The organism is Streptomyces spectabilis (assembly GCF_008704795.1).
Lineage (GTDB): Bacteria > Actinomycetota > Actinomycetes > Streptomycetales > Streptomycetaceae > Streptomyces > Streptomyces spectabilis.
This window is the reverse complement of sequence record NZ_CP023690.1, coordinates 7,759,719-7,875,061: the sequence shown is the minus strand read 5'-3', so window position 1 is coordinate 7,875,061 and position 115,343 is coordinate 7,759,719. Positions and strand designations below refer to the sequence as shown.

Below are 115,343 nucleotides of genomic sequence, written 5' to 3'. Positions count from 1 at the left end.
GGGCCTGGCCTCCACCGTGCAGGCCGTCTACCCGCTGCTCGACGACGCGGCCGCGGCGCGGCGGCGGCTCGCGGAGGCCTTCGCCGTCGAGGTCGGCGGGATCGGCCTGGACGCGCTCGTGGGCGGCTGCGGCGTCGCCGAGTCCGTCCTCACCGCCCTGGACGCGGCGGGCGCGGACCACCGCCACGCGCGCGTGGCCGTGCAGGGCCTCGGCACGATGGGCGGCGCCACCGCCCGTTTCCTCGCGCGCGCGGGCCTCCCGGTGGTGGCCGTCGCCGACATCAAAGGCACCATCGCCAACCCCGCGGGCCTCGACGTGGAGGCGCTGCTCGCCGCGCGCGACGCGTACGGCACCGTCGACCGCGCCGCGCTGCGCCCCGGCGACCGCGAGCTGCCGGACGACGCCTGGCTCGCCGCCGACGCGGAGGTCCTGGTGCCCGCCGCCGTGTCGTACGCGATCGACGCGGCGAACCAGGAGCGGGTCACGGCGCGCTGGATCGCCGAGGCCGCGAACATGCCGGTGCTCCCGGAGGCGGAGCGGCTGCTCGCCGCGCGCGGCGTCACGGTCCTGCCGGACGTCGTCGTGAACTCCGGCACGAACGCCTGGTGGTGGTGGACCCTGTTCGGCGACATCGGCGACGCCCCCGACAAGGCGGGTGAGGCCTTCGCCCATACGCGTCGCGCCATGCGCGCGCTGGTCGGGCAGGTGCTCACGCGCGCGGAGCGCGACGGCTGCACGCCCCGGGCCGCCGCCCACGCCCTGGCGGCCGACCGGCTTCCGGAGATCGCCGAGCGCTTCGGCAGGGGCGCCCCCGCCCACGTCCGCCGGAGGCGCGCGACGCCCCGCTGGGTAGGGTGCGGGGCGTGGTGAGAGTACGACTGAGCGTGGCGGAGCGGCGGGTGGAGCTGCTGGCCGCCACCGTCGAGCAGATCGAGGCGCGCGGCGTGGCGGCCGTGCGCATCGCCGACGTCGCGGCCGCGCTCGGGGTGAGCAACGCGCTCGTGCTGTACCACTTCTCGACCAAGGACGAGCTGGTCGCCGCCGCGTTCGCGCACGCCGCCGAGGCCGACCTGGCCCGGCTCGACAAGCTGCTGCGCCGCCGGACGTCCGCGCTGCGCCGGCTGCGGGCCGCCGTGCGCTGGTACGCGCCGACGGGGCAGGCCAAGGGCTGGCGGCTGTGGATCGAGGGCTGGACCGCGGCCGTGCGCGAGCCCGCCCTGCGGGAGGTGACGCGCGACCTCGACCAGCGCTGGAAGGCGGCGCTCGCCGAGGTCATCGCGGAGGGCGTGGCCGCGGGCGAGTTCCGCTGCCCCGACCCGATGGGCGCGGCCCTGCGTCTGACGGCGCTGCTCGACGGCCTGGCCGTGCAGCTCACGGCGTACGGCGCGGTGTCCCGGGCCCGCGCCCGCGCCTGGACGGACGAGGCGCTCGCCCGGGAGCTCGGCCTGTCCGTGGGTGACCTGCGGGACTGAGGGGCTAGCCCAGCTCGTACACCGCGGTGAGCGTCACCTGGTCCTCGATCTCCCCGGGCGCGACCGGGACGCCCTGGTCCTTGGTGACGGCCTCCACGGGCACGGCCATCGGCCGCGGGCCGCCGCCGTCGCTCTCGCTGAGCGAGACGAGGCGGCCGAGGGGGCGGCCGGTCAGCCGCGCGTACTGCTCCGCCTTGGCGCGCGCGTCGTCGTGTGCGGCCGCGCGGGCCTTGGACCGCAGCTCCCGCTTGTCGGCGACGTCGAAGGCCACGGCGTGGACGCGGCCCGCGTCACCGGCGGCATCCATCGCGGCCTGGATGACCCGGCCGGTGGCGGCGAGGTCGCGCACGGTCAGCGAGAACGACTGGGCGGCCCGGTACCCGGTCAGCTTGGACGCGCCGTCGTCTTCCTTGTAGACGGCCGAAAGGGACAGGCTCTCGGTGCGGGCGTCGCGCTCGGCGACGCCCTGCTCGCGCACGGCGGCGAGCAGCGCACGCGCGGCGGTGTTCTGCGCGGCGAGCGCCTTCTGGGAGGTCGGCGCGGTCACCTCGACGCCCATGCTGACCACGGCCAGGTCCGGCGCCGCGCTCGCGGAGCCGGTGCCGGTGACCGTGACGGTGGCGGGGTTGCGCTGGGCCGCGGCGGCGGGCGCCTCGGCGGACGGCGCGGCGGCCCCGGCGGGCGCGGCGCCGAACCCGAGCGCCGCGAGGGCGAGCAGGGCGGTGGCGAGCGGACGTACGGGCGCGTACGGGCGTGACGGCATGGGCGGGGGTCCTTCCGGTGTGGCGGTCATCCGCCCCGCACGGGGCGGCCCGCCGCCCCGCGGGGGACGGCTGGCCGCCATCCCAGCACGCGCGCGCACGCGCGCGAGGACGCCACTCCCGTCCTGTCACCTCACCGGTCCACCCCCGCGCGGACCGGTCGTGTGCCTAGAGCGGCATCAGGTCCGGCCGCTTCGCCGCCACGTGGTCGCCCGAGGACTCGCCCCGCAGGCGCCGCCCGATCCACGGCACCAGGTGCTCGCGCGCCCAGTGGATGTCGTCGCGGCGCTCTTCGAGAGCGCCGCGCGGCGGCAGCGGCGGCCACGCCTGGTCCGGGTCGGCGGGCACGGGGATGCCGAGCACCTGGGCCGCGCGCAGCGCCACGCGCGTGTGGCCGTCGGGCGACAGGTGCAGGCGGTCGGTGTCCCAGGCCCGGCGGTCCTGGACGGTCTTCAGCGACCACAGGTCGAGCACCGGACAGCCGTAGCGGTCGGCGACCGCGCGGACGTGGCCGTTGTACGTGGCGATCTTGCCGCGCAGATGCTTGAGGAGGGCCACGCCGCGGGTGTCGAAGCCGGTGGTCACCACGACGGTGCCGACGGCCGACGAGAGGTCGGCGACGGCCCGCTCGAAGCGCTCGGCCACCTCGTCCGGGTCGGTGCCGGGCCGGATGATGTCGTTGCCGCCAGCGGCGAACGTCACCAGGTCGGGGGCCAGCTCCTTGGCCCTCGGCACCTGGTCCGCGACGATCTGGTCGAGCAGCTTGCCGCGCACCGCGAGGTTCGCGTAGCGGAAGGTGTGCTCCGGTACCAGGTCGTCGAGCAGCACGGCCAGCCGGTCGGCCCAGCCGACGAAGGTCCCGTCGGGCCCGGGGTCCCCCACGCCCTCGGTGAAGCTGTCGCCGACCGCTGCGTAGGAGGTGATGGTCTCGGTGGATACGTTCTTGACGAAGGGTGTCGACTCTGCTGTCACATCGCCCCATCTTTCCTTCCGTCAAGTGACCTACGCCACCGTAATATGGGGTTGACGTGGCGTGAGATAAGCCATTGGTCAAGATTGCACCAACCCGGAATACAGCGGCCTACGGTGCCGATGAGGCAGCCGCGACCCGTCGCAGCCGGAACACCGCGGCGTCCAGATCCCCGCTGAGGCCCGTGTGCAGGCCGTGGTGCAGCAGGACCGCGCCCCGGTGCACCGCGCCGGTGTCCCGGCACGCGTACGCCGCCGCGGGGTCGAGCCCGCGCAGCCGCACCGGCGGCGGTCGTTCGCCGTACGCCTGCGCCCGCAGCCAGGCGAGCACGACGGCCTCGTCGCCCCGCACGTACTGCACCGCGCCGAGCCCCTCGTCGGGCGCCCGGAGCCGGTAGAGGTCGCCGAGCTGCACGACGGGCCTGATCTCCTTGTACAGCTCCACCCAGCCGCGCGCCTCGGCCAGCTCCGCCTGGCTCCACCGGGTGAGGTCGCCGCCGACGCCGAGCACCCCGGCCATGGCGCTGACGAACCGGAACCGCAGCGAACTGACCCGCCCGTTGAGCTGGGTGTTGGGGCTGTCGGTGACCCAGGCGGCCATCACGCGCGCGGGGTGCACCTGACTGAACCCGTGCTGGATGGCGAGGCGGTCCGCCGGGTCGGTGTTGTCCGAGGTCCACACCTGGTCGGTACGGGCGATGATGCCGAGGTCGACCCGGCCGCCGCCGCCAGAGCAGGACTCGAAGGCGACGGAGGGGTGCGCGGCCCGCAGCCGGTCGATGAGGTCGTAGACGGCGTGCACGTGCGCGGACCACAGCCGCTGCGGGTCGGCTTCCCCGGGCCAGCCGGGGTCCGTGAAGCAGCGGTTGAAGTCCCACTTCACATAGTCGATCGGGGCGCCGGAGAGCAGCGCGTCCAGCCGCTCCCACAGATGCTCCCGCACGTCCTTCCGCGCGACGTTGAGGACGAGCTGGTTGCGGAACTCCGTACGGGTGCGGCCCGGGTGGTGCTGCACCCAGTCGGGGTGCGCGCGGTACAGGTCGCTGTCCGCGTTCACCATCTCCGGCTCCACCCAGATCCCGAACCGCATGCCCAGGCCGCGGACGTGGTCCGCGAGCGGCTTCAGGCCGCCCGGGAACCGCTGCGGGTTCGGCGTCCAGTCGCCGAGCCCGGCCCGGTCGCTGACGCGCCGGCCGAACCACGCGTCGTCGACGACGAACAGCTCGACGCCCATCTCGGCGGCCCGCTCCGCGAGGTCCCGCTGCTGCTCGTCGGAGATGTCGAAGCCGGTGGCCTCCCAGGAGTTGTAGAGCACCGGCCGCACCTCGTCGGCGTCCGGGATGACGTGCGCGCGCTGGTAGGCGTGCCAGGCCCGGCTCGCCCCGCCGAAGCCGCCGTCGCTCCACAGGCCGGCGAACACCGGCGTGACGACCGCCGTGCCGGGCGCGAGCACCTGCTGTCCCGAGTCGTCGTGCCCCGAGCCGCCGGTGATCTGCACGGCGCCGTCCGGGAGTTGGTGCACCGCGACGCGCCACGACCCGGACCAGCCGAGCGCGCAGCCGTAGACCTCACCGTGCTCCTCGGTGGCGCCGTCGGCGTCGAGCGCCACCCAGGGCAGGTGCTGGTGCCCGGTGTGCCCCCGGCGGCTGCCGATGACCCGCTCCCCGTACGTGAGCCCGGAGCGCACGAGGCGCGACTCCGCGGCCCAGCGCCCGTGCAGCTGGGACAGGCGCCAGCGCTCGCGGCGCGGCAGGGTCCAGGTGGCCGAGTCGGCGCGCAGCAGCTCCACGTCGGGCGACCCGGCGGGCCCCTGGTGCATGACGACCGCGTACCGCTCGACCACGTCGGCGCGCAGGCGGTAGTCGAGCAGCACCGCCAGGTGGTGCACGGGGTCGGTGAAGTTCAGCTGGAGCTCGTCCGCGTCGTGCCAGGCGCTCGCGAACCGCCACTCCGTGCCCCGCACCCCGCCGCCGCGCACCGAGAGCGCGGGCCGCACGAAGCGCGGGCCGCCCTCCACGGGGTACTCCTCGTGCCCGTCGAGGCGGGACTCGAAGGGCCGCTCGGGCGGCAGCGGCGCGGCGGCCAGGGCCTCGGCGTCGGCCAGGGCGATCCGCGGGCCCCAGTGCAGGTGCAGCAGTTCGTCACTGCCGGTGAGGCGGAGCGCGTAGCTGCTGGTGGGCCCCGAGAGGAGCCACATACGACCGTCCTCGCCGACCTCGATCATCAAACCCCCACAGGTCCTCTGACAGATCTCAACAGCCGCGCGGGCGTACGCACATCTTCGAGCCCGTGCGACCACCGGGGCAACGCCCGTGCGCGCTCCGCCACGACTGATTGCCTCAGGAACCCGTGTCGTATCGTCGAAGGCGCAACCACCGGCCGCCGACGGACGCCGCGGCGAGCCGCGCGGTGCCCCGATCCCGGCCGGTCCGACGAGCGGCGACCAGCCCCGACCCAGAGGAGAGCCCGTGACGCAGCAGGTTCCGTCGACCGAACCCGAGCTTGCCGGTGTGCGCAACTTCCGTGACGTGGGCGGGCTTCCGACCGTCGACGGCCGCCGGGTCCGGCACGGCGTGCTCTTCCGCAGTGGGCACCTCGCACACGCCACCGCCGCCGACGCCGTGTTCCTCGCGTCGCTCGGCCTGCACACGGTCTTCGACTTCCGCAACGCCGCGGACCAGCGCCTCGAGGGCCCGGACGTGGAGCTGCCGGGCGTGCGCAACGTGAATCTACCGCTGACCGACCCCGCCGACGGCGCCGAGTTCTGGAAGATGGTGCGCGACGGCGACCTGGACCAGCTGCGCTCGATCCTGTCCGACGGCAAGGCCGCCGAGCGCATGGCGTCCTCGTACCGCACGATCATCCGGGAGCGCACGGCCGAGCACGGCCGGGTGCTGCACGCGCTCGCCGAGGACAGCGTGCCCGCGCTGATGCACTGTGCGGCGGGCAAGGACCGCGCGGGCCTGTCGATCGCCGTCGCGCTGCTCGCCGTCGGCGTGGAGCGCGAGGCGATCGAGGCGGACTACCTGGAGTCGAACGCGGCGCACCGCCGCTACAAGGTGCACCGCAGCAGCACCTCGCCGGACGCCATGTCGGCCGAGGTCATGGAGCTCCTGAGCCCGCTGTTCGACGCCCGCGCCGAGTATCTGGCGGCGGCCTTCGCCACCATCGAGCAGACGTGGGGCGACACCGAGACCTACCTCACCCGGGGGCTCGGCCTCGCGCCTGCGACGCGCGAGCGGCTGCGCGAGCGACTGCTCGACTGAGCGGTGCGGTAGCACCCCGAAGGGGCGCGGGGAACTGCGCGACCAGCCACGGACGACCCGCAGGCGATCGACGGCAGTTCCAGCGAAGCGTCACTGGTTCTGTCCGCCGAGGACGAACAGCAGGTAGATGAAGCCCGCGAACAGGTGGCCCACGGCGACGTAGACGATGAGGCGCACCCACAGGGCGCGCGGGAACTTCTCCTCCATGGACATGCGGCGTGCGGGCTGCTGCGGTTCAGGTTCCGTCATGTCGGTCTCCCTCGATAGGGCCGCCGAGGCAGAGCGCGGCGGCGGGGCTCTGCAGCAAGGTGTGGACGAAGAGGAGGTCGGCGCCGCCGTGGTCCACGGCGGCGATCCGGTGCGGCGTCAGCGAGTCGAAGTGCGCGCTGTCGCCGGGCGCGAGGGTGTACGAGGTGTCCCCGAGCCGCAGACGAAGGCGGCCCCGGAGGACGTACAGCCACTCCTCCCCCGGGTGCACGCGCACGATGTCGCCCTGCGCGCCGTGCGGCACGTGCACGCGCAGCGCCTGCATGCCCCGGCCCGGGGAGCCCGCCTGCCAGTACGTCCAGCCGCCCGCGGCGGTGGGCTCCATGTCCGGGGCGCGCACGACGGCGTCCCGGTCGGCGGGCGTCTCGCCGAGGAGCTCGGAGACCGTCGTACCGTAGGTACGGGCGAGTGCGAGCAGCATCGGCAGGGACGGCTGGCGCTGGCCGGTCTCCAGACGGGACAGGTGCGCGGGCGAGAGCCCGGCCGCCCGGGCGGCGGCCTCCAGGGTCAGCGCGGCACGGCGGCGCAGCTCACGCAGTTGCGGGGCGACGGCGGGCAGCGCGTCGGCCGCGGTGCCGTCGTCCGGGGTGGCAGGGCTCATACCGTCGATTGAGCCAGAGTCTTACCTGCGAGGCAATTTTGTTGCCTCAGAGGCAAGAGCCCGATGGCGGGTGACCGCAGCGGCGGCTCAGCGGTTCGCCACCGCCTGCTTCACCAGGGTCTTGCCGAAGTCCCAGATCAGCCCGCCGCCCCCGTGCGCCTCGTCCATGACGTCGGTGAACGCCGCGACGAAGCGGTCGGCCTCCTTCTCCCCGATGATCAGCGGCGGGATGAGCTTGATGACCTCCAGGTGGTCGCCGGAGACCTGGGTGAGGATCCGGTGCTTCTGGAGCAGCGGTACGACGACCATCTGCGCGAACAAGCCCTTGCGGGCGGCCTGGAGCATCGTCCAGCGGCTGCGGAGCTTGAGGGACTTCGGCCTGCCGAACTCGATGCCGATCATCAGGCCCCGGCCGCGGACGTCGCTGAGCAGCTCGTACTTGTCGACGAGCGCCGCGAGCCGGGCCTTGAGCAGCTCCCCCGTGGCGCGGGCGTTCGCGACGGTCCCCTCGTCCTCCATGACGGCGAGGACCGCGAGCCCGGCGGCCATGGCCTGCGCGTTGGACCCGAAGCTCGCGGAGTGGACCAGGACGCGGTCCATCGACGAGTAGACCTTCTTGAAGATCCAGTCCTTGCCGAGGGTCGCGCCGACCGGGACGTAGCCGCCGGAGAGGGCCTTGGCCACGCACACCAGGTCGGGCTCGACGCCCTCCTCGTGCTGGTGGGCGTAGAAGGCCCCGGTCCTGCCGAGCCCGGTCTGCACCTCGTCGGCGATCAGGAGCGCCTTGTGCTGGTGGAGGAGGTCCTGGGCGGCGCGCAGATAGCCGGCCGGTGGCTCGTGCACGCCCTTGCCCTGGACCGGCTCGACGATCAGGGCGGCCACGTCGCCGCGCTTCAGCTCCCGGCGCAGCGCGTCGAGGTCACCGAGGGGGACGGCCGTGTCCGGCAGGAGCGGGGCGAAGCCGTCGCGGAAGCCGGTCTCTCCGTTCACCGACAGGGAGCCGGTGGTCAGGCCGTGGAAGGCGTGCTCGCAGTACAGGACCCGTGGCTTGCCGGTGGCGTAGCGGGCGAACTTCAGGGCGGTCTCGACGGCCTCGGTGCCGCTGTTGCCGAAGAAGACCCGGTCCAGGTACGGGCTGTGCGCGAGCAGCCGCTCGGCGAGCAGTCCGGGCAGCGGCTGGCAGTCGAAGCGGGTCAGGTCGGCGAGGGAGGCGTCGAGGACGTCGTGCAGGGCCTTGCGGACGACCGGGTGGTGGCGGCCCAGGCCCATGACGCCGAAGCCGGCGAGCATGTCCAGGTAGTCCTGGCCTTCGGCGTCCCAGAAGTAGGCGCCCTCCGCGCGCTCGTAGACCTTGTCGAAGCCGATGGTGTGCAGCATGCGCGGCAGCTGGTGGTTGAGGTGCCGGGTGTGCAGCTCGTACCGCTCGCCGCCGCGCTCGGCGAGCAGTCTGCCGAGGTCGAACTCCTTGCCGGTGCTTGTCATGCTCGGTTCTCCTCGCCGGGCGTCCCGGCTGTCCTGGGGCCGGGGGTCCCGGCCTCGTGCGGGCCGGTGGCCCCTGCCGTCTCCCGCGCGGCGTCCTGGCGGGCCATCGTCGCGCCGACGCGCCCCGCGATCTCGACCGGCGTGAGGCCGACATCGGCGAGGACCTCGCCGCGCTTGGCGTGCGCGAGGAACTGCTCGGGAATGCCGAAGCGGCGCACGGGCACGTCCACCTCGGCCTCGTCGAGGGCGAGGGCCACGGCCGAGCCGACGCCGCCCGCGCGGCTGTTGTCCTCGACGACCGCGACGAGCCGGTGGTGCGCGGCGAGCGGCGCCAGCGCGGCGTCGACGGGCTTGACCCAGCGCGGGTCGACGACGGTGCAGCCGATGCCCCGCTCCGCGAGCAGCTCGGCGGCCTGGAGGCACACCGGTGCCATCACGCCGACGGCGACCAGCAGCACGTCCGGGTCGGGGTCCCGGCGCAGCACGTCCATGGCGCCCACCCGGTCCACGGCCGGGATCGCGGGCCCCACCGACTCCTTGGGGAAGCGCAGCAGGGTCGGCGCGTCGTCGACGTTCACGGCCTCGCGCAGCTGGGCGCGCAGCTGGTCGGCGTCGCGCGGCGCGGCGATGCGCAGCGTGGGCACGCACTGGAGGATCGACATGTCCCACATGCCGTTGTGCGAGGCCCCGTCGGCGCCGGTGACGCCGGCCCGGTCGAGCACGAAGGTGACGCCGCACCGGTGCAGCGCCACGTCCATCAGGAGCTGGTCGAAGGCGCGGTTGAGGAAGGTGGCGTAGACCGCGACGACGGGGTGCAGGCCGCCGGTGGCGAGCCCGGCGGCGGACACGGCCGCGTGCTGCTCGGCGATGCCGACGTCCCAGACGCGGTCGGGGTAGGCCTCCGCGAACCGGGTGAGCCCGACGGGGTGCAGCATGGCGGCCGTGAGGGCGACGACGTCGTCGCGCTCGGCCCCGATGCGGACGATCTCGTCGCCGAACACGGAGGTCCAGGAGGGGCCGTTGGACGGGGTGAGCGGCTCGCAGGTGAGGGGGTCCATGACGCCGACGGTGTGGAAACGGTCGGCCTCGTCGGCGAGCGCGGGCTCGTAGCCGCGGCCCTTCTCGGTGAGGCAGTGGATGAGGACGGGCCCGTGGAAGCGCTTCGCGCGGCGCAGCGCGGACTCGACGGCCTTGATGTCGTGCCCGTCGATGGGGCCGACGTACTTCAGGCCGAGGTCCTCGAACATGCCCTGGGGCGCGAAGGCGTCCTTGAAGCCCTTCTTGGCGCCGTGCAGGGATTCGTACAGCGTCCGCCCGACCACGGGGGTGCGCTGGAGGACGTCCTTGCCCCAGGCGAGGACCTTCTCGTAGCTGTCGGTGGTGCGCAGGGTCGCGAGGTGGTTGGCGAGGCCGCCGATGGTGGGGGCGTAGGAGCGCTCGTTGTCGTTGACGACGATGATCAGCGGCTGGTCCTTCGCGGCCGCGATGTTGTTGAGCGCCTCCCAGGCCATACCGCCGGTGAGGGCGCCGTCCCCGATGACGGCGACGACGTGGCCGCGCTCCCCCAGGACCCGGCGGGCCTTGGCGAGCCCGTCGGCCCAGCCGAGCGCGGTGGACGCGTGGCTGTTCTCGACGATGTCGTGCGCGGACTCCTCCCGCGAGGGGTAGCCGGACAGGCCGCCCTTGCCCCGCAGCTTCGAGAAGTCCTGGCGCCCGGTCAGGAGCTTGTGCACATAGCTCTGGTGGCCGGTGTCCCACACCAGGCGGTCGACGGGCGACTCGAAGACCCGGTGCAGGGCGATGGTCAGCTCCACCACCCCCAGGTTGGGCCCGAGGTGTCCGCCGGTCCGCGCGACCGCGTGCACCAGGAACTCCCTGATCTCCTCCGCCAGTTCGGCGAGGTCGGCCTCGGTCAGCGCCTTCAGGTCGCGCGGCCCTCGGATGGTTTCCAGGATGGTCATGCTCAGGCCCCCTAAACTGGTTGTCCTCAGCTCACCGTGACGTCGGGCGCCCCGGACGGGACACCGGCGGCCTCCAACTGCGCCGCGATCTTCATGGCCTCCTCGATCAGGGTCTCCACGATCTTCGACTCGGGCACCGTCTTGATGACCTCGCCCTTCACAAAGATCTGCCCCTTGCCATTGCCGGACGCCACCCCGAGATCGGCCTCACGCGCCTCACCCGGACCGTTCACGACACAGCCCATGACCGCCACCCGCAGCGGCACCTCCATGCCCTCGAGCCCCGCCGTCACCTCGTCCGCGAGCTTGTACACATCCACCTGCGCCCGCCCGCACGACGGACACGACACGATCTCCAGACGCCGCTGACGCAGATTCAACGACTCCAGAATCTGAATCCCGACCTTGACCTCCTCCGCCGGAGGCGCCGACAACGAGACCCGGATCGTGTCACCGATACCCTCGGCAAGCAGCGCACCGAACGCCACCGCCGACTTGATCGTGCCCTGGAACGCCGGACCCGCCTCCGTCACACCCAAGTGCAACGGGTAATCACACGCGGCCGCCAACTGCCGGTAGGCATTGACCATCACCACCGGATCGTTGTGCTTCACCGAGATCTTGATGTCCCGGAAACCGTGCTCCTCGAACAGCGACGCCTCCCACAACGCCGACTCCACCAGAGCCTCCGGCGTCGCCCTGCCGTACTTCTTCAGGAGGCGCTTGTCGAGCGACCCGGCGTTCACACCGATGCGGATCGGGATGCCCGCGGCGGACGCAGCCCGCGCGATCTCCCTGACCTTGTCGTCGAACTGCTTGATGTTCCCCGGGTTCACCCGGACCGCCGCACAGCCCGCGTCGATCGCCGCGAACACGTACTTCGGCTGGAAGTGAATATCGGCGATCACCGGGATCTGCGACTTCCTGGCAATGACCGACAGCGCGTCCGCGTCGTCCTGCGTCGGGCACGCCACCCGCACGATCTGACAGCCCGAAGCCGTCAGCTCGGCGATCTGCTGAAGCGTCGCCCCGATGTCGGACGTACGCGTCGTCGTCATCGACTGCACCGACACCGGAGCGCCGCCCCCGACGGCCACCGGTCCGACCTGGATGCGCCGCGTGGTGCGGCGCTCCGCTATCGGCCGGACCGGCGGCTCGGGCAGGCCCAGGGAGACGGGGCCCGAAGGGGTCATGACGTCACCGGTTCCCGGAGACGGTCTCGCGCATGGCGCGCAGCGACTCCTTCAGCGAGCCCATCGTGGCGAGCACGGCGGTCGGCTCGTACCCGCAGTGCGCCATGCAGTTGGCGCACCGGTCGTCCTTGCCGCGGCCGTACTTGCTCCAGTCGGTCTCCTCGATCAGCTCCCGGTACGTCGGCACGTATCCGTCGCTCATCAGATAGCAGGGGCGCTGCCAGCCGAAGAGGGAGTAGTTCGGGATCGCCCACGCCGTGCACTGGAAGTCGACCTTGCCCTCGAGGAAGTCGAGGAACAGCGGCGAGTGGTTCAGGCGCCAGCGGAGCCGGTTGCCGCCCGCGAAGGCCTTCTTGAACAGCTCGCGGGTCTGCTCGACGCCGAGGAAGTGCTCCTGGTCCGGCGCCTTCTCGTAGGCGTAGGCGGGCGACAGCATCATCTCGTCGACCTTCAGGTCGTCGTTGAGGAAGTTCAGGACCTCGATGATGGTCTGCGGGGTGTCCGTGTTGAAGAAGGTCGAGTTGGTGGTCACCCGGAAGCCGCGCCGCTTGGCCTCCTTGATGGCGGCCACGGCCTCGTCGAACACGCCCTCCTTCGCCACGGACTCGTCGTGGCGCTCCCGCATGCCGTCGATGTGCACGGCGAACGCGAAGTACGGCGAGGGCGTGAACTTGTCCATCTTCTTGCGCAGCAGCATCGCGTTCGTGCACAAGAAGACGAACTTCTTCTTGGCCACCAACTGGCGCACGATCTCATCGATCTGAGGATGCATCAGCGGTTCGCCGCCCGCGATGGACACCATCGGGGCCCCGGACTCAAGAACGGCGCCCACGGCCTGGGCCACCGGCATGCGCTGCTTGAGCACACCGGCCGGGTGCTGGATCTTGCCGCAGCCCTCACACTTCAAATTGCACGCGAACAGGGGCTCCAACTCGACGATCAACGGGAACTTGTCACGCTTGCGGAGCTTCTGTTCAAAGAGGTAGGTAGCGACCTTGATTGACTGACGCAGCGGCATAGCCATCTGGCTCACCTCCGGGAGAGCGGCGAAGATCGGTGCCATTCGAAAAAAGCGGGAAGCACGGCGCGGAGCACGCGGAAAGCCGATATTCCACCGCGGACCGTGCCGATGCGGACGAGTTCGTGCTGGGGGGCGTCGACGACCACCCGGACGGCCGCAACCGGCCGGGGTCCGGCCGTGACGGCACTGCGCAGCGTGACCGCGGACTCCATGTCGACCGCGATCGCGCCGGTGGCGAGCAGATCGCCGCGTTCGTGACCGCGGACGACGTGGTCGGAGCCCGTGAGCGGGCCGGTGTGCACGGTGCGGCCCGGCACGGCCCGCACCAGCTCCTCGACCAGGAGCCCGGTGCCCACACACGGCGTGCGGCCGCCGTCGTGCCGGGTCTCCTCGGCGACGACGAGGTCGCCGGGGTGCATGCCGGGGGCCAGCCCGGCGCAGAACCCGGTGGCCACGACGGCCGCGTCGCGCAGGGAGTCCTTGCCGAGCGCCCGGGTGACGGCGCGCTCGGCGGCCTTGGGGCCCATGCCCGTGCGCAGCACGGTCACGGGCCCGCGGGCGCCGCCGCGGTCGCCGGTGCGCAGGGCGAGCTGCTCGATGCCGAGCGCGCAGGCGACGAGCAGCGGGGCGGGCCCCGGGCGGGCCGGGTCCGTGCTCATCAGCTCCCCTTGCCCGGGCCGCCGACGGACGGCTCGCCGTGCACGTACCGGCCGAGGGCGGTCAGCGGGAAGACCTGCCGGTACAGGTGGTAGTTGATCGAGAAGTCCCAGGGGAAGCCGGTGCCGGTGAAGTACGGCTCGTCCCAGGAGCCGTCCTCGCGCTGGCTCTCGGTCAGCCAGGTGACGCCGCGCTCCACGGCCTTGGAGTCCCGCTCACCGGCGGCGAGCAGCGCGAGCAGCGCCCACGCGGTCTGCGACGCGGTGGACGCGCCGTGCCCGATCCACCGCTCGTCGCGGTACGAGCGCAGGTCCTCGCCCCAGCCGCCGTCGTCGTTCTGCACCGACTCCAGCCAGGCGACCGCGCGCCGGATCGCCGCGTGCGCGGCGGGCAGGCCCGCCGCGACCAGGGCGGGCAGCACGGATCCGGTGCCGTAGACGTAGTTGACGCCCCAGCGGCCGAACCAGGCGCCGTTCGCCTCCTGTTCGGCGAGGAGCCACTCGATGCCGCGCCGGGTGCGCGGGTCGTGGGACTTGCCCTCGTAGGCGAGCATCTCCACGACGTGCGCGGTGACGTCGGCGGACGGCGGGTCGATGACCTCGCCGAAGTCGCAGAACGGCAGCTTGTTCGGCAGCGGGCTGGTGTTGTCGACGTCGAAGGCGGCCCAGGCGCCGTTCCGCGACTGCATGCCCAGGTTCCAGTGCACGCCGCGGGCGATCGCGCTGTCCATCCGGCGCCGGTCCGGGTGGGCCACGCGGCGCAGCGCGAGGACGACCTCGGCGGTGTCGTCGATGTCGGGGTAGTTGTCGTTGTGGAACTCGAACGCCCAGCCGCCCGGCGTGAGATGGGGCTTGCGCACCGACCAGTCGCCGGGCCTGACGATCTGCTCGCCCAGCATCCAGTCCGCGGCCTGCACCAGCTGCGGGTGGTCGGCGGGCACCCCGGCGTCGGCAAGGGCGATGGTGGCGAGACAGGTGTCCCACACCGGGGACTGACAGGCCTCGATCATCCGCGCGCCGTCCTCGCGCCACACCGCGAACCGGTCGAGCGACTCGATGCCCGCCTTGAGCACGGGGTGGTCGAGGTCGTAGCCGAGCAGGTGCAGCGCGATGACGGAGTACACGGCGGGGGGCTGGATGCCGCCCCAGCAGCCGTCGTTCTCCTGCCGCTCGATGATCCAGCGCGCGGCGCTGTTCATCGCGGCCTTGCGCAGCGCGCGCGGCGCGATCTTGTGATAGACGTGCAGCGCCTTGTCCAGACGCTGGAAGACGCCGTCCCAACTCGCCACGGCGGCAAGGGGCTTGGGCGGGTTCGGCACGGCCGGATCGCGGTGCAGCTCGTCGAGCGGGAAGGGCGCCGGGCGCACCGGGCGCTTGGCGGAGACGACGGTCAGCGGCACGATGGTCTGCCGCGCCCAGCAGCCGAAGTCGTAGATGTTGAGCGGGAACCACTTCGGGAAGTAGAGGAGCTCCGGCGGGAGTTCGGGCAGGTCGTCCCACTTCCACCAGCCGAAGAGGGCGAGCCAGATCCGGGTGAAGACCCGGGCCTCGGCGATGCCGCCCCGCTCGCGGATCCAGGCGGAGGCCCGCGCCATGTGCGGCTCGTCCGGGGCGTCCCCGGCCAGGCGCAGGGCGACATAGGCCTCGATGGTGGCGGAGAGCTCGCCTGGGCCGCCGTAGAAGGTGGCCCAGGTGCCGTCGTCGCGCTGCTCGCCGCGGATGAAGAGCGCGGCGGCGCGCGTGGTCGGCTCGTCCCTGATACCCAGGAACTGGCGCAGCAGCAGGTCCTCGGCGTCCATGGTCACGTTCGTTTCCAGGTCGCCCTTCCACCAGCCCTGAGGGTCCTGGCGGGAGAGGAGGAACTCCGTGGAGCGCTCCACGGCACGCTTGGCGGCTTCCGGTGCCCCGGCCGCCCCGGGGGTCGTGTCAGATGTGTCGGTGGCCGAGGCCGCGCGGGGCGTCACCGCTCCGGTGGAACCGTCGGTCGTCGCTGTCATGGCTTCCCCTTCGACGCAGTGCTTCTTCTCTGCTGGGTCCGCCGTCGGACACCGCCCGCACCCGGGCGGTGTTCGGCGACTGCGAGTCAGGTGTGCCCGATAGTGATCATCTCTTCCGTACGACGACGAAGTCGGCGAGCGCGGTGAGCTGCGCCCGCACCAGGTCCGGCATCTGGACCGCGTCCAGGGCCTCGATGGCGACGGCGTGCTGCCGCCGCGCCTCCTCGGCGGTCCACTCGCGGCCGCCCGCCTCCTCGATGAGCGCGGCGCGCGCGGCGAACTCCTCCTCGGAGAAGCTGTCGAAGTCATTGCTCTTGGCGTCGGCCGCGAGCAGCTCGCCGAGCCGCTCGGAGGCCGGCCCGCCCGCCGCGAGCGCGGCGACGACCGGCAGCGACTTCTTGCGCTGGCGCAGATCGCTCCAGGTCTGCTTGCCGGTGGCCTCCGGGTCGCCCCAGATGCCGAGCAGGTCGTCGACGGCCTGGAAGGCGAGTCCGAGGTGGTAGCCGTACTTCTCCAGGGTGTCGGCGGTGGCGTCGTCGGCGCCGCCGAGGACCGCGCCGATGGAGACCGCGCAGGCGAGCAGGGCGCCCGTCTTGTTGCCCTCCATCTCCAGGCACTCCTCGACGGTGACCCGCTCGCGGTGCTCGTAGGAGATGTCCTGCGCCTGGCCGTCGATGAGGGCGCGCGTCGCGGTGGTCAGCCGGCGCGTGGCCCGGCCCGCCTCGACGGTGCCGATCTCCAGGAGGATCTCGTTGGCGAGGGCGAAGAGGGCGTCGCCGACGAGGATGGCCTGCGCGGGGCCGTGCACCTTCCACACGGTGTCGCGGTGGCGGCGCTGCTCGTCGCCGTCCATCAGGTCGTCGTGGAGGAGCGAGAAGTTGTGGACCAGTTCGACGGCCACCGCGCCGGGCACGCCGACCTCCGGTGCGGCGCCCGCGGCCTCGGCGGAGAGCAGCGCGAGCGCGGGGCGCACGGCCTTGCCGCCGTCGCCGTCGGCCGGGTTGCCCGCGGCGTCGATCCAGCCGAAGTGGTAGGCGGCGACGGTGTCCATGGGGGGCGCGAGGCGGTCCACGGCGGACCGCAGCACCGGGGTGGCCAGTGTCCGGCCCCGCTCAAGGAGCAAGGTCACGTCCACAGCGGCCGGTTGGGCCGAGGGCACAGTCGGCACAGTCTCTCCTCTGGTTCCGGTGCGGGGTTTCTGGGACGGCCCCAGAAGGTCGAGCGTCACGCCGCCTCCTCGAAGAGGTGGTCGCGCGGGCGGTCGAGCGCGGTCAGCGCCGCCCTCGCGGCGCTGATACCGCTGCGAACAGCGCTTTCCATCGTCGCGGGCCAGCCGGTGGCGGTCCACGCGCCGGCCAGATAGAGCCCGCGCGCCTTGGTGTGCGCGCCCGGTCGCAAGCGGCCGACGCCCGGAGTCGGCGCGAACGTCGCCGTGCGCTCCCGGGTCACGAAGAAGTCCAGGACCTGTGCGCCGTGCGCGGCGGGCAGCAGGCGCTCGAGTTCCGGCAGATAGCGCTCCCTGAGCGCCGCCACGGGGGCGTCGATCTCGTCCTGGGCCACCGACTGGGACAGCGCCAGGTACTGGCCGTCGCGAAGGCCGGAGGCCTCCGTCCGGTCGAAGACCCACTGGACGGGCGTGCCGAGCGCGGCGAAGAAGGGCCGCTTGAGGACCTTGCGGTCGTACACCACGTGGACGTTGAGGATCGGCGCGGTGTCGATGCCGAGCAGCCGGTCCGGGTCGTCGAGGGCGCCCTCCGGGAGCAGGTCGTGGGTCTCGGCCTGGGGCACGGCGAGCACGACGGTATCGGCCTCGATGCGCTCGCCGGGAACCTCCACGCGCCAACCACCGTTCTTAGTAGGCGAGATGGAGGTGACACGTGTTCGCAGTTCGGTACGCACGCCCGCGGAGTCGAGCGCCTTGCGGGCCAGGCGGTCATGGAGTTCACCGAGGGGCACCCGTGCCCAGCCGATGTCGGCGGCGCCCGGGTCCGAGAGCAGCCCGGTCTTGAAGACCATCGCGGCGAGGCCGAGGGAGGCATCTCCCGCGACGGCGTTCAGGGTGGCCACGCCGACGAGGTCCCACAGGGCCTCGATGGCGCGCGGCGACTGACCGTGCGCCGCCAGCCAGCTGCCGAAGTCCTGGCTGTCGAGCGCCGGATCGGCGGGGTCGAGTCCCTTGAGGGCGAGCGCCGCGCGGCCCACCTGGGCGCGCTCGGCGAGCGACAGATGCGGATAGGTGGCGAGGCTCGCGGCCAGGTGCAGCGGCACGGGCAGCGCGGTGCGCCGCAGCCGTCCGAGGCGGTTCCGCTCGGCGTCGAGCACGGGTACGTCGAGCCGCTCCTGCAGCGGTGCGAGGTGCGCGCCCTCGACGCGGTCCAGGAACCAGCGGTAGGCGGTGCAGCAGCGCAGATAGACGTGCTGGCCGTTGTCGACCGTCAGCTCGCCGCGCTGGAAGGAGAAGGCGAGCCCGCCGAGCCGGGGGCGCCCTTCGAGCAGCGTGACGTCGAGTCCCGCGTCGGCGAGGGCGAGGGCGCTGGTGATCCCGGCGAGTCCGCCGCCGACGACGACGGCTGATGTCCCCGGGCGCCCGCCGAGCGCTCCGGCCGGGCGGTCCGCGTCCGCGTCACCGCCTGTTCGGGGCCGGCTGTCGTCGTGCCTCATGCGTCCTCCCTTTCGGCGGTTGCAGTCTGGGACGCCAAGGTCATGCGGAGGGTTGCCCGCCGGTTGCGATGACCGGTGCCACCGGTCCCGCGGTCGCGCGTCACGTACGCCTCCTGACGGCCTGGCGTGCGACATGGCGCGCGTCGAGGCCGGACAGACCGCGCACGGCGACATACGCCTTCTCGCGGCCGGGCAAGGAAACGCGGCCCCGAAGGACCGCTTCCGGTTCCCGCTCGATGCGGTCGAGCAGTCGGCGGTAGATGCCCGCCATCGCCGCCACGCAGGCGCCGCTGCGCCGGTCGAGGAGGGGCAGGAGACGGTAGCCCTCGGCGAACAGCGCGCGGGCGCGGCGCACTTCGAAGTGGACGAGGCCCGCGAAGTCGGACCCGGCCGGCGGCTCCGGTCTGGCGAACCCGGCGGAGCAGCCGAATTTGGCGAGGTCGTCGGCCGGCAGATAGGTCCGGCCCTCCAGGGCGTCCTCGCGAACGTCCCTGAGGATGTTGGTGAGTTGCAGCGCGAGCCCGAGCGTGTCGGCGTACTCCGGCGCGCGCTCCGCGTTCGGCGCCCCCGGCTCCGTACCGAACACGCCGAGCGAGAGCCGTCCGATGGCCCCGGCCACGCACCGGCAGTAGACCTTGAGGTCCTCCCAGGTCTCGTACGACTCGCCGCGCACGTCCATCAGGACGCCGTCGATCAGCTCGTCGAGGCCGCCGAGCGGGATCGGGAAGTGGAGCGCGGCATGGCTGAGCGCCACGGCCACGGGGTCGGTGTCGTCCTCCTCCACCGAGCCGTCGTGGATGCGGCCGAGCAGGCTCCGCGTCTCGTCGAGCCGGGTCTTCTTGACGTCCGGCGCGAGCGCGCCGTCCCCGATGTCGTCCACGCGCCGCGAGAACGCGTAGAGCGCGGACATCGCGCGCCGCTTCGGCGTCGGCAGCAACCTGATGCCGTACGCGAAATTACGTGCCTGCTGCCCGGTCACGGCCTCGCAATAGCTGTATGCGGCGAGTACCGGTGCGGACACGCGAGGTTCTGACTCCACGGTCCGGCTCACCCCTCTCCTCGCAGAACCGCACCCACCTCGCGCAGCAAACGCGGTTTCGTGGGCTTCGGCGGCCTTGGAAGTACGTCGTATCCAGCGGCGGCGATCGCGGAGACGGCCGCCCTCCCCCCTGCCACGAACCCTGCCAGCAGCAGCTTCAGCCTGCCGTGGACGCTACCCACCAGGGGGGTGCCTTCATTCAGGAGGCGGTGGGCGCGTTCCGCTTCGAATGCAACCAGTGCGCGCACCGACGCGCCTGCGGTAGGAGCGGCCAGATCCCGTTCCTGTACGTGAAAGCGCTTCATGTCCTCGGCGGGCAGATAGATGCGGTCGCGCCCGAGGTCCTCGCGCACGTCCTGGAGGTGCTCCACGAGCTGGAGCGCGGTGCAGACGGAGTCCGAGAGCCGGATCCGCTCGGGTGTCGCGGTGCCGGTGATGGCGAGCACCAGACGGCCGACGGGGTTCGCCGACAGTTCGCAGTAGGCGACGAGGTCGTCGTACGTCTCGTAGCGCTTGACGAGCTGGTCCTGGCGGTTGGCGGCGATCAGGCCGAGGAAGGGCTCGGGGGTGAGGCCGCCGCGCCGCACGGTGGGCCCGAGGGCGCGCAGCAGGGGGTGGCCCGGCTCGGGGCCGGGGGCGAAGACCTTGCGCAGATCGGCCTCGAAGGCGTCCAGGAGGGCGAGCGGGTCGCCCGCGGCCTCGGGGTCCGCGCCCAGGTAGCGGGCGTGGGCGGCGCCGCGGGCCAGGTCCGAGTCGCCGATGTCGTCGACCAGGCGTGCGAAGCCGTACACGGCCATGAGGTCCTCGCGCCAGGCGCGCGGGAGGAAGAACGGGGCCACGGGAAAGTTCTCGTCCGCGGCTTTGGCGAGGACGGCGGACGCATCGCGTAGCTGGAGATCGTCCGTAGCCATTGCCGTCACATCTCCCGTTCTACACTGCCGACCCAATACATCCTATTTCGGACACGCCGCCAAGGCCGCCCGGCGGCGCAGCGTGCCCCGCGCCCAGCCAGGGAGCGATATCGCCCCACTTGCCGCGAATCAGCACCGGTACAGCTTACGTTGTACAACGGACAGCGCTTCGTCGGGGTGTTCCGCACATCACAAGAACGCACCGATTGGCTTCAATCTTCCCTGAACTCCTGTGACTTGAGGGAAGTGTGGTGTCTGAAAACGAGTCAGGGCCCGGCCGGGGTCTCCGGCGGGGCCCTGCTCCATTCGGCCGCGACCAGACGGCGGCCGTCCGGCTACTTACCGGTGAACTTCTCGTACTCCTTGATGACCTCGTCGGTGGGCCCGTCCATGCGCAGCTCGCCGCGCTCCAGCCACAGGACCCGGTCGCAGGTGTCACGGATCGACTTGTTGTTGTGGCTGACCAGGAAGACCGTGCCCGCCTCCTTGCGCAGCTCGCGGATGCGGGCCTCGGAGCGCTTCTGGAACTTGCGGTCGCCCGTGGCCAGGGCCTCGTCGATCATCAGGACGTCGTGGTCCTTGGCCGCCGCGATGGAGAACCGCAGCCGCGCCGCCATGCCCGAGGAGTACGTCCGCATCGGCAGCGTGATGAAGTCACCCTTCTCATTGATCCCCGAGAAGTCCACGATGTCCTGGTAGCGCTCCTTGACCTGCTCCCGGCTCATCCCCATCGCCAGACCGCCCAGGATCACATTGCGCTCACCCGTCAGATCGTTCATCAGCGCCGCGTTCACCCCGAGCAGAGAGGGCTGGCCGTCGGTGTAGACCTTGCCCCGCTCCGCGGGCAGCAGACCCGCGATCGCCCGCAGCAGCGTCGACTTGCCCGACCCGTTCGACCCGATAAGCCCGATCGCCTCACCCCGGTACGCGGTGAAACTCACCCCGCGCACCGCGTGCACCTTCCGCACCCCCGGCGACTCACCCCGCCGGATGATCCGGCTCAACGCCGCCGTCGCACTGCCCCTGCCCGTCTTCCCGCCATTCACCCGGTACACGATGTGCAGCTCATCCGCGATCACAGTGGGGAGGCGCGTCAGGGCGCCCTTGTCGTCAGCCACGGCCGTACCGCTCCTCTGCCTTCCAGAAGTAGACGAAGCCGCCCGCGGCGACGAGCACGGACCAGCCGAGCGCGACCGCCCAGACGTGCGGGGGCAGGTTCTCCGAGCCGTAGCCGTCGATGAGCGCGAAACGCATCAGGTCCATGAAGATGGCCGCCGGGTTCCACTGGAGGATGTCGGCGATCCAGGCGGGCTTGTCCTTCAGCATCACCGGGATGGAGAACATCACGCCGGACGCGTACATCCACGTCCGCATCACGAACGGCATCAGCTGGGCCAGGTCCGGCGTCTTGCTGCCGAGCCGGGCCATGACCAGGGCGAGCCCCGTGTTGAACAGGAACTGCAGGGCGAGGACCGGGACGATCAGGAGCCAGGAGAGCCGCGGGTAGCTGCCGAAGCCGATGGCGACCACGAACAGCACGATCATCGAGAACAGCAGCTGCTGGAGCTGCTGGAGCGAGAAGGAGATGGGCAGCGAGGCGCGCGGGAAGTGCAGCGCGCGCACCAGGCCGAGGTTGCCCGAGATCGCCCGCACGCCCGCCATCACCGAGCTCTGCGTGAAGGTGAACACGAACACGCCCGTGACCAGGAACGGGATGTACACCTCCCGCGACATGCCGCGGTCGGCCTTGAGGATCAGGCCGAAGATGAGGAAGTAGACGAGCGCGTTCAGGAGCGGGGTCGCGACCTGCCACAGCTGGCCGAGCTTGGCCTGGCTGTACTGGGCGGTCAGCTTCGCCTGCGAGAAGGCGATGATGAAGTGGCGCCGCCCCCAGAGCTGGCGGACGTACTCCATGAGGCCCGGACGGGCACCGCTGACGGACAGACCGTACTTGGCCGCGAGCTCGGCCGGGGAAAGCCCGTCGTCGGGCGACGGTGGCGCGGTCACCGCGACGCCACCGTCCTGCGTTGTCTCACTCACGAGTGGAAACTTTCGTCTTCAGATGCGCGGCCGGTCGGGCGTAGGCGTGGGCCAGATCGGGCGGAGGCCGGGCCAGGGACCGGGATACGGCCCGAATGGTCTCAGACCAGAGCTTGTCAGATGACAGGAGGGCGGCCCAGTCGAGTCAGGCGCCACACCGTGCGCCAGCTCATGGGCCTGCGGGGTCCGCAGGGGCTGGTCCAGCCCTCCTTGAAGCCGCCGAACCAGGCCTTCAGGGCGGGCCGCGAGGGGCGCCGGGCCAGGGTCAGGAGCAGCCATACGCCCAGATATACGGGGACCAGGAGCGCGGGCAGGTTGCGGCGGGCGAGCCAGACGCGGTTGCGGGCCACCATGCGGTGGTAGACCGCGTGCCGGGAGGGCGCCGTGGTCGGGTGGTACAGGACCATGTCGGCGCGGTAGTCGATCATCCAGCCCGCGTTCAGGGCCCGCCAGGCGAGGTCGGTCTCCTCGTGGGCGTAGAAGAATTCGTCCGGCAGGCCGCCGACCTGCTCCAGGACCTTGGTGCGGACGGCGTTGGCGCCGCCGAGGAACGTCGTCACGCGCGAGGAGCGCATCGGGTCGGAGGCGCGAAGCCGCGGCACGTGCCGGCGCTGGGTGACGCCCGTGTCCGGGTCGGCGATGCGGAAGCTGATAATCCCGAGAGCCGGGTCGGCGGCGAAGGCCTCGCGGCACAGCCGAGCGGTGTCGGTGTGCGCCAGGAGGCCGTCGTCGTCGAGGAACAGCAGGATGTCGACGTCGGTGCCACCGGGCCCGAAGGCCTCGATGCCGACGTTGCGCCCGCCGGGGATGCCCAGGTTCTCGGGCAGTTCTATGGTGCGTACGCCCGGCGGGACGTCGGGCACGGGGGCGCCGTTGCCGACGACCACGACCTCGACCGGGTCGCCGTCCTGCTTGGCGACGGAGTCGAGCAGCGCCCGCAGCTCCTGCGGGCGGTTGCCCATGGTGATGATGACCGCGCCGACCTTCGGCTGCTGTACCGGAGTGCTCACTTCAGCCTGCTCGAGGCGAGGATGGACACCAGGTGCAGCAGCGTCTGCAGGAGCGCGATCCCGGCCAGTACGGCGACGCCGAGGCGGGAGAAGAAGAGGTCGCCCCGGGCCGAGTCCACGATCGCCAGGACCAGGATCAGCAGGGACGCCTCGATGCCGAGGATCAGCCGGTGGAACTTCAGCGCGGCGGCGGCCTTGCGGGCGAGCGCCACGCCGGAGGCGCGCGGCACGGAGGCCGACTCCTGCACGGGCGGCAGCCCCTGCTGGTGCCTGGCGACGCCCACGAGGTCGGTCTCGGCCTTGATCAGGATGGCCCCGAGCGCGGCGAGGGTGCCGAGGAAGGCCCACAGCCAGTCGATCCGCCCCGAGCCCCACAGGTCGGCGGCGCGCAGGCCGAAGCCGACCAGGACCGCGGCGTCGCACAGATAGGCGCCGACCCGGTCCAGGTACACGCCGGACATCGAGTACTGCTTGCGCCAGCGGGCGATCTCGCCGTCGACGCAGTCGAGCAGCAGATACAGCTGCACCGCGACGACGCCGAGCACGGCGCCCGCGATGCCCGGCACGAGGAGGGCCGGGGCCGCGAGCACGCCCGCGACGGTCATCAGGTAGGTCAGCTGATTGGGCGTGATCCTGGTGTTCACCAGGTACCGGTCGCAGCGCAGCGAGATCTCTCGCATGTAGAGGCGTCCCGCCCAGTGCTCACCGCTGCGCCGGTCCTTCACCCCCGCGGGGTGAACGACGGGCCGGAGTTCAGCTACCGATGGCCTTGGCATAGTCGGCGTATGCGTCCTTGATCTGGTCGGTGTTCAGATTGAGGTGCTCGAGGATCGTGTAACGGCCCGGCCGGGTCTGCGGCGCGTACTCCACGACCTGGACGAACTCGTCCACGGTGAAGCCGATCTCCTCCGGCAGGACGGGCAGGCCGTGGCGGCGAAGGACCTCGGCCATGAACGCCGACTCCTCGCGGGCACCGCGCAGGTGCATCGCGAAGGCGGCGCCGAGGCCGCACTGCTCGCCGTGGCTCGCCGCGCGCTTCGGGAACAGCAGGTCGAAGGCGTGGTTGATCTCGTGGCAGGCGCCCGATGCCGGGCGGGAGTCGCCCGAGACGGACATCGCGATGCCGGTGAGGACCAGGCCCTCGGCGAGCACCTGGAGGAAGCTGTCGTCGCCGACGCCGCCGGGGTGGCGCAGGACCGCCTCGCCCGCCTGGCGGGCCATCGCGGCGGCGAGGCCGTCGATGTCCTCGCCGCGCTCGCGGGCGGCGAGCTCCCAGTCCCGGACCGCGGAGATGTTGGACAGGGCGTCGCCGATGCCGGAGCGGACGAAGCGGACCGGGGCCTCACGGATGACGTCGAGGTCGATGACGACCGCGATCGGGTTCGGCACGCCGTACGAGCCGCGGCCCGCGTCGTTGTCGAGGGTCGCGACGGGCGAGCACAGGCCGTCGTGCGACAGGTTCGTCGCGACGGCGACCAGCGGCAGGCCGACGCGCGCCGCGGCGAACTTGGCGCAGTCGATGATCTTGCCGCCGCCGAGGCCGACGACCGCGTCGTAGCGGCCCTTCTTCATGGCGTCGGCGAGCTTGATGGCGTCGTCGAGCGTGCCACCGCCCACCTCGAACCACTCGGCGCCCGGCAGCGACGGCGCGAGCCGCCCCCGCAGGACCGCGCCGGAGCCGCCGCTGATCGCGATGGCGAGCTTGCCGGTCGACGAGCAGATCCTCTGGTCGGCGAGGACACCGGCCAGGTCGTTCAACGCCCCCGGCCGGATGTCGACGACGACCGGCGAGGGGATGAGCCTCGTCAGTACTGGCACGCGATCTCACGTCCCTTGGCGAGGTCGTCGTGGTTGTCGATCTCGACCCACGTGACGTCGCCGATGGGCGCGACGTCGACCTTGAAGCCGCGGTTGACGAGCTCCTGGTAGCCGTCCTCGTAGTACAGGTCGGGGTCGCGCTCGAAGGTGGCCTTCAGGGCGTCGGCGAGCTCCTCGGCGGCCTCGCCCTCGATGAGGGTGACGCCGATGTACTCACCGGTGGCCTCGGCCGGGTCCATCAGCTTGGTGATCTTCTGGACGCCCTTCTCGGGGTCCACGACGACCTTCATCTCCTCGTCGGCGAGCTGCTTCACCGTGTCGAGGGCCAGGATGATCTTCTTGCCGTCGCCGCGGGCGGCGAGCAGCGTCTTCTCGACGGAGACCGGGTGCACGGTGTCGCCGTTGGCGAGGATCACGCTGTGCTTGAGGGCGTCACGGCCGCACCACAGGGAGTAGGCGTTGTTCCACTCCTCGGCCTTGTCGTTGTCGATGAGGGTGAGCTTGAGGCCGTACTTCGCCTCGAGGGCGTCCTTGCGGTCGTAGACGGCTTCCTTGCGGTAGCCGACGATGATCGCGACCTCGGTCAGGCCGATCTCGGCGAAGTTCTTCAGGGTGAGGTCGAGCACGGCCAGCTCGTTCTCGGTTCCCTCGCCCACCACGGGCACCAGCGCCTTGGGCAGCGTTTCGGTGTAGGGACGCAGACGCCGGCCGGCGCCGGCGGCCAGGACGAGGCCGATCATGCGGGTTCTCCTTCATCGTGTACGGCGGGTGCGCCGCGGTTGTGCGCGGTCACCCAGAAGCGGATGCTCTCGACGAGCACCACGAGTGCCACGGCCACGGCGAGCGCCGTGAGCGCGACGGTGAAATCTGTGTTTGTCAGCAGGGCGGCGGCGACGGTGACCGCGAAGGTCCTGCCCTCGTGCCCGCCGATCACCCGCGCCAGCCAGCGCGGCGGCGCGACGACACCGCGAATGCGGTACACGGTGTCGTAGTGATGGTAGGCGACCGCGGCCACCAGGCCGAAAGCCGCGGGAAGGGCTCCGTTCACGTCCGCTTTGGCGGCCAGTACCAGGACTGTGCCGTATTCGGCGGCGCGCAGGAAGGGCGGGACGAGCCAGTCGAGGGCGCCCTTGAGGGGGCGCGCGACGGCCAGACCCGAAGTGATCACGTATCCGGCGGCGGCGATGACCGGCCAGGGGCTGCCGAAGGACGTCAGGGCGGAGGTGGCGACGACGGCCGCGCCGCCCGCGAGGGCGAGGACCGGGGCGAGTGCCGGGACGCCCCGGAGCGTGGCGAGCGCGCCCGCGAAGGGCCCGGTGTCGGCGAGGTCCGCCAGGGCCGTGGCGGCCCGGTCGGTGCGCTCGGCCCTGCGGGTCAGGGAGCGCAGGACGCGGCCCGCGGTGGTGTAGCAGGCGGCGAGCCCGCAGCCGATCAGGAGCACGACGAACGTGACGCGCGGGGTGGTGAGCGCGGTCAGTACGGCGATCAGGGCCCAGCGCTCCCCGATGGGCAGCACGATCATGCGGCGCGCCCACACCGTCCAGCCGCGGCTGTCGAGCTTGTCGGAGAGGGCGGCGGTGGGGCTGGTGTTGGCGGTCGCGTCGTGGTTGGCCTCGTTGAAGGAGAAGTCCACGACGTGGCGGCAGGTCTGGAGGATCATCGCGCCGAGCGCGAGGGCCCAGACGTCATCACCGCCGCGAGCCGCGCCGAGCGCGAGGCCCGCGTAGTACGCGTACTCCTTGGCCCGGTCGAAGGTCGCGTCCAGCCAGGCACCGAGCGTCGAGTACTGCAGGGAGTACCGCGCGAGCTGGCCGTCCGTGCAGTCCAGGACGAAGGAGAAGAGCAGCAGGAGGCCCGCGGCCACGAAGCCGCCGCGGGTGCCGGTGGCCGCGCAGCCCGCCGCGATCAGGGCGACGAGCAGCGAGGCGGTCGTGACCTGGTTCGGGGTGAGGCCGCGCCGGGCGCACCAGCGCGCGAGGTAGCGCGAGTACGGGCTGATGCAGTACGTGGTGAAGAAGCCGTCCCTGGCCTTGACCGCGCTGCGCAGGCGTACGGCCTCGTCGTCGACGGCGGCGACGGCCTGGCGGGCGGCGTTGCGGGTCTCGGGGTCGGTGGGCACGGCCGCGACGAGGGTGCCGAGCTCGGGCCGGTACACGTCGACGTCGGCGGCTTCGAGGGCCTGGGCGAGCTGGTCGGGCACGGCGTCCGGCACGACCGCGACGGGCCCGCCGCCCGCGCCGACGGCCGTGCGCAGCGCGCGCGTGAGCGCGCCGCGGGCCTCGGGCTTGGCGGTGACGGCGCCGGGCACGGCGGCCGCGGCGAAGCGCGGGTCGGTCAGGCCGAGGCGCAGGGCGTGGACGTGACCGACGAAGCGGGTGTCGACGACGGCGACGCGCTGGTCGGCGGGGACGGCCCGCACGAGCGTCTCCGCGTCGGCCGCGTCCCTGGCGGTCCGCACGTCGAAGCCCAGGGACCGCAGATCGCCTTCGAGGGGCGAGCCGGGCACCGGCTGGCCGGTGAGGATGGCGGTCGACAGGACGAACTCACTCCTTGATTCCCGGCGCGGCTCGCGCGGGCACATGCGTGACGGGGGGCGCCCTCGCCGGATGCGGCCGGGCGGCATGTCGGCAGAGGCTATCGGATGATGGGAAGCGGGCGTTCACCGCCCGTTCACGCCCCGATCAGCCCGATCTGCAGGGGGCGGCACGGGCCGCTCCGCCCTTGATCGCCACGATCATCATCGTCGATGGCGGCCCGCGGCCACAAACCGCGCGGCACCGAACCGCCCAAGCCCGCCTAAGGTGGACGCCCATGACATGGCTGATCACAGGTGGAGCGGGATATATCGGGGCACACGTGGCGCGGGCGATGACCGGCGCCGGGGAGCGGGTGGTCGCCCTCGACGACGTGTCGTCCGGGATACCGGAGCGGCTGCCCCCGGACGTCCCCCTCGTACGGGGCTCCTCGCTCGACGGCGAGCTGCTCCGGCGGGTGCTCGCGGAGCACGCGGTGACGGGTGTGGTGCATCTGGCGGCCCGCAAGCAGGTCGGGGAGTCCGTGGCGCAGCCGCTGCGCTACTACCGGGAGAACGTCGGGGGCCTGGTGACGCTCCTGGACGCGGTGGCCGCGGCCGGGATCCGGCGGTTCGTCTTCTCCTCGTCGGCCGCGGTGTACGGGGATCCGCCCGCGGCCGAGACGATCTCCGAGGACACCCCGTGCGCGCCGGTCAGCCCGTACGGCGAGACGAAGCTGGCCGGGGAGTGGCTGGTCCGGGCCACGGGGCGGGCGCACGGGATCGCCACGACCTGCCTCAGGTACTTCAACGTGGCGGGGGCCGCGGCGCCCGAGCTCGCGGACACCGGGGTCTTCAACGTGGTCCCGATGGTCTTCGACCGGCTCACGCGCGGTGAGGCGCCGCGCGTCTTCGGCACCGACCACCCCACGCCGGACGGCACCTGCGTGCGCGACTACGTGCACGTGCAGGACCTGGCCGCGGCGCACCTCGCGGCCGCGCGCAGGACGGCCGCGCCCGGCACCGATCTGACGGTGAACATCGGCCGCGGCGAAGGTGTTTCCGTACGCGAACTCCTCACCGTCATCGGCGAGGTCACCGGGGACACCCGCGCGCCGCTGGTGGAGCCGCGCCGGGCGGGCGACGCGCCGCGCGCGGTCGCCGACGTCCGGCTCGCGGCGCGGGAGCTGGGCTTCACGGCCGGGCTCGGGGTGCGCGAGATGGTGGCTTCGGCGTGGGCGGGCTGGTGTCTGCGCCATCCGGAGGCCGGACCCGCCCGGCCCCTCTGACGCGGACCGTTTTCGCAGGCCAGCGCATATGACAACGGTGTTCAGGGTCGCGTTGCCAGATACCCCCCACCCGTAGTTCACTGTGATCGCCGCCACGGGACGGCGGCACCCTACGGATCCGGAGGACCACGCGATGGGGGCTGGACACGACCACGGCCACGCGCCGCCGACGAACGGCACCGTGACGGCCGGCTACAAGGGCCGGCTGCGCATCGCCCTGTCCATCACCATCACCGTGATGCTGGTGGAGATCGTCGGCGGCGTCGTCGCGGATTCGCTCGCACTGATCGCGGATGCGACGCACATGGCCACCGACGCCGTCGGGCTCGGCATGGCGCTGCTCGCGATCCACTTCGCGGGCCGCCCCGCGAGCGACAGCCGCACCTTCGGCTACGCCCGCGCGGAGATCCTCGCCGCGCTCGCCAACTGTCTGCTCCTGCTCGGCGTCGGCGGCTATGTGCTGTACGAGGCGATCCAGCGGTTCGTCACGCCGTCCGAGACCGCGGGCGGCCTGACCATCGTCTTCGGCCTCATCGGCCTGGCGGCGAACCTCGTCTCGCTGCTCCTGCTGATGCGCGGCCAGAAGGACAGCCTCAATGTGCGCGGCGCCTTCCTGGAGGTCCTCGCGGACGCGCTCGGCTCGGTGGCGGTCCTGGTGTCGGCCGTCGTCATCCTGCTGACCGGCTGGCAGGCCGCCGACCCGATCGCCTCCATCGTGATCGGCCTCATGATCGTGCCGCGCACCTGGAAGCTGCTGCGGGACACCCTGAACGTCCTGCTGGAAGCGGCTCCCAAGGGCGTGGACATGGCCGAGGTGCGGAGCCACATCCTGGCCCTGCCCGGGGTCGAGGACGTCCACGACCTGCACGCCTGGACCATCACCTCGGGCATGCCGGTGCTCTCCGCCCACGTCGTGGTGAGCCCCGAGACGCTCAGCGCCGTCGGCCACGAGAAGATGCTGCACGCCCTCCAGGGCTGCCTGGGCGACCACTTCGACGTCGAGCACTGCACGTTCCAGCTGGAGCCCGGCGGCCACGCGGAGCACGAGCCGAAGCTCTGTCACTGACAGCGCGCGGGCGCTGGTTCTGTGGTGGCGCACGCTGCCCCGCGCGCCGTGCGCGCCCCCGGCGAGCATCCGGTCCTCGTCCCGGGCCGCCCCGGCCACCGGGCGCGGTGCGGCGTCGCGGTACGCGATCAAGCCAAGTTTCGAGGTCCTGGACGGGCCGGTGACGGCGCTGGTCCTTGACGGGCCCGGCGGGCGGGCGGGTCCGGCGGGCGGGCCGCGCGGCGCGATCGGCTCCGCGGCGGCGCCGGGCGTCCGCCCGCGCCCCGGCCGCGCAACGTGTTCGCAGCGTTGCGGACGGGACATGCGGGGCCCCCGGAGTGCCGGGCGCACCGATGTCGTACGGCAGACTTGGGCTCCGAGACCGAAGCGAAGGATGGGTATGCCGATCACACCTGCCACCGCGGCGCACAGCTCGTCGAACGGCACCGGAGAGACAATCATGCTCGAGCTCGTCGACGAGGACGGCAGGACCATCGGCACGGCGGAGAAGCTGGCCGCGCACCAGGCCCCCGGACAGCTGCACCGGGCGTTCTCCGTCTTCCTCTTCGACGAGCAGGGGCGGCTGCTGCTCCAGCAGCGCGCGCTCGGCAAGTACCACTCCCCCGGCGTGTGGTCCAACACCTGCTGCGGCCACCCGTACCCCGGCGAGGCGCCGTTCGCGGCGGCGGCCCGGCGCACCTTCGAGGAGCTGGGCGTCTCCCCGTCGCTGCTCGCCGAGGCGGGCACGGTCCGCTACAACCACCCGGACCCGGAGTCGGGCCTGGTGGAGCAGGAGTACAACCACCTGTTCGTCGGCATGGTGCAGGCCGATCTGCGCCCGGACCCGGCCGAGGTGGGCGAGACGGTGTTCGTGACGGCCGACGAGCTGGCCGAGCGGCACGCCAAGGGGCCGTTCTCCGCGTGGTTCATGACGGTCCTGGACGCGGCGCGGCCCGCCATCAAGGAGCTGACGGGCCCGGGCGCGGGCTGGTAGTCCGCCGCTCCCCCGGCGCCGCTAGGCGGTGTTCGGCTTCAGGGGCAGGGCCGCCCAGATGACCTTGCCCCCGCTCGCCGTGTGCTCGACGTCGCAGGCGCCGCCCGCCTCGCGGGTGATCTCCCGCACCAGGAGCAGCCCGCGCCCGCCGGTCTGGCCGTGATCGGCCACCAGGGCGGTCGGGCGGTAGGGGTGGTTGTCCTCGACGGACACCCGCACCCACTCGGCGCCGACCGCGACCTCCACGGCGAGCGTGGGCGACAGCAGCGCCGCGTGCCGCACCGCGTTGGTGACCAGCTCGGAGACGATCAACAGCAGACCCTGCACCAGCTCGTCGGGGGCCGGTACGCCCTGGCGCGCCAGCAGGTCGCGCACCGCGTGCCGCGCCTGGGGCACGGACGCGTCGACGGCGGGCGCGGTGAACCGCCACACCCCTTCGTACGGCACTCGCCCGCTGCCCCGGGGGAGCGGGCCCGGCGCCCTCCCGTCGTTCCCCATCGCCCGGTCGCCGCCCTCGCGCTCGATTGTCACCACACGTCGAGTGTTGGGAACGCACTGGTCCGGACCGCGCTACTGACCAGAAGTCAGCGAGTATCGACGGGATTTGATCGCGGCCGCATGGCGGCGTCAGTTGCGCGACTGGTCCTGCCCTTCTTGTGCTGCCTTCACAGGTTCTTCAGGTTGTACGGCTTCCTGGGCCCCGCCGCCGTCGGCGCCCACGCGGTCCGACACCAGGCTGATGATGCGCCGGGCGCCGATGCCCGTGGCCAGCAGTCCCAGGCCGTCGAAGAGCAGCGCGAGCGAGAAGAAGCAGCCGATGACGTACTGGCTGCTGCTCGGCCACCCGGCGAGCACGAGGACGCCGAGCAGGACGCCGAAGGCGCCTTGCAGCAGCGTCACGGCCATCTGCGGGCCGCGCACCACCAGGCTGCCCACAAGCCGGAACACCCCGCCGGTGAGGAAGAGGAGCGCCGCGAACATCGTCAGCGCCTCGGCGGCCACGTCGGGCCTGCGGATGACGACGACGCCCGCCGCGAGGTTCAGCGCGGCGACGACCACGCCGAGCCAGAAGAAGCTGGTGCCCCGCGACTGCACGGCGTGCAGCAGCGCCACGATGCCGCCGACGAGCAGCAGCCAGCCGAACAGGAGCATCGAGGTGAGAGTGGCGACCCCGGCGTAGACCAGGCCGACGAGCCCGCCGACGGCCAGGACGGCGCCGAGCAGCGCCAGCCAGCCGAAGCTGCGGCTGAGGGCCCTGGGGTCCGCGCCGCCGGGGCCTTCCTGGTCCCGGGTCGCGTCGCGCGCCGCAGCGCGCGCCTTGTCGCGTCCGAACATGAGCGTCTCCGTCCGCTGTGCGAAGCCGCCCCTTCTTGATCGTACGTTCGTACGGTGCGGATAGCATCCGGCGCATGGAGCCGCAGCTGAGGCAGGCCGTCGCGGACGGCGTCGCCACCGTCGTCATCGACCACCGGGCCAAGCGCAACGCCATGACGGCGGACATGTGGCGCGCGCTGCCGCCGCTGCTCGATGCGCTCGCCTCCGACCCGGCGGTCCGCGTGCTGGTCCTCACCGGCGCGGGCGACACCTTCTGCGCGGGCGCCGACATCTCCTCGCTGCGCGCCGAGCCCGGTCGGCCGCAGGAGCTCGCGGTCCGCGCGGAGGAGGCCCTGGCCGCCTTCCCCAAGCCGACGCTCGCGGCGGTGCGCGGGTACTGCGTGGGCGGCGGCTGCCAGCTCGCGGCGGCCTGCGACCTGCGGTTCGCCGACGAGGACGCGTCGTTCGCGGTCACTCCGGCGAAGCTGGGCATCGTCTACCCGGCCTCGTCGACGCGCCGTCTGGCCGCGCTCGCGGGCCCGGCCACGGCGAAGTACCTGCTGTTCTCCGGCGAGTTGATCAGCGCGGCGCGGGCGCTGCGGACGGGCCTGGTGGACGAGGTCCTGCCGGTGGGCGGACTGGACGGGCGCGTGAAGGAGTTCACGCGCGTCCTCGCCTCCCGCTCGCTCCTGACGCAGGCGGCGGCCAAGGAGTTCGCGGCGGGCCGCGCCGACCGAGAGGCCCACTGGGCGGACCAGGAGCGCGGCAGCGGCGACACCGCCGAGGGTGTCGCCGCCTTCCTGGAGCGCAGGCAGCCGCGCTTCACCTGGACCGTGCCGGAGGGTGCGGCTACGCCGGGGCGTCCTTGAACCGGGTCTGCTCGCGGAACATCTCCACGAGGTGGGCGGGCGCCTTCTTCGGCGAGCCCGCGTCGTAGGGCGGCTGCGGGTCGTACTCGGTGATGAGCTGGACGGTCCGGGCCCGCTCGTCGCCGGCGATCCTGCCGACGAGCGCGAGGCCCATGTCGATGCCGGAGGAGACACCGGCGGCCGTCACGTACTTGCCGTCGAAGACCACCCGCTCCTCCGAGGGGCGGACGCCGAGCTTCTCCAGTTCGCCGAGGGCGAGCCAGTGGGACGTCGCGGTGCGCCCCTCGAGCAGCCCGGCGGCGGCGAGCGCGAGGGAGCCGGTGCACACGGACGTCGTCCAGGTGCTGGTGGCGTCGGCGGTGCGCAGCCAGTCCAGGAGCGGTGCGTTCTCCATCTGGTCGCTCTGGCCCGGTCCGCCGGGGACCACGAGCACGTCCGGGTGCGCGACCTCGGCGAAGGTCTTGTCGGCGACGAGGGCGAGCCGCCCGCTGTCGTCGCGCACGGTCCCGGCGCGCTCGGCCACGAAGACGACCTCCGCGTCCGGGATACCGCCGAGCATCTGGTAGGGACCGATCGCGTCCAGGGCGGTGAAGCGCTCGTACAGGGCGATGGCTATCTGCATGCGGACTCCTAGAGGGTGACGGGGTGCGGGTGGGACGCGGGCAGGGGTGCGTGGAAGCGGCGGCGGTACTCGGCGGGCGGGGTGCCGAGCGCCTTGAGGAAGGCGCGGCGCATCGCCTCCGGGGTGCCGTAGCCGCAGGCGCGGGAGACCTCCTCGACGCCGCGCGAGGTGTCTTCGAGCAGGCGGCGCGCGTGCTCGACGCGGACGCGGTCGACGTACTTGCCGGGCGTCATGCCGGTCTCCGCCTGGAAGGCGCGGGCGAAGTGGCGCGGCGAGAGCCGGGCGCGGGCGGCCAGCTTCTCGACGCCGAGGTCGTCGTCCGGGTGCTCGGTGATCCACTGCTGGACCTCGCGCAGCGGCTCGCGGCTCGCGGTCTGCGCGGCGAGCTGGGCGCTGAACTGCGCCTGGTTGCCGGGTCGGCGCAGGAACACGACGAGGTGGCGGGCGATGGTGAGCGCCGTCGCGCGGCCCAGGTCCTCCTCGACCAGGGCGAGCGCGAGGTCGATGCCCGCCGTGACGCCCGCCGAGGTCGCCACGTGCCCGTCGCGTACGTAGATGGGGTCCGGCTGGACCTCGACGGCCGGGTGGTCGCGGGCGAGCTTGTCGCAGTACGCCCAGTGGGTCGTCGCGCGGCGGCCGTCGAGCAGGCCCGCGCGGGCGAGCACGACCGCCCCGGTGCACACCGAGACGAGCCGCCGGGCGCGGGGACCGTGGGCGCGCACCCAGTCGACCAGGCGGGGCACTTCCGGGCGGGTGCCGATGCCGCCGGGCACGACCAGGGTGTGCGGGGCGGGGGCGTCCGCCAGGGTGTGGTCGGGGACCAGGGTGAGGCCGCTGGACGTGCGCACGGGGGCGCCGTCGAGGGACGCGGTGCACACCCGGTACGCGGGGCCGCCGTCGGGCCCGGTGGCCCCGCCGAAGACCTCCACGGGGCCGGTGACATCGAGACTCTGCACGCCTTCGAAGAGGACGACCAGGACGGTTCGCTGCGCCATGCCGTCGATTCTTGGGGCAGCGCGGGATGGCCGCAATGACGGGCACCCCACCTTTTCTGCCATGGGTCGGGGCGCCTCCCGCGGCGCCGGGGGTGACCGGCCCCACTCTTCACGTCATACCAACCAGTCGGTAGCGTACGGGCATGACCTCTCCCACGGCCTCCCCCACGAGCTCGTCCGCGACCGGTGCGGGCCCGCACCCGCGCGCGGGACGGCGCTGTCACAGCGTGCTCAACACCCTGCACTCCACCCACTACTTCGCCCCCGACCTGGGGCGGGAGCTGGGCGCCCTGGGAATCACGCACCCCAGGGCCGTCAACTTCGCCGCGCGCGCGGCGGCGATGGGTGCCGTCGGCGCCGGGACCGTGACGGCGGCCTTCTTCAGCTACCGGCCGGAGACCGTCGCCGAGCACGTCCCCGCGGTGTGGCGCGCCGCCGCTCCCGGGGACGTCCTGGCGGCGCGCCTGCGGGCCGTGGACACGACGCTGCGGCGCCTTCTCGGCGACGAGGCCGTCGCGTCGCCGGAGATGGCCGAGGCGGCGCGGCTCGCGCTGCGCGCCACGGAGGCCTGCGTGCGCAGCGCCCGACCGCTGTACGCGGCCCACGCCGACCTGCCCGTGCCCGACGAGCCGCACCTGGCGTACTGGCACGCCGCGACGCTGCTGCGCGAGCACCGGGGCGACGGGCACCTGGCCGCGCTCCTGGACGCCGAACTCGACGCCGTGGAGGCCCTGGTGAGCCACACGGCGACCGGCAAGGGCATGACGCCCAAGCGGAACCTGCTCACGCGCGGCTGGGCCCAGGAGGACTGGGACGGGGCCGTGGAGCGGCTGCGGGCGCGCGGAGTCGTGGACGCCGAGGGCGAGTTGACCCAGACGGGCGTGGCGCTGCGGCAGGCGGTCGAGGAGCGCACCGACCGCCTCGACCGGGCGCCGTACGCGCACCTGGGCGAGGCCGGGGTCGAGCGGCTCACCGAGCTCGGCGGCGCCTTCGCCCAGGCCGCGCTGCGCGCGGGGGCGTTCCCCGCGGACCTGCTCGGCAAGGCGTGAGGCCGGCGGGCGGGCGCCGGGTCCGACGCCACCGCGCGCCGGCACGCATGGCACGCGGCTCCCGAGGTACTCGTCCGGCCCCGGCCCGCCTCTGAGTGGCGGGCCGCGTGCCGAAGGGAGATCCACGTGTTCCGTGCTATCGCGGACGTGCTGCGACAGATCGGGGCGGCGCTCGCGACGGTGGTGACGCTGCCGTTCCGGGCCCTGGCCCGGCTCTTCGGCGGAGCCTCCCGTTCCGGGCGTCGTGGCGGAGGAGGCGCGCGACGGCCGGGGCGGACCCGCCGGGTCTGACTCCCCCGCTGTCCGTGCCACCTGCCACAATTGCCGGGCAACCTCAGTGAGAAGGCGGTACCGGAACGTGGCACCTTTGCAGACGTCGGCTCCAGCGTCCATCGAAAGCAGGATCGCCGAGGAACTCGGCGTACGGGAGCGGCAGGTCAAGGCCGCCGTCGACCTGCTCGACGGCGGGTCGACGGTGCCTTTCATCGCGCGCTACCGCAAGGAGGCGACCGAGTCGCTCGACGACGCGCAGCTGCGCACGCTCGAAGAGCGCCTGCGCTATCTGCGCGAGCTGGAGGAGCGGCGCGCCGCCGTCCTCGAATCGGTGCGCGAGCAGGGCAAGCTCACCGAAGAGCTGGAGGCGCGCATCCGCGAGGCCGACACCAAGGCCCGCCTCGAGGACATCTATCTGCCGTACAAGCCCAAGCGGCGCACCAAGGCCCAGATCGCCCGCGAGGCGGGTCTTGAGCCGCTGGCCGAAGGGCTGCTCGGCGACCCGGCCGTGGAGCCGCTGGCGGCCGCTGCCGCGTTCGTCGACGCCGACAAGGGCGTCGCGGACGCGCAGGCCGCGCTCGACGGCGCCCGGGCCATCCTCACCGAGCGCTTCTCCGAGGACGCCGACCTGATCGGCGAGCTGCGCGAGCGCATGTGGGTGCGCGGGCGGCTCGCCGCCAAGGTGCGCGAGGGCAAGGAGGAGGCGGGCGCGAAGTTCGCCGACTACTTCGACTTCGCCGAGCCGTTCACGGAGCTGCCCTCGCACCGCGTCCTGGCCCTGCTGCGCGGCGAGAAGGAAGACGTCCTGGACCTCGTCCTGGAGCCGGAGGAGGCCACGGAGGGCCCGACGTCGTTCGAGGGCACGGTGGCCCAGCGCTTCGGCATCGCCGACCGCGGCCGTCCCGGCGACAAGTGGCTGAAGGACACGGTCCGCTGGGCCTGGCGCACCCGCATCCTGGTGCACCTGGGCATCGACCTGCGGCTGCGCCTGCGCACCGCCGCCGAGGACGAGGCCGTGCGGGTCTTCGCCTCGAACCTGCGCGACCTGCTGCTCGCCGCCCCGGCGGGCACGCGCGCGACGCTCGGCCTGGACCCGGGTTTCCGTACGGGCGTGAAGGTCGCCGTCGTGGACGCGACCGGCAAGGTCGTCGCGACGGACACGATCTACCCGCACGTCCCGGCGAACAAGTGGGACGAGTCCCTCGCGAAGCTCGCCCGGCTCGCCGAGGAGCACGCGGTCGACCTGGTCGCGATCGGCAACGGCACGGCGTCGCGCGAGACGGACAAGCTCGCCGCCGACCTGATCGGCAGGCACCCGGAGCTGAAGCTCACCAAGGTGATGGTCTCCGAGGCGGGCGCTTCGGTGTACTCGGCCTCCGCGTTCGCCTCCCAGGAGCTGCCGGACCTGGACGTGTCGCTGCGCGGCGCCGTCTCCATCGCTCGCCGCCTCCAGGACCCGCTCGCCGAGCTGGTGAAGATCGACCCGAAGTCCATCGGCGTCGGCCAGTACCAGCACGACCTGTCCGAGGTGAAGCTGTCCCGCTCCCTCGACGCGGTCGTCGAGGACTGTGTGAACGGCGTGGGCGTGGACGTGAACACGGCCTCGGCCCCGCTGCTCGCCCGCGTCTCCGGCATCGGCTCCGGCCTCGCCGAGAACATCGTGGCGCACCGCGACACGAACGGCCCCTTCCGCAGCCGCAAGGCCCTCAAGGACGTCGCGCGCCTCGGCCCGAAGGCGTACGAGCAGTGCGCGGGCTTCCTGCGCATCCGCGGCGGCGACGACCCGCTGGACGCCTCCAGCGTGCACCCCGAGGCGTACCCGGTGGTGCGGCGGATGGTGAAGGAGGCGGGCGTCGACGTGCCGTCCCTCATCGGCAACACGGCGACGCTGCGCTCCTTGAAGCCCACCGCCTTCGTGGACGACGTCTTCGGTCTGCCGACCGTCACGGACATCCTCAAGGAGCTGGAGAAGCCCGGCCGCGACCCGCGACCCGCCTTCAAGACGGCCACGTTCAAGGAGGGCGTCGAGAAGATCGGCGACCTGTCCTCCGGGATGGTGCTCGAAGGCGTCGTCACGAACGTCGCGGCGTTCGGCGCGTTCGTCGACGTCGGCGTGCACCAGGACGGCCTGGTGCACGTCTCCGCGATGTCCAAGACCTTCGTCAAGGACCCGCGGGACGTGGTGAAGCCGGGCGACATCGTGAAGGTGAAGGTCCTGGACGTCGACGTGCCGCGCAAGCGCGTCTCGCTGACGCTGCGTCTGGACGACGAGCCCGCCAAGGGCTCCGCCCCGGGTGAGGGCCGCAGGGAGCGTGGCGGGCGGCCGCCGCAGCAGCGGCAGCAGCAGCCCCGCGGGGGGCAGCAGAACCGGGGCGGCCGTGCCAAGGGGAGCGCCCCTCGGCAGGGACCGCCGCCTGCGAACGACGCCATGGCGGAGGCGCTGCGCCGGGCCGGGTTGGTCGACCCCAAGCGCCGTTAGGTGCTTCGTGTGTGGGGTGTCTGCGGGCCGGCCGTGGCTGGGCCCGCAGTTCCCCGCGCCCCTACGGGGCGCGCCGTTCGGTCACCTTGCCGTCTGTTACCTCCAGGCGGCGGGTGACGCGTACGGCGTCCAGCATGCGGCGGTCGTGCGTGACCAGGAGCAGCGTGCCCTCGTAGGTGTCGAGCGCGGACTCCAGCTGCTCGATGGCGGGCAGGTCGAGGTGGTTCGTCGGCTCGTCGAGGACCAGCAGGTTCACACCCCGGCCCTGGAGCAGCGCGAGCGCGGCGCGGGTGCGCTCGCCCGGGGAGAGGGTCGCCGCGGAGCGCAGTACGTGGTCGGCCTTCAGACCGAACTTGGCGAGGAGCGTGCGGATCTCGGCCGGTTCGGTGTCGGGCACGGCCGCGCGGAAGGCGTCGAGCAGCGTCTCCTCGCCGTGGAAGTGGGCCCGCGCCTGGTCGACCTCGCCCACCACGACGCCGGAGCCGAGCGCGGCGTGCCCCGCGTCCACGGGGGTGCGGCCGAGCAGGGCGCGCAGCAGCGTCGTCTTGCCGGAGCCGTTCGCGCCGGTGATGGCGACGCGGTCGGCCCAGTCGAGCTGGAGGTGCACCGGGCCGAGCGTGAACGGACCGCGGCGCACCACGGCGTCGCGCAGCGTGGCGACCACGGCGCCGGAGCGCGGGGCCGCGGCGATCTCCATCTGCAGCTGCCACTCCTTGCGGGGCTCGTCGACGACGTCGAGCCGCTCCAGCATCCGCTGCGTCTGACGGGCCTTCGCGGCCTGCTTCTCGCTGGCCTCGCTGCGGAACTTGCGGCCCAGCTTGTCGCTGTCGGTGGCCTTGCGGCGGGCGTTCTTCACGCCCTTGTCCATCCACGACCGCTGCATCTGGGCCCGGTCCTGGAGCGCGGCCTTCTTGTCGGCGTACTCCTCGTACTCGTCGCGGGCGTGGCGGCGGGCGACCTCGCGCTCCTCCAGATAGGCGTCGTAGCCGCCGCCGTACAGGTTGATCTGCTGCTGCGCCAGGTCGAGTTCGAGGACCTTGGTGACGGTGCGGGAGAGGAACTCGCGGTCGTGGCTGACGACCACGGTGCCCGCGCGCAGGCCGCGCACGAACTCCTCGAGGCGCTCCAGGCCCGCGAGGTCCAGGTCGTTGGTGGGCTCGTCGAGCAGGAAGACGTCGTAGCGCGAGAGCAGCAGCGAGGCCAGGCCCGCGCGGGCGGCCTGGCCGCCGGAAAGGGACGTCATCTCCTGGTCGAGGTCCACGCCCAGGCCCAGCGACCGCGCGACGTCCTCGGCGCGCTCGTCGAGGTCGGCGCCGCCGAGGGCGAGCCAGCGCTCCAGGCTCGCCGCGTACGCGTCGTCGGCGCCGGGCGCGCCCGCGACGAGGCCCTCGGTCGCCTCGTCCATCGTCAGCTGTGCGGCGGTGACCCCGGTGCGCCGGGACAGGAACGCGCGGATCGACTCGCCGGGGCGGCGGTCGGGCTCCTGCGGCAGGTGTCCGACGATCGCCGCGGGCGGCGACAGGCTGATCCGGCCGGACTCCGGAGTGTCGACGCCCGCGAGCAGGCGGAGCAGGGTGGACTTGCCGGCGCCGTTCGCGCCGACGAGGCCGATGACGTCGCCGGGGGCGACAACGAGGTCGAGTCCCTCGAAGAGGGAGCGGTCGCCGTGGCCGGCGGCGAGTTGCTTGGCGACGAGGGTTCCATTCATCAGGGGTCGAGCCTAACCGGTGGGCACGGCCCCGGGACGGCGGCGGTCAGCCGGAGGCCGCGGCCGCCACCAGGACCGCGTCGGAGGTGCGGGCCACCACGTACGGTGCCCCGCCCGGCAGGGGCACCCGGTGCTCGCCCGGCTCCAGGACCTCGTCGAAGACCTCGTGGACGCGGGCCCGGCGCAGCCGCCCCACGCGGTAGGCGGTGAGGCGCACCCGGCACGGCGACGTGACCTCGGTGACGACCGCTCCGTCGGTGACCGCGAGCCGTGCCAGGCGCCGCTGTGCCTCCGGGCCCGGGTCCAGGGCGTACTCGATCTGCGCGACGAGCAGCGGCACGATCGGCGCGAGCCCGTCGACGTACGCGACGTCGACCCCGGCGCGCTCGAACGCCTCGTGCACGGAGCCGCGCACCCGCTCGGGCACGGCCCGCCCGAACGCCACGGCGCCGTAGGTGCGCAGTTCCTCCGCCGGTACGCCCGCCGCGTCCGCGGCGATCTCCGCGCCGATGCCGATGGTGCGCAGCGCCGCCGCGAGCTTCGCGAGCAGCGCGACGCGCGCCCCGATGAGCAGGACACGGCGGCGCACGGCGCCCGGGTCGTCGCCGGTGAGCAGGCGGCCGAGCTGTTCGCGGTACTCCCCGCCCTGGAAGCGGAACGGGCCTATGCCGCGGTAGCCGTTCAGCTCCAGGTCGGCGTGATCGGAGGTCTGCCAGGCGAAGTCCCGCCACACGTAGTCGTCCCCCGCCCGCTCGATGACGGCCGTGACCGCGCCGCAGTCCAGGCCCTCGCACTCGGGACAGCCGTAGATCACGTAGCGGCCGTCGAGCAGCGGCGGGTCCGCTTCGAGGAGGAGCCGGCGCACATGCGTGGTGAAGATCGCCGGGGGGATGTCGGACGCGAGCGGGGAGACGGCGTCGAGGTCGGCGAGCTGGAACAGCAGCGGGCGGCCGTTCACGATGAAGTCGACGAAGTCGCGGTGCACTTGGTAGGCACCGCTCGCGAGAACTCCACCGGCGCGCATCGCCGGTGCCAGGCCGAAGGTCGCGTACTCGGCAAGCATGGTGTGAGTATCCCCACCCGCGCGGGCTTCTGCGCGCCCCTTGACGGCTTCCGCTACGTTTCGGGGATGACGCATGGTGATGACACGGATGTGATCGTGGTGGGGGGCGGCGTCGCGGGGCTCACCACGGCGGTGGTGCTCGCGGAGCGCGGACGCCGGGTGCGGGTGTGGACGCGGGAGCCCGCGGAGCGGACGACCTCGGCTGTTGCGGGCGGCCTGTGGTGGCCGTACCGCATCGAGCCGGAGGGGCTCGTCGGCGACTGGTCGCTCATATCGCTCGAGCGGTACCGGGAGTTGGCGGCCGACCCCGGGCGCACGGGCGTACGCATGGTCGAGGGCGTACACGCCGAGACCGGCCTGGACACGCTCGGCCCGTGGGCGAAGCGGGTGCCGGGGCTTCGGGCGACGACGGCCGAGGAGTACGCGGGCGTCGGCCTGTGGGCACGGCTTCCGCTGATCGACATGCCGACGCACCTCGGGTGGCTGCGCGAGCGGCTGCGCGCGGCGGGCGGCTCGGTGGAGGTCAGGGCGGCAGTGTCGCTCGCCGAGCCGCTGGCCCTGGCGCGGCACGTCGTCAACTGCTCGGGGCTCGGCGCCCGGAGCCTGGTCCCGGACGACACGGTGCGCCCGGTGCGCGGGCAGCTGGTCCTGGTGGAGAACCCGGGGGTCCGGACGTGGTTCACGGCCGCGGACAGCGCGTCCGACGAGACGACGTACTTCCTGCCGCAGCCCGGCGGCCTCGTGCTCGGCGGGACGGCGGAGGACGGGGTGTGGTCCCTGGAGCCGGATCCGGCGGTGGCGGAGGCGATCGTGGCGCGCTGTGCCCGGGTGCGCCCCGAGATCGGCGGGGCGCGGATCATCGGCCACCGGGTGGGGCTGCGGCCCGCCCGGCCCGCCGTGCGCCTCGAGCGTGAGCGCGTGCACGACGGGCGTGCGCTCGTGCACAACTACGGGCACGGCGGGGCGGGCGTCACGGTCGCGTGGGGCTGCGCGCGGGCCGCGGCGGAGCTCTTGTCGGAGACGGACGGGGTCGCGGCGGGCTGACCGGGCCTTCGCCCCGTCGGCGCGGCCCGCCGCGACCCCGCTTGCTCAGCGGGCGGGGTCGGGCTGCGACGACGGGGTGTCGCCGCCGGTGTCGGCGTCCGTGCTGTCGCTCGGGCCGATCTGGAGCTCGAAGTCCCCGTCGTACTGCTCGTGACCGGCGAGGACGGCCCGCTCCACGGCGTCCGTGCCGTGTTCGCCGCGCACGATCAGCGGGTCGTGGCGCAGGTCCTTCATCAGCGCCACACACATCCCGATCATCACGAGGACGAACGGCGCGGCCGCCAGGATCGTCAGATTCTGCAGACCGGTGAGCGCGTTGTCCTTGCCGTCGCCGATGAGCAGCATGATGGCGGCGACCGCGCCCGTGACCACGCCCCAGAAGATGACGACCAGGCGGCCGGGTTCCAGCGAGCCCTTCTGGGAGAGCGTGCCCATGACGATGGACGCGGCGTCTGCTCCGGAGACGAAGAAGATGCCGACGAGGATCATCACGAGCAGGCTCGTGGCGGTGGCGATCGGGTACTCGTGCAGCAGGCCGAACAGCTGGGCCTCGGGGGTGGTGTCGCCCTCCAGGCCGCCGCGCTCCTTGACCGTCATCGCGCTGCCGCCGAAGACGGCGAACCAGAGGAGGCTGACCGTGCTCGGCACGAGGATCACGCCGCCCACGAACTGCCGGATCGTACGGCCCCGGCTGATGCGGGCGATGAACATGCCGACGAAGGGCGTCCAGGAGATCCACCAGGCCCAGTAGAAGACCGTCCAGCTGCCCAGCCAGTCGGAGACGCCCTTGCCGCTTGAGGCCTCGGTGCGCCCGATGAGCTGCGGCAGGTCACCCAGGTAGGAGCCGATCGAGGTGGGCACCAGGTCGAGGATGATGACGGTGGGGCCCGCGATGAAGACGAAGACGACCAGGACGAGGGCGAGCACCATGTTGATGTTCGACAGCCACTGGATGCCCTTCTCGACGCCGGAGACCGCGGACGCGACGAACGCCACGGTCAGGACGGCGATGATGGTGACGAGCAGCCCGGTGCCGGCCTTGTCCATCCAGTCCAGCTCTTCGAAGCCGCTGCCGATCTGCAGGGCGCCGAGGCCCAGGGACGCGGCGGAGCCGAAGAGCGTGGCGAAGATGGCGAGGATGTCGATGACGCGGCCCCACGCTCCGTGGGCGTGCTTCTCGCCGATGAGCGGCACGAACACGGAGCTGATGGTCTGCCGCCTGCCCCGCCGGAACGTGCTGTACGCGATGGCGAGGCCGACGACGGCGTAGATCGCCCAGGGGTGCAGCGTCCAGTGGAAGAGCGTCGTCGCCATGGAGGTCTCCATGGCGGCGGCCTTGTCGTCGGGGTGGGTGCCGGGCGGCGGGTTGGTGAAGTGGGCGAGCGGTTCGCTCACGCCGTAGAACATCAGACCGATGCCCATGCCCGCGCTGAACATCATCGCGACCCAGGACACGGTGCGGAACTCGGGTTCCTCGCCCTCCCGGCCGAGCGTGATCTTGCCGTAGCGGCTGACGGCGAGCCACAGGGCGAAGACCACGAAGCCGGACGCCGCCAGCATGAAGGCCCAACCACCGTTGTGGATCAGGCCTTCCAGCATGTCCGACGAGACGTCTTCGAGGGTGTCCGTGGCGGTGGCGCCCCACACCACGAAGGCGAGGGTGAGCACGGCGGTGACACCGAACACCACCCGGTCGGTCTGGGCCGGCCGGCCGCCGGAGTGGCCCTCCACGGACAGTGGTGGGCCTCCTCCGGCGTCCGGCTTCTGGGATTCCTGTGTCACGAGTGCACCTTTCGCGGAGTGAGCACGGCTGACGGTTCGTCGGTTGTTCTTCTCTCCGCTAACCCCCTACCACATGTGACGTGCCCGCACCGGGCTCAACAGTCGGTGTCGGGCCGCCCCGTGACGAGGTGGTGGGAGGCCCGGGCGTCGAGCAGGAGCGGGACGAGGGCGCGGGCGGACTGGCGCAGCGGGACCAGGGCGCCGCCGTGGCCGTCGCGGCGCGCGGTCACGCCGTGCAGATCGAGTTCGTCCTGGACGTCGGCGTACTGCTCCGGGGTCAGGCGGTAGCCGCAGGCCGGGTCCTGGATGATCTCGTTCGGCTCGGCCGGGTCGTTGTCGGCGCCGCCCAGGTAGACGGGGCCGCGGTCGCGCAGGCCCTTGAGGCGCGACGCCGTGGTGGCGGCCTCCAGGCGCCACCTGTGCTCGTCGGCGTAGCTGAAGAGGCCCTTCAGGGCGGAGCGTTGGGAGTGGACGCGGCGGCGGTTGTTCAGGGCCGGGTCGTTCTTCTCCGCCTCGGTGAGGGGGTCGACGCGGCTTTCGATGAGCAGGCCCGCGGCGTGCTTGATGCCGGAGACGTTGCGCAGGATGCGCTCCTGGCCGTCGCCCGCGACCTGCTTGACGGGCTCACCGGTGACGGGGTCGGTCCAGATGCCGTAGGTGCCTGTGGTGTAGCCGTCGGCGGTCGCGGCGGGCCGGACGTGGTCGAGGGAGAGCTCCTTGGCCTCCCGGTGCACCGCGTCGTCGGTGTTGAGGTTGCGCGGCCAGAGGTCGAACAGGTCCTTGTCGTAGTACTTCGGCGTGGCCCCGTACTCGTGCAGGTCGTAGATGGCGTCCGGGGCGCGGTCGCGGATGACGGCGGCGAGTGCGCGGCCCTCCTCGGTCTTGAGGGCGATGTGGTCGCGGTTGATGTCGACGCCGTCGGCGTTGCCGCGGGTGTTCGCGGCGCGGCCGTCCGGGTTGGCGGTGGGCACGACGAGCAGCGTGGTGCGCGACAGGAACCGCCTCGTCTGCTTGTCCTTGGCGTACGCGAGGTCGCGGACCGTGCTCAGGCAGGCCTCGCGGCCCGACGGCTCGTCACCGTGCTGGCTGCACACGAGGAGCACGGTGGACGCGGCGCGGCGCTCGCCGACGCGGACGAGCTGGAGCGGTCTGCCCTGCTCGGTGGTGCCGATGCGGGAGACGGAGACCCGGCTGCTCGCCCTGTCCACGGCGGCGAGGAGCCGCTGTTCCTCGGGCTGACTGGTCCAGCGTGCCCCGCCGCTCTGCTCGAAGCCGGTGCGCGGCGGGGTCTCGGCGGCCTGCGCGGGCACCGTCACGAGCGGCGCGGCGAGCGCGGCACAGGCACCGGCCAGGGCCAGCGCGCGGATGCGGGATGTCATGAAGTACGGCCTCCCGGTCGGGGGTTCAGGGGACGCGCGGGGGCCACGCCGTCCAGGCGGGACTCGCGCGGAACGGTAGCGTGCGGGGCGGTCGTGAGGGCCTTGTCACCGCCGACGAGCGGCAACCGGGCGAATGTGCGGGCGAGGTCCACGGTGAGGGTCGGGGTGTCGGCGGGCGCGGTGATGAGGTTGCGGTCGGTGCCCCCGACGATCAGCGCGAGCCGGTGCCCCTTCGGCACGACGTGGTCACTGGCGGCCAGGTCGAGGGTGATGGTGACGGGTTCGCCGGGGGTCAGCGGGCGGCCGCGGTGGTCGTCCGCGTGGTTGCCGAGGTCGGCCCAGCCGCGGCTGAAGATGGTGTAGTCGACGTCCTTGGTGCGGGCGGCGGTGTCCTTGAAGCAGGCGCTGTCGCCGTCCGTGCTCGCGCCCCAGCAGCTGCGCGAGGGCAGGGTCGTGATGCCTTCCCCGGCCGCCGCGTAGTCGCGGATGGTGTCGGGTCCGACGTCGACGAGTACGGCGCTCAGATGCGCGGTGGGGGCCGACGGCGTGACGGTGACGGTGACCTTCGAGGAGCCGGACAGGCGCAGGTCGCGGGTGAGCGGCCGGGTGGTGAAGCCCGCCTTGGCGGGGGTGGGGGTGTCGACGGCGGACGCCCAGTCGGTCTCGCCGAGACGGCGGTCGTCGGTGAAGGACTCGGTGCCCTTGCCGCGGCGGGTGCCGAGCACGCCGACGCCCGGCGCGGTGCCCTTCGCGGGGCGGAGGGTCACGGTGTCGGTGGCGCGCGGCGGCCAGACGCGGTCGGTGGTCCACCGGTCGGGGGCGCGCTCGATGTCGGCCATGGGCTCGCGGTCGACGCCGTTGCGGTAGCCGAGCAGCTCGTGGTCGAACCAGCGGTGCAGGGTGCGCACCCAGTCCGCGCGGCGGAAGTCGAAGGGATCGACGTGCCCGGCTTGGCTGAGCCACACCTTGCGCTGCACGCCCGCGTCGCCGAGGGCGTCCCACCACTGGCCGAAGTGCTTCATGCGCACGTTCAGGTCCTGGAGCCCGTGGACGGCGAAGACGCTGGCCCGCACCTTGTCGGCGTCGGGGACGTAGTCGCGCGCGGTCCACAGCGGGGTCCAGTCGCCGCTGCGCGGCGCGCCCTCGACGAGGCGCCGCTGCACGTGGCCGCAGCGGGCGCGGGCCTCGGGGCTCTCGATGCCGTTGGACAGGCCGTCGGGGCCGCTGTTGAACAGCGGGGCGCCCTTGGCGAAGTAGTAGTCGTACCAGGAGGAGATGGCGCCGATCGGCACGATGGTCTCCAGGCCCTCGACGCCGGTGGCGGCGACGCCGTTGGCGACGGTGCCGTCGTAGCTCTTGCCGATCATGCCGGTGCGGCCGTTGCTCCAGGTGGCGCGGGCGCGTTCGGCGCCGGTGCGGGAGGTGTAGGCGCGGGCCCGGCCGTTCAGCCAGTCGACGACGGCCTTGGCGGACTGGATGTCGGAGCGGCCGCCGACGTCCACGCAGCCGTCGGAACGGTTCGTTCCGGTGAGGTCGACGGCGACGTAGCCGTAGCCCCGGGGCACGAAGTAGTTGTCGTAGTACAGCGGGAGCTGCACCGGGTTGCCCGCGGCGTCGTAGGTCTTCTTCTGGCTCTCGTTGCCGCGGCCGCAGCAGGCGTAGTACGGGCTCGCGTCCATGATCACGGGTATCTCGCGGCCGCGTTGCGCGAGTTCGCGGGGGCGGACTATGTCGACGGCGACGCGGTCGGTCCTGCCGTCCTCGTCGCCGTCGATCCGGGTGTCGACCCACACGGACTCGCGTATCGCGTCCGCGTAGGAGTAGACGGGTCTGCTCTCCTTGGCCCCGGCGTGCGCCGTCGGGGTGCGTGGCGCGGTGTGCGCGGCGCCCGGGGCGAGGAGGGTGGCGAGCAGGGCGGCGAGTGCCGCCGTCAGAAGCGTTCGCCACATCGGCAGGCGCATGCGCGCGCGTATCGGCATGGCCGGAAGGTACACGCGTCAACTGCGGCCGGAAAGAGGGCCGCAGGAGGTGGTGAAAGGTGCGTGGGACGTCATGGCACATGTCGGCCGAATGGCGATCGTGTGACATATGCGGCCATGGACATGACCGGGGGTCACAGGGCTCAATAGGGTCGATCGCATCGTGAGTTGTACGGCGCGGGCGGCTTCCCGACCAGGGGCGCCGCCACGCCCAGAGCACCCGCACCGCCTACCACTTGGAGACTTCCGTGCACCGCAGCAGACTCATCGCCCCGGGCGCGCTCGCCGCCTCCCTCTTGCTTGCGATCCCGGCGACGGCGGCCGACTTCACGCCCGGGTCTTCCGGCGTGGGCGACTCCTACTACCCCGACGCCGGCAACGGCGGCTATGACGTCTCGCACTACGACCTGCGCCTGAAGTACCAGCCGAAGACGGACCTGCTCGAAGGCACGGCGACCATCAACGCCACCACCACACAGGACCTGTCGCGCTTCAACCTCGACTTCGGCCTCAAGGTGAGCGAGGTCCGCGTCAACGGCAAGAAGGCGGCGTTCGCCCGCTCGGGCGAGCAGGAGCTGGAGATCACGCCGAAGTCCGGCCTGCCCAAGGGCAGTTCCGTGACGATCGTCGTGCGGTACGCGGGCAAGCCGTCCGAGGTGAAGATCCACGGCTTCACCGCGTGGCAGCGCACGCCCGACGGCGGTGTCGCGGCCCAGGAGCCGGAGTCGGCCGCCTGGTGGTTCCCCGCCAACGACCACCCGCGCGACAAGGCCACGTTCGACGTGTCGGTGTCCGTGCCCGACGGTTCGCAGGCCATCTCCAACGGTGTGCTCCAGCGGCAGAGCTCGCGGCTCGGCTGGACCCGCTTCGACTGGCGGTCCAACAAGCCGCAGGCGCCGTACCTGGCGACGCTCGCCGTCGGCAAGTTCGACATCACGACGGACAAGACCGAGAGCGGCCTGCCCGTCCTCAACGCCTACAGCAAGGACCTCGGCGACAACGCGGGGGCCGCGCGCGCCAGCATCGAGCGGACCACCGAGGTCGCCGAGTGGCTGGAGGAGGTCTTCGGCACGTACCCGTTCAACGCGCTCGGCGGCTATGTGCCCAACGTGCCGACCAGCTTCGCCCTGGAGACCCAGACGCGGCCGTTCTACAGCCCGAAGGCCTTCGCCAACGGCTCCAACGTCTCCATCGTGGTGCACGAGGTGGCCCACCAGTGGTACGGCGACAGCGTCTCCGTGGAGAACTGGAAGGACATCTGGGTCAACGAGGGCTTCGCCCGCTACAGCCAGTGGCTGTGGTCGGAGAAGGAGGGCGAGGGCACCGCGCAGGAGCTCGCCGACTACACCTACGCCTCGCGTCCCGCCGAGGACCCGTTCTGGCAGGTCAAGCCGGGCGACCCGGGCCCGGACAACCAGTTCCACGGGGCCGTCTACGACCGTGGCGCGCTGGCGCTCCAGGCGCTGCGCAACAAGGTCGGCGACAAGACCTTCTTCAAGATCCTGAAGGGCTGGCCGACGGAGCGCCAGTACGGCAACGCGAGCGTGCGCGACTTCGTGTCGTACGCGGAGAAGATCAGCGGCAAGCCGCTGTCGGCGCTCTTCGACACCTGGCTGTTCACGGCGGGCAAGCCGGCCGCCCCGGCCGCGAAGAAGGCGGGCCTGGTGCGCTCCGCGGCCAAGGACGCGGTGGCCAAGCCGAAGTCCTGGAAGAAGATCGCGGCGACGAACACCCTGCACGACCACCACTGAGCCGCGGCCGCGCGGCGGCCCGCTCCCGCCCGGCACACGACAGCGGGCGGCGCCCGAAGGCGCCGCCCGCTGTCGTCGAGGGGGGTTACTTGCTGAGCTCGGCCGCCTCGCGGTCGGTCTCGCGGCCCGCCTTGCGCTTGATCGCGTACCAGCCCGCGACCAGTGCCGCGGCGATGATCGGGATCAGGAACAGGGTCTTGCGGCCGATCTCCGCGTCCTTCCACATCAGGCCGAGCACGGCCAGGAGGAACGCGATGGTGACGTACTCGGTGACGCCGCTGCCGGGAAGGCGGAACGAAGGACGGGTGATCAGGCCTTCCTTGGCCCGCTTCACGAACGCCAGGTGGCAGACCATGATGCTGATCCAGGTGCCGATGATCCCGAGCGAGGCGACGTTCAGGACGATCTCGAACGCCTTCTCCGGGACCACGCTGTTCAGGCCGACGCCGAGGACGCCGATGCTGGCGGTGAGCAGGATGCCGCCGTAGGGGACCTGGTTGCGGTTCATCTTGGCGGTGAACTTGGGGGCCGAGCCCGCCATCGCCATCGAGCGCAGGATGCGGCCGGTGGAGTACAGGCCGGAGTTCAGCGAGGACATGGCAGCCGTGAGGACGACGAAGTTCATCACGTCGCCCGCGCCGGAGACGCCGATCTTGGAGAGCACGGTCACGAAGGGGCTCTCGTCGGCCGAGTACACCGAGCCGGGCAGGAGCAGCGCGAGCAGCACGACCGAGCCGACGTAGAACAGGCCCACGCGCCACATGATCGAGTTCACGGCGCGCGGCACGATCTTGTGCGGGTCCTTGGTCTCACCCGCCGCGACGCCGACCAGCTCGAGGGAGGCGTACGCGAAGACGACGCCCTGGAGGACGATCACGACCGGCATCACGCCGTTGGGGAGGAAGCCGCCGTGGTCGGTGATCATGCTCAGACCGGGCGTCTCGCCGCCGACGTCGTGCTGGGTGGAGACCAGGAAGATGCCGACGAACATGAACGCCACGAGGGCCGCGACCTTGATGATCGCGAACCAGAACTCCATCTCGCCGAAGTACTTCACCGAGATCAGGTTCACCGCGAGCACGACCGCGAGGGCGATCAGTGCGAGCACCCACTGCGGGATGTCGGTGAAGAAGCTCCAGTAGTGCGTGTACAGCGCGATCGCGGTGATGTCCGCGATGCACGTCGTCGACCAGTTGAGGAAGTACATCCAGCCGGCGACGTAGGCGCCCTTCTCGCCGAGGAACTCGCGCGCGTAACTGACGAACGAGCCGGACGAGGGCCGGTACAGGACCATCTCGCCGAGGGCGCGCACGACGAAGAACGCGATGACGCCGCACACGAGGTAGGCGAGGGCGAGCGCGGGGCCCGCCGAGTGGAGGCGGCCGCCCGCTCCGAGGAAGAGGCCGGTGCCGATCGCGCCACCGATGGCGATCATGTTGACGTGGCGGGCCTTGAGGTCCTTGCTGTAACCGGCGTCGCCCGCGTCCGCGGGGGCCTGGGACTCAGCGGCGCGCGCTGCGTCCACGGCGGCCGTGTCTACGGCGTCGTTGCTCACGTGGAAGGTCCACTCTGTGGTGCCCGGAAAGAGCTCCCGGGGTCCGGATGTGCTCCGGCCCGTGGCACCCCTGACGCACCACGGACCGACCCGACACCTTCCCTTACGCAACGCTGATAATGCGGTGGCGCACGTCACATAGCGGTACTTCTCACATGGTGAGAGCCGTGTGTACAGCCGTGTGTCACCCGGTGTACAGGCTCTCGATGTGGTTCCGGTACTTCTCCCTGATGACCCGGCGGCGCAGCTTGAGGGACGGCGTCAGCTCGCCGGTCTCGGGGCCCCACTCCTCGGTGAGCAGCAGATGGCGCTTGACCTGCTCGGTGCGGTTGAGGCGCGCGTTGGCCGTCTCGACGGCGCGGGCCACCTCCCGGCGGACCTCCTCGCTCGCGGCCGGGTCGCCCTCGATGCCGCGCGCCGCGGCCCAGGCGGCGGCCGACTCCGGGTCCAGGACGAGCAGCGCCACCAGATACGAGCGGCCGTCGCCGTGCACGAGGGCCTGGCCGATGAGCGGGTGCTCCTTGAGGGTGCTCTCGACGAGCGCGGGCGCGACGTTCTTGCCGGTGGAGGTGACGATCAGCTCCTTCTTGCGGTCGGTCATCCACAGGTAGCCGTCCTCGTCGAGCCGCCCGACGTCGCCGGTGGCGAGCCAGCCGTCGGCGTCCCGTACGTCGTCGACGCCGCCGTCGGCCCGCAGATAGCCCTCGCACACGAAGGGGCCGCGCACCAGGATCTCGCCGTCGGCGGCCGTGCGGACCTCCATGCCGCGCAGCGGCCTGCCCACCGAGCCGATCCGGAAGGTCCGCGGGCCGTTGGTCGTGACCACGCCGCTGGTCTCCGTCAGGCCCCAGGCGTCCACGACCACCAGGCCGAAGCCCGCCCAGAACCGGGTCACGGCCACCGGCATCGGGGCGGCGGCGCTGGCCGCCCACAGCAGCCGGTCGAGCCCGACGCGCGCGAGCAGCGGGTCGAGGACCTTCTCCCTGGCCTCGCGGTAGGCGGCGTCGAGGTCGTCCGGCGGGCGCTCGCCGCGCTCGCGGCAGGCCACGTGCGCGCGGGCCGTCTCGTTCGCCGCCTCGACGGCGCGGCGGCGCTCCTCGGGCAGGGCGGCGAGGGCCGCGCCGAACGACGCGGCGAGCTTCTCCCACACGCGCGGGACGCCGAAGAACTGCTGGGGGCGCAGCTCGGCCGCGATGGCGGCGATCCGGGCGGGGTCCGCGCACAGGTGCACGGGCGAGGCGCGCAGCAGCGGCAGGTAGATGCCGAGGACGCGCTCCGCGATGTGCGCGAAGGGCAGGTAGCAGACGTGGCCCGCGAAGGGCGGGAAGCCGATGGCCTCGTCCAGGGCGATGCCGTTCAGGAGCACCCCGCGATGGGTCAGGCGCACGCCCTTGGGGTCGCCGGTGGTGCCGGAGGTGTAGACGACGGTGAGCGGATCGGTGGCGCGGACCGCGCGCCAGGCCTTCTCGAAGGCGTCGGACCGGTGCGCCCGGGTGCCGCTCTCGCGCAGCGCCGCGTACGTGCCGTGCGGCCCCGCCGCGGCCGCCTCGACGACCACGAGGCGCTCCAGGGGCACCGCGGCGTCGGCGAGGGCGGGCTCCCAGCGGACGAGCTCGCGCGCGCCCTCGACGACGGCGAGGCGGGCGCGGCTGTGCCGGGCGATGTGGGCGATCTGCTCGGGCGCCGAGGTGCCGTACACGGTGACGGGGACGGCACCGAGGTGGACCAGGGCGAGATCGCTCAGCCAGTGCTCGGGGCGGTTGGCCATCATCATCAGGACGTGCTCGCCGCGGCGCACCCCGAGGGCGGCGTACCCGGCGGCGAGGACCGCGACCTCGCGCCGCACCTCGGCCCAGGTGAGCGTCGACCAGCCGGGCCCCTCGCGCCAGGACAGGGCGGGCAGGTCGGGGTGGTCCTCGGCGTTGCGCAGCAGCAGGGCGGGGAACGTGAGGTCGGCGGGGTCCCCGGGAAGTCGTGTGCTCGTGGTCATGAGCCCCTCCTCAGCGGTCTCGCGCCCCGAAGGGGCACGGGGAACTGCGCGCCCAGCCACGGACGGCCCGCAGGCAGCAGAGGGCACATCCCAGCGGAGTGCACCGGCTACGTGGCGTGACTGCCCCGGAGACTTTCACAGCGGCGGTGGTACAGCAATACTGTTGCACCGCATTGCCGCACGACCTGGGAGGCGAAGGCACCGCATGGCGACGGGCACGGAGGAGTCGGTGACGGGCACCCACGAGTCGGCGGGGGACCCGCAGGGGCCGACGGCTCCGCGGGAGTCGGTCTACACGGTCGACGAGCTCGCCGCGCGGGCGGGCGTCACCGTGCGCACCATCCGCTTCTACAGCACCAAGGGCCTGCTGCCGCCGCCCGTGATCGGCCCGCGCCGCGTCGGCCACTACGGCCCCGGGCACCTCTCCCGGCTCGCGCTCATCGAGGAGTTGCAGCACCAGGGCATGACCCTCGCGGCGATCGAGCGGTATCTGGAGCAGCTGCCGCCGGACCTGAGCGCGCACGACCTGGCCATCCACCGCGCGGTGGTGGCCTCGTGGGCGCCGGAGGGCGCGGAGGAGATGTCCCGCGCCGATCTGGAGCGCCGGGCGGGCCGGGCCCTTTCGGCGGAGGACGTGCGGCGGCTCGCCGCGATGGGCGTCGTCGCCTACGACGCGGAGGCGGACCGCTGCCGGGTCGACCCGGCGCTGCTGCGGCTCGGCCTGCGCCTGCTCGACGTACCGATTCCGCACGAGACGATCCTGGCGGCGCGCACGGTCCTGATGGAGCACACGCGCTCGGCGGCGCACGAGCTGTCGCGGCTCTTCCGCGACCAGGTGTCGGGGCCCTATCGCGAGCACGCGTCGGACCCCGAGCACGTGGCGGCCATGAAGTCGCTGTCGGCCCATATGCAGCCGCTGGTGGTGCAGGCCCTGGTCACGGCCTTCCAGCGGTCCTTGAAGGAGGAGCTGAGGGAGTGGCTCACGGAGACCTGAGCCACTCCCCCGCGCGGCCGCCGGTCAGCCGTCGCTGAACTTCTCGCCGTTGTCCGCCTTCTCCACGAGCAGCGCGGGCGGCGTGAACCGATCGCCGTAGCGCTCGGCGAGCTCCCGCGCGCGGGCCACGAATCCGGGCAGGCCCCCTTCGTAGCCGTTGATGTACTGGAGCACGCCGCCGGTCCAGCCCGGGAAGCCGATGCCGAAGATGGAGCCGATGTTGGCGTCGGCGACCGAGGTGAGGACGCCCTCCTCCAGGAGGCGCACGGTGTCGAGCGCCTCGGAGAACAGCATCCGCTCCTGCATGTCCGCGAACGGGATGCTGTGCCCGGTCTTCGTGAAGTGCTCGCGCAGGCCCGGCCACAGGCCGGTGCGCTTGCCGTCGTCGCCGTAGTCGTAGAAGCCCTTGCCGCCGCTGCGGCCGGTCCTGTCGAACTCGTCGACCATGCGGTCGATGACGGCCTCCGCGGGGTGGGTGGCCCAGGTGCCGCCCGCCTCCTCGACGGCGCGCTTCGACTCGTTGCGGATCTTGCGGGGCAGCGTGAGGGTCAGCTCGTCCATCAGGGACAGGACCTTCGCCGGGTAGCCCGCCTGGGCCGCGGCCTGCTCGACGGAGGCGGGCTCGATGCCCTCGCCGACCATCGCGACGCCCTCGTTGATGAAGTGACCGATGACCCGCGAGGTGAAGAAGCCGCGCGAGTCGTTGACGACGATCGGGGTCTTGTTGATCTGGCGGACCAGGTCGAAGGCGCGGGCGAGCGCCTCCTCGCCGGTGCGCTCGCCCTTGATGATCTCCACGAGCGGCATCTTGTCGACGGGCGAGAAGAAGTGCAGGCCGATGAAGTCCACCGGCCTGCTGACGCCCTCGGCGAGCAGACTGATCGGCAGCGTGGAGGTGTTGGAGCACAGGAGGGCGTCGGGCGCGACGACGTCCTGGACCTCCTGGAACACCTTGTGCTTGAGCTCCGGGTTCTCGAAGACGGCCTCGATGACCGCGTCGCAGCACGCGAGGTCGGCCACGTCGCCGGACGGGGTGATGCGGGCGAGCAGCGCGTCCGCCTTCTCCCGGGTGGTGCGCCCGCGCGCGACGGCCTTCTCGCACAGCTTCTCCGAGTAGCCCTTGCCCTTGGCCGCGGCCTCGGCGGAGACGTCCTTGAGGACGACGTCGATGCCCGCGCGGGCGCAGGAGTAGGCGATGCCCGCGCCCATCATCCCGGCGCCGAGCACGGCGACCTTGCGGACCTGGCGGGGCTCGACGCCCTGGGGGCGGTTGGCGCCGGAGTTGACGGCCTGGAGGTCGAAGAAGAAGGCCTGGATCATGTTCTTCGAGGTCTGCCCCGTGACCAGCTCCGTGAAGTACCGGGCCTCGATGGTCAGGGCGGTCTCGAAGTCGACCTGGGAGCCCTCGACGGCGGCCGCGAGGATGTTGCGCGGCGCCGGGTAGGGCGCGCCGTTCAGCTGCTTCCTGAGGTTGGCGGGGAAGGCCGGGAGGTTCGCGGCGAACTTCGGGTGGGCCGGGGTGCCGCCCGGGATGCGGTAGCCGGGCACGTCCCAGGGCTGCTGGGACTCGGGGTGGGCGTCGATGAAGGCTCGGGCCTTGGCCAGCATCTCCTCGGGGGTCGCGGCCACGTCGTGCACCAGGCCGTTCTCCAGGGCGCGCCTCGGGTTGTACTGGGTGCCCTGGAGCAGCACCTTCAGCAGGGCGTCGGTGATGCCCATGAGGCGGACGGTGCGGGCGACGCCGCCGCCCGCCGGGAGCAGGCCGAGCGTGACCTCGGGCAGGCCGATCTTGGAGCCGGGGGCGTCGAGCGCGATCCGGTGGTGGCTGGCGAGCGCGATCTCGTAGCCGCCGCCGAGCGCCGCGCCGTTGATGGCGGCGACGACGGGCTTGCCGAGGGTCTCGATGCGGCGCAGCGAGTTCTTGATCGCCGTGCCGGTCTCGAAGGCGGCCTGGGCGTTCTCGGGGCCGACCTGGATCATTTCCTTGAGGTCGCCGCCCGCGAAGAAGGTCTTCTTGGCGGAGGTGTAGACGATGCCGCGGATGGAGTCCTTCTCGGCCTCGGCCCGCTCGGCGATCGCGGCGATGGAGTCCTTGAACGCCTGGTTCATCGTGTTCGCGGACTGGTTCGGGTCGTCGAGGACGAGGGTGACGACGCCCGTGTCGTCCTGTTCCCAGCGGATGGTGGTGCTCTCGGTGGTCATGTGGTGGTCTCCGTAGAAGTCTTGGAAATCAGTCCGAGCCGCTGGGGTGTTACACGCGTTCCACGATCGTCGCGATGCCCATGCCGCCGCCGACGCACAGCGTGGCGAGGCCGTAGCGCTTGTCCTGGCGCTCCAGCTCGTCGACGAGGGTGCCCAGGATCATCGCGCCGGTGGCGCCGAGCGGGTGGCCGAGGGCGATCGCGCCGCCGTTGACGTTGACCTTGTCCAGGCTCAGGCCCATGTCCTCGACGAAGCGCAGGACGACGGCCGCGAAGGCCTCGTTGATCTCGACCAGGTCGATGTCGTCGATGGTGAGCCCGGCCTTGGCGAGGGCCTTGCGGGTCGCCGGGGCGGGCCCGGTGAGCATGATGGTGGGCTCGGAGCCGGAGACCGCCACGGAGACGACGCGGGCGCGCGGGGTCAGGCCGTAGCGCTCGCCGATCTCCTTGTTGCCGATCGCGACCAGGGCCGCGCCGTCGACGATGCCGGAGGAGTTGCCCGCGTGGTGGACGTGGTCGATCTTCTCCACCCAGTGGTACTTCTGCAGCGCGACCGCGTCGAAGCCGCCCAGGTCGCCGATGTCCTTGAAGGACGGCTTGAGCTTCGCGAGCGTGTCGGCGGTGGTGCCGGGCCGCAGGTGCTCGTCGTGGTCGAGGACGGTGAGGCCGCTGCGGTCCTTCACCGGGACGACGGACTTCTCGAAGCGGCCCTCCTTCCAGGCGGCGGCCGCGCGCTCCTGCGACAGGGCGGCGTACTCGTCGACGTCGCGCCGCGTGTAGCCCCCCAGGGTGGCGATCAGGTCGGCGCCGATGCCCTGCGGGACGAAGCCGGTGTCGAGGTTGGTCATCGGGTCGTTGAACCAGGCGCCGCCGTCGGAGGCCATCGGCACCCGTGACATGGACTCGACGCCGCCGGCGAGCACCAGGTCCTCCCAGCCCGAACGGACCTTCATCGCGGCCATGTTGACCGCTTCGAGGCCCGAGGCGCAGAAGCGGTTCTCCTGGACGCCCGCGACCGTGTCCGGAAGGCCGGCCGCGACGGCGGCGATCCGGGCGATGTCGGAGCCCTGGTCGCCGACCGGTCCGACGACGCCGAGGACGACGTCGTCGACGGCCGCCGGGTCCAGGCCCGGAAGGCGGCGGGTGACCTCCCGCATCAGACCGGTGACGAGGTCGATCGGCTTGGTGCCGTGCAGGGCGCCGTTCGCCTTGCCGCGGCCGCGCGGGGTGCGGATCGCGTCGTATACGTACGCTTCGGAGCTCACTGGGAAGCCTTTCGGGGGAGGGTCGGTCGGCGGGGCCCGGCAGGTCGGCCGCGGGGCCCCGGGGCGGTCGGGGGTGCCCGGCGGGCGTCGGAGGGGGACGCCCGGCGGGGCTCAGTCGAGCAGGGCGCGACCGATGATCTCCTTCATGATCTCGGTCGTGCCGCCGTAGATGGTCTGGATGCGTCCGTCGGTGAACGCCTTCGCGACGCGGTACTCCGTCATGTAGCCGTACCCCCCGTGCAGTTGCAGACAGCGGTCGGCGACCCGCTTCTGCAGCTCCGTGGCCCACCACTTGGCCATGGACGCGTGCACCGCGTCGAGCTGCCCGTTCGAGTGATCCACGATGCAGCGGTCGAGGAACGTGCGGGTGACGGCGCACTCGGTGGCCATCTCGGCGATCTCGAACCGGATGTGCTGGAGCCGGGACAGGGGGCGGCCGAAGGCCTCGCGCTCCTTGACGTAGGCCTTGGTGATCTCCAGGAGGTGCTCGGCGGCGGCGATCCCGGCGACGGCGATGGCCATGCGCTCCTGCGCGAGGTTCGTCATCAGGTGGACGAAGGCGCCGTTCAGCTCGCCGAGGAGGTTCTCCTTGGGCACGCGCACGTCGTGGAAGAAGAGCTCGGCGGTGTCCTGGGCCTTCTGGCCGATCTTGTCGAGGTTGCGGCCGCGCTCGAAGCCGTCCATGCCGCGCTCGACGACGAGCAGCGACAGGCCGTGCGCGCCGCCCTCGGGCGTGGTCCGGGCGACGACGATGACGAGGTCGGCGAGGATGCCGTTGGAGATGAACGTCTTGGAGCCGTTGAGCAGCCAGTGGTCGCCGCGGTCCTCGGCGCTCGTGCGGATGCCCTGGAGGTCGGAGCCCGCGCCCGGCTCCGTCATCGCGATGGCGCCGATCAGCGAGCCGTCGCAGAAGCCGGGCAGCCAGCGCCGCCGCTGCTCCTCGGTGGCGAGGCCGGTCAGATAGGGGCCGATGATGTCGTTGTGCAGGCCGATCGCGAGGCCCGCCGCGCCCGCCCGGGTGAACTCCTCGGCGAGCACGGCGGCGTAGCGGAAGTCGCCGTTGCCGCCGCCTCCGTGCTCCTCGGGCACCGCGATGCCGAGCAGGCCCTGCTTGCCCGCAGCGCGCCAGGCGTCGCGGGAGACGATGCCGTCGCTCTCCCACCGCTCGTAGTGCGGCAGGACCTCCTTGGCGAGGAAGGTGCGCACGGTCTCGCGGAACGCGTCGTGCTCGGCGTCGAAGATCTGCCGTTCCATGGTCTTCCGTTCCGTCGTCGGGGGGGCGCGGGGGGGGCCGGCGCGTGCGCGCGGGGTGTTCAGGAGGGCGGCGCGGCGTCGCGCAGCGCCGGTACGTCCCAGTCGCGGGCGACGTCCTCGGTGTCGGCGCCGGGCCGCGCGGGCCCGGAGCGCACCGCCGTGGGCGTCGCGGAGAACCGGGGCGCGGGCGCGGGCTGGGTGAGGCCGCCGTGGTCGGTGAAGGTGCCGCGGGCCGCGAGGTGCGGGTGGCGGGGGGCCTCGCGCAGCGAGAGCACCGGTGCCACACAGGCGTCGGAGTCCTCGAACACGGCCGTCCACTCGGCGCGCGTACGGGTCTTGAAGCGGGCGGCGACGGCCGCGCGCAGCTCGCCCCAGCGGGCCAGGTCCCCGCGCGCGGCCGCGACGTCCTTCAGGTCCAGCAGCTCGGCGAACTCGTCGTAGAAGCGCTGCTCCAGGGCGCCCACGGCCATGTGGCCGCCGTCCGCGGTCTCGTACGTGCCGTAGAAGGGGCAGCCGCCGTCCAGGAGGTTGGCGCCCCTGCGGTCCTGCCAGCCGCCGGCCGCCAGCATGCCGTGGATCATCGTGGCCAGATGCGCGGCGCCGTCCACGATCGCGGCGTCCACGACCTGCCCGGTGCCGTGCGCGCGGGCGTGCTGCAGCGCGGCGAGCACGCCGACGACGAGGTAGAGCGAGCCGCCCGCGTAGTCCCCGACGAGGTTCGCCGGGACCGTGGGCGGCTCGTCCGCCGCGCCGATCATGCCGAGGGTGCCGGTGACGGCGATGTACGCGATGTCGTGCCCGGCGCGCGGGGCGAGCGGGCCCTGCTGACCCCAGCCGGTCATGCGGCCGTAGACCAGCCGCGGATTGCGGGCGTGGCAGTGCTCGGGGCCGACCCCGAGGCGCTCGGCGACGCCGGGGCGGTAGCCCTCGATGAGCACGTCCGCGCGCTCGGCGAGGTCGAGCACCCGGGCCGCGCCGCCCGGGGCCTTCAGGTCGACGAGCACGCTGCGCTTGTTGCGGTTGGTGAGGTCGTACGCGGGGTCGACGGCGAGCCCGGCGCCGCCGGGCCGGTCGACGCGCACGACGTCCGCGCCGAGGTCGGCCAGGAGCATGGCCGCGAACGGGCCGGGGCCGATGCCCGCGAGCTCGACCACGCGCACTCCGTCGAGCGGTCCGTGAACGCCGTTGTCCGGCACTGCCATTGAGCCCCCAGCGCTCTGCCGCCGCTATGACACAACCGATGTAACACCAGTGATGCTAAGAACGTGTTCCACTGGGCACAAGCCCTTGACGACCCCGAACGAGCAAGCGCTTAGCCGGGGGGCGGCGTCCGGGCGTCCGGCGGCGGCCCGCCGCCCGGCGGCGGGGCACGCTAGCCTCAGCCCCCGACACCGGCGCGGGACACGGCAGAGAGGTGCCATGACCAGTCACGACAAGGACCGTCCGTACGACATCGCGCTCTTCGGAGCGACCAGTTTCGTGGGGGTGCTGACCGCCGAGTACCTCGCCGCGCACGCCCCCGCCGGGCTGCGCTGGGCGATCGCCGGGCGCGACACCGCGAAGCTGGAGCGGCTGCGGGAGCGCCTCGCCGAGGACCACCCCGCGTGCGCGGAGCTGCCCGTCCTGCGCGCGGACGCGGGCGACCCCGCGTCGCTGCGCGAACTGGCCGCCCACGCGCGCGTGGTGGCCACCACCGTCGGCCCGTACCTCACCTACGGCCAGGACCTGGTGGCGGCCTGCGCGGACGCGGGCACGGACTATCTGGACCTGTCCGGCGAGCCCGAGTTCGTGGACCGGATGTACGTGCGGCACGACGCCCGCGCGCGGGAGACCGGCGCGCGCCTGCTGCACGCCTGTGGCTTCGACTCGGTCCCGCACGACCTCGGTGTGTACTACACGGTGCGGCAGCTGCCCGAGGACGTGCCGCTGCGCGTGGACGGCTTCGTCCGCACCCACGCGCGCTTCTCCGGCGGTACGTTCGCCTCCGCCCTGCAGCAGTTCGCGCGCGGGCGCCAGATGGTGGCCGCCGCGCGCGAGCGGCGGCGGCACGAGCCGCGGCTCGTGGGGCGCACCGCGTACGCGCCGCCGGGCCCGCCCCGGTACGCCGCCGAGGTCGGCGCGTGGGCGCTGCCGCTGCCCACGATCGACCCGCAGGTGGTGCAGCACTCCGCGCGGGCGCTGCCGCGCTACGGACCGGACTTCCGCTACCGGCACTACGCCGCCGTGCGCTCGCTCCCGGTGGCCGTGGGCGGCGTCGCGGCCGTCGGCACGGTCCTGGCCGCCGCGCAGCTGCCCCCGGCGCGGCGCTGGCTCTCCGGACTGGTCAGGCCGGGCGAGGGGCCGGACGCGGCGCGCCGGGCCGCGAGCTGGTTCTCGCTGAGGTTCGTCGGCGAGGGCGGCGGGCAGCGGGTGTACACCGAGGTGACCGGTGGCGACCCCGGGTACGGCGAGACCGCGAAGATCTTCGCGGAGGCGGCCCTGTGCCTCGCGCTCGACGACCTGCCCGAGACCTCGGGCCAGGTGACGACGGCCGTCGCCATGGCCGAGCCGCTCATCGAGCGCCTCACGGCGGCGGGGATCGGGTTCCGGGTGGCCGCGGTGCGGTGACGCGCGCGGCGGCCGTCCGGCTCAGGCCGTCGCCTCCCGCAGGGCCGCGCGGCACAGGGCGTCGGCCTTGCGGGTGGTCTCCGGCAGCCGGTAGCGCGGGGTGAGGTGCAGGGTGTGGGCAAGGGCTCGCGCGAGGTCCACGCGGTGGCCCACCGACACGAACACCGGCTTCACGCCGTCCCGCGTGCGCAGCGCGGCGCCGACCTCCTCCGTGCCGTCGAGGAGCGGCGCCGTGCCGCCGCGCGCGGCCCCGGGCTCCTCGTGGGCGAAGGTGAAGGGGTTCTTGGCGACGCCGATGGTGGGGCGGCCCGTGACCACGCCGAGGTGGCTCGCGAGGCCGAAGCGGCGCGGGTGCGCGATCCCGTAGCCGTCGCAGACGACCAGGCCCGGGTCGACGGTGAGCGCGTCCAGGGCGGCGAGCACCGCGGGCAGCTCCCGGAAGGCCAACAGGCCCGGCACGTAGGGGAACGCGACGGTGCCCACCGCCGTCGCCTCCTCGACGACGGCGAGGCTCGCCGCGTCCAGGACCACGACCGCGGCGGCGACCACGTCCCGCTCGTCGTCGTACGCCACGTCCACGCCCGTGACGTGGCCCGTGCCGGGCGGCGGGCCCGGCTCGTCGCGCACCACGCGGGTGCGCAGGGCGTCCTGGACGGCGCGGGCCGCCGTCTCGTCCGCGGGCCAGTCGGCGGGCAGGGGCGGGATCGTCACGGTGGTCGTGTTCATGGTCATCTCAGCCTAGGGCCTCCGGCGGAAGGGGCTCCGGTACGGTTCTCAGGTCTCTGTCGTCCAGGGCGGGCGCGTCGCGCGCGGGGCCGGGAAGGGTTGGCACAGGACGTGATGTCTGGTAGCGCGCAAGCGAACCGCGAACCGCGAACCGCGAACCGCGAACCGCGAACCGCGAACCGCGAACCAGGTGGGCCGGGGCGCGTAGCCGGAGGCCCGCGTGGGCGGTAGCCCGGAGCCGCTGCGGGCCCTCGTGGGGAACGACGCCTGGCGCTGGTCGACGTTCCAGGGCAGCAGGACCCTGGTCGTGGCCGCGCGCACGGTCACCTCGACGGTGCGCGTCCTGGAGTGTCTGCCCGCGCTGCTGCGCGGCGACGCCCGGGTGACCGTCGTCTTCGCCCACGACCCGACGTCGGCGTTCAGCGAAGGCGTCACGGACGTGCTGCACGACGCGGGCTGCCGGGTCCTGCCGTGGGACCGGCTCGGCGACATCGCGCCGGACCTCGTGCTCTCCGCCAGCGAGAACATCGACGTGCCGGACGGCGACTACCCCGTCCTCGTGCTGCCGCACGGCGTCGGCTTCCAGAAGCTCGTCCCCGATTCCCGCACCCCGCGCAGCAGGCTCTCCGGGGCCGTGCCGGACGCGCTCCTGGACACCGGCCGGGCCTGGCTCGCCACCTCGCACCCCGACCAGGAGCGGCAGTTGCTCGCCGCCCACCCCAAGGCGGCCGGGCACACCCTGCCCGTCGGCGACCCCTGCTTCGACGAACTCCTCGCGAGCCGGGGGCACGCCGACGCCTACAAGGCCGCCCTCGGCGTGGCCGCCGGGCAGCGGCTCGTCCTCGTCAGCTCCACCTGGGGCCCGACGTCCCTGCTCGGGTGCGCGCCGGAACTGCCCGCGCGGCTGCTCGCCGCGCTGCCCTGCGACGAGTACCGGGTGGCCGCGGTCCTGCACCCCAACGTGTGGTCCGCGCACGGCCCCTGGCAGATCCGCACGGTGCAGGCCGCCGCGCTCGACGCCGGGCTGCTGCTCGTGCCGCCGGTGCACGCCTGGCGGTCCGCGCTCGTCGCCGCCGACGCCGTGGTCGGCGACCACGGTTCGGTGACCCTGTACGGCGCGGCGCTCGGCAAGCCCGTGCTGCTCGGCGCGTACGGCAGCGACGCGGTGCCCGGCACGGCCGTGGCCCAGCTCGCCCGCACCGCGCCACGGCTCGACCTCGACGGCGACCTGGGCGCGCAACTCGCGGCGGCCCTGCGCGAACCGTCCTCGTCGGCGTCGGCGGAGGTGGCGCGCCTGGCGTTCGCGGAGCCCGGCCGCGCCCTGCCCCGGCTGCGTGCCGCCCTCTACCGGCTGATCGGACTGCCCGAACCCCCCGGTGACGCGCCGTCCGCGCTGGTCCTGCCGCCGCCCCGGGCCGAGTCGCGGGAGGTCACGTCCTGGGCGGTGACCACGTCCCTCACCGACGGCGCCCGCCCGGTCGTCGACGTGCGGCGCAGGCCCGCGGCCGTGTCCCGCGCGGACGGCGACACTTCGCGCACGTACACCCATCTCGCCTGCGACGAGGCCGAACGGGACCGCCGCCTGACCGAGAGCGCGTCGGTCCTGACCGCCGCGCGGCCCGCGCCGTCGGCCGCGGCGGCTCGGCGGTGGGCGCAGGACGCGCTGTGCCGCTTCCCCGGTGCGCTGCTCGCCGCGTCGGCCGTGGCGGGCGGCGGCGAAGGCGGTGAGGTCGTGGTGGGCCTGCGCGACGGCCGCGCGGTGGTGGTGGGCACGCGCGAGGCCACCGCGCCCGGCCTCGCGGCGGCCGTCGTGTACACGTGCCTGCGGGCCGGTCTGCCGCTGGAGACGGCGGTGACGCTGCGCCTGGGCACCCGGTCCGAGCGACATGTGACGGTGACGGTACGGTCCGCCTCAGCCTGAGCCGAGCTCCGCGAGCCGTGCGCGCACGACGTCCGCGCGGGGGCTGCCGTAGGCCTCGTACACCTCAAGTGCCCTGGTCAGCAGGGGGCGTACCGCGTCCGGGCCGCTCCCCGTGCGGCTGAGGACGTCGGCGAGGGCGGCCCGCGCGTCGGCCTCGTAGCTGTACGCCTCCGTGGTGTGCAGGGCCCCCGCCGCCGCGGTGAGGGCGCGGACGGCGTCGTCGGTCTCGCCCAGGTGGTCGTGGGCGAGACCGAGGGCGAGGGTGGCGCGGGCGGCCATGCGGTGGTCGGCGCGGGCCGTCAGCCGTGCGTGGGCGTCGCGGAGGGTGGCCAGGGCCGCACGCGGCCGTCCGGCGGCGTCCTCGGCGCGGCCGAGGAAGTACGCGGCGATGGCGGCGCCGCGCTCCTCCCCCGCCGCCGAGTTGAGCGCGAGCGACGCGCGGTAGGCGGCCATGGCCGCCTCCAGGTCGTGGTGTTCGAGGCAGCGGCCGAGGAACTCCTGGACGGACGCGCGCAGGACGGTGTGGCCCGAGACCTCGGCGCAGGCGACGGCCGCGTCGAGCTCGGCGCGGGCCTCCGCGTGCTCGCCGAGGTCGAGCAGGGGGCGGGAGCGCAGGCTGCGCAGCCGGGCCTCGGCCGCGGGGTCGACGGCCGCGGCGGCCGCCGCGGCGCCGAGGGCGAGCGACTCCAGCCAGGGCCCGAGGTGCCGGTGGTGCAGGAACAGGACGGTGAGCGCCTCCGCCGTCTGCCAGACGGGCACGTGGAGTTCGGGGTCGCGGGCAGCGGCGCGCAGCACGCCGAGCACGTTGGGGTACTCGGCTTCGAGCCAGGTCAGCGGGGCGGGCCCGCCGGGGGCCGCGAACGGGTCGGGGGCGTCGCGCAGCACGTCGGTGAGGTCGGCGACGCGCAGCCGGTCCCGCCGGACGGCCCGGTCGGCGAGGGCGGTGAGCCGCAGGTAGTGGTCGAGGACGCGGGCGAGCGCGGCGCGTCCGCTCGCGGGCGGGTCCTCCCGCTCCGCGCGCTCGCCGGCGTGCAGGCGCACCAGGTCGTGGACGCGGTGGCGGCCGTCATCGGTGGCTTCCAGGAGGCTCAGCGCCTCCAGTTCGCGCAGGTGGGCGCGGGCGTCCACGAGGTCGGTCCCGGCGGCCGCGGCGGCGACCGACTCGTCGAGGGCGGTGAGGGGCAGGGAGCCCAGGAGCCGGTAGAGCCGGGCCGTCCCGGGCGGCAGCGCGCCGTAGGCGAGGTCGAGGGCAGCGGTCATGGAACGGCTCCCGCCCACGGAGAGGCCGGACAGGCGGTGGGTGGCGTCGGCGAGTTCGTCGGCGAGGCGGGCCAGGGTGAGGCTGCGGGCCGTCCGCAGCCGCCCCGCCACGATGTCGAGGGCGAGGGGCAGGCGCCCGCACAGCTCGACGACGCGGGCCGCGGCCTCGGGGTCGGCGGCGACGGCCTGCGCGCAGCGGTCCGCGAGCAGCCGCAGCGCGCTGGCCCGGTCCAGCGGGTCGACGTACACCAGCTGGGCCTCGACGGACAGTTCGCCCAGCTCGCCGCTGTCGCCGCCGAAGGTGACGAGGACGACGCTGCCGGGTCCGCGCGGCAGCAGGGCGCGCACCTGTGCGGCGCGGCTGACGTTCTCCAGGACGACGAGCAGGGGCTGCTCGGCGGTGCGGGAGCGGAAGCGGGCGGCGCGCTCCTGGAGGGAGTCGGGGATCAGGGGCTCGTCGACGCCGAGGGACCGCAGGAACTGCCCGGCGGCCTCGGAGACGTCCGCGCCCTCCCGCCGGTCCCGCAGGGCGGCGAAGTCGTGGTAGAGCTGCCCGCCGCGGAACCAGGCGCGCTTCAGCTCCGCCCAGCGTCTGATCACCGCCGTGGTGCCGACGCCGGGCAGCCCCTGGAGCACCGCTACGCCCACGGGGGCGCCCTGGCCCGGCGCCGCGAGGGCGTCGAGGCGCGCGAGGACGTCGACCTGGTTGAAGAACCGGGCGCTGAGGGGCGGCACTTCGTACGGGGTCACGTGCGGGTGCGCCGCGGGCGGCAGCACGTTGAGCGTCACGTCGCCCGCGACGTGCCCGGCCTGGACGCTGTGGCCGTGCACGGTCCCTGACAGGTCGTTGCTCCCGCCGCCCGCTCCTTGGCTGCCCAACTCGTCCTCCACAAGGCTCCTTTGCCGCCGCGACACCTCACCGTATGCCGTGCGGACGCGGTCCGTACCACCGCTTCGCGCGCGCCCCGGCGTTCTGCAAGGTTTCGGCAAGGCGCGGGCAAGGCTTCCGTCCGCGGCGCCGGGCATGTCCGTCCGCAGAGTCCGTCTCACACCACACCGGGGGGATCCCGTGGAACGTACGCAGTGGCTGACGCTGCCCGGCTGCAAACGCGTCCTCGTCGTCGTGCACACCGAGGTGTACGGGCAGCGCCTGGGGGACCTGCTGCCGCTCCTGGAGTCCGACCTGCGGGTCCAGGTCGACTTCACGGTGGCTCCGCACGCCTTCAACGCGGGCGCGCCGCGCTCCCTCAAGGCGCTCGGTGCGCCGGTCCTGCCCTGGCGCGCCGCGCTGCGCGGCGACTTCGACCTGGTGCTCGCCGCCGGGTCGCAGGGCGTGGAGCGGCTGCGCGGCCCGCTGGTGAGGCTGCCGCACGGCGCGGGCCACATGAAGCTGTCCAGGCCCCTGGACGACCGGGACCCGGGGGCGCCGCGCACGGTCGGTGGGCTCGGCCCCCAGTACCTGATGCGGGACGGGCGGGTCGTCCCGGCCGCGCTCGCCCTCGCGCACGAGGACGACCTGGCGACGCTGGGGCGCTGCTGCCCCGCCGCGCTGCCCGTCGCCGAGGTCGTGGGCGACGCGACGTACGACCGGATCGTGGCGAGCCTGCCGCTCAGGCGCCGCTACCGGGCGGCCCTCGGTCTGCGCGGCGGGCGCAAGCTGCTCCTCGTCTGCTCGACGTGGGGGCCCGGCTCGTCCTTCAGCCGGTTCGACGCGCTGCTGCCGCGGCTGCTGACGGAGCTGCCGCGCCAGGAGTTCCAGGTGGCCGTCCTGGTGCACCCGAACGTGTGGGCCGGGCACGGGGACTGGCAGGTGCGCTCCTGGCTGGCCGCGGCGCGGCGGCACGGCATCGCCGTCCTGCCGCCGGAGGCCGACTGGCGGGCCCCGCTGATCGCCGCGGACTGGGTGATCGGCGACCACGGCTCGGTGACCCTGTACGCGACGCTGACCCGGGCCGCCGTGCTCCTCGCGCGCTTCCCCGAGGCCGATGTCGACCCGGCGTCGCCCGGGGCCGAGCTGGCCAGGGTCGCCCCGGCCCTGTCGTTCGCGCGCCCGCTGCCGGAGCAACTGGCGTACGCGCGCGCCGAGTACCCGGGCGAGCGGTACGCGCGGATCGGCCGCCGCATCTCCTCGGAGCCGGGCCGCTTCGGGCGCAACGCCCGGCGGCTGCTGTACCGCGTCCTCGGCCTCGGCGAGCCCGCGTACGCGCCCGCCCTGCCGCCACTGCCGGTGCCCCGTCGCGGCGCGCGCGGCGGCAGGGACGAGGTGCCCGCGTGAGGGGGCCCGTGCTCGTGTGCTTCGACGCCGAGTGCCGCGGCGGCGCGGGCGAGGCCTGGCGGGAGTGCGCGGACGTGCTGTACGGCAGCCGTCCGTACGGCGCGGCCGAGGTCCCGGTGGTGGCCGGGCGGCTCCTTCGCAGGTATCCGGGGTGCGCCCTGGTGGCGCTGCGGGTCCGGGGCGGTGGCCGGGTCGCGGTGGAGCGCGGCGGCGCGCGCCGCTCGGACGCCGGGGGCGGTGGCGTCGGCGCCCTGCTCGCCTTCGCCGTCGCGGCGCACGGCCGGCTCGTTCAGGAGGAGTCCGGCGGCGTCCGCGGGGCGGCGGCGTCCGGCGGCGGGAGCTGTCGGATCCGGCGGGTCAGGCGGTCCACGTCCGGCGCGCCCGCCGACGTGTAGCGGGTGAGGGAGCGCTCGTACCAGTGGAGGGCCGTGCCCGTGTCCCCGCGGCCCTCGGCGCTCTCGCCGAGCATCTCCAGGACCCGGCCCTGCCAGTGCGCCGCGCCGGTGGCCTCGAACTCGGCGAGGGCCGCCCGCAGTTGCTCCTCCCCCGGGGCGCGCTCGCCGCCGCCGATGAGGGTGCGGCAGTGGCCGATGAAGGCCAGGGCGCGGGCGGCGTCGTACGGGTCGTCCTCGGCGAGCAGGTCGACGCGGGCGCGCGCGAGCGGTTCCAGGGCGTCGTCCGGGCGGCCCGCGGCCAGGGCGACGTCGCCGAGGCAGATCCGGGTCAGCGCGGTGCCGCGCCGGTGGCCGACCGCCTCGCGTAGGGCGAGGGCCCGCTCGAAGTGCTCGGCGGCCTCCGCGAGGCGCCCGGCGAGCCGGCAGGACTGGCCGATGCCGTGCAGGGCCTGGGCCTCGGCCCGGTGCGCGGCCGCCAGGGCGGGGCCGCCGCCGTCCGGGTGCCCGGTGAGCCGGGCCGCCTCGTCGCGGGCCGCGCGCAGCGCCTGGGTGAACCAGGCGATCGCCTCGTCGTGGCGGCCCACGTTGCGAAGGCCGGTGCCGCCGGAGGTGAGCATGCGGCTCTCGCCCTCGCGGTCGCCCGCGCGGCGCGCCGCCGCCAGGCCCCGCTCGTGCGCCTCGATCCACAGGTCGTAGGGGCGCAGGCGCAGGAACATGGGCCACAGGGCGTCGGCGAGCTGCCACACGACGGCGTACATGCCCTTGGCCTCGGCGGTGCGCAGCACGGCCATGAGCTGGGTGCGCTCGGCGTCGAGCCAGCGCAGCGCGCCGGGCGCGTCCGCGAACGGCGGCTCCTGGGCGACGGGTTCGGCGTAGTCGCGGCGCAGGGTGCGGTGGCTCGGGCTCAGCAGGGCCTCGGCGGCGGTCGCGGCGGCGAGGTGGAAGTCCACCACGCGCCGCACCGCGGCCGCCGCTTCGGCGGCCGTCTCCTCGGCCTCGGCCAGGCGCTGCGCGTGGGCCCGCACCAGGTCGTGGAACCGGTAGCGGCCGAGGCCGGTGCGCGGGTCGGGCCCGAGGTCCTCCAGGAGGTTCACCTCGGCCAGTTCGTCCAGGACGTCCAGGGCGTCCTCGGGCGGGCCGAGGCGGCAGGCGGCCGCCGCGACCTGCGCGGTGAGCACGGCGACCGGGGCCAGGCCCAGACAGCGGTAGCAGCGGGCGAGTTCGGGCTCCAGCTGGCGGTACGAGGCGTCGAGGGCGCCGCGCACGGCGTACTCGCCCTCGATGCGCAGCGCGTCAAGGGCGGGCGCCGCGCCCCGGCCGAGCGCGCCCGCCATCGCGGCGAGGGGCTGGCGGGGCCGGGTCGCGAGCCGCGCCGCCGCCACGCAGACGGCGAGCGGCAGGCCCGCGCAGGCCCTGGCCACCTTGAGCGCCGCGTCGGGCTCCCGGTGGACGCGGTCGGCGCCGACCCGGCGGCTGAGCAGCCGTACGGCGTCCTCGGCGGCGAGCACGTCTAGGGGCTGGAAGGCCGCGCCGTCCATGCCGAGGCCGGTCAGGCGCCCCCTGCTGGTGACGACGGTGAGCGCGCCGTGCGCGGCGGGCAGCAGCGGGCGGACCTGGGCGGCGCTCAGCGCGTTGTCGAGCAGCACGGCGATCCGCGATCCGGCGGTGGCCGTGCGCCACAGGGCCGCGCGTTCGCGCAGCTCCGCGGGCGGCCGCTCGTGGCCGAGGGCGCGCAGGAACTCGCCGAGGAGTTCGTTCGGCCGGGCCGGGCCCTCGTCGGCGTGGCCGCGCAGATCGGCGTACAGCTGGCCGTCGGGGAAGGCGTCGGCGTGGGCGAGCAGCCAGCGGCGGGCGAGGGCGGTCTTGCCGACGCCCGCCGGTCCGCTGATGACGACGATCCGGGAGGCGTTCCTGGCGGTGCCCACATGCCCGTCGAGCGCGGCGAGTTCGGCGCTGCGGTTGGTGAAGTGGGCGGGCACGGGCGGGAGTTGGCGCGGCGGTGGCGCCACGCGGGACCGGGACGCGGGGTGGATGTGGACGTCGCCGTGGATGCCGTGGGCCTGGAGGACGGGGCCGGTGACGTGGGCGCCGGGGCCGATGGCGTTGGCGGTGGTCGCGTCGGTCCCGGGGCGCCGGGGCACGTCGTGCGGCCGGGTCGGGTACCGGCCCGGGTCGGCCAGTTCGGCGAGCCAGGCCGTCAGCGCCCGGGCCAGCGGGGCCCGCACGGCCGCGTCGGCCGCGAGGGCCTCGGCGACGGAGCGCACGACCTCCGGGTCCCGGCGCCCCGCCTCCGTCGCCGCCCAGGCGCGCACGAGCGCGGCCGTGGCGGGCGCGGCGGACGTCCGGGCGAGCGCGCGCAGGGCGTCGCGGTGGTGCGGCAGGGCGGCGGCCCGCGGCAGGGCGGCCATCAGCGCGACGGCCGTCACCTGCTCCATTCCGCCGCCCTTTCCCCGCTTCACCGTGGCCGTGCGCGTTACCGTTCCAGCGTTGTACCCGCCCGCATCTGATCGAATAACTAAGCAATCCGAACGACAAAGCAAATCAAGCCAATAAAAGAAGTCGCACCCTCTTCCCATGTGAACGATATGGACCGCGTGCGATTCTTTAACGCCCAACCAGAGCGCGAGCCGACCTGCGGAGCACCGGGAGGCACTGGTGGACTTGGGCATTCGCGTCCTCGGCCCCGTCGAGCTGCGCGGCGCCGGGCCGGGCGAGCGCCTCGGGTCGGCGAAGGAGCGCCTCGTCCTCGCGGCCCTGGCGCTCGACGCGGGCCGCCCCGTCTCCCTGGACACCCTCATCCACCGGCTGTGGGACGACGCGCCGCCCGCCAAGCCGCGCGCGAGCGTGCACGCGTACGCCGCCCGCATCCGCCGCCGGCTCCGGGCCGCCCACGACGGCGAACTCCTCCTCCAGCAGGCGCACACCTACACGCTCGCCCTGCACCCGCGCCACGTGGACTGCCACCGCTTCGCGGAACTGGCCGACCGCGCCCGGGTCCTGACCGACGGCGGCGGCGACGCCGAGGCCCTCGGCCTGCTGCGCGAGGCGGAGGAGCTGTGGCGCGGCGAGCCGCTGGCCGGACTCCCGGGCCTGTGGGCCGAGCGGGTGCGCGCGGGCCTCGAGGAGAAGCACCTCGCCGCGCACCTCACCCGCTTCGGCATCGAGCTGCGCCGGGGCCACTTCGCCGAGCTGGTGCCGGAGGTGGGCGCGCTCCTGGAGCAGTACCCGAGCGACGAGACCCTCGCCTGCCAGCTGATGACCGCGGCCTACGGCTGCGGGCGGCAGTCCGACGCCCTGCGCGTGTACGACACCGTGCGGCGAAGACTGCGCGAGCAGCTCGGCACCGACCCGGGCGACGCGCTCACCCGGCTGCACCGGCTCGTCCTGAACGGCGCCCCGCTGCACGAGCTGCTCCCGCCGCCCGAGCCCGCCGTGGCCGCGCCCCGCACCCTGCCGAGCCACCCCGAACTGGTCGGTCGCGAGCACGAGTTGGCCGCCATCCTCAGCGCCGCGCCCGCGCAGGCCGCCCCCGGCGCCGTCATCACCCTGCAGGCCGTCTCCGGCATGGCCGGGGTCGGCAAGTCCCTGCTCGCCGTGCACGCGGCCCGGCACCTCGGCGGCCGCTACCCCGACGGCCAGATCCATCTGGACCTGCGCGCGCACTCCCCCGGCCAGGAGCCGCTCGCCCCCGAGGCCGCGCTGCGGGCGCTCCTCAGGGTCCTCGGCGTCCCGGCCCGCGCGATCCCCGACACCCTGGACGAACTCGTCAGCCTGTGGCGTACGTTGCTCAGCACCCGGCGCGCGGTCATCGTCCTGGACGACGCGGCGGGACCCGAGCAGCTGCGCCCGCTCCTTCCCGGCGCCTCCCCCTCGCTCGTGATCATCACCAGCCGCCGCCGGATCACCGGCCTTCCCGGGGTGCGCCCCGTGCTGCTCGACGTGCTGCCGCCGGACGACGCCGCCGCGCTCTTCCGGCGTCTGGCCGGGCATGAGCGCACCGGCCGCGCGCACGAGGTCGCGGACATCGTCCGGCTCTCCGGATATCTGCCCCTCGCCATCGAACTCGCCGCCGGACGCCTCGCCTCGCGGCCCGCCTGGACCACCGCGAACCTGCTGCACCGGCTCACCCACGGGCACGGCCGCCTCGCGGAGATCCGCGACGGGAGCCGCGAAATGGTGCGCGCGTTTGAAGTCTCGTACATGACATTGACGACCGAAGAGCGGGCGGTTTTCCGGAGGCTCGGGCTCCAACTCGGGCCGGATTTCGAAACGTTCACGACGGCGGCGCTCACGGGGCTTCCGGCGCGCCGGGCCGAGCGCGTCCTGGAGTCCCTCCTGGACGCGCACCTCATTCAAGAACCGAAGCCGGAGCGCTACGTCTTCCACGATCTGCTGGGTGAATATGCGCGCACGCTTTCACTGTCCGAAGATCCGGCCGACGAACGCGACGGGGCGTTGCGCGGGTTGATCGATTTCTACGTACAGGCATCCGACGCCGCGGACCGTCTGGTCTATCCCCGCCGGGCCCGCCCCGACCTGCCCCGCCCCGCCCGCGGCCGCGCCACTCCCGCGTGGCCGGGCCCCGACGCGGCCCGTCACTGGCTCACCGCGGAGCGCCCGGGTCTGATCGCCGCGGAACGCCACTGCCGCACCGAGGGCGCCACCCAGGACGCGGCCCTGCTGGCCGGCGCACTGGCCAACTTCCTCGACGAGGAGGGCTACTCGGCCGAGGCCCAGCGGATGCACGAGTCCGCCGCCCGGCACTGGCGGGCCGTGCACCGCCCCGACGCGGAGGCCCGGGCCCTGCTCGACCTGGGCTCCGCCCTGTCGCGCTGCGGGCGCTACGACGAGGCCTTCACCGCGGTACGGCGCGCACGCCAGGTGGCGGACCGGCTTCGCGACTCGGCGGTGCAGGCGGAGGCGCTGCACCTGCTCGGCCTGCTGCACTGGAACCTCGGCCGCCTGCCGAAGGCGCTCGCCCTGCAGAACGAGGCGCTGGCCCTGCGGCTGCCGACCGAGGACGCCTGGCAGATCGCCCGGTGCCGGAACAACCTCGGCATCACCCTGCTCTATCTCGGGGATTTCCGACTGGCCGAGGATCATTTCCATGCCGCGCTGGCGGGGTTCCGTACCGCAGGCGACGAACTCATGCGCGCCCGGGTACTCAATAACTGCGCCGATCTCAAAACCGCCGTCGGCGACCAGGAATCCGCGAGGAAACTCCTGACCGCCGCCCTGGAAATCTTCACGGAACTCAGCAGCCCGTCGGCGCGCGCCATCACTCAGGTCAATCTGGCGAACACCATGGATTCCCCCGCGGAACTCAATCGGATGCTTGATCTCTACCGGGATTCCCTGGCCACGTTCCGCCGCCTCGGCGACCGGCGCAACGCCTCCATCACCTTGCACGGCATCGGGCTCGCCCTGCACGCGGCGGACCAGTTCCTGGAAGCGGCCGCGCAGCACCGGCACGCACTTGACCTGGCCCGCAGCATCGGCGCGGCGCACGAGGAAGCCCAGGCGCTGCACGGCATCGGCGCGGCCGAACAGCACCTCGGGCAGTATGCGGCGGCCGCCGCGCACTTCGCCGAGGCGATCGCGACGGCGGAGCGGACGGGCAGCGAGCCGGAGGCCGCGAGGGCACGGGCGAGTCTGGACGCGCTACGCGCGCAGAACTCAGCGCGAGAGGGCAGCGGGGCACAGCAGCGCTGACAGCGGCATCAATACCAGAGAAGACGCCCCGGATCTCCGCATCAAAAATATTCCACCCGGGGGGTTGCATGCGTCCGCTCGACCGCGATAAAACATGGCCGCCGCGGCCTGATCAACTGAAATCGCACAGCAAATGCAAAGGATCCGATGAACCAAAGTCCCAACAATGGCGCAGCAGCCATTGTGACTACCCTGCTGGGCGCCGCGCTCGCCGCTTCCATCTGCATGCCCACCTGGTCGGCCCCGTCGGCCGACGCACAGAACGAAAGATCCCATTCCCGCGCCGAGTCCGACGCCGCGGACCCCGACGGCGCCTGACCCCACCCCGGTACGCCGGCCGGGGCGGAGTAGCCTCCCTGCATGTTCGTCATGGAGCTCACCTACACCGCCCCGGTCGACCGTGTCGACGCCCTGCTCGCCGAGCACGTCGCATGGCTCGACGAGCAGTACGCCGCCGGGGTGTTCCTCGCCTCGGGGCGGAAGAACCCGCGGGACGGCGGGGTGATCCTCGCCGTCGGGGACAGCCGCGCGGAGATCGAGGAGGTCGCGGCGCGGGACCCCTTCGTCACCGGCGGGGTGTGCACGTACCGGATCACCGAGTTCCTCGCCACGAAGACGGCGCCCGCGCTGGCCGGCTACCGGCAGCGGCTGCCCGCGTGAGCGGGGCTCAGCGCGGTTCGAGGCGCGCCACGCGACCCTTCTCGCCCGCCGCCCAGCAGCCCAGGTCGGGGGCGCAGTCCACGGTGTCGTACGAGCCGCCGTCGACCGTGCGCCAGGAGCGCCCCGCGTCCGTCGTGAGGTCGGTGCCGGTGGGTCCGACGGCGAGGGCCGTGGTGCGGCTGTACGGAAGCCAGGCGACGCCCGAGCGGTAGGCGGGCACGGGCCGCGCGGACGGCCGCCAGGTGCGCCCGCCGTCGCGGGTCACGGCGGCGGCCCGGGGCGACGGCTCCCCGGCGCGGTAGTCGCCGCCGACGGCGAGCCCGTGCGTACGGTCGCGGAAGGCGAGGCCGAAGACCCCGCGCGCGGGATCCCCCGCCGGGATCGGCGCATCGGTGGCCGTCCAGGTCAGGCCCCGGTCGGCCGAGTGGAGGACCCGGCCGCGGGCGGCGCCGCCCGTGGCCAGCCAGACGTCGCGCGGGCCCGCGCTCACCAGGCACTGGCCGCTCGCGGCGAAGGCGCTCTCGCCGGTCTGGGCGGCGGGCATGCCCTTGTCCGGAAGGACCTTCCAGGAGCGGCCGCCGTCCGCGGTGGACAGGATGCGGTACTTGCCGTCCACCGGGTCGCTCAGGGCGAGGCCGTGGCGGCGGTCGAAGAAGGTCATGCAGTCGTAGAAGGCCCGGGGGTCGGGGTTGCGGAAGGACTCCGTCCAGGTCTGCCCGCCGTCGGTGGTGCGGTAGAGCCGCGAGGCCTCGCCCTCGCCGATCGCGAGCACCACGGCCCGGCGCCCGTCGAACGCCTCGACGTCGCGGAACTCCAGGCCCGCCGCGCCGGGCGGCGACACGTCCCGCCAGTGCGCGCCGCCGTCCGCGGTGCGCAGGACGGTGCCCTTGGACCCGGCAGCCCAGGCGGTGCTCCGGCTGACGGCGGCGAGACCCCGGAAGCGGGCGTCCGTCCCGGTGGGTTTGAGGTCCCAGGCCGGGGAGCCGCCCCGGTGGGCGGATGCCCCGGCCGAACCCACGGCTTCCGCCGCCCCGGCCGCTCCCGGAGCGACGAGTGACGTCGCCGCCAGCGCCACCGCGCCGAGCGCCACCCGCCATCCGCCCGCCCCGCGTCGCGTCCGACCTCGCGCCACACGTCCCGTACGCACCACACGCCCCCTGGAGTCCGTATGCCTCAGCTGCCCCGTGCCCCTCTTGGCGGGCGAAGCTAGCCCACGGCGCCGGTGGCGTCCAGATGGCCGAACCGGGGCACTCGGAAGGCCGACGGCTGGAACCGCGCCGCGGTTCGCGGTGTCGCGGTGACAGAGGTCACTCGGTCCGACGGGGCCGCGCATGCACGGATCTCCCGATTCCCACGTCTATTCAAGTGCGCGACCACCGTCGTGCACACCCAGGTCGTCCAGTCGCCAGAGTCAAGGGAGCAGGCCTTGTCCACTGTCATCGAGCAAGCCGTCGAGGCCCGCCTGGTCGCCGCGGCGCCCCGGATGCCGACCATCCCCGCCAGGCTCCACTACGACCAGCGGGACCCCTTCGCGGTGCGCATGAGCTTCCCGGCCCCCGCGACCCTGGAGGGCGTCGAGGTGCACTGGACGTTCGCCCGCGAGCTGCTCACCCAGGGCGTGGAGAGCACGGTGGGCGACGGCGACGTCCGCGTGCGGCCGTACGGCTACGAGCGCACGGTCCTGGAGTTCCACGCCCCCGAGGGCACCGCCATCGTGCACGTCCGCACCGGTGACCTGCGCCGGTTCCTGCACCGCACGATGGCCCTCGTGCCGGCGGGCCAGGAGCACCAGCACGTGGACCTGGACCAGGACCTGGCCGATCTGATGCGCGACGCCTGCTGAGGCTCGGCCGCTCTCAGCGGCCGAGCAGCCGGTCGAGCTCACCGAAGTCGAGTCCGCCCTCCAGCGATCCGTACGTGCCCCGAGTGAGCAGTTCCCGCGCCGCCCCGCGCACCAGCGCGTGCGCCGCCTGTGCGATGCCCGAGCCCACGCTGATCCGCGCCACCCCGAGCGCGGCAAGCCGTGCCACCGGCGGCGCCCCCGGGCCCGCCATCACGTTGACCGGCCCTTCGATCTTCGCGACCAGGGCCCCGACCGTCTCCGGGTCGACCACCCCGGGCACGAAGACGCCGTCGGCCCCGGCGTCGAGGAACGCGGCGGCCCGCTCCAGGGTCAGCTCAAGGCGTTCCCGCGCCTCCTCCCCCACGCCGCGCAGATAGGTGTCGACGCGCGCGTTCACGAACAGGGGCACGCCCGCCGCGTCGGCGGCTGCGCGCGCGGCCGCGATCCGCTCGGCCTGCTCGGCGACCGGCCGCAGCGGCTCGCCCCCGGCGTACCGGCCGTCCTCGATGTTCACACCGACCGCGCCCGCGGCGAGGACCGCCCGGACGGTGTCGGCGACGCCCGCGGCGTCCTCGGCGTAACCGCTCTCGATGTCGGCGGTCACGGGCACGGAGACCGCGTCCACGATCCGGGCCACGGCGCCCAGCGCCCGGTCGCGGGTGAGCCGGTCGCCGTCGCCCGCGCCGAGGGCCCAGGCGAGCCCGGCGCTGGTGGTGGCGACGGCGACGGCCCCCGCCGTCTCGACGAGCCGGGCGCTCGCGGCGTCCCAGGCGTTGGGCAGGACCAGCGGGGAGCCGGGAACGTGCAGGTCACGGAAGGCGGTCGCGTGGTCGGTCAGGTGCGTCATGCCCAGCACTCAACCAGCCCCCACCGCGCCGGGTCCGGCAGAAATCCGACACGATCGTCGACGGCGGCCGCACCGGAGCGGCGCACCGGGCCGGAGAGAAATTGCGTTGACAGGCCTTCCGGGCCCTTCTTACGGTGTACTCGCTTCTGTTGCCGCCGATTGGAGAAGGACGTTGCTCGTCTGAGGTCTTGAGACACCGCGTCACACAGCTGTCGACCGCTGTGTGCGTCGCGTGCGACCTCGGCGTACGAGCCGTCCCGCCCCGGCACAGGGCCCTCCTTCCGTGTCCGGCCCCTCAGGGCCCGGCACGCACGGCCCCCCGCGGTGTCTCACACGCGTTGCCCCCGTTCACGCCACCGAGCAACCGCGAGGCCGTATGTCTACCGTCCCCACCCCGTCCATCACCTGTACGTCGCTGTCCTTCGCCTGGCCCGACGGCGCCCCCGTCTTCGACGGTCTCCAGGCCGCGTTCGGCCCCGGCAGGACCGGCCTCATCGGCCGCAACGGCTCGGGCAAGTCCACGCTCCTGAAGCTCGTCGCGGGCGAACTCGCCCCGGGCGAGGGCACGGTGCGCACCGCCGACGACGTCGGCTATCTGCCGCAGAACGTCACCCTCGACACCGCGCTGCGCGTCGACGAGGTCCTCGGCATCGCGGGGACGCGCGCCGCCCTGCACGCCATCGAGGCGGGCGACGTCCGCGAGGAGCACTTCACCGCCGTCGGCGACGACTGGGACGTCGAGGAGCGCGCCACGGCGACGCTCGACCAGCTCGGGCTCGGCCGCATCGGCCTCGACCGCACCACGGGCGAGGTCTCCGGCGGCGAGTCGGTGCTGCTCCGCCTTGCCGCGCTGCTGCTGCGCAGGCCCGGCGTGCTGCTGCTCGACGAACCCACCAACAACCTGGACCTGTACGCCCGGCGCCGCCTCTACGCGGCCGTCGACGCCTGGTCCGGCGTGCTCGTGGTGGTCAGCCACGACCGCGAACTCCTGGACCGCGTCGACCAGATCGCCGATCTGCGGGACGGCGAGGTCACCTGGTACGGCGGGAACTTCTCCGCGTACGAGGAGGCCCTCGCCATCGAACAGGAGGCCGCGGAGCGCATGGTGCGCGTCGCCGAGGCCGATCTGCGCAAGCAGAAGCGCGAACTGGCCGACGCCCAGGTCAAATTGGCCCGGCGCAAGCGGTACGGCCAGAAGATGTGGGACCAGAAGCGGGAGCCGAAGATCGTCATGGGCAACCGCAAGCGGGCCGCCCAGGAGTCCGCGGGCAAGCACCGCATCCTGCACGAGGAGAAGCTCGCCGAGGCCAAGGAGCGCCTCGACGACGCGGTGGAGGCCGTGCGGGACGACGACGAGATTCGCGTCGACCTGCCCCACACGGCGGTGCCGCCGGGCCGCACCGTGCTCACCCTGAGCAATCTGGCGCTGCGGTACGGTGCCGCCGTGCGCGGCGAGTTCGAGATCAGGGGCCCGGAGCGGATCGCGCTCGTGGGCCGCAACGGCGCGGGCAAGACCACGCTCCTGCGGACCATCGGCGGCGACCTCGCACCGGTCGGCGGCGAAGCGCTCACCCATGTGCCGATGCGCTTCCTGCCCCAGCGCCTCGACGTCCTCGACGACGACCTGACCGTCGCCGAGAACGTGGCGCGGCAGGCTCCGGACGCGACCAACAACCGGGTCCGGGCACGCCTGGCCCGCTTCCTGTTCCGGGGCGCCAAGGCCGACCAGCGGGCGGCCACCCTGTCGGGCGGCGAGCGGTTCCGGGCGGCGCTCGCGGCGCTCATGCTGGCCGAGCCCGCACCCCAGCTGCTCCTGCTCGACGAGCCGACGAACAACCTCGACATGGCGAGCGTACGGCAGCTGTCGTCGGCCCTGGAGTCGTACGAGGGCGCGCTGATCGTGGCCAGTCACGACCTGCCGTTCCTGGAGTCGATCGGCATCACCCGCTGGCTGCTGCTCGACGGCGGGCTCAGCGAGCTGACGGGGGACCGCCCGCAGATCACGGCGGACCGCCCGGAAACACCGACAGAAGCTGTCGGGTATTCCGCCTAGCGTCGGAGGCATGTACGAAGCAACCGCCCATGACCACATCACCCTCACCGGAGCCCGCGAGAACAACCTGAAGGAGGTGAGCCTGCGCATCCCCAAGGGCAGGCTCACCGTCTTCACCGGCGTCTCCGGCTCGGGGAAGTCGTCGGTCGTCTTCGACACCATCGCCGTCGAGTCGCAGCGCCAGCTCAACGAGACGTTCACCTGGTTCGTCCGCAACCGCCTGCCGAAGTACGAGCGGCCGCACGCGGACGCCATCGAGGACCTGGCGCCCGCGATCGTCGTCGACCAGAAGCCGATCGGCGGCCACTCCCGGTCCACCGTCGGCACCATGACGGACATCTATTCGGTGATCCGGGTCCTGTTCTCGCGGCACGGCACGCCGAGCGCGGGCCCGGCCACCGCGTACTCCTTCAACGACCCCAGCGGCATGTGCCCCGAGTGCGCCGGGCTCGGCCGCACCGTGCGGCCCGACTACGACCGCATCCTGGACCCCGGCAAGTCCCTCGCGGACGGCGCGATCCTGTTCCCGCCGTTCGCCGTCGGGACCTGGCAGGGCCAGACGTACACCAACACCACGGACCTCGACCCGCACAAGCCGGTCCGCGACTTCACCGCCGCGGAGCGGCGCTTCCTGCTGCGCGGGCACCCCGGCGGCAAGAAGGTGAGCGTGGACAACACCGGCGGCGCCCGCGACATCGACTTCGAGGGCCTCGCCGACCGGTTCGAGCGCCTCTACCTCCACCGCGACCTGTCGGCACTCTCCCAGCGGACCCGCGACCTGGTCCAGGGCTTCCTCGTCGAGGGCCGCTGCCCTGCCTGCGCGGGCGCGCGGCTCAACCCGGCGGCGCTCGCCAGCCGCGTCAACGGCCTGAACATCGCCGACTGCGCCCGGATGGAGGTCACCGACCTCATCGCGGAGCTCGGGCGCGTCGACGACCCGGTCGCGGGCCCCGTCGCACGGGCCGCCGTCGCCGCGCTCGAACGCGTCGAGGCGATCGGCCTCGGCTACCTCAGCCTCGACCGCGAGACCTCCACGCTCTCCGGCGGCGAGGGCCAGCGCCTGAAGATGGTCCGGCACCTGGGCTCCAGCCTCACCGGGATGACGTACATCTTCGACGAGCCGAGCGTCGGACTGCACCCGCGGGACGTGGGGCGCCTGGGCGACCTGCTGCTGCGCCTGCGCGACAAGGGCAACACGGTCCTCGTCGTCGAGCACGACCCGGACGTCATCGCGATCGCCGACCACGTCGTCGACATGGGCCCGGCCGCGGGCAGCCACGGCGGCCTGGTCGTCTTCGAGGGCACCCCGGACGCGCTGCGCGCCGCCGACACGCTCACCGGCCGCTCCCTGCGGCGCGCCACGGGCGTGAAGGAGCACCCGCGCGAGCCCGTCGGCGACACCTGGATCAAGGGCGCGGACCTGCACAACCTCCAGGACGTGAGCGTACGGGTGCCCACCGGCGTGCTCACCGCGGTCACCGGCGTCGCGGGCTCGGGCAAGAGCACGCTCGTCTCCGAGGTGTTCACCGCCCAGCACCCGGACGCCGTGGTCGTCGACCAGTCCGCCATCGGCATCTCGGGCCGGTCGACCCCCGCGACCTACCTGGGGATCATGGACCGTGTACGGGCCCTGTTCGCCCGGCACACGGGCGCGGAGCCGGGCCTGTTCAGCTTCAACTCCAGCGGCGCGTGCGAGAGCTGCCAGGGCCGCGGGATCATCTACAGCGACCTGGCGTTCATGGACCCGGTGACGACGACCTGCGAGGCGTGCGAGGGGCGGCGCTTCAAGCCGGAGGTGCTCCGCCTGACCGTGGGCGGCCGCTCGGTCGTGGACGTCCTGGACATGACCGCCGAGCAGGCCCTCGCCTTCCTGGCGGACTTCCCCGACCCGGCGGTGCGCCGCCGCCTCGGCGCCCTGCGGGACGTCGGGCTCACCTACCTCACGCTCGGGCAGCCGCTGAGCACCCTCTCCGGCGGCGAGCGCCAGCGCATCAAGCTCGCCACCCAGCTGCACAGGACCGGGACGACGTACGTCCTGGACGAGCCGACGACCGGTCTGCACATGGCGGACATCGACGGGCTCCTCGCCCTGCTCGACCGGCTCGTCGACGCCGGGAACACCGTCCTGGTCGTCGAGCACAACCTGGACGTCGTCAAGCACGCCGACTGGGTCATCGACCTCGGACCGGACGGCGGCAAGCACGGCGGCCGCGTCGTCTTCGAGGGCACGCCGCGCGAACTGCTCGCCGCCGACGGGTCGTTCACGGCGGAACACCTCCGGCGGGCGGTGGCCGCGTAGGCCTTCACCGCGGCCCGGCTGCCACCGGGCCGCGGCGGGGCTCACTTGCCGGTGAGGGAGATGGCCAGGTCCGTGATGTCCACGGGGAACCGGCCGATGAGTTCGGTCTCACCGGTGAACAGGTTAACGTTGTAGAGGCTGGGTTTCACCGTGCCGGACGGCGGACCGAGGATGGCGAAGCCCGCGTTCGAGACCGCCTTGCCGCCCGAGAGGGTGCTGTAGATGTCGAGTCCCGCGTTGGGCCCCGCGTCGACACCCAGCGAGCCGACCGGTGACAAGGTGCCGTTGTTGGCCGGGGCCTGGACGGCCAGTTGGTCCGTCTTGGTGTCGACGTCGAACAGCAGGGTGCCAGTGGCCCCGTTCAGGTCGTTGTTCGTGTAGGCGGCCGCGCTGACGCCCCTGGTCCACCCGGGTATGGGCGGGGTGGTGAGGACGCCGTCCTCGACCGTGGTGTGGTCGTTCAGGTTGTGCCGCAGGTTCTGGCCGTTGTCACTGATCACGCGGAGCCGGTCGGCCGCCGGATTGAAGTCGACGCCGAAGTTGGCGCCGTACAGATCGAACTGGAGCTGGGAGACCTTGGTGGCGGTCGGCTCCGGAACGTAGGGCGGCCACTCGAACGTGTAGATCCCGCCCTTGTCACCGACCCCGTACAACTTGCCGTTCTGGACCCGGAAGTCGATGCCGACCATCTTCTGATCGCCCTTGAGGCCGACGATCTCCCGCACCCAGTCCAGTTGCCGCGGGTTGTCGGTCTTGAACGCGGCCATCAGGAGGCCGTCGCCGCTGATCCCGAACGCCTGCAGGCTGGGTGTGGCGGCGGGCGCCGCCGAGCCGCTGCCGGGTGCGCCCATCACGAGCGCTGTCGACGCGGTGAGGACTGCGATCGCCGCCGCGCATCTCCTCCTGGCGCGCGTTCTGCTAGGAACCTTCATCAGTGTTTCCCTCCCGTTGTTGCCGGAATGCGTCTTGGGGCGAGTACGGGTTCTCCCGGTCGCCACGGTGTTCCCCCCACGGGCGGGTGCGCGGTTCCCATTAAGCCCAGGTCACCTGGGGCCGACAAGCGGATCCAGGGACAACGGCGCCCCGTCCGGGGAACTTTGCGCACGGTGACAAACGGCCGCCCGCCCCCGCGGCCGAAATGTGTGCGACGTGTGAACGCCGACCGGTTTCCCCCTGTCGGGCCCCTCGCGCGCGATGGCATGCTCGCCGCCATGGGGAGCCTCTTCGCCGAGCTGGCCCGGCAAGCGGCGAACAGCGCGCGCCGGGAGGTCGAGGCGTACGCGCGCGAGATCCCGGAGTTCGCCTCCCTGGACGCCGACGCCCGCGCTCGCGCCGAGACGCTGGAGTACGCGGTGTGGCTGCGCCGCCGCACGCTCGAACTGGCCCCGGGCAACAGCGCGTTGACCCCGGGCGACCTCGACCTCATCGCCTCCATGGGCGAGGTACGGGGCGGCTCTGGCATGTCCCTGGAGTCACGCCAGCGGGTCCTGTGCCTGCACACCGCGCTGATGCTGCGCGAGATCAACGAGGCGGTCGACGCCCAGCGCGGCGGCGGCGCCGAGGAACTCCTGCGGATGATGGGCTGGTTCGCCCCGCAGGGCGAGCGCGGCATCGGCGCCTACTGCCGGGGCTTCGTGACCGCCCTGCGCCGCCGACTCCCGTACGTCGAGCAGGTCGCCCTGCTCGCCAGGTCGCTCCTCATCCACGACCCCCTGGCGACGGAGCTGGCCCCGGCCGTGGGCATGGAGCTGCCCGAGTACTGCGCGGTGACGGTGATCCGGGTGCCGGACGGCCGGGGCGGCCCCGAGGTCGAGGTCGAGGCCCTGGTGAAGAGCCACCGGGTCCCGATCGTGTGGTGCCCGGCGGGCGACGGGGGCGGGGAGCTGATCGCGCTGGTGCCGGACGGCGAGGCGGGGCGGTTACGTGTGGCGACTGATCGTGCGCATGGCGCTACGGCTACTGCGGCTGGACCGGCGCCCGCCGCTGCCGATGTTGGACCTGTGCCCGCCGCTGCCGCTGATGCGGCTGGTCATGCGTCTACCGCTACCGCCGCTGGACCTGCGCCTGCCGCTGCCGCTGAAGCGGCTGGTCGTGCCTCTACCGCTTCCGGTGATGCGCCTGTCGCTGGCGCGGCTGGGCGTGCGCCTGGCGCCCCGTCCGCGCCGGGGCGCGCGCCTGCTTCCGCCGCCGCCGCGACAGGTCGTGCGCCCGCTGCCGGTGATGCGACTGGCCGGGCACCTGCTGCCTCCACGGCAGGGCATGGGCCTGCCACCGCCACGACCGCGCCCGCGCCCGGCCCCGGTTCCGCGTCCAGCCTCGGCCTGGACCCCGTGCCCGAGCTCGCCCTCGACCTCGTGCGGGACTTCGCCGGCGCCCTGGGGCGCCCCTGCGCCGCGGGGACCGCCACCGCGCCGCTCGCGGAGCTCTCCGACGCCCTGAGCCGGGCCCGGCGGATCAGCCGGGCGGCCCCGCTGCGGCAGGCCCCCGCCCGCCTCCGACCGCTCACCACGGCGGACGCCTTCGTCGAACTCGCCGTCGTGGACGTGCCGTTCGTCGACTCCTGGCTCGCTACAGTGGCCCGGCACCTCGAACCCGGACCGGACCTCGTCGTCACCCTCGACACGTACTACCGCTACGACATGGACCGGGGCGCCGCGGCAGCCGCCCTCAACGTCCACCCCCGCACCCTGGACTACCGACTGCGCCGAGTACGGGAGCTCACCGGCCTCACACCGGGCTCGACGCGCGGCGTACGCGTCCTCAGCGCGGCCGTCGCACGGCGCCTGGCCGTGCGCTGAGACCACCGTCACTCTTTACGACGGGTTTAACCTACGGGAACGTAACCTACGATGCCGTAGGTACCCCGCTCGCGGCGCCCCGTGCCGCACCCCCCCTTCCGTCCCCACCCCCTTCCTGGAGACCCCGTGACGCTCACTTCTCCCCACCTCGGCAGCCCGGACACCTGGACCGACGCCCGGTTGCTGTACGCGCTGGAGGAAGTGGTCGAGCAGGAGCTCAACCGCCATCTGAAGGTCGCCAAGGACTGGATGCCGCACGAGTACGTGCCGTTCTCCGACGCGCGCAACTTCCCCGGCCAGTTCGAGGACGGCGAGGCCTGGGAGCGGGGGCAGTCCCCCGTCACCGACGTCGGCCGCATCGCCCTCGTCGTCAACCTCCTCACCGAGGACAACCTCCCGAGCTACCACCACGAGATCGCCACCCTCTTCGGACGGGACGGCGCCTGGGGCACGTGGGTGCACCGCTGGACCGCCGAGGAGGGCCGCCACGGCATCGTGATGCGCGACTACCTGCTCGCGTCCCGCGCCGTGGACCCGGACGAGCTGGAACGCTTCCGGATGGCACACATGAGCGAGGGGTTCGAGTCGGACAACCGCCACTCGATGCTTCACTCGGTCGCGTACGTCGCCTTCCAGGAGCTGGCCACCCGGATCTCCCACCGCAACACCGGGCACCAGTCCGGCGACCCGGTCTGCGACCGGATGCTGGCGCGCATCGCCACCGACGAGAACCTGCACATGGTCTTCTACCGCAACCTCCTCAAGGCCGCCTTCGAGCTCGCGCCCGACGCCACGATGATGGCCGTACGGGACGTGGTCGTCGGCTTCCGCATGCCCGGGCACAGCATCCCCGGCTTCGAGCGGGCCGCCGCGAAGATGGCCATCGGCGGGGTGTACAACCTGCGCATCCACCACGACGACGTGCTCCAGCCCGTGCTGCGCTTCCTCAAGGTCATGGGCATCACCGGGCTCGGCCCGGAGGGGACCCGGGCCCAGGAGGAGCTCGGGCTCTTCCTCGACGGGCTCGACGGGGAGGCGCGGCGCTTCGACGAGCGGCTCGCGGCCCGACAGGCCCGCATCGCAGCCCGAGCCTGAGACCGCCCCGGCCACCAGCCCACCCGCTACCGCGGCGGGCCCCTCCCACCCGCCCACCCGAAGCTCCCCAGCCTCGCCCGGCCGGGCCCCGACGCTCCGCGCTGCCGCCGAGTGGGTGGTGCCGCCGCTACCGCGGCGGGGCTTCTCCCACCCACCCACCCGAAACCGCCCAGCTGCGAGAGGCCGGGCCCCGACGCCCCGCGCTGCGGGTGGGGGCGGGTGGGCGGGACCGCCCCGGACTGGCGGGCGGCCTCCCTGCTGTGGGCAGTCGTCCCGCAGGGCGAGTGGGGTATCCCCTGCTCGAGCGAAGCCGAGAGCTTGGCGAAGGGTGGGCACAGCGCCGAGGTGCCGAGCAACCGTGGCAGCAGGGGCGCAGCCCCGGCCAGGGCTGTCGCCTAAGGCAGAGGCACCGCCAGCGCTGCGGCCCTGGTGTCGGGGAGGGGGTGGTGGCGCAAGGTGGTCAGGAGGGTGCGCCAGGGCGGGGGCCAGCCGGTGCGGGAGCCCAGGGTCTGGGCGAGGGAGACGGCGAAGAGGGGGCGGGCGGGCCCGGGGCCCGCGGCGAGGGCCCGGGCCACGGGCAGCAGGGCCGCCTCGGCCAGGGAGGCGTCCGCCCCGGCCAGGCGCTCCGCAAGGCCTCGCGCGGTCTCCGCGACCAGCACGGGCCGCCCGTCATGCAGCACCGCGACCCGCTCCAGGTCCCGCCCCGTGTCACCCCCGGCGACCTCCACCGCGGCCACCAGCAGCCGCACGGCCTGCGGCCTGAAGTCCTCGTAGGCAGTGAGGAGTTCCCCCGCGCGCCGGGCCACCGACCGCCCCGTCACCCCCTGCGCGGACGCGAGCCGCGCGACCACGTGCTCGACCCGCCGCCGCGCCGCCATCCCCGGCTCCCCGGGCACCGCCGCGAGCGCGTCGAGCGCCGCGCACAGCGCCCCGTCGCCGCCGACGGCCGTGACCGCCGCCGCGACCAGTCCGTCCGCGGCCGCCAGCCATACAGTCCGGCCCCGTTCCAGGTCCGCGCAGGCCGCGCCGAGCACCTCCGCCGCGGCGGCCGACCACGGCGCCCACCGGGGCAGCGCGCCGAAGGCGAGGACCGCGGTCTCGGCGTCCCCGGCGGCGCCCACGTCGCACACGAGGCGGGCGTACCGCTCCCGGTGCGCGGGCGCGACGTCGAGGGGCCGCATCCGCAGGACGGCGTACCGCGGCGCGAGGTCGTCCCGGACGGCGTCGGCGAGCAGCTCCCCCACGGGCGCCTCGCCGAGCAGCCCGCCGCAGCACGCCACGCACGCGGCCCGGACGTCCGGGTGGCCGCCGGGGGCCCGGTACGCCTCGCGCAGCAGGGCCGCGGCCGTCGCCGCGGGCAGCCGGGTCGCCGCGAGCCGGGCGGCCTCCTTGCGGCTGGTGACCTTCGCCCCGGGCCCGACGAGGACCTCGCGCAGCGGCCCGGCGAGGAGCGACGGCGCCACGTACTGCGAGGCCCGGTTCACCGCGTACACCGCGACCCGCGCCCGGTCGTCGCCCGCGTGCGCGAGCAGCGCGGGCACGGCGTCCCCCGGCCGGTCGGTGTGGGCGAGCGCGGCGAGGCCCGCCTCGGCGAGGCGCACGTCGGCGGACGTGCTCCAGTGCCGGACCAGGTCCGCGCCGGCGCCGGGCGCGGCCGCACAGCGGCCGAGCGCGGCGGCGCGGTCGGCGAGCGGCAGCTTCCCGTCGGCCACGGCGGCCCCCAACTGCCGCGCCCACGCCTCCTGTTGCCGCGCGGTCCAGCGCCGAAGCGCCCTGGAGTCGGCGGGCAGCGTCCAGGCGGACTCCTCGGGCAGGAAGCGGCCGTACGGCGGCTCCGTGCCGAGCAGCGGGTCGAGCAGGTCGGTGCGGCGGTGGGTGAGGACGGTGTGCACGGGGGCCAGGGCGGCCGCCGACGGCTCCCGGGCGAGGACGCGCGCGACCCGTTCGTCGCGGTCGGCCGAGGTCTCCGCGCCGTCGAGCCACAGCCCGATCGCCGTGGCGGCCGTGGGGTTGTCGCCGAACCGGATCGCCTGCCACAGCAGGTCCTGGAGCCCGGCCATGCCCCGCGCGCGGCGCCCGACGGCACGGGCGAGGGCGAACGCCAGGCCGTGGTCCGCCTTCTCGGCGCCCGCCTCGGTCCAGGGCCGCAGCGCCTCGTACACCGCGTTTTCCTGGCCGCGCCGCAGCACCCGGTCGAGCCGCCCGAAGTCGGCGCGTCCGGTGCTGCCGGTCAGCCGGGTGAGCGTACGCAGGCCCCAACTCACCAGCTCGGTGCGCGCGTTGGCGGCGTGCTCGCGCAGCACGGCGAGCGCGAGGGAGCTGAGCGCGTCCCGGGTGTCGTACGAGCAGTCGCGCGCGGCCAGGGCGTCGGTGACGAGCCGGTCCAGGTGCGGTACGGCGTCGTGGGTGAGCAGCGCGGGCCGTACGGTCGACAGGGCGTACAGGGCCTCGGAGCGCACCGGGTCCTGTTCGTTGGTGAGGCGCTCGGCCATGTCCCGTACGACGAGGGTGACTTCGGCGGCGTCGCGGGAGCGGGCCGCGTTGCGGACGAGGAACGGCCAGGCCTCGGCCCGGTCGTCGGCGACGGGGCGGCGCGTCGCGGCGACGAGGCGCTCGCGGACCTCCGCACAGGGCAGATAGGACTCGGCGGCGAGCACGGTGGTCCAGTACGCGCCGTCCGCGCGGGCCCGGTCGGCGACGCGGCGGGCCTCGTCGGCGGCGGCGTGGCGCGGCAGCACGTCCCAGAGGACGCCGTCGACCGTGGCGGGCCCGGCGCCCCGGCCCTCGACGGCGGCCGCGTACAGGGCGGCCCTGACGGCGGGCGGGTGTGCCGCGAGCAGCCGGGCGAGGGCGGCGGAGTCGTCGGCGACGGAGCGGGCGTAGGCGGTGAGTTCGGGGCCGTCGCGCCGGGCGAGGCGGCGCAGTACGGACCGGGTGAGACGGCCGCTGCCGCGGAGCGCCGCGCCCCATTCACCGGTGAGGAGGCGCAGCGTGCGGTCGGGCGCGACGGCCGCGAACGCCGCGAGATGGGGCAGGAGTCGAGGGGGGAAGCGCGTCGGCGCGTACCGCTCCAGGAGGTCGAGCACGCGCCCCGGATCGTGCTCCGCGCCCGCCTCCAGAGCGGCCGCGCACCGCTCCCAGCAGGCGTCGCGCAGCGCCTCGGGCGCGGCGGCGAGCTCGCGCGTGAGGACGTCGAGCAGGACGCCGTGGTGCCGCTTGGCGAGGACGCTCGGACCGCGCACGGCGTGCAGGACCTCGGGCAGCAGCCGCACCACGACGTCCTCGGAGCAGCCGGGCAGCAGCCGCGCCGCCTCGGCGTCGCCCCAGTCGCGCCGGACGCCGTCGACGAGCCGGTCGGCGAGCGCGGTGCGGCGCCCGGCGGCGAGCGCGCGCAGGAGCCGGCGGCGCACCGCCCGGGGCGCGTCGGCAAGGGCGGCCTCGAAGGCGGCGTCCGGCACGCCCACGGCGTCGGCGGCGCGCAGGGCGTGGCCGCGGACGAACGCGTCGGGGTCGGCGAGGCGGGCCGCGATCCACGCGGTGTCCCCGGCCATGGCGGCGAGCAGGACCGCGATGCCGCGTTCGTAGGCGCGCCCGGGCAGATACGGCACCGCGCTGTCGCGGCCGCGCCGGGCCAGGCCCCATCGGCGGCCGGGCTCGGGCGGGGGCGCGCCGCCGCCCTCCAGCGCCTCCAGGAGCGCCCGCACATCCCCGTACCGCTCCCGCCCGACGCGGGCGAGGCGGCGCATCCGCTCCGGGTGGGGCAGCGGGTCGAGGTCGGCGAGCAGGCGGGCGGCCGCAGCGGCCGGGTCAGGGCGTGCCATGCGGCGATTCTGCCCGTCCCGGCCGGGCCGCCGTAGCGATTTACGGCCCACGACGGCGGTGCCATGTTGTGGTGGTGCGCCCCGAAGGGGCGCGGGGAACGGCGCGATCAGCCCCCGACGGCCCGCAGGCAGGACCGATACACCGAGCGAGGCGGTCGGGCACCGTCATCGACCCCTGGGGGTGGAAAGGCGTGGCACAGACGCACGAGTGGATGTTCTACGAGGTCATGTGGCGCGGCTGGGCGGACCGGGCGCGGGTGCCGTATCCCGTGCCGTGGTGGGCGCAGGCCGCGTTCCGGCGCTGGAGCGACGACTTCGACCGGGGCACGTACGCGTCGAAGGAGGCCGCCTTCGCCTCCAACGCCCTGTACCGCTACTGGCACATGGTGGGCGTGAAGGACCACCGTCAGGAGTCCCTCGTCGGCCAGGCGGGCGAGGTCGAGCCGGTCTACGACAAGTACTGTCTGACGTTCTTCCTCTACGACCCGGCGGCGGGCACCGTGCGCCTGCCGCAGCTCGCGGAGGGCGGCACGGTGGAGCAGCGGATGCAGGCGCCGCACCTGCCGGTGGTGGTGACGACGTTCCGCACGGCGGACGGCGTCGCGTGCGCGCAGCGGACGTTCGCCACCGCGGTCGGCGCGCGCCGGCGGGACCTGGCCGTGACCCGCGCCGCGGTGAGCAGCCCGGACGGGCACCCGCGCGAGGGCTGGCTGTGCGCGGCGGTGCTGCCCGCGGGGCCGAGCGGGTTCCAGCGGCACGACCGGCACGGCGAGCAGCTCACCGACCGGCGCCTGACGTTCCTGCGGTACCTGCCGGACGAGGCGCGGGTGGAGACCAACAGCGGCTGGGGCCCGGTGTTCGACGCCCCGCCGGACCACTACGGCGTGTACGGCAACCCGGACTTCACCACGGACCCCGCGGCGTATCTGGTCCGCAGCCCCTTCCACGACCTGGTCACCGGCGGCAAGCTCAACGCGGCGCTCCAGGCGCAGGACCAGGTGGCGGGGTTGTGCAGCGCGGCCTTCGCGTGGCCGTTCCGGGTCGCGGACGACGAGGTGTTCACCCTTGACGTACGGCTTCCGGTCGACCTGTACAGCGGCGCGGACGACCTGGCGGAGCTGCGCGCGACGCCCGCCGCGGACCTGGAGGAGGCCAACCGGGCGTTCTGGACGGCGAAACTGCTCGGCCAGGGCGTGCGGCCCGAGCTGCCGGGGCCCGTGGCGCACCTGGCCGACGGCTTCCGGCAGGCCCGGGCGCAGCTGCTCGTGCTCTCCGACCACGGGGAGATCCATCCGGGCCCGACGGTGTACGACTCGTTCTGGATCCGCGACTCGTCGGTGGAGGCCACGGCGTGCTCCCTCGTGGGCGACACGGCCCTCGCGGAGCACCAGCTGGGCACGCACTACCCGCTGCGGTTCAACCGCGGCACGGGCCGGATCGGGCCGTGCGCCGAGTACGGCTTCTACGGCGGTCCGCACGAGAAGGACGACCGCGAGTGGGACAGCAACGGCCAGGCGCTGTGGGCGATCGGCCGCTTCGACCGCACGCGCGGCCGCGACGCCGCGTTCGGCGCGAAGCTCTACGCGCCGTACGTCGTCGACGCCGCGCGCTGGCTGCGTGACAACCGGGACCAGTACGGTCTGCTGCACAGCGGCTGGAGCGCCGAGCACCTCGGCGAGCGGGACAAACCGCACTACTGGGACGACCTGTGGGGCCTGGCGGGCCTCTACGAGGCGGCCCGGCTCGCCGAGCGCCTCGGCACTCCCGAGGTGGCCGAGCTCTGGGCCGCGTTCGACGACCTGAAGCGGGCCACGGCGGCCTCGATCCGCTGGGTCCTCGCCGAGCAGCGGCGGCGCGGCGACTGGGAGACGTACATCCCGACCGGGCCCGGTGACGTGGGGCGGCTCGACTCGACGATGATCGGCGCGGCGGCGTACTTCCATCCGCTGCGGCTGCACATGGGCGGCAAGCTCGGCGACGACGTCGACCGGGCGGCGCGCTTCACCCTCGACACGATGTACGCGCACTTCGTCACCGGCGGCTTCCGGCACGAGGCGGCCTGGAACGCCTACGGGCCGTATCTGACCATGCAGCTGGCGCACGCCCTTCTGCTGGCAGGGGATCCGGCGCGGATGGACGCGCTGCTCGGCTGGACCGTGGCCGCCGCGTCGCCCCGCACGGAGGGCCGGGCGGTGGCGCTCGGCGCCTGGAACGAGCAGCATGCCTTCCCCATCGCGTCCGACTACGGCGAGGTGCCGCACCGCCACTGGTACATGGGCGACATCCCGCACGGCTGGGCGGCGGCGGAGTATCTGCTCCTGGTCCGCGACATCCTCTTCTTCGAGGCGGACGAGGACCACGACCCGCACGTGTACGTGGCGCCGGGCGTGCGCCCGCACTGGGTGCCGGACGGCGCGGCGGTGGCCGTCGAGGCGGCGCCGACGCTGTTCGGCGCGCCCTTCGGCTACCGGCTCGCGCACGACGCGGGCGAGCGCACGGTGACCGTGGACGTCACGGACGTGCCGCAGGGCGTGCGGTACGTCTATCCGTGCCGCTTCGGCCCGGTGCGGGCCGCGACGGCCGACGGGCGCGCGCTGCCGGTCGCGGGCGACGACGTGCACGTGCCTGCGGGCACGGAGAGGTTCACGGTCACATACGGCTGAGTCGCATACGGCTGAGTCGCATGCGGCTGAGCCACGCGGGGCTGAGCCGCCGGGGCGCTCAGGCGGAACGCGAGACCCTCTCGCGCCGCAGGCTCTGCCGTTCCTTCTCGGAGAGCCCGCCCCACACGCCGAACCGCTCGTCGTTGTCCAGTGCGTAGGCAAGACAGGCGGAGCGCATGTCGCACAGGCGGCAGATGCGCTTCGCCTCGCGCACCGAGCTGCCGGGGTCGGGGAAGAAGAAGTCGGGTCCGGTCTGCGCGCACAGCGCCTGCTCCTGCCAGGCCAGTTCGGCTTCGGTCACCGTGGTGTCAATGTGCATGCAGTGATCGTGGCCGACAGCGCGAAACAACGGATCAACGTTCGATCAACGAGGCGCGCCAGGCCCCCGGGGCAGGGGACGACCGACCGTTCGGCATGACCCACCCTAGGGGCCGGGGCGGGGGCCCGCCGCACCTTTCCGCGCATCGGGCGCGTCGCGCCGCGTTCCTTCAAGAGCTGCCGCGTTCCTTCATCCGCGAGCTGCCGACCACGCAGCGTCACCACCGCTCGTCGCCGATCGTCGGATTCCCGTCACCCTCCGGAGGGTCTCGTCATCACCTTGTGAAGCCGGGGGAGATTCTGAGAGCGCTCTCAGTCACACCTCTTGACGCCGCGATTCCGGGGCCACGACAGTGGGGGCACCTCGAGGCACCATCGCGCAGCCGGGCCCGCTCCTGCTCACCTCCCCCCACGTTCCAGCCAGGAGAGAGATGCCGTGATATCGCGCAGAGTGTTCCTGACGTCGTCCGCCGCCGCGGCGGGCACCCTCACCTATCCCGTCTGGGGCGCCGCGCTCAGTCCGCGCGCCACGGCGGCCCCCGCCACCTGTGAACTCGCCCTGCGGAACAAGTCCCTGCCGGGACAGGTCCGCGCGTACGTCACCGGCCACGAGGCGGGCACGGGCCGCTGGCTGCTCCTGAAGCCGGACGGCGGCGTCTACCGCCCGGATTCGCCGTCGGCCCCGCAGACGCCGCTGCCGGTGGACTGCGCCATCCCGCTGGGCGCGGCGGGTTCCGCGCCCAGGGTCCTGACGCTCCCCCAGATGTACGGCGCCCGCGTGTACTTCGTGCGCGACGACAAGCTGGACTTCTTCCTCAACCCGGGCCCGGCGCTCGTCGAGCCCGCCTTCGCCACCCCGGCCGACCCCAACTACGGCCGCACGTGGTCGTTCTGCGAGTTCACCTTCAACAGCACCCAGCTGTACGCGAACATCAGCTACGTCGACCTGGTGACCGCCCTGCCCATCGGCCTCACCCTGGAGGGCGACGCCACGCACACCGTCGCGCCCCTGCCCGACGGGGCCGTCGACAGGATCGCCGCCGACCTGGTGGCACAGACGGGCCGGGACGGGCAGCCGTGGGACAAGCTGGTGATCCGCGGCGGCGGGCGCGTGCTGCGGGTCATCTCGCCGCAGAACCTGATGGCCCCGTACTTCGACCGCCCCGACCAGATGCCGTTCCGCGACCTCTTCAAGGGCTACGTCGACCAGGTCTGGGAGAAGTACCGCTCGACGGACCTGCGCATCGACCTCCAGGGCGGCCGGGGTGTGCGCGTCGGCCGGGTCAGCGGCGACACCCTCACCTTCCAGGGAGGGCACGCCTTCGCCAAGCCGTCCTCGAAGGACGTCTTCACCTGCAACCACGGCCCGTTCGCCAACAACCCGGGCGACTCCGACGAGAAGAAGGCGCTCCTCGCCCGTCTCGCCGCGGGCTTCAACCGCGGCATCATGCTCACCCACCCCGCCCAGCCGAACGGCACGACCGCCGCCGACTACTACCGGGGGCCCGTCACCAACCACTGGGCGCGCGTGGTGCACGCCAACTCGCCCATCGGGTACGCCTTCCCGTACGACGACGTGCGCCCGGACGGCCAGCCGGACGTGTCGGGCGCGGCGCACGACGGCAATCCGCGCCGGTTCACCGTGTCGGTCGGGTCGTAGCGCCGGACCAGCGGCTCCGGCGCCGCACGAACGGAGCGCGCCCCGGCCCGTGGTGGGCCGGGGCGCGCGTCCGGTGCGCTGTCTAGTCCTTGGCGTCCACGGCCGCGAGGGGTGCGGCGGCCGCGGTGGCGGCGGGCGGTGCCGGCGGGCCGGTCCGCGGCCGCCGGGCCCTGCCGAACTTCCGCACCAGCGGCTCCTCCACCCATGTGAACATGGCGTACGACACGACGAGGCTCCCGGCCAGGCAGCCGAAGAGCGTCGCGAGCGCGGCGCCGTCCGACATGTCCTGCACCAGCCACCGCTGCGCCGACACCACGAACATCGTGTGCACCAGGTAGAAGGCGAACGACATCTCGCCGAGCTTGACGATCACACGGCCCCGCATGATCGAGCGGGTCCCGTTCGCATCGGCCGTCGCACCGGCGACGACCAGCGGCATGACCCAGAACGCGGCCGTGCCGCCGAGGCTGTACAGATACGGCACCTGGGCGTTGAGGACGAAGCCGCCGACGGCGAACAGCGCCGCCGGGACCAGGCCGATGCGCGGCATGGCCCCGCTGAGGACGAGGCGCGCCACCACGATGCCGAGGACGAACTCGACGATGCGGATCGGCGGGAAGAAGTACACGAACCACAGCTGCTCGTGCGTGAGGGGTCCGCCGGGCAGCAGGGGGGTGCCCCCGACGGCCTTGTCGGCGATCAGCGCCACGAGCCAGGGCACGGCGAGCAGCACCCCGCCCAGCGCCCACAGGCCGCGCACCGACAGGCGTCGCACCAGCGGCAGCAGCAGCGGGAAGCTCAGATAGAAGAAGACCTCGCACGACAACGACCAGGCCACCGGGTTCATGCCGGTGAGGACCGGCAGCTCCGGCACCCAGGACTGGACGAGGAAGAGGCTGGTGAAGAACTTCTTCGCCTCCAGCGGGTCGGAGGCGAGCAGCATGATCACGACGGTGGCCGCGAAGGCGAGCAGATGGTTCGGATAGACCTTGATCATCCGGCGTCGCCAGAAGTCCGGCATCGTGTCCCGCGGCCGTGCCGACCAGGTCAGAATGAAGCCGCTCAGCACGAAGAAGAAACTCACGCTCGGCGTACCGGCGTCCTTGAAGATGTCGGTGAAGAAATCACCGACGTCACCGCGGAGGAAATTCATCCCCGACGTCGCGTGGAAAGCGAAAACGGGCAGTGCCGCGATGAATCGCATCCCGCTCAGGGACGGAAGTCTGGACGTTTTCGGACGTACGGCGTCTGTGGCCATGGAAACCCTCCGCTTGCTGCTGCCCCGTTGCGGGCACCGTGTGCCCGCGGCGGGCCCGCCCCGGGCCCGCGCACGCCGAACCGCGAGCGCACCCGCCGAGCGGGCCACCCGAGATCCTCAAGTCGTGCATAGAGGCTGACGGTTGAAGATCCCGGCCGCAAGATTTCCCGGCCTTTTCGTTGTCCGTTGTACCGCCGACAGTACGGACGGGGCGGAAGCGGATCGGCTACCGGCGCGTTCGGCGGGGAATTGCCGTACGCCTTCGGCCCGCCCAGGTCGGCCGGACGCCGCCGTTCCCCTATGCCGAATCGCGTCGCACCAGTTCCGTCGGCAGGACGACGCTCGCCGCGTGGTCCGGGGCGGGGCTCCGGTCCTGCCCGCGCAGCAGCATGGCCGCCATGAGCCGGCCCATCTCCTCGATGTCCTGACGCACCGTCGTCAGCGGCGGGTCTGCCTGCTCGGCCACGGGCAGCATGTCGTCGAAGCCGACGACCGCCACGTCGTCCGGCACGCGCCGCCCGGAGGCGCGCAGGACCCGCAGCGCCCCGGCCGCCGACAGGTCGTTCGCGGCGAACACGGCGTCGACGTCCGGGCACCGGTCGAGCAGGCGCCGCATGGCGCGCTCGCCGCCCGCGGGCGTGAAGTCGCCCTCGGCGACGAGCCGCGCGTCCGCGCCCGGCAGTACGTCCCGGAAGCCGTCGAGGCGGTCGGCCGCCGACGTCTGGTCGAGGGCGCCGGTGATGTGCGCGATGCGGGTGCGGCCGAGCCCCGCGAGGTGCCGCACGGCCGAGCGCGCGCCCCCGCGGTTGTCGCAGTCGACGTACCGCACGCTGTCCTCGCCGCCCGCCCAGCCGGGGCGCCCGCCGAACACCGTGGGCACGCCCGCGCCGTTGATGATGACCGGCAGCGGGTCGTCCAGGTGCAGCGAGAAGACGAGCGCCCCGTCGACGTGGCCGCCCGACAGATAGCGGCCCACGCGCGCGTGGTCGGCGCGCCCCTCGGTGAGCAGCAGCACGAGCTGGACGTCATGGGCCGTCAGTTCCTTGCTGATGCCGCGCAGTTGGAGCGCGAAGAACGGATCGGCGAAGACGCGCGTCTCCGGCTCGGCGATGACCACGGCGACGGCGTCGTAGCGCCGGGTGACGAGACTGCGGGCGGCGCGGTTGGGCACATAGCCGAGTTCGTCCACGGCCCGTCTGACCTTCACGGCGAGGACTTCTCGCACCCCCGCCTCGCCGTTCACCACCCGTGACACCGTCGCGCGCGAAACCCCGGCCCGCGCGGCCACTGCCTCCAGCGTGGGACGCGCCCCTGCCTCGCTCACCTCGGAACTCCTCATCGGCGGTTGCCGATCAGAATAGCCGCGGCGGCGGCGCCCCGGAGCGCGCCCGGGAGCGGCCCGCGGGCCCCCCGCGCGCCCCTGCCGTCCCCCGTTCCGGCGATGGTGCCGCGCCGCGCCGTGCCTCAGCATCGGGAGCACCACCGCCACCGGAAGGACGTTCCATGAAGCGCACACGTCGGCTCACCGCCCTGGCCGCGGCCCTGGTCACGGCCGCGGGCGGCGCCCTCCTCGCGGGGGCGGCGCCCGCGGCCGCCGCGCCCGACCCCGGCAGCCAGTTCCGCAACGCGGGGAACGGCCTGTGCATGTCCACCGCCGACGACCCCGCCAACTCCTTCCAGGGCACCGCCACCTTCGCGCCCTGCGACGCCGGTGACCCCCGGCAGCGGTGGCGCCTGCAGCTCGCCGCCCAGCCCGCCTGGCAGATCGTCTCCGTCAGCAGCGGCCAGTGCGTGTCCGACGTCGCAGGCTGGGGGCTCGCCTGGCTGGGCACGTGCGACGCGCACGACGTCAACCAGTGGTGGCACTTCACCGAGGCCGGCTCCGGGCAGGTGTTCTGGGTGTCCCACGACGACGGCAAGCTCCTGAGCACGCCGTACCGGCAGGGCACGTCCTACGTGACGGTCCGCAAGGACCTCCCGGACCCCAAGGACGCCCGCTACAAGTGGAGCCTCCTGCGCTGACCGGCGCCCGACACAGGGCGCGCCCCCGAAGGGGCGCGGGGAACTGCGCGACCAGCCACGACGTACCCGCGGAGACTCCACCACCCGGCGCGGCACTTAGTGGTGGCCCCCAGCCGACGGCCGTGCGGCCCCCTCACGCGGATGATGCGGCTCGTATTCCGGAATCGAGCCGTCCGGCTTCTTCACCAGGAAGAGCCCCACCATCCCCATGTCGGAGTGGCTCTGCACATGGCAGTGGTACATCCACGCGCCCGCGCCGACTCCCTCTCCCGCGATCACCTGGAAGCCGAACGAGTCCCCCGGTCCGGTGATCTTGTCGTCCAGGATCTGGCTGGGGTCGTCGGGCCCGGTCAGCATCCCCGTGCGGTTGTCCGCCCAGCGGTGACCGTGGATGTGGAAGGTGTGGTAGTACTCGCCGTGCGTGATCGACACGAACTCGACCCGGTCGCCCACCGTGGCCTCGAAGTCGGGCCCCGAGTGGGCGGGCTTGTTGTTGATCATCATGTCGTTGAAGACGATCACGCAGGTCTTGTCGGGCAGGATGTCGCCCTTGCGGCGCACGATCACCGCCCCGTAGAGGCCCCTGCGGAGGCCGCCGGTGCCGTGTTCCGTGCCGACCACGTGGTCGTGGTAGTGCCAGTAGCCCGCCGTGCCGGGGCGCCAGGTGCCGTCCTTGCGGCGCCCGGGCGCGTGCGTGCGCCAGGTGTACGTGCGCTTCTTGCCGGGCGCCACGTCGGACTTGGTGTGCTTGGTGCCGTCGCTGGAGATCTCGTAGTCCATGCCGTGGACGTGCAGGCTGACGGCGACGTCCGTGGTGTTCTCGAAGTCGACGTGCAGCGTGTCGCCCTCGTTCAGCTCGATCAGCGGGCCGGGGACGGTCGCCCCGCCCCGCTCCAGGCCGTAGCCCAGCTGCCCGTCGGGGAGCTTCTCGGCGTACATCGTGATGCGGCGCACCTCGCCGCCCGCGGGCGCCGTCCGCGGCGGGTTTTCGGCCGGTACCGCGTCGGGAGCCATGGCTGACATCGATGTCACCCCGGTCGCCGCGACCGCCCCGCCCACCAGCATCCGTCGGTTGAAGCTCCGTCTGTCCATGCCGAACTCCCCCACTGTGGAATGGAAACTGACACTTCATCAGGCAGGGCCGCGACGCGCGAGGCACCGGATTCGGCCACACGCTAGCGGCAGGAACCCCGTTTCTCCACAGGCAGGACAAAGTTCGGGTGAAGTGACGTCATAGCTCTTGGCTAGCCGTCGAAAGGGGGCTAGCTTCATCCGCGCTGTTGTTGTAGTCGCCGCAGTCGTGACTCACGAGGGGTCGGTGCTCCCATGCGCCTCACACCGCGTCAACAACCATTACCCACACGAGAGTTCGGCAGAGCCAGACACAGAACCACCCGTCGCTCCTGGGCGGCGGCCACGGCCGCGGGAGCGCTCGCGGCCGGGCTCCTCTCCGGCCCCGCCGCGTCCGCGCGCCCCTTCCCCGAACCGCCCGGTGACGCCGAAGCGATGAAGACAACGATGTCACGCGCCTTGCCCTCGCCTCCTGGTGGCGCGAACGTGCGCGTCCTCGCCTTCTACGGATCCGCGGCACCCGGCGACGAGTCGCCGGTCGTCGACGCCGCCATCGCGGCGATCGAGAGGATCGGCCGCTCCGGCCCCGCCGCCCAGCGGTTCACGGTCACGGCGACCGACGACCCGGCCGTGTTCACGAACGCCGGGCAGCTGGGCAAGTACAACGCGGTCGCGTTCGTGACCGGCGGGGGTGACGTGCTCGACGCCGAGCAGGAGGCGGGCCTTGAGGCCTACATGGAGGCCGGCGGCGGCTTCCTCGGCCTGCACGACGCGGCCCGCGCGGAGCCGTACTCCAGCTGGTTCACCGGCCTGGTCGGCGCCCGCCCCAAGGACGAGGGCCCGTCGGCCGTGCAGCGCGCGACCGTCGAGGTCGGCGACCGGCAGGGCCCGGCCACCAAGGACCTGCCCCTGGAGTGGAAGCGCCCGGACAGGTGGCTCAACTGGGAGACCAATCCGTCGGGCGCCGTCCACACCGTGGCGCGGGTGCGCGAGTCGACGTACAAACCGGGCGCGGGCGCGAACGGCTGGGACCACCCGGTCTCCTGGTGCCGCGACTACGACGGCGGACGCTCCTTCTACACCGGCATGGGCGGCACGGCCGACGCCTACGACGAGACGGACTTCCGGACGCATCTGCGGGGCGCCCTGCTGTGGACGTCCCGCCTCGTGCGCGCCGACTGCAAGGCCGCCATCACCACGAACTACAAGGCGGAGCGCCTGACCCGGCCCAACAAGCCGGGCGAGAACGACCAGATCGGCGAGCCGCACGGCCTGGTGACCGCCCCCGACGGCAAGGTCTTCTACATCGGCCGCGGCGGCGCCGACTCCTCCCGGCCCGTGATCACCGACTGGAACGACCCGGACGTCGGCAAGGGCCGCGGCGAGATCCACGTCTACGACCCGAAGACCGGGCAGGCGACGCTCGCGGGCGCCGTGAGCGTCTTCGGCAACAAGGGCGGCGGCGGTGAGCTGATCAAGAACGAGGAGGGCCTGCTCGGCATCGAGCTGGACCCGCGGTTCGAGGACAACGGCTGGGTGTACCTGCACTACACCCCGCACGCCCGGATCGACCGCGACACGCACATGGGCGAGCGGTACGTCTCCCGCTTCACGTACGACAAGGCGTCCGGCAAGCTCGCCATGGACAGCGAGAAGGTGCTGCTCAAGTGGCCGGTGCAGATCCACAGTTGCTGCCACGCGGGCGGCGGGATGGCCTGGGACTCCCAGGGCAACCTGTACATCGCCACCGGTGACAACAACTCCTCCGGCTCCAGCGACGGCTACTCGGGCAACAACCCGCAGCCGAACTTCAAGGGCGTCTCCTTCGCCGACGCCCGCCGCACCTCCGGCAACACCAACAACCTCAACGGCAAGATCCTGCGCATCCACCCCGAGCCGGACGGCACGTACACGCTTCCCCAGGGCAATCTCTTCACCGGCAAGGAGCCGGACGAGGGCGGCGGCAAGACGCGCGGCGAGATCTATGTGATGGGCGTCAGGAACCCCGCGCGCATCTCCGTCGACAAGAGGACCGACACGCTCTACGCGGGCTGGGTCGGCCCGGACGCGGGACAGCCGTCGACGACGTGGGGCCCGGCGAAGTACGACACGTTCGCCGCGATCACCCACGCCTCCAACCGGGGCTGGCCGTACTGCATGGGCAACAACCAGCCCTACCGCGACCGCAATCTGCCCGATCCGAGCAAGCCCCTCGGCTGGTACGACTGCGAGAACCTGCGCAACGAGTCGCCGAACAACGACGGCCTGGTGAAGATCCCGCCCGCCGAGCCGAACACCATCTGGTACTCCCCGCAGGGCGGCGGCATCGACTACCCGCGCGACGCGAACGGCGTCCCCAGCTACAGGACGGAGGAGCAGAAGCAGCTCCTGCCGTGGCTGAAGGGCGGCGGCCAGGCGACGATGAACGGCCCGGTCTACCGCTACGACCCGGCGAGCACGAGCGCGGACAAATGGCCCGCCTACTGGGACGGCAAGTGGTTCGTCGGCGACTTCTACGACGGCGACCAGCCGCGGCACGCGGTGCTCACCGATCCGAAGACGGTCGGCAAGGGCGGTCTGCCGGTGCACGCCGAGTCCCTCCGCAAGATCATCCCGGTGGGCAACGACCGCATCAAGAACCTCATGGACTGGAAGTTCGCCCCCGACGGCTCGCTGTACGTCCTCGACTACGGGCGCGGCTTCTTCACCTCGGACGCCAAGTCCGCGCTGTGGCGCGTGACCTACACCGGCGGCGAGGCGACCCCGGCCGCGGGCGACCTGGCCAGGAAGGCGCAACGATGAGATCCGCTTCCGCGCGCGCACGGGTGTGGGCGGCGCTGCTCGCCGCGTTCGCGCTCGTGCTCGGCCTGACCTCGGCGGCGACGGCCCGCCCTGACGGGCCGCGCCTCCAGCAGCAGGTCCTGACCTGGACCGCGGACAACGACATCAACAAGTACAAGTCGGCGCCGACGACGGCCGTCGCGGGCAAGACCACCATCGTCTTCGAGAACAGCGTGGCCACCGGCAACACCACCGGCATGCCGCACACGCTGACGTTCGACGTCTCCGACCCGGAGTACAACAACGACGTCCCGCTGAACATCCTCGCCAACCCGGGCGACGAGAAGGGCGGCAAGTGGACCGCCGAGGTCACCCTCAAGCCCGGCCGCTACCGCTACTACTGCACGATCCCCGGCCACGGGGCGATGCAGGGCATCCTCGTCGTGACCGACGGCGGGGGCGGCGACACGACGGCGCCGGAGACGAAGGCGAAGGTCGACGGGGCCACGAACTCCGACGGCGCGTACGTCGGTACGGCGACGGTCACGGTGACGGCGACCGACGAGAGCGGCGGCTCGGGCGTCGACAAGGTCGAGTACGCGCTCGGGGCGGACGGCGCCTGGCAGCCGTACACCGCGCCGGTGGTCGTGAACACCGTTGGCACCCACAAGGTCCGCTATCGGGCCGTTGACAAAGCGGGCAACGTGGCGGCGGAGAAGGCCGTCGACTTCAAGGTCGTCGCGCCGCCGACCGACGACAAGACGCCGCCGGAGACCTCCGCGACGGTCACCGGCGAGCAGAACGGCCAGGGCCAGTACCTGGGCATGGCCACCGTCACGGTGACGGCGTCGGACGCGGGATCCGGTCTGAACAAGGTCGAGTACGCGGTCGGCGACGGCGCCTGGACGGCGTACACCGCGCCCGTGATGGTGCACGCGGTCGGCACCCACAAGGTGCGCTACCGCGCCTCCGACAAGGCGGGGAACGTGGCGGCGGAGAAGTCCGTGGAGTTCACCGTGGTCGCGCCGCCGCAGGAGGACAGGACCCCGCCCGAGACCTCGGCGAAGGTCGAGGGCGACAAGAACTCCGACGGCGCCTACGTCGGCCGGGCGAAGGTCACGGTGACCGCGACCGACGCGGGCTCGGGCGTAGCCGCGGTCGAGTACTCCCTGGACAGCGGCCCGTACGTGGCCTACACCGCGCCGGTGGTGGTCGACCGCGTCGGGCGGCACACGGTGGCGTACCGGGCGAGCGACAAGGCGGGCAACACTGCGCCCGCGAAGTCGGTGGCGTTCACCGTCGACGAGGGCGGCGGCGTGCCCGGGCCCCACTGCCCCGAGTACGACGAGCGGTCGACCGTCTTCGTCGGCACCGTCGACACGGGCATCCCGAACCGGGTCACCAACAACCGCTGCCGCGTCGGCGAGCTGATCGAGGACGAGAAGGACTGGTCGTCGCACGCGCTGTTCCTCAAGCACGTCAAGACGGTCACGGACCGGCTGAAGAAGGCGGGCGAGATCGACCGGCGCGAGTACAACAAGATCAACAAGGCGGCGAAGGAGTCCGGCATCGGCAAGCCCGGCCAGACCGAGGGCTACCGGCACCTCTTCGACGGCACGCAGAAGTCCTTCGCCAGGTGGAGCCACGTGGGCGGCGGTTCGTTCGGCCTGAACGCCGACGGCTCGATGACCTCGGGCACCACGAAGAACGGGCTCGGCATGCTGTGGTTCCCGGAGCGCAAGTACGGCGACTTCTCGCTGAAGCTCCAGTGGCGCGACGACGCGCCCGGCTCCGGAAACGCCAACTCCGGCGTCTTCGTGCGCTTCCCGCAGGTCCACGACCACCCGGAGGAGCCGCGTCCGGAGTGGGTGGCCATCAAGTACGGCCATGAGGTCCAGGTCCTCGACCGGCCGGACGGCGACATGTACAAGACCGGGTCGGTGTACGGCTTCGACCGGGTCGGCCTCGCGGGCGCGGGCGTGACGCCCAAGGGCACCTGGAACGACTACGAGATCCGCGTGGTCGACCAGCACTACGCGGTGTACCGCAACGGCACCCTGATCAACGAGTTCGACAACACGGGCGGCCAGGTCTTCGAGCCGCCGCGCGGCGACGACCCCGGCACGGACGGGCGGCGCTTCGCGTCCGGCTACGTGGGCCTCCAGGTGCACGGGGTCACCGACGTGGTGTCGTACCGGGACATCCGGATCAAGGAGCTGTAGGCGCGGGCCGCGGGCGCTCGTCCCCGGGGCGGGTTCAGCCGTCGTCGTGCTTCGCGCGGCTCGGCTGGACCCGCTTCGGCTCGCCCGGCATCTTCGGGTACTCCGGCGGGTACGGCAGGTCGCCGAGGCCGTGGTCGCGCTCGTCGCGGTCGGCCTGTTCGAGCAGGCCCTCCAGGGAGAAGGCGTGCTCGTCCATGTCCCGGTGCACGTCGCCGACCCGGGCAAAGCGTCCGGGCATGGTGCCGAGGTCGAAGTCGCGGGGCACGGCGTCGTCCAGCTCGTCCCAGCGCAGGGGCGCGGAGACGGGGGCGTGCGGCCGTGCGCGCACCGAGTAGGCGGAGGCGATGGTGCGGTCGCGGGCGGTCTGGTTGAAGTCGACGAAGATCCGCTCGCCGCGCTCCTCCTTCCACCAGGCGGTCGTCACGGCGTCCGGCAGGCGCCGCTCCAGCTCGCGCCCGCAGGCGATGGCGGCCCGTCGCACCTGCACGAACGTCCAGCGCGGCGCGATCGGCACGAACACGTGGAGACCGCGGCCGCCGGAGGTCTTGGGCCAGCCCCGCAGGCCGAACCCGTCGAGGACGGAGCGCAGTTCGTGGGCCGCGCGGACGGCGTCGGCGTAGTCGGTGCCGGGCTGCGGGTCCAGATCGAGGCGCAGCTCGTCGGGGTGGTCGGCGTCGGCCGCGCGCACCGGCCAGGGGTGGAAGGTGAGCGTGCCGTACTGGGCGGCCCAGACGACGGCGGCGACCTCGGTCGGGCAGATCTCGTCGGCGGTCCGGCCGCTGGGGAAGGTGATGGTGCCGGTCGGGATCCAGTCGGGCAGGTTCTTCGGCGCCCGCTTCTGGTAGAAGGACTCGCCGCCGACGCCCTCCGGATAGCGCTCCAGGGTGGTGGGGCGGTCGCGCAGGGCCCGCAGGATGCCGTCGCCGACGGAGAGGAAGTACGCGGCGAGGTCCCGCTTGGTGAAGCCGCGCTCGGGGAACAGCACCCGGTCCGGGCTGGAGAGCCGTACCGTCCGCTCTCCCGCCGTCAGCTCCACCGCCGCGCCCGCGCCCGCCATGCGAGCCACGCTAGACGCCGGGAGGCGAACGCGCATACCGGGCGATTTCCCCCGCCCGGGAGCAGAATCGGGATCATGGACCTGCCGGTGATGCCGCCCGTGAAGCCCATGCTCGCCAAGTCCGTGGCGAGGATCCCGCCGGGCATGCAGTACGAGGCCAAGTGGGACGGCTTCCGCGCGATCGTCTTCCGCGACGGCGCGGAGGTGGAGATCGGCAGCCGGGGCACGAAGTCCCTGACCCGCTACTTCCCCGAGCTGGTCGAGGCGGTGCGGGAGCGGCTGCCGCAGCGGTGCGTCCTGGACGGCGAGATCGTCCTCGCGCGCGGCGGGCGCCTGGACTTCGACGCCCTCACCGAGCGGATCCACCCGGCGGACTCGCGGGTGCGGCTGCTCGCCGAGCGCACCCCGGTGTCGTACGTCGCCTTCGACGTGCTCGCCCTCTTCGACGAGGCCCTGTGGGACGTCTCGCTGCGCGACCGGCGCCGGCTGCTCACCAAGGCGCTCGAAGGCGTGCGGGCACCGGTGCACCTGGCGCCCGCGACCCTCGACGAGGAGGTGGCGCGGGAGTGGTTCGAGCGGTACGAGGGGGCCGGGCTCGACGGCGTGATCGCCAAGCCCCTCGACCTCAGGTACCGCCAGAACGAACGCCTCATGTACAAGGTCAAGCACGAGCGGACGGCGGACTGCGTGGTCGCGGGCCTCCGGCTACACAAGAGCGGCCCCGTGGTCGGCTCGCTCCTGCTCGGCCTGTACGACGACGCGGGCACGCTGCAGCACGTCGGGGTGTGCGCCGCCTTCTCCATGAAGCGGCGCGAGCAGCTCATGACGGAGCTCGAACCGCTGCGGATGGACTCCGTCGCGGGGCACCCGTGGGCGGCCTGGGCGGACGAGGCCGCCCACGAGAGCGCCCGGCTACCCGGGGCGGTGAACCGCTGGTCGGGGAAGAAGGACCTCACCTGGGTGCCGCTGCGGCCCGAGCGGGTGTGCGAGGTGGCCTACGACCACATGGAGAACGGGGCCCGCTTCCGCCACACGGCCCAGTTCCGCACCTGGCGCCCCGACCGCGACCCCGAGTCGTGCACGTACGCCCAACTGGAGGAACCGGCGGGCTACGACCTGTCGGAGGTCTTGGGTTCGGCGCCGACGCAGTAGGACGACGTACGTCCCGCGGCGCGGCCCTGCCCGGCAAGGCCGGGCACCCCACCCACCCGCAGACAAATTCCCGCCAAGCCCCACCCACCCCTTCCGCCCAGAAGAGCACGGCCGTAGGCTCCGCGCCTGACACCTGGGTTACCAACGGTAAGGGGAGAGCCGCATGGGCCGGCCGCAGGCACCGGGAAGCACGCGCAGAACCTTCGTGGCACGAGCGGCGACCGTCGGCGGCGCCGCCGCCCTTGGCCTCGGCGCCCTGTCGCAGGGCGCCCACGCCGCACCCTCGACCGGCACCGTGGCGGTGCTCGGCGGCGGCGTCGCCGGCCTGACCGCCGCCCACGAACTCGCCGAGCGCGGCTTCGCCGTCACGGTCTACGAGCGCCGCGCCCTGGGCGGCAAGGCCCGCAGCTTCGACGTACCGGACAGCGCGAAGGGCACTCGCAAGCCGCTCCCCGGCGAACACGGCTTCCGCTTCATCCCTGGCATCTACCACAACCTGCCGGACACGATGCGCCGCATCCCCTTCCCCGGGAACCGCAACGGCGTGTGGGACAACCTGATCGCGCCGCCGGAGATGAGCTTCACCCGCGCGGGCGGCCGCGAGGACATCCGCCTGCCGATACCCGGCCGCGACGGGCAGCCCGCCGACCTGACCCCGGACGACATCGCCCGCGCCCTCACCGCGTTCCTCGACACCGCGTTCAGCATCCCGGCGCACGAGGTCGCGTACTTCGTGAACCGCGCCCTGGTCTTCCTCACCAGCTGCGACGAGCGCCGGGACGACCAGTGGGAGGCGAAGCCCTGGTGGGACTTCGTGCGCGCCGAGGACATGTCGTACGACTACCAGCGCATCCTCGCGGTCGGCGTGACCCGCAACATCGTGGCGACCAAGGCGGAGGTGGCCAGCACCCGCACCGTCGGCACGCTCGGTGAGGCCTTCGTGTTCAACGCCCTGGGCCGGGGCGCGGACGGCCCGCCCGACCGCATCCTGAACGCGCCGACCAACGAGGCGTGGATCGACCCGTGGGTGAGGCATCTGACCTCCCTCGGCGTGGAGTTCCGCGTCGGCTGGACCGTGCGCGAGGTGGCGTACGGCGGCGGCCGGGTGACGAAGGCCGTGATCGAGGACGCCGATGGCGTACGCCGCGACGTCACCGCCGACCACTACGTACAGGCCATGCCGGTGGAGCACGCCCGCAGGACGTGGGGGGCCGCGCTGCGCGGGGCGGATCCGCAGCTGGCGCGCTGCGACAAGCTGCGGACGGACTGGATGACGGGCATCCAGTTCTATCTGACGGAACGGCCCAAGATCGTCGACGGGCACTTCAACTGCATCGACTCCCCTTGGTCGCTCACGGGCATCGCCCAGGCGGCGCACTGGAAGGGCCGCGACTTCCCCGCCGACTACGGCGACGGCGTCGCGGTGGACTGTCTGTCGGTGGACATCTCCGAGTGGGACAAGGAGGGCATCCTCTACGGCAAGACGGCGAAGAACTGCACGCGCGAGGAGGTGGCGCGCGAGGTGTGGGCGCAGCTCAAGGCCCATCTCAACGACACCGGCAAGCAGGTCCTCACCGACGGCAAGCTGCACTCCTGGCACCTCGACCCGGGCGTCGACGGCATCGGCGGCCCGCACCCGACGAACGACGACGAGCTCCTGATCCACCCCGTGGGCACGCTGCACAACCGCCCGTCGGCCGCGACGAAGATCCCCAACTTCTTCCTCGCGGGCGACTACGTGGCCGTGGACATCGACCTGGCCACCATGGAGGGCGCCAACGCGGCCGCGCGCCAGGCCGTCAACGCCCTGCTCGACCGGGCGGGTTCGGACGCGAAGCGGTGCGCGGTGAAGCCCCGCTACCGCGTCCCGGAGCTGGAGGGCCTCAAGCGCGCCGACCGCACCCGTTACCGCCTCGGTCTGCGGAACGCCTTCGACCTCGGCTGACAACGGCCGCAATCGGGGTACATCCCGGTCATGGAACGGCGAACACGCGTGGGGCACACGACGGCGCGAGGAGCGCGAGGCTTGCGTGCGGCGGTGGTGGCGCTGGCACTCGCCGCGTTCGCGCCCGCCTGCACCCTGGAGCGGGCGGGCACGGACGGGCGGCCGACGGGCCGGGGCGAGGGCGGCCGCGTGCTCGCCGTGAAGGTCGACAACGTGGGCCCCGCGCGCCCGCAGACCGGCCTGGAGGCGGCGGACGTCGTCTACGTGGAGCGGGTGGAGGCCGGGCTCAGCCGGCTGATGGCCGTCTACGCACGCCGGCTGCCGCCCGTGGTGGGGCCGGTGCGCAGCGCCCGGGAGACCGATCTGGAGCTGCTGCGCCAGTTCGAGGACCCGGCGCTCGCGTTCTCCGGGGCGCAGTCGAAGCTGCTTCCGCTGATCGACGCGGCCCCGCTGCGCGCCCTGCCCCCGGACGGGGCTCCCGGCAGGGCGTACTACCGGGGCGGCGCGAAGCCCGCGCCGCACAACCTCTACGTCCGCCCGGACGCGCTGGGGGCACGGGTGTCGGCCGACGGCCTGGAGAGCACGGGCTTCCGCTTCGGGCCGCGCCCGGCGGGCGGCACGCCCACGACCCGGCAGACGCTGCGCTTCCCCTCCGCGCGCTTCACCTTCACCTGGGTCGAGTACGAGGGGCGCTGGCACATCGCGATGGACGGTACGCCCGCCCGCACCGCATCCGGCGCGGCGCTCGGTGCCGCCACGGTGGTCGAACAGCGCGTCGACATCCGCGACTCGCGCTTCCACGACCGCTCGGGCAGCGCGTCGCCCTTCAGCCGCACGGTGGGCTCGGGCAGCGCGCGGGTGCTGCGGGACGGCCGCGCGTACGAGGCGCGCTGGCGGCGCGACACGGCGCGGGACGGCACCACGTTCACGACCCGCGAGGGCAAGCCGCTCGCGTTCGCCGAGGGCCCGGTGTGGGTGGTGTTCACGAAGGCGTGAGCGGCGCGGTGCTCACGAGGGCGTCAGGGGCGCCGCCCGCAGGTGCTCGGCGGCGTCCGCGACCCGCTGGGCCAGGTCGAGGAAGAGCCTGCGCTCATCGGCGGTCAGCGGGGCGAGGAAGATCTGGTTCATCCGGGCCGTGCGCACCGTCAGCTTGCGGTGGACGCGCCTGCCGTCGGCGGTGAGGCGCAGCAGGGCGCGGCGGCCGTCCTGCGGGTCACGGACCTTGTCGACGAGACCGCGGCGGCTGAGCCTGCTGATGACCTCGGCGACGGTGGAGCGGTCGAGGCCCACGCGCTCGCCGACGCCGCGCTGGTCGAGGCCTGGCTCGGCGACCAGGGTGTTGAGGACGGCGTACTGGGGCGATGTGGTCTCCTCCGAGACCATCGTGTTCCACAGGAGGTGGTGGGCCTGCTGGAGGCGGCGGGCGAGATGCCCGGGATGGCTGGTCAGATCCACCGCTGCCATGGCTGTTCCTCCCCTGACACGACAGTTCGTGCACTGAACGATAGCCGACCTGACACGGCCTTGACGGCCCTCTCGGGCAGTGGCAGCGTGAACTGGAGTTCGCGGGACGGCAGATGAGAACAGTCAGTGTGCTGACGATCGTGCGGAGATGAGGCTGCCGGATGGACAAGGTGGTCGCCACGGCCGCGGCGGCGGTGGCCGACGTGGGGGACGGCGCGTCCCTCGCGGTCGCCGGCTTCGGGCTCAGCGGCGTGCCGAACGCGCTGATCGAGGCGGTGCACCGGCGCGGCACCACGGATCTGCGCGTGGTGTCGAACAACTGCGGCGCGCTCGGCACGGGCCTGGCCGTGCTGCTCGCGGCGGGCCGGATCGCACGCGTGACGGCCTCGTACATCGGCGGCAACGAGGAGTTCGCGCGCCGGTACCTGTCGGGCGAGCTCGAGGTGGAGCTGATCCCGCAGGGCACCCTCGCGGAGCGCCTGCGCGCCGGGGGCTGCGGCATCCCCGCCTTCTACACCCCTGCCGGGGTGGGCACGCAGGTCGCCGACGGCGGCATCCCGTGGCGGTACGACGGCGCGGGCGGCGTCGTGGTGGCCTCGCCGCCCAAGGAGACACGGGAGTTCGACGGCGTGCCGCACGTCCTGGAGCGCGGCATCCGCACCGACTTCGCCCTGGTGCGGGCGGCGCGCGGCGACCGGCACGGGAACCTGGTGTTCGCCAAGGCGAGCCGCAACTTCAACCCGCTCGCCGCGATGGCGGGACGGGTGACCGTGGCCGAGGTGGAGGAGCTGGTGGAGCCCGGCGCCATCGACCCGGACGCGGTGCACCTGCCCGGCGTCTTCGTGCACCGCGTCGTCGCCCTCCACCCGCACGAGGCCGCCGCCAAGCGCGTCGAGAAGCGGACGGTGAGCACCTGATGGCGTGGACCCGCGAACAGGTGGCGGCCCGGGCGGCGGACGAGCTCCGGGACGGCCAGTACGTCAACCTGGGCATCGGCCTGCCGACGCTGATCCCGGGCTTCCTGCCGCCGGGCGTGCAGGTGGTCGTCCAGTCCGAGAACGGCGTCCTCGGCGTCGGCCCCTACCCCGCGGCGGACGAGGTCGACCCGGATCTGATCAACGCGAGCAAGGAGACGGTCACGGCCCTTCCCGGGGCGGCGTACTTCGACTCGGCGCTGTCGTTCGGGATGATCCGCGGCGGCCATCTCGACGTGGCGGTCCTCGGCGCGATGCAGGTCTCCGCGCGCGGGGACCTCGCCAACTGGGCGGTCCCCGGCAGGCTCGTCACGGGGATCGGCGGGGCGATGGACCTGGTGCACGGCGCCCGCAGGGTGATCGTGACGATGGCGCACACCGCGAAGGACGGCTCGCCCAAGCTCGTTCAGGAGTGCGATCTGCCGCTCACCGGCAGACGGTGTGTGCACCGCGTCATCACGGACCTCGGTGTCTTCGACGTCACCGCGGACGGACTTCAGTTGACCGAGTGCGCGCCGGGAGTCGGCGTCACCGAGATCGTCGCGCGGACGGCGGCGAAGGTGCGCGTCCCGGACGCGTGAGGACCGGCGAGGACCGGTCCGGAAGGGAGCGGCAGCCGCAATGACCCCCCATCCCCCGTACGACGGCCCGACCGGGCGCCGGACGGTGACCGCGCCGGGAGCCGAACGGTCCGCGCCGGGAGCCGAACGGTCCGCGCCGGGCGCGACCGCGCCCCGGCCGCCCGGCACGCCCCACGGCGTCCCGCCCTACCGCGGGGCCCTCCTGCGCCATCCCCGTCACTCCGCCGTGCCCGTCCCCGACCCGGAGGCCGTGGAGCTGACCGGCCCCGTCTTCGGCGTCGCCGACGTCACCGACTTCGAGCGGGACCTGACCCGCCAGCACACGGGCGAGCCGCTGGGCGAGCGCATCACCGTCTCCGGCCGCATGACGGACCGTCACGGCCGTCCGGTGCGCGGCCAGTTGGTCGAGATGTGGCAGGCCAACGCGTCCGGCAGATACGTCCACCGGCGCGACCGGCACGCGGCGCCGCTCGACCCGCACTTCACCGGCTTCGGCCGCTGTCTGACGGACGACGACGGCACGTACTCCTTCACCACGATCCGGCCCGGCGCCTATCCGTGGCGCAACCACGAGAACGCCTGGCGCCCAGCCCATCTGCACTTCTCGCTGTTCGGCACGGCGTTCGCGCAGCGCCTGGTGACCCAGATGTACTTCCCCGCCGACCCGCTGCTCGCCTACGACCCCGTCTTCCTCTCGATCCCCGACGAGGCGGCGCGGGCCCGCCTCGTGGCCGCCTACGACCACGGTCTGACGATTCCGGAGTGGGCGCTCGGCTACCGCTGGGACATCGTCCTGGACGGCCCCTCCGCCACCCTCTTCGAGGACGGTGCCGCATGAGCCCGGTGCCGCCGCACGCGCCGACGCCCTCGCAGACCATCGGGCCGTACCACGGCTACGCGCTGCCGTTCCCGCGCGGCGGCGAGATCGCGCCCGCGGGCCACCCGGACGCCGTGACGCTCCACGGGTACGTGTACGACGGCAAGGGCGTCCCCGTGGACGACGGCCTCGTGGAGACGTGGCAGCCCGCGCCGGACGGCTCGCGCGCGGGGGCGCCCGGGTCGCTGCGCCAGGACGCGGTCGGCGGCACGCCGCGGGGGCGCGACGGCGTCACGTTCACGGGCTTCGGCCGGGTGCCGACGGACCCGGACGGGCACTGGGCGGTCCGCACCCTCAGGCCCGGCGGCGTCCCGTACGTCTGCCTCGCGGTGTTCGCTCGGGGGCTGCTCGACCACCTGTACACGCGCGCGTACCTGTCGGACGACCCGGACGACGCCCTGCTCCGCTCGCTGGCCCCCGACCGGCGCGCGACACTGCTCGCGCGGCCGGGCCCGCACGGCACGTACCGGTTCGACATCCATCTCCAAGGGGACGACGAGACGGTCTTCCTGGCGTTCGCCTGACCCCCGCGGCCGTGCGGGCGCGGCGGGGTCAGCGCGCTCCGTAGACGGGCTCGGGCGGCTCGGCGCGGGAGAGCAGCTTCAGGGCCGTCTCGCCCGCCTCTGCCGGGCTCCAGCGGGCCGCCTTGTCGGCGCTGGGTCCTGGACGCCAGCCGTGCATGACGGTGATGCGGCCGCCCTCGGCCTCGAAGACGCGGCCCGTGACCCCGGACGAGGCGGTGGAGCCGAGCCAGACGACCAGCGGCGACACGTTCTCCGGGGCCATCGCGTCGAAGGCGCCCTCCTGGGGCGCGGCCATGGTGTCGGCGAAGGTCTGCTCGGTCATGCGGGTACGGGCGGCGGGCGCGATGGCGTTCACGCGCACTCCGTAGGCGGCGAGTTCGGCGGCCGCGACCATCGTGAGCCCCAGGATGCCCGCCTTGGCGGCGCTGTAGTTGCCCTGCCCGACGCTGCCGAGGAGGCCCGCGCCCGAGCTGGTGTTGACCACGCACGCGTGCGGGGCGCGTCCGGCCTTGGCGGCGGCCCGCCAGTGCGCGGCCGCGTGCTTCAGGGGCAGGAAGTGTCCCTTCAGGTGCACGCGGAGGACGGCGTCCCAGTCGTCCTCGTCGAGGTTGACCAGCATGCGGTCGCGCAGGAAGCCAGCGTTGTTCACGAGGGTGTCCAGGCGGCCGTAGGTCTCCAGGGCGGCCCGCACGAGGGACGACGCGCCCTCGGGCGTCGCGACGTCGCCGCAGTGCGCGACGGCGTCGCCGCCCGCCGTGCGGATCTCCTCGACGACGTCCTGCGCGGGGCCTCCGGAGACCCCGGAGCCGTCGAGGGCCGCCCCGAGGTCGTTGACGACGACCTTCGCGCCCTCGGCCGCGTACGCGCGCGCGTGCGCCCGGCCGAGGCCCCGGCCCGCGCCCGTGACGATCACGACGCGGCCCGCGCACATCCCGGAATCGACAGCTGCGGTCATACGGAACTCCTTCGTACGGGAGGGGTGGCCGGCGCGCCCGGCGGGTGACCGGACGTCACACGGCACGGGGTCAGTGGTTCACGGTCGCGGCGTCCAGGAAGGCGGGCCGCTCGCCGCCGCCGTCCACCTGGAGGGCCGCGCCGCTGATGTACCGCGCGGCGGCTGAGGCGAGGAACACACAGGCGTCGGCGGCGTCCGCGGGCTCCGCGAGGCGGCCGAGCGGGATCGTGCGGGCCACCGCGGCGACCCCCTCCTCGTCGCCGTAGTGCAGATGGGTGCTCTCGGTGCGCACCAGGCCGAGCACCACGGTGTTCACGCGCACGTGCGGGGCCCATTCGACCGCCATGGTGCGCGCCAGGTTGGCCAGGCCCGCCTTGGCGGCGCCGTAGGCCCCCGAGCCGGGCGAGGGGCGGGTGCCGCTGACGCTGCCGATCATGATGACGGCGCCGCCGGTCTCCTGACGGCTCATCACTTCGTGGGCGGCGAGGGATGCGTACAGCGGGGCCAGCAGGTTCAGCTGGACGATCTTCGTCTGGCGGGCGGCGGTGGCCTCGGCGAGCAGGCCGAACGGCGTGCCGCCCGCGTTGTTCACCAGCACGTCGAGCCGTCCGTGGTCGGCGGCGACGCCGGTGACCAGGGCGTGCGCCGCCTCGGCGTCCCTGAGGTCGGCCGGGCGGAACTCCGCGGTGACGCCCGGCACTTCGACGGGCCGCTCGGGCGGCTTGCGGGCGCAGATGACGACGTGCGCGCCGGCGGCCAGGAAGCCGCGGGCGATCCCCGCCCCGACGCCGCGGGTCCCGCCGGTGACCACGACCACCTGTCGATTGTCAGTCATCGCTGCTACCTTCCGAGTAACTAACAAATGTTTGGTTGAAGGCACTGGACGAAAGGTAGCGGATCCTCTGATGCCTGTCTCCACCTCACCCCCCGAGGAGGGCGTGGCCGTCGTCACCGTCGACTACGCACCGGTCAACGCCCTTCCCGCACAAGGGTGGTTCGCCCTCGCGGACGCGGTGCGCGCCGCGGGCCGCGACCCCGAGGTGCGCTGCGTGGTGCTGGCCGCCGAGGGCCGGGGGTTCAACGCGGGCGTGGACATCAAGGAGCTGCGCCGCGACCCCGGCCACGGCGCGCTGCTCGGCGTCAACAGCGGCTGCGCGGAGGCCTTCGCGGCGGTGTACGACTGCGCGGTGCCGGTCGTCGCGGCCGTCCAGGGCTTCTGCCTGGGCGGCGGCATCGGCCTCGTGGGCAACGCGGACGCGATCGTGGCGAGCGACGACGCCACGTTCGGCCTCCCCGAGCTGGACCGCGGCGCGCTCGGCGCCGCCACGCACCTGGCCCGCCTGGTCCCCCAGCACCTGATGCGCGCGCTGTACTACACCGGGCGCACGGCCACCGCGGCCGAGCTGCACGCGCACGGCTCGGTGTGGCGGGTCGTGCCCCGCGCCGACCTGCGCGCGGCGGCCCTCGCCCTCGCGCGCGAGATCGCCCGCAAGGACGGCACGCTGCTGCGCCTGGCGAAAGCCGCGATCAACGGCATCGACCCGGTGGACGTCCGCCGCAGCTACCGCTTCGAGCAGGGCTTCACCTTCGAGGCGAACCTGAGCGGCGTGGCGGCCCGCGTCCGCGACGGCTTCGGCACGCCCGCCGCGCCGCCCGACAGCTCCGTACCGGCCCGGAAGGACACGGCATGACCGATCCAGCGGAGGTCCGGGGCGCCGGGGACGCGCGAGCCGTCCGGGACGGCGGCGGGGGCGGGGGCGTACGGGACAAGATCATGACGCCCGAGGAGGTCGTGCGGCGCCTGGAGAGCGGGATGACGCTCGGCATCGGCGGCTGGGGCTCGCGCCGCAAGCCGATGGCGCTGGTCCGCGCCCTGCTGCGCTCGGACGTCACGGACCTGACCGTCGTGGCGTACGGCGGTCCGGACGTCGGTCTGCTCCTCGCCGCCGGGAAGGTGCGCACACTGGTCACGGCCTTCGTGACGCTCGACTCGATCCCCCTGGAGCCGCACTTCCGGGCGGCCCGCGAGCGCGGCGGCCTCGACCTGGTCGAGCTGGACGAGGCGATGTTCCTGCAGGGGCTCACCGCCGCCGCCCAGCGCCTGCCGTTCCTTCCCGTGCGCGCGGGCCTCGGCTCGGACGTGCTGCGGGTCAACCCGCGGCTGCGCACCGTCACTTCGCCGTACGAGGACGGGGAGAAGCTGGTCGCGGTCCCGGCCCTGCGCATGGACGCGGCCCTGGTCCATCTGAACCGCGCGGACCGCCTGGGCAACGGCCAGTATCTGGGCCCCGACCCGTACTTCGACGACTTGTTCTGCGAGGCGGCCGACACGGCGTACGTGTCGTGCGAGCGCCTGGTCGACTTCGGCGCTCCCAGCGACTCCCCGGCCGACGCGCCGCCGCCTCGCACGGCGCCCCAGACGCTGCTCGTCTCCCGGCACAGCGTCACGGGCGTGACCGAGACCGCCGGGGGCGCCCACTTCACGTCGTGCGCCCCGGACTACGGCCGCGACGAGCCCTTCCAGAAGGCGTACGCCACCGCGGCGGCCTCCCCCGACGGCTGGGCACAGTTCCACGACCGCTTCCTGTCGGGCAGCGAGGAGGACTACCACCAAGCCGTCCGGACCTGGCACAAGGAGCAGCGATGACGCGCACCACGACCGCCGTCACCCGCGCCGAGTACTGCGTGCTCGCCTGCGCCGAGGCGTGGCGCGGCGACGGCGAGGTCCTGGCGTCCCCGATGGGCACGGTCCCCACGCTCGGGGCCCGCCTCGCGAAGCTGACGTTCGCACCCGAGCTGCTGCTCACGGACGGTGAGGCGCTCCTCATGGGTGACGTGCCCGCACTCGGGGAGCGCTCGTCGGTGACGGAGGGCTGGCTGCCGTACCGCCGCCATCTGACGATGGTGATGGGCGGGCGGCGGCACGTGATGATGGGCGCGAGCCAGATCGACCGCTTCGGCAACCAGAACATCTC

The 115,343-nt window shown here is 73.3% G+C and carries 91 protein-coding genes (2 of these 91 cut by a window edge); 39 read left to right on the top strand and 52 right to left on the bottom strand.

Annotated elements, in window-relative coordinates:
• Both CP982_RS34240 and CP982_RS34235 read left to right on the top strand, forming a co-directional pair.
• Positions 1-871: the 3' portion of a glutamate dehydrogenase gene (locus CP982_RS34240; protein WP_150514005.1), read on the top strand. Its footprint begins 383 nt before the window's first position; 871 of the gene's 1,254 nt are visible here — the last part of the coding sequence; its start codon lies beyond the left edge, outside the window; its stop codon occupies positions 869-871.
• Positions 865-1,473 carry a TetR/AcrR family transcriptional regulator gene (locus CP982_RS34235; RefSeq protein WP_150514004.1) on the top strand — a complete coding sequence of 203 codons (609 nt, stop codon included), beginning with the start codon at positions 865-867 and terminating at the stop codon, positions 1,471-1,473. Before CP982_RS34240 ends, CP982_RS34235 begins: the two co-directional genes overlap by 7 nt.
• Positions 1,474-1,477: 4 nt before the next feature.
• Here CP982_RS34235 and CP982_RS34230 read toward each other — a convergent pair whose 3' ends face one another.
• The 3 genes from CP982_RS34230 to CP982_RS34220 all read right to left on the bottom strand — a co-directional run bounded on the left by CP982_RS34230 (position 1,478) and on the right by CP982_RS34220 (position 5,427).
• A complete protein-coding gene (locus CP982_RS34230) occupies positions 1,478-2,236 on the bottom strand; it encodes an SIMPL domain-containing protein (protein ID WP_150514003.1) in 759 nt (252 codons plus the stop codon).
• Positions 2,237-2,402: 166 nt separating this feature from the next.
• The gene (locus tag CP982_RS34225) at positions 2,403-3,206 is read right to left on the bottom strand and encodes an SGNH/GDSL hydrolase family protein (protein ID WP_150514002.1); all 804 of its coding nucleotides are present in this window, start codon (positions 3,204-3,206) and stop codon (positions 2,403-2,405) included.
• Between the two features lie 109 nt (positions 3,207-3,315).
• Complete coding sequence (locus CP982_RS34220; RefSeq protein WP_150514001.1) at positions 3,316-5,427, bottom strand: alpha-galactosidase; 2,112 nt, start codon at positions 5,425-5,427, stop codon at positions 3,316-3,318.
• Between the two features lie 244 nt (positions 5,428-5,671).
• Between CP982_RS34220 and CP982_RS34215 the strand changes: the two genes are divergently transcribed.
• Positions 5,672-6,469 carry a tyrosine-protein phosphatase gene (locus CP982_RS34215; protein ID WP_150514000.1) on the top strand — a complete coding sequence of 266 codons (798 nt, stop codon included), beginning with the start codon at positions 5,672-5,674 and terminating at the stop codon, positions 6,467-6,469.
• A gap of 90 nt (positions 6,470-6,559) precedes the next feature.
• Here CP982_RS34215 and CP982_RS34210 read toward each other — a convergent pair whose 3' ends face one another.
• The 19 genes from CP982_RS34210 to CP982_RS34120 all read right to left on the bottom strand — a co-directional run bounded on the left by CP982_RS34210 (position 6,560) and on the right by CP982_RS34120 (position 27,662).
• Complete coding sequence (locus tag CP982_RS34210; protein WP_037827059.1) at positions 6,560-6,676, bottom strand: DUF6126 family protein; 117 nt, start codon at positions 6,674-6,676, stop codon at positions 6,560-6,562.
• Between the two features lie 28 nt (positions 6,677-6,704).
• The gene (locus tag CP982_RS34205) at positions 6,705-7,337 is read right to left on the bottom strand and encodes a helix-turn-helix domain-containing protein (RefSeq protein ID WP_150513999.1); all 633 of its coding nucleotides are present in this window, start codon (positions 7,335-7,337) and stop codon (positions 6,705-6,707) included.
• A gap of 87 nt (positions 7,338-7,424) precedes the next feature.
• On the bottom strand, positions 7,425-8,819 hold the full coding sequence (locus CP982_RS34200) for an aspartate aminotransferase family protein (protein WP_150513998.1): 1,395 nt from the start codon (positions 8,817-8,819) through the stop codon (positions 7,425-7,427).
• Entirely contained in the window at positions 8,816-10,780 is a 1,965-nt protein-coding gene (gene dxs / locus CP982_RS34195; protein WP_150513997.1) for a 1-deoxy-D-xylulose-5-phosphate synthase, read from the bottom strand. Before dxs ends, CP982_RS34200 begins: the two co-directional genes overlap by 4 nt.
• 26 nt (positions 10,781-10,806) lie before the next feature.
• Positions 10,807-11,973, bottom strand: coding sequence for a flavodoxin-dependent (E)-4-hydroxy-3-methylbut-2-enyl-diphosphate synthase (ispG, locus tag CP982_RS34190; protein WP_150513996.1), 1,167 nt, complete (start codon positions 11,971-11,973; stop codon positions 10,807-10,809).
• Between the two features lie 4 nt (positions 11,974-11,977).
• On the bottom strand, positions 11,978-12,997 hold the full coding sequence (hpnH, locus tag CP982_RS34185; protein ID WP_030688861.1) for an adenosyl-hopene transferase HpnH: 1,020 nt from the start codon (positions 12,995-12,997) through the stop codon (positions 11,978-11,980).
• Positions 12,998-13,002: 5 nt separating this feature from the next.
• Positions 13,003-13,653 carry a phosphorylase family protein gene (locus tag CP982_RS34180; RefSeq protein ID WP_150513995.1) on the bottom strand — a complete coding sequence of 217 codons (651 nt, stop codon included), beginning with the start codon at positions 13,651-13,653 and terminating at the stop codon, positions 13,003-13,005.
• A complete protein-coding gene (gene shc / locus CP982_RS34175) occupies positions 13,653-15,647 on the bottom strand; it encodes a squalene--hopene cyclase (RefSeq protein ID WP_150513994.1) in 1,995 nt (664 codons plus the stop codon). Before shc ends, CP982_RS34180 begins: the two co-directional genes overlap by 1 nt.
• 106 nt (positions 15,648-15,753) lie before the next feature.
• Positions 15,754-16,875, bottom strand: a complete 1,122-nt coding sequence (locus CP982_RS34170; RefSeq protein WP_150513993.1) for a polyprenyl synthetase family protein — start codon at positions 16,873-16,875, stop codon at positions 15,754-15,756.
• Complete coding sequence (gene hpnE, locus CP982_RS34165; protein ID WP_229880060.1) at positions 16,872-18,308, bottom strand: hydroxysqualene dehydroxylase HpnE; 1,437 nt, start codon at positions 18,306-18,308, stop codon at positions 16,872-16,874. Before hpnE ends, CP982_RS34170 begins: the two co-directional genes overlap by 4 nt.
• Positions 18,309-18,408: 100 nt before the next feature.
• The gene (gene hpnD / locus CP982_RS34160) at positions 18,409-19,359 is read right to left on the bottom strand and encodes a presqualene diphosphate synthase HpnD (protein WP_170316540.1); all 951 of its coding nucleotides are present in this window, start codon (positions 19,357-19,359) and stop codon (positions 18,409-18,411) included.
• Positions 19,356-20,258: a squalene synthase HpnC gene (hpnC, locus tag CP982_RS34155; RefSeq protein WP_150513991.1), complete on the bottom strand. Its 903-nt coding sequence runs from the start codon at positions 20,256-20,258 to the stop codon at positions 19,356-19,358. Before hpnC ends, hpnD begins: the two co-directional genes overlap by 4 nt.
• Before the next feature lie 335 nt (positions 20,259-20,593).
• Positions 20,594-21,376, bottom strand: coding sequence for an ABC transporter ATP-binding protein (locus CP982_RS34150; RefSeq protein ID WP_184925601.1), 783 nt, complete (start codon positions 21,374-21,376; stop codon positions 20,594-20,596).
• Positions 21,369-22,298, bottom strand: a complete 930-nt coding sequence (locus tag CP982_RS34145; protein ID WP_150513990.1) for an ABC transporter permease — start codon at positions 22,296-22,298, stop codon at positions 21,369-21,371. Before CP982_RS34145 ends, CP982_RS34150 begins: the two co-directional genes overlap by 8 nt.
• A 116-nt stretch (positions 22,299-22,414) precedes the next feature.
• On the bottom strand, positions 22,415-23,260 hold the full coding sequence (locus tag CP982_RS34140) for a glycosyltransferase family 2 protein (protein WP_051855813.1): 846 nt from the start codon (positions 23,258-23,260) through the stop codon (positions 22,415-22,417).
• 44 nt (positions 23,261-23,304) lie between these two features.
• Positions 23,305-24,084 carry a CDP-alcohol phosphatidyltransferase family protein gene (locus tag CP982_RS34135; RefSeq protein WP_150513989.1) on the bottom strand — a complete coding sequence of 260 codons (780 nt, stop codon included), beginning with the start codon at positions 24,082-24,084 and terminating at the stop codon, positions 23,305-23,307.
• The gene (locus CP982_RS34130) at positions 24,062-25,126 is read right to left on the bottom strand and encodes an iron-containing alcohol dehydrogenase family protein (protein WP_150513988.1); all 1,065 of its coding nucleotides are present in this window, start codon (positions 25,124-25,126) and stop codon (positions 24,062-24,064) included. The genes CP982_RS34135 and CP982_RS34130 overlap by 23 nt, the downstream gene beginning before the upstream one ends.
• Complete coding sequence (locus tag CP982_RS34125; RefSeq protein WP_150513987.1) at positions 25,114-25,866, bottom strand: phosphocholine cytidylyltransferase family protein; 753 nt, start codon at positions 25,864-25,866, stop codon at positions 25,114-25,116. The genes CP982_RS34130 and CP982_RS34125 overlap by 13 nt, the downstream gene beginning before the upstream one ends.
• Positions 25,863-27,662 (bottom strand): DUF5941 domain-containing protein, encoded by a 1,800-nt coding sequence (locus CP982_RS34120; protein WP_150515861.1) that lies wholly within the window; start codon positions 27,660-27,662, stop codon positions 25,863-25,865. The genes CP982_RS34125 and CP982_RS34120 overlap by 4 nt, the downstream gene beginning before the upstream one ends.
• Positions 27,663-27,937: 275 nt before the next feature.
• Here CP982_RS34120 and galE point away from each other — a divergent pair, with 275 nt between their 5' ends.
• The 3 genes from galE to idi all read left to right on the top strand — a co-directional run bounded on the left by galE (position 27,938) and on the right by idi (position 30,966).
• The gene (gene galE / locus CP982_RS34115; protein ID WP_150513986.1) at positions 27,938-28,927 is read left to right on the top strand and encodes a UDP-glucose 4-epimerase GalE; all 990 of its coding nucleotides are present in this window, start codon (positions 27,938-27,940) and stop codon (positions 28,925-28,927) included.
• A gap of 133 nt (positions 28,928-29,060) precedes the next feature.
• Positions 29,061-29,993, top strand: a complete 933-nt coding sequence (locus CP982_RS34110) for a cation diffusion facilitator family transporter (RefSeq protein ID WP_150513985.1) — start codon at positions 29,061-29,063, stop codon at positions 29,991-29,993.
• Between the two features lie 379 nt (positions 29,994-30,372).
• Positions 30,373-30,966 (top strand): isopentenyl-diphosphate Delta-isomerase, encoded by a 594-nt coding sequence (idi, locus tag CP982_RS34105; protein ID WP_150513984.1) that lies wholly within the window; start codon positions 30,373-30,375, stop codon positions 30,964-30,966.
• Between the two features lie 21 nt (positions 30,967-30,987).
• Here the strand turns inward: idi and CP982_RS34100 are convergent, their stop codons facing one another.
• Both CP982_RS34100 and CP982_RS34095 read right to left on the bottom strand, forming a co-directional pair.
• Complete coding sequence (locus tag CP982_RS34100; RefSeq protein ID WP_150513983.1) at positions 30,988-31,500, bottom strand: ATP-binding protein; 513 nt, start codon at positions 31,498-31,500, stop codon at positions 30,988-30,990.
• 93 nt (positions 31,501-31,593) lie between these two features.
• Entirely contained in the window at positions 31,594-32,301 is a 708-nt protein-coding gene (locus CP982_RS34095) for an HdeD family acid-resistance protein (protein ID WP_150513982.1), read from the bottom strand.
• Between the two features lie 74 nt (positions 32,302-32,375).
• Between CP982_RS34095 and CP982_RS34090 the strand changes: the two genes are divergently transcribed.
• On the top strand, positions 32,376-33,149 hold the full coding sequence (locus CP982_RS34090; protein WP_150513981.1) for an enoyl-CoA hydratase/isomerase family protein: 774 nt from the start codon (positions 32,376-32,378) through the stop codon (positions 33,147-33,149).
• Here CP982_RS34090 and CP982_RS34085 read toward each other — a convergent pair.
• Positions 33,130-33,771 carry a DJ-1/PfpI family protein gene (locus CP982_RS34085; protein ID WP_150513980.1) on the bottom strand — a complete coding sequence of 214 codons (642 nt, stop codon included), beginning with the start codon at positions 33,769-33,771 and terminating at the stop codon, positions 33,130-33,132. The genes CP982_RS34090 and CP982_RS34085 overlap by 20 nt on opposite strands.
• An 8-nt stretch (positions 33,772-33,779) precedes the next feature.
• Complete coding sequence (locus tag CP982_RS34080) at positions 33,780-34,766, bottom strand: GlxA family transcriptional regulator (RefSeq protein WP_150513979.1); 987 nt, start codon at positions 34,764-34,766, stop codon at positions 33,780-33,782.
• 143 nt (positions 34,767-34,909) lie between these two features.
• Between CP982_RS34080 and CP982_RS34075 the strand changes: the two genes are divergently transcribed.
• The 3 genes from CP982_RS34075 to CP982_RS34070 all read left to right on the top strand — a co-directional run bounded on the left by CP982_RS34075 (position 34,910) and on the right by CP982_RS34070 (position 38,567).
• The gene (locus tag CP982_RS34075) at positions 34,910-35,815 is read left to right on the top strand and encodes an SCO6745 family protein (protein ID WP_150513978.1); all 906 of its coding nucleotides are present in this window, start codon (positions 34,910-34,912) and stop codon (positions 35,813-35,815) included.
• 126 nt (positions 35,816-35,941) lie between these two features.
• Complete coding sequence (locus CP982_RS41935) at positions 35,942-36,106, top strand: LPFR motif small protein (protein WP_170316539.1); 165 nt, start codon at positions 35,942-35,944, stop codon at positions 36,104-36,106.
• 67 nt (positions 36,107-36,173) lie between these two features.
• Positions 36,174-38,567 carry a Tex family protein gene (locus tag CP982_RS34070; protein WP_150513977.1) on the top strand — a complete coding sequence of 798 codons (2,394 nt, stop codon included), beginning with the start codon at positions 36,174-36,176 and terminating at the stop codon, positions 38,565-38,567.
• Positions 38,568-38,628: 61 nt separating this feature from the next.
• Here CP982_RS34070 and CP982_RS34065 read toward each other — a convergent pair whose 3' ends face one another.
• Together CP982_RS34065 and CP982_RS34060 are read right to left on the bottom strand one after the other, a co-directional pair.
• Complete coding sequence (locus CP982_RS34065; RefSeq protein ID WP_150513976.1) at positions 38,629-40,275, bottom strand: ABC-F family ATP-binding cassette domain-containing protein; 1,647 nt, start codon at positions 40,273-40,275, stop codon at positions 38,629-38,631.
• A gap of 46 nt (positions 40,276-40,321) precedes the next feature.
• The gene (locus tag CP982_RS34060; RefSeq protein ID WP_150513975.1) at positions 40,322-41,338 is read right to left on the bottom strand and encodes an oxidoreductase; all 1,017 of its coding nucleotides are present in this window, start codon (positions 41,336-41,338) and stop codon (positions 40,322-40,324) included.
• A gap of 66 nt (positions 41,339-41,404) precedes the next feature.
• On the opposite strand from CP982_RS34060, the gene CP982_RS34055 reads away from it, so the two are divergent.
• Positions 41,405-42,382, top strand: a complete 978-nt coding sequence (locus CP982_RS34055) for an FAD-dependent oxidoreductase (protein WP_150513974.1) — start codon at positions 41,405-41,407, stop codon at positions 42,380-42,382.
• Between the two features lie 45 nt (positions 42,383-42,427).
• Here CP982_RS34055 and CP982_RS34050 read toward each other — a convergent pair whose 3' ends face one another.
• From CP982_RS34050 to CP982_RS34040, 3 genes are all read right to left on the bottom strand, one after another.
• Positions 42,428-44,164, bottom strand: coding sequence for a BCCT family transporter (locus CP982_RS34050; protein ID WP_372503465.1), 1,737 nt, complete (start codon positions 44,162-44,164; stop codon positions 42,428-42,430).
• A 95-nt stretch (positions 44,165-44,259) separates the two neighbouring features.
• Positions 44,260-45,543, bottom strand: coding sequence for a M14 family metallopeptidase (locus CP982_RS34045; protein WP_150513973.1), 1,284 nt, complete (start codon positions 45,541-45,543; stop codon positions 44,260-44,262).
• Positions 45,540-47,522 carry a Xaa-Pro dipeptidyl-peptidase gene (locus tag CP982_RS34040; RefSeq protein ID WP_150513972.1) on the bottom strand — a complete coding sequence of 661 codons (1,983 nt, stop codon included), beginning with the start codon at positions 47,520-47,522 and terminating at the stop codon, positions 45,540-45,542. Before CP982_RS34040 ends, CP982_RS34045 begins: the two co-directional genes overlap by 4 nt.
• 248 nt (positions 47,523-47,770) lie before the next feature.
• On the opposite strand from CP982_RS34040, the gene CP982_RS34035 reads away from it, so the two are divergent.
• On the top strand, positions 47,771-49,273 hold the full coding sequence (locus CP982_RS34035; protein WP_150513971.1) for a M1 family metallopeptidase: 1,503 nt from the start codon (positions 47,771-47,773) through the stop codon (positions 49,271-49,273).
• Between the two features lie 85 nt (positions 49,274-49,358).
• Here CP982_RS34035 and CP982_RS34030 read toward each other — a convergent pair whose 3' ends face one another.
• Together CP982_RS34030 and CP982_RS34025 are read right to left on the bottom strand one after the other, a co-directional pair.
• Entirely contained in the window at positions 49,359-50,828 is a 1,470-nt protein-coding gene (locus tag CP982_RS34030; RefSeq protein WP_150513970.1) for an amino acid permease, read from the bottom strand.
• Positions 50,829-51,012: 184 nt separating this feature from the next.
• A complete protein-coding gene (locus CP982_RS34025; RefSeq protein ID WP_150513969.1) occupies positions 51,013-52,818 on the bottom strand; it encodes an AMP-dependent synthetase/ligase in 1,806 nt (601 codons plus the stop codon).
• Positions 52,819-53,023: 205 nt separating this feature from the next.
• On the opposite strand from CP982_RS34025, the gene CP982_RS34020 reads away from it, so the two are divergent.
• Positions 53,024-53,812, top strand: coding sequence for a MerR family transcriptional regulator (locus CP982_RS34020; RefSeq protein ID WP_150513968.1), 789 nt, complete (start codon positions 53,024-53,026; stop codon positions 53,810-53,812).
• 24 nt (positions 53,813-53,836) lie between these two features.
• On the opposite strand, the gene CP982_RS34015 is transcribed toward CP982_RS34020, so the two are convergent.
• The 4 genes from CP982_RS34015 to CP982_RS34000 form a co-directional block, all read right to left on the bottom strand.
• Positions 53,837-56,014, bottom strand: coding sequence for a 3-hydroxyacyl-CoA dehydrogenase NAD-binding domain-containing protein (locus tag CP982_RS34015; RefSeq protein WP_150513967.1), 2,178 nt, complete (start codon positions 56,012-56,014; stop codon positions 53,837-53,839).
• Between the two features lie 49 nt (positions 56,015-56,063).
• Positions 56,064-57,278, bottom strand: coding sequence for an acetyl-CoA C-acetyltransferase (locus CP982_RS34010; RefSeq protein ID WP_150513966.1), 1,215 nt, complete (start codon positions 57,276-57,278; stop codon positions 56,064-56,066).
• Between the two features lie 111 nt (positions 57,279-57,389).
• Positions 57,390-58,532 carry an acyl-CoA dehydrogenase family protein gene (locus tag CP982_RS34005; protein ID WP_150513965.1) on the bottom strand — a complete coding sequence of 381 codons (1,143 nt, stop codon included), beginning with the start codon at positions 58,530-58,532 and terminating at the stop codon, positions 57,390-57,392.
• A gap of 59 nt (positions 58,533-58,591) precedes the next feature.
• Positions 58,592-59,734, bottom strand: coding sequence for a CaiB/BaiF CoA transferase family protein (locus CP982_RS34000; RefSeq protein WP_184925598.1), 1,143 nt, complete (start codon positions 59,732-59,734; stop codon positions 58,592-58,594).
• Positions 59,735-59,951: 217 nt separating this feature from the next.
• On the opposite strand from CP982_RS34000, the gene CP982_RS33995 reads away from it, so the two are divergent.
• Positions 59,952-61,139, top strand: a complete 1,188-nt coding sequence (locus CP982_RS33995) for a saccharopine dehydrogenase family protein (protein ID WP_150513964.1) — start codon at positions 59,952-59,954, stop codon at positions 61,137-61,139.
• Positions 61,140-61,160: 21 nt separating this feature from the next.
• On the opposite strand, the gene CP982_RS33990 is transcribed toward CP982_RS33995, so the two are convergent.
• Entirely contained in the window at positions 61,161-61,865 is a 705-nt protein-coding gene (locus tag CP982_RS33990; RefSeq protein ID WP_150513963.1) for an endonuclease V, read from the bottom strand.
• Positions 61,866-62,085: 220 nt separating this feature from the next.
• Between CP982_RS33990 and CP982_RS33985 the strand changes: the two genes are divergently transcribed.
• Positions 62,086-63,786 carry a hypothetical protein gene (locus CP982_RS33985; protein WP_229878589.1) on the top strand — a complete coding sequence of 567 codons (1,701 nt, stop codon included), beginning with the start codon at positions 62,086-62,088 and terminating at the stop codon, positions 63,784-63,786.
• On the opposite strand, the gene CP982_RS33980 is transcribed toward CP982_RS33985, so the two are convergent.
• Positions 63,778-65,937 (bottom strand): hypothetical protein, encoded by a 2,160-nt coding sequence (locus CP982_RS33980; RefSeq protein WP_229878591.1) that lies wholly within the window; start codon positions 65,935-65,937, stop codon positions 63,778-63,780. The genes CP982_RS33985 and CP982_RS33980 overlap by 9 nt on opposite strands.
• Before the next feature lie 178 nt (positions 65,938-66,115).
• Between CP982_RS33980 and CP982_RS33975 the strand changes: the two genes are divergently transcribed.
• On the top strand, positions 66,116-67,321 hold the full coding sequence (locus tag CP982_RS33975) for a hypothetical protein (RefSeq protein ID WP_242785928.1): 1,206 nt from the start codon (positions 66,116-66,118) through the stop codon (positions 67,319-67,321).
• Positions 67,318-67,716: a hypothetical protein gene (locus tag CP982_RS33970; RefSeq protein WP_150513961.1), complete on the top strand. Its 399-nt coding sequence runs from the start codon at positions 67,318-67,320 to the stop codon at positions 67,714-67,716. The genes CP982_RS33975 and CP982_RS33970 overlap by 4 nt, the downstream gene beginning before the upstream one ends.
• On the opposite strand, the gene CP982_RS33965 is transcribed toward CP982_RS33970, so the two are convergent.
• Positions 67,611-70,151, bottom strand: coding sequence for an ATP-binding protein (locus tag CP982_RS33965; protein WP_229878593.1), 2,541 nt, complete (start codon positions 70,149-70,151; stop codon positions 67,611-67,613). The two genes, CP982_RS33970 and CP982_RS33965, sit on opposite strands and share 106 nt — an antisense overlap.
• A gap of 220 nt (positions 70,152-70,371) precedes the next feature.
• Between CP982_RS33965 and CP982_RS33960 the strand changes: the two genes are divergently transcribed.
• Both CP982_RS33960 and CP982_RS33955 read left to right on the top strand, forming a co-directional pair.
• Positions 70,372-73,428 carry an AfsR/SARP family transcriptional regulator gene (locus tag CP982_RS33960; RefSeq protein WP_150513960.1) on the top strand — a complete coding sequence of 1,019 codons (3,057 nt, stop codon included), beginning with the start codon at positions 70,372-70,374 and terminating at the stop codon, positions 73,426-73,428.
• Positions 73,429-73,788: 360 nt separating this feature from the next.
• The gene (locus CP982_RS33955) at positions 73,789-74,088 is read left to right on the top strand and encodes a YciI family protein (protein WP_150513959.1); all 300 of its coding nucleotides are present in this window, start codon (positions 73,789-73,791) and stop codon (positions 74,086-74,088) included.
• Between the two features lie 7 nt (positions 74,089-74,095).
• Here the strand turns inward: CP982_RS33955 and CP982_RS33950 are convergent, their stop codons facing one another.
• A complete protein-coding gene (locus CP982_RS33950; protein WP_150515855.1) occupies positions 74,096-75,163 on the bottom strand; it encodes a WD40/YVTN/BNR-like repeat-containing protein in 1,068 nt (355 codons plus the stop codon).
• Positions 75,164-75,514: 351 nt separating this feature from the next.
• Between CP982_RS33950 and ssgD the strand changes: the two genes are divergently transcribed.
• Entirely contained in the window at positions 75,515-75,931 is a 417-nt protein-coding gene (gene ssgD, locus CP982_RS33945) for a spore wall synthesis regulator SsgD (protein WP_150513958.1), read from the top strand.
• A 13-nt stretch (positions 75,932-75,944) separates the two neighbouring features.
• Here the strand turns inward: ssgD and CP982_RS33940 are convergent, their stop codons facing one another.
• Entirely contained in the window at positions 75,945-76,778 is an 834-nt protein-coding gene (locus CP982_RS33940) for an isocitrate lyase/PEP mutase family protein (protein WP_150513957.1), read from the bottom strand.
• A gap of 376 nt (positions 76,779-77,154) precedes the next feature.
• Here CP982_RS33940 and CP982_RS33935 point away from each other — a divergent pair, with 376 nt between their 5' ends.
• Positions 77,155-78,831, top strand: coding sequence for an ABC-F family ATP-binding cassette domain-containing protein (locus tag CP982_RS33935; RefSeq protein ID WP_150513956.1), 1,677 nt, complete (start codon positions 77,155-77,157; stop codon positions 78,829-78,831).
• A 10-nt stretch (positions 78,832-78,841) separates the two neighbouring features.
• Positions 78,842-81,130: an ATP-binding cassette domain-containing protein gene (locus CP982_RS33930; RefSeq protein WP_150513955.1), complete on the top strand. Its 2,289-nt coding sequence runs from the start codon at positions 78,842-78,844 to the stop codon at positions 81,128-81,130.
• Between the two features lie 41 nt (positions 81,131-81,171).
• Here the strand turns inward: CP982_RS33930 and CP982_RS33925 are convergent, their stop codons facing one another.
• Positions 81,172-81,981, bottom strand: coding sequence for a DUF4394 domain-containing protein (locus CP982_RS33925; protein WP_229878595.1), 810 nt, complete (start codon positions 81,979-81,981; stop codon positions 81,172-81,174).
• Positions 81,982-82,341: 360 nt separating this feature from the next.
• On the opposite strand from CP982_RS33925, the gene CP982_RS42730 reads away from it, so the two are divergent.
• Positions 82,342-83,928, top strand: a complete 1,587-nt coding sequence (locus CP982_RS42730; protein ID WP_229878597.1) for a PucR family transcriptional regulator — start codon at positions 82,342-82,344, stop codon at positions 83,926-83,928.
• Positions 83,929-84,054: 126 nt separating this feature from the next.
• A complete protein-coding gene (locus CP982_RS33910) occupies positions 84,055-85,023 on the top strand; it encodes an acyl-ACP desaturase (RefSeq protein WP_150513953.1) in 969 nt (322 codons plus the stop codon).
• A gap of 395 nt (positions 85,024-85,418) precedes the next feature.
• On the opposite strand, the gene CP982_RS33905 is transcribed toward CP982_RS33910, so the two are convergent.
• Positions 85,419-88,844, bottom strand: coding sequence for a hypothetical protein (locus CP982_RS33905; RefSeq protein WP_150513952.1), 3,426 nt, complete (start codon positions 88,842-88,844; stop codon positions 85,419-85,421).
• 191 nt (positions 88,845-89,035) lie between these two features.
• On the opposite strand from CP982_RS33905, the gene CP982_RS33900 reads away from it, so the two are divergent.
• The gene (locus CP982_RS33900; RefSeq protein WP_150513951.1) at positions 89,036-91,507 is read left to right on the top strand and encodes a glucosidase family protein; all 2,472 of its coding nucleotides are present in this window, start codon (positions 89,036-89,038) and stop codon (positions 91,505-91,507) included.
• A 58-nt stretch (positions 91,508-91,565) separates the two neighbouring features.
• Here CP982_RS33900 and CP982_RS33895 read toward each other — a convergent pair whose 3' ends face one another.
• Positions 91,566-91,826 carry a WhiB family transcriptional regulator gene (locus CP982_RS33895; RefSeq protein WP_150513950.1) on the bottom strand — a complete coding sequence of 87 codons (261 nt, stop codon included), beginning with the start codon at positions 91,824-91,826 and terminating at the stop codon, positions 91,566-91,568.
• A gap of 435 nt (positions 91,827-92,261) precedes the next feature.
• Between CP982_RS33895 and CP982_RS33890 the strand changes: the two genes are divergently transcribed.
• The gene (locus tag CP982_RS33890; RefSeq protein WP_150513949.1) at positions 92,262-93,485 is read left to right on the top strand and encodes a glycoside hydrolase family 64 protein; all 1,224 of its coding nucleotides are present in this window, start codon (positions 92,262-92,264) and stop codon (positions 93,483-93,485) included.
• Between the two features lie 82 nt (positions 93,486-93,567).
• Here CP982_RS33890 and CP982_RS33885 read toward each other — a convergent pair whose 3' ends face one another.
• Positions 93,568-94,743 carry an acyltransferase family protein gene (locus tag CP982_RS33885; RefSeq protein ID WP_150513948.1) on the bottom strand — a complete coding sequence of 392 codons (1,176 nt, stop codon included), beginning with the start codon at positions 94,741-94,743 and terminating at the stop codon, positions 93,568-93,570.
• Between the two features lie 298 nt (positions 94,744-95,041).
• Positions 95,042-96,082 (bottom strand): LacI family DNA-binding transcriptional regulator, encoded by a 1,041-nt coding sequence (locus CP982_RS33880; protein ID WP_221515650.1) that lies wholly within the window; start codon positions 96,080-96,082, stop codon positions 95,042-95,044.
• A gap of 164 nt (positions 96,083-96,246) precedes the next feature.
• Here CP982_RS33880 and CP982_RS33875 point away from each other — a divergent pair, with 164 nt between their 5' ends.
• Positions 96,247-96,765, top strand: a complete 519-nt coding sequence (locus tag CP982_RS33875; protein ID WP_150513946.1) for an RICIN domain-containing protein — start codon at positions 96,247-96,249, stop codon at positions 96,763-96,765.
• Between the two features lie 96 nt (positions 96,766-96,861).
• Here CP982_RS33875 and CP982_RS33870 read toward each other — a convergent pair whose 3' ends face one another.
• Positions 96,862-97,857: a multicopper oxidase domain-containing protein gene (locus CP982_RS33870; protein ID WP_150513945.1), complete on the bottom strand. Its 996-nt coding sequence runs from the start codon at positions 97,855-97,857 to the stop codon at positions 96,862-96,864.
• A 234-nt stretch (positions 97,858-98,091) separates the two neighbouring features.
• Between CP982_RS33870 and CP982_RS33865 the strand changes: the two genes are divergently transcribed.
• Both CP982_RS33865 and CP982_RS33860 read left to right on the top strand, forming a co-directional pair.
• Positions 98,092-100,638: a ThuA domain-containing protein gene (locus CP982_RS33865; RefSeq protein WP_150513944.1), complete on the top strand. Its 2,547-nt coding sequence runs from the start codon at positions 98,092-98,094 to the stop codon at positions 100,636-100,638.
• Complete coding sequence (locus tag CP982_RS33860) at positions 100,635-102,839, top strand: OmpL47-type beta-barrel domain-containing protein (RefSeq protein ID WP_184925595.1); 2,205 nt, start codon at positions 100,635-100,637, stop codon at positions 102,837-102,839. Before CP982_RS33865 ends, CP982_RS33860 begins: the two co-directional genes overlap by 4 nt.
• Positions 102,840-102,873: 34 nt before the next feature.
• Here the strand turns inward: CP982_RS33860 and ligD are convergent, their stop codons facing one another.
• A complete protein-coding gene (gene ligD / locus CP982_RS33855; RefSeq protein ID WP_150513943.1) occupies positions 102,874-103,896 on the bottom strand; it encodes a non-homologous end-joining DNA ligase in 1,023 nt (340 codons plus the stop codon).
• A 75-nt stretch (positions 103,897-103,971) separates the two neighbouring features.
• Here ligD and CP982_RS33850 point away from each other — a divergent pair, with 75 nt between their 5' ends.
• From CP982_RS33850 to CP982_RS33840, 3 genes are all read left to right on the top strand, one after another.
• Entirely contained in the window at positions 103,972-105,048 is a 1,077-nt protein-coding gene (locus CP982_RS33850; RefSeq protein ID WP_150513942.1) for an ATP-dependent DNA ligase, read from the top strand.
• Between the two features lie 163 nt (positions 105,049-105,211).
• Complete coding sequence (locus CP982_RS33845; protein WP_150513941.1) at positions 105,212-106,993, top strand: hydroxysqualene dehydroxylase; 1,782 nt, start codon at positions 105,212-105,214, stop codon at positions 106,991-106,993.
• Positions 106,994-107,023: 30 nt separating this feature from the next.
• On the top strand, positions 107,024-107,989 hold the full coding sequence (locus tag CP982_RS33840; protein ID WP_150513940.1) for a DUF3048 domain-containing protein: 966 nt from the start codon (positions 107,024-107,026) through the stop codon (positions 107,987-107,989).
• Positions 107,990-108,001: 12 nt separating this feature from the next.
• Here CP982_RS33840 and CP982_RS33835 read toward each other — a convergent pair whose 3' ends face one another.
• A complete protein-coding gene (locus CP982_RS33835; protein WP_150513939.1) occupies positions 108,002-108,457 on the bottom strand; it encodes a MarR family winged helix-turn-helix transcriptional regulator in 456 nt (151 codons plus the stop codon).
• A gap of 161 nt (positions 108,458-108,618) precedes the next feature.
• On the opposite strand from CP982_RS33835, the gene CP982_RS33830 reads away from it, so the two are divergent.
• The 4 genes from CP982_RS33830 to pcaG are packed head-to-tail and all read left to right on the top strand — an operon-like array spanning position 108,619 to position 111,413.
• Complete coding sequence (locus CP982_RS33830; RefSeq protein ID WP_150513938.1) at positions 108,619-109,374, top strand: CoA transferase subunit A; 756 nt, start codon at positions 108,619-108,621, stop codon at positions 109,372-109,374.
• On the top strand, positions 109,374-110,012 hold the full coding sequence (locus CP982_RS33825) for a 3-oxoacid CoA-transferase subunit B (RefSeq protein WP_150513937.1): 639 nt from the start codon (positions 109,374-109,376) through the stop codon (positions 110,010-110,012). Before CP982_RS33830 ends, CP982_RS33825 begins: the two co-directional genes overlap by 1 nt.
• 40 nt (positions 110,013-110,052) lie before the next feature.
• Positions 110,053-110,850: a protocatechuate 3,4-dioxygenase subunit beta gene (pcaH, locus tag CP982_RS33820; RefSeq protein WP_150513936.1), complete on the top strand. Its 798-nt coding sequence runs from the start codon at positions 110,053-110,055 to the stop codon at positions 110,848-110,850.
• Complete coding sequence (gene pcaG, locus CP982_RS33815) at positions 110,847-111,413, top strand: protocatechuate 3,4-dioxygenase subunit alpha (RefSeq protein ID WP_150513935.1); 567 nt, start codon at positions 110,847-110,849, stop codon at positions 111,411-111,413. Before pcaH ends, pcaG begins: the two co-directional genes overlap by 4 nt.
• 28 nt (positions 111,414-111,441) lie before the next feature.
• Here the strand turns inward: pcaG and CP982_RS33810 are convergent, their stop codons facing one another.
• A complete protein-coding gene (locus CP982_RS33810; protein WP_150513934.1) occupies positions 111,442-112,368 on the bottom strand; it encodes an SDR family oxidoreductase in 927 nt (308 codons plus the stop codon).
• A 70-nt stretch (positions 112,369-112,438) separates the two neighbouring features.
• Positions 112,439-113,203 (bottom strand): SDR family oxidoreductase, encoded by a 765-nt coding sequence (locus CP982_RS33805; protein ID WP_150513933.1) that lies wholly within the window; start codon positions 113,201-113,203, stop codon positions 112,439-112,441.
• 70 nt (positions 113,204-113,273) lie between these two features.
• On the opposite strand from CP982_RS33805, the gene CP982_RS33800 reads away from it, so the two are divergent.
• The 3 genes from CP982_RS33800 to CP982_RS33790 form a co-directional block, all read left to right on the top strand.
• Positions 113,274-114,059, top strand: a complete 786-nt coding sequence (locus CP982_RS33800) for an enoyl-CoA hydratase family protein (protein ID WP_150513932.1) — start codon at positions 113,274-113,276, stop codon at positions 114,057-114,059.
• Between the two features lie 83 nt (positions 114,060-114,142).
• Complete coding sequence (locus CP982_RS33795) at positions 114,143-115,015, top strand: CoA transferase subunit A (RefSeq protein ID WP_150515852.1); 873 nt, start codon at positions 114,143-114,145, stop codon at positions 115,013-115,015.
• Positions 115,012-115,343, top strand: partial view of a CoA-transferase subunit beta gene (locus CP982_RS33790; RefSeq protein ID WP_150513931.1) — the beginning only. It continues 436 nt past the right edge of the window; only the first 332 of its 768 coding nucleotides appear in the window; it begins with the start codon at positions 115,012-115,014; its stop codon lies off the right edge, out of view. Before CP982_RS33795 ends, CP982_RS33790 begins: the two co-directional genes overlap by 4 nt.

Coding starts and splice junctions, on each gene's coding strand:
- CP982_RS34125 (WP_150513987.1), bottom strand. CDS start 25,866: ATGATCGGCCTCGTCCTGGCCGCCGGCGCCGGCCGGCGTCTGCGTCCC.
- ligD (WP_150513943.1), bottom strand. CDS start 103,896: ATGGCGGGCGCGGGCGCGGCGGTGGAGCTGACGGCGGGAGAGCGGACG.
- hpnC (WP_150513991.1), bottom strand. CDS start 20,258: ATGGCTACGGACGATCTCCAGCTACGCGATGCGTCCGCCGTCCTCGCC.
- pcaG (WP_150513935.1), top strand. CDS start 110,847: ATGAGCCCGGTGCCGCCGCACGCGCCGACGCCCTCGCAGACCATCGGG.
- CP982_RS33925 (WP_229878595.1), bottom strand. CDS start 81,981: ATGGGCGCACCCGGCAGCGGCTCGGCGGCGCCCGCCGCCACACCCAGC.
- CP982_RS33885 (WP_150513948.1), bottom strand. CDS start 94,743: ATGGCCACAGACGCCGTACGTCCGAAAACGTCCAGACTTCCGTCCCTG.
- CP982_RS33845 (WP_150513941.1), top strand. CDS start 105,212: ATGGGCCGGCCGCAGGCACCGGGAAGCACGCGCAGAACCTTCGTGGCA.
- CP982_RS33965 (WP_229878593.1), bottom strand. CDS start 70,151: ATGGAGCAGGTGACGGCCGTCGCGCTGATGGCCGCCCTGCCGCGGGCC.
- CP982_RS34025 (WP_150513969.1), bottom strand. CDS start 52,818: ATGACCACGAGCACACGACTTCCCGGGGACCCCGCCGACCTCACGTTC.
- CP982_RS33840 (WP_150513940.1), top strand. CDS start 107,024: ATGGAACGGCGAACACGCGTGGGGCACACGACGGCGCGAGGAGCGCGA.
- CP982_RS33940 (WP_150513957.1), bottom strand. CDS start 76,778: ATGACGCACCTGACCGACCACGCGACCGCCTTCCGTGACCTGCACGTT.
- galE (WP_150513986.1), top strand. CDS start 27,938: ATGACATGGCTGATCACAGGTGGAGCGGGATATATCGGGGCACACGTG.
- CP982_RS34135 (WP_150513989.1), bottom strand. CDS start 24,084: ATGCCAAGGCCATCGGTAGCTGAACTCCGGCCCGTCGTTCACCCCGCG.
- CP982_RS34205 (WP_150513999.1), bottom strand. CDS start 7,337: ATGAGCCCTGCCACCCCGGACGACGGCACCGCGGCCGACGCGCTGCCC.
- CP982_RS33795 (WP_150515852.1), top strand. CDS start 114,143: ATGACGCCCGAGGAGGTCGTGCGGCGCCTGGAGAGCGGGATGACGCTC.
- CP982_RS34005 (WP_150513965.1), bottom strand. CDS start 58,532: ATGGAACGGCAGATCTTCGACGCCGAGCACGACGCGTTCCGCGAGACC.
- CP982_RS33850 (WP_150513942.1), top strand. CDS start 103,972: ATGGACCTGCCGGTGATGCCGCCCGTGAAGCCCATGCTCGCCAAGTCC.
- shc (WP_150513994.1), bottom strand. CDS start 15,647: ATGACAGCGACGACCGACGGTTCCACCGGAGCGGTGACGCCCCGCGCG.
- hpnE (WP_229880060.1), bottom strand. CDS start 18,308: ATGAGGCACGACGACAGCCGGCCCCGAACAGGCGGTGACGCGGACGCG.
- CP982_RS33875 (WP_150513946.1), top strand. CDS start 96,247: ATGAAGCGCACACGTCGGCTCACCGCCCTGGCCGCGGCCCTGGTCACG.
- CP982_RS42730 (WP_229878597.1), top strand. CDS start 82,342: ATGGGGAGCCTCTTCGCCGAGCTGGCCCGGCAAGCGGCGAACAGCGCG.
- CP982_RS34080 (WP_150513979.1), bottom strand. CDS start 34,766: ATGGCGCAGCGAACCGTCCTGGTCGTCCTCTTCGAAGGCGTGCAGAGT.
- CP982_RS34090 (WP_150513981.1), top strand. CDS start 32,376: ATGGAGCCGCAGCTGAGGCAGGCCGTCGCGGACGGCGTCGCCACCGTC.
- CP982_RS33835 (WP_150513939.1), bottom strand. CDS start 108,457: ATGGCAGCGGTGGATCTGACCAGCCATCCCGGGCATCTCGCCCGCCGC.
- CP982_RS33805 (WP_150513933.1), bottom strand. CDS start 113,203: ATGACTGACAATCGACAGGTGGTCGTGGTCACCGGCGGGACCCGCGGC.
- CP982_RS34055 (WP_150513974.1), top strand. CDS start 41,405: ATGACGCATGGTGATGACACGGATGTGATCGTGGTGGGGGGCGGCGTC.
- CP982_RS33880 (WP_221515650.1), bottom strand. CDS start 96,082: ATGAGGAGTTCCGAGGTGAGCGAGGCAGGGGCGCGTCCCACGCTGGAG.
- CP982_RS34140 (WP_051855813.1), bottom strand. CDS start 23,260: ATGGGCAACCGCCCGCAGGAGCTGCGGGCGCTGCTCGACTCCGTCGCC.
- CP982_RS34220 (WP_150514001.1), bottom strand. CDS start 5,427: ATGATCGAGGTCGGCGAGGACGGTCGTATGTGGCTCCTCTCGGGGCCC.
- CP982_RS33895 (WP_150513950.1), bottom strand. CDS start 91,826: ATGCACATTGACACCACGGTGACCGAAGCCGAACTGGCCTGGCAGGAG.
- CP982_RS33800 (WP_150513932.1), top strand. CDS start 113,274: ATGCCTGTCTCCACCTCACCCCCCGAGGAGGGCGTGGCCGTCGTCACC.
- CP982_RS34200 (WP_150513998.1), bottom strand. CDS start 8,819: ATGACAAGCACCGGCAAGGAGTTCGACCTCGGCAGACTGCTCGCCGAG.
- CP982_RS34110 (WP_150513985.1), top strand. CDS start 29,061: ATGGGGGCTGGACACGACCACGGCCACGCGCCGCCGACGAACGGCACC.
- CP982_RS33995 (WP_150513964.1), top strand. CDS start 59,952: ATGACCAGTCACGACAAGGACCGTCCGTACGACATCGCGCTCTTCGGA.
- CP982_RS34040 (WP_150513972.1), bottom strand. CDS start 47,522: ATGCCGATACGCGCGCGCATGCGCCTGCCGATGTGGCGAACGCTTCTG.
- CP982_RS34180 (WP_150513995.1), bottom strand. CDS start 13,653: ATGAGCACGGACCCGGCCCGCCCGGGGCCCGCCCCGCTGCTCGTCGCC.
- CP982_RS34095 (WP_150513982.1), bottom strand. CDS start 32,301: ATGTTCGGACGCGACAAGGCGCGCGCTGCGGCGCGCGACGCGACCCGG.
- CP982_RS33930 (WP_150513955.1), top strand. CDS start 78,842: ATGTACGAAGCAACCGCCCATGACCACATCACCCTCACCGGAGCCCGC.
- CP982_RS34015 (WP_150513967.1), bottom strand. CDS start 56,014: ATGACCACCGAGAGCACCACCATCCGCTGGGAACAGGACGACACGGGC.
- hpnH (WP_030688861.1), bottom strand. CDS start 12,997: ATGGCTATGCCGCTGCGTCAGTCAATCAAGGTCGCTACCTACCTCTTT.
- CP982_RS33990 (WP_150513963.1), bottom strand. CDS start 61,865: ATGAACACGACCACCGTGACGATCCCGCCCCTGCCCGCCGACTGGCCC.
- CP982_RS33865 (WP_150513944.1), top strand. CDS start 98,092: ATGCGCCTCACACCGCGTCAACAACCATTACCCACACGAGAGTTCGGC.
- CP982_RS33935 (WP_150513956.1), top strand. CDS start 77,155: ATGTCTACCGTCCCCACCCCGTCCATCACCTGTACGTCGCTGTCCTTC.
- idi (WP_150513984.1), top strand. CDS start 30,373: ATGCCGATCACACCTGCCACCGCGGCGCACAGCTCGTCGAACGGCACC.
- CP982_RS33905 (WP_150513952.1), bottom strand. CDS start 88,844: ATGGCACGCCCTGACCCGGCCGCTGCGGCCGCCCGCCTGCTCGCCGAC.
- CP982_RS34210 (WP_037827059.1), bottom strand. CDS start 6,676: ATGGAGGAGAAGTTCCCGCGCGCCCTGTGGGTGCGCCTCATCGTCTAC.
- CP982_RS33955 (WP_150513959.1), top strand. CDS start 73,789: ATGTTCGTCATGGAGCTCACCTACACCGCCCCGGTCGACCGTGTCGAC.
- CP982_RS33870 (WP_150513945.1), bottom strand. CDS start 97,857: ATGGACAGACGGAGCTTCAACCGACGGATGCTGGTGGGCGGGGCGGTC.
- CP982_RS34085 (WP_150513980.1), bottom strand. CDS start 33,771: ATGCAGATAGCCATCGCCCTGTACGAGCGCTTCACCGCCCTGGACGCG.
- CP982_RS34000 (WP_184925598.1), bottom strand. CDS start 59,734: ATGGCAGTGCCGGACAACGGCGTTCACGGACCGCTCGACGGAGTGCGC.
- CP982_RS33830 (WP_150513938.1), top strand. CDS start 108,619: ATGGACAAGGTGGTCGCCACGGCCGCGGCGGCGGTGGCCGACGTGGGG.
- CP982_RS34020 (WP_150513968.1), top strand. CDS start 53,024: ATGGCGACGGGCACGGAGGAGTCGGTGACGGGCACCCACGAGTCGGCG.
- CP982_RS34065 (WP_150513976.1), bottom strand. CDS start 40,275: ATGAATGGAACCCTCGTCGCCAAGCAACTCGCCGCCGGCCACGGCGAC.
- CP982_RS34230 (WP_150514003.1), bottom strand. CDS start 2,236: ATGCCGTCACGCCCGTACGCGCCCGTACGTCCGCTCGCCACCGCCCTG.
- CP982_RS34045 (WP_150513973.1), bottom strand. CDS start 45,543: ATGACATCCCGCATCCGCGCGCTGGCCCTGGCCGGTGCCTGTGCCGCG.
- CP982_RS33860 (WP_184925595.1), top strand. CDS start 100,635: ATGAGATCCGCTTCCGCGCGCGCACGGGTGTGGGCGGCGCTGCTCGCC.
- ispG (WP_150513996.1), bottom strand. CDS start 11,973: ATGACCCCTTCGGGCCCCGTCTCCCTGGGCCTGCCCGAGCCGCCGGTC.
- CP982_RS34075 (WP_150513978.1), top strand. CDS start 34,910: ATGACCTCTCCCACGGCCTCCCCCACGAGCTCGTCCGCGACCGGTGCG.
- CP982_RS33810 (WP_150513934.1), bottom strand. CDS start 112,368: ATGACCGCAGCTGTCGATTCCGGGATGTGCGCGGGCCGCGTCGTGATC.
- CP982_RS33825 (WP_150513937.1), top strand. CDS start 109,374: ATGGCGTGGACCCGCGAACAGGTGGCGGCCCGGGCGGCGGACGAGCTC.
- CP982_RS34060 (WP_150513975.1), bottom strand. CDS start 41,338: ATGCTTGCCGAGTACGCGACCTTCGGCCTGGCACCGGCGATGCGCGCC.
- dxs (WP_150513997.1), bottom strand. CDS start 10,780: ATGACCATCCTGGAAACCATCCGAGGGCCGCGCGACCTGAAGGCGCTG.
- pcaH (WP_150513936.1), top strand. CDS start 110,053: ATGACCCCCCATCCCCCGTACGACGGCCCGACCGGGCGCCGGACGGTG.